Here is a 112383-nt window from a genome sequence, read left to right on the forward strand (position 1 = left end):
ATCCGCGCACACAACCCATCCAACTCCCCAACAGCAACATCAACCACCACAACAACCATGATCCACAACGAACCAATCGAACTGCCGTTGCAGTATTAGGCAAAGCTGACTTCCGGGGACCGTCACCAGCGGTGACCGGGTCTCGTGGTGGGTGCCCGATCCGGGGCAGATGTTGGTGCGCTCGCACCCTTAAGCTCTAGGGTGCTCGAGGGGAGTCGGCGCGTCGAGCGATCGACGGTCGGACGACGACGTCGCCTGGGGCAGGGGCTCCGGCGACGGTGAAGGAGTTCTGGGTGTCCCTGCACGTCTCGATCGACTTCGGCACGTCGAGCACATGCACGGTGGTCTCGGTCGGCGGCGCTGAACCACAGGTCGTGGTCATCGACGGTCAACCGCTGGTCCCGTCCGCGGTGTTCGCCGCGGCCGACGGCACGCTGTTCGTCGGTCACGAGGCCGAGCGGCAGGCCGCCGTCGACCCCGCCCGCTTCGAGCCGCACCCGAAACGCCGCATCGACGAAGGCGAACTGCTGCTGGGCAGCACCGTGCTGAAGGTCGGCGACGTGATCCGCGCCGTGCTGCAGCGCGCGGTGAACGAGGCCCGCCGCTTCGCCGGTGGCGCGGCCGTCGACCTGCTGGTCCTGACCCACCCCGCCGACTGGGGCTCGGTGCGCGCCGCTGAGCTGCGCCAAGCCGCCTCCGGACTCGGCAAGGAGATCGTGCTCGTGCCCGAGCCGGTCGCCGCCGCGGTGTTCCACTCCGCCGGGCACGGACTTCCCGACGGCGGCGCGCTCGCCGTTCTCGACCTCGGCGGCGGCACCGTGGACGCCAGCGTGGTGCGCAAGCAGGGCGCGTCCTTCCAAGTCCTGGCCACCCACGGTCGGCCGGACTTCGGCGGCGCCGACATCGACCAGGCGCTGCTCGAGCACATCGGCGAACTCGTCTCCAGCACCGATCCCGAGGGCTGGGCCAAGCTCGTCAACGGCCGCGAGATGGCCGACCGCCGTCGCCGCCGCGTGGTCCGCCAGGACGTGCGCGGGGCGAAGGAAACCCTATCCCGGCACACCTACACCGACGTGCCGATGCCCCCGCCGTTCTCCGACGCGCACGTCACCCGCGTCGACCTCGAATCGCTGATCGCCGCCCCGCTGGGCGCCGCCGCAGACCTGGTGCTGACCACGCTGCGCGAGGGCCGGGTGCCGCGCCAGCAGCTGGCCGGCGTGTTCCTCGTCGGCGGATCCAGCCGGATCCCGTTAATGTCGCGACTGATCCACGAGCGCACCGGAGTGGTTCCGACCACATTGGACCAGCCGGAGACCGTCGTCGCGCGCGGCGCGCTGCGTGCGGTGCGGCTCGACCCGGAGCGCACCGGTGGCCTGGCCCCGGCCGGCGACTGGGCCGGGACGAAGACGGTCCGCGCCATGCCGGTGCCCGCCCCGCAGCCCGGCATCACCGCGGGCGACTCGCTCAGCCGCGCCCGCACCATCGTCATCGGCGGCAGCGACCCCACGCGCCCGGTGGCCAAACCGAAGCGCAGCAAGCTGCCCTGGCTGATCGGTGGCGGCGCCGCGGCCGTCATCGCCATCGCGGTGGTCGCCGCCCTGCTGCTCACCAACAGCGGCACCGCCGCCGTGCCCTCGCAGCAGATGCACGCCTTCGACTACTCCTTCGAGTACCCCGGCACCTGGGAAGTGGCCGGCGGCGCGGACCCGTCGAAGTTCCAGACGCTGCTCCAGCCCAAGGACGAGCAGCAGGGATCGATGATCGCGGTCGAGGAAGGCCGCATGAGCTTCAACACCGAAACCGACCGCGCCAGCGCCGTGCAGATGCTGCGCACCGAGTACGACCAGCTCGTCGCGGCGGGCAAACCGTTCTCCAAGTTCACCGCAACCGCCAGTTTCGCGGGCCGAACGGTGGTGTACTACCAGGAATCCCTGCCGGAGACGACCGTCGAGTGGTACACGCTCTACCGCGGTCAGTTCAAGGTGAGCGTCGGCTGCAAGTGGGCACCGGCCGACCGGGAAGACGTGGCGCGCGCGTGCGAGCAGGTCGTCGGAACGTTGGCGGCGGGCTGAACCCGCGGTGAATTCGCCGCGGCGGAATACCGCCGTTTCTTCCGCATCGCCGTGCAGAACGAGAATTCGCTCGCGGGAGCGGGGAAGGCATTGCCATGGATGAAGCAGCGGAATCGGTCCGCAAATTCCGCACCGAGCTTGCCGCGGCGGTCGGACGCGGGCATCGCGCTCGCGCCGAAGCGCACCACCGGGCCGTCGATTTCCAGCGCAGCACCGAGGACCTCGCAGAACAGCGCGGTGCGACCGGCGACGGGGACCAGCGTGCGGCGGCTCTGGAGCACCGCAACCGGATGGGACTCGCAGTTCCCGAGTTAGCCGAAGCAAATCCGCGCGCAGAAGGTGACTCCGACGACTCCGAGAAGTCGTCCACAGCCCGGAAATCGCAAGAGCAAACGCCGTCCGATGGAAGTGATCTAGACTTTTCACAAGCGCAAATCATGCGATGACCTGCGCGTTCCGCGATCAGCGTTTACATCAGCAACGGGATCAGCAGAAATCCAGGACAACATGGAACCGAACGTGGCAATGTCTGCGTCGCAGGTTCATCCGAACTTGATGGCGAGTTTGAAGGGGGTCATCCGGAGATGGCTGGAATTGGTGCAGACGTCGAGGCGATCGCACAGGCTTCGACTGATATCGACGAGGCGCGCAACGCCGTCGAGCAGGCTCTGCAGCAGCTGCACGGTCAGCTGGAGGGTCCGGTCCAGAACTGGAAGGGCGCCGCTGCGGACGTCTTCCGCAAGCTGATGGACTCCTACCAGGAGAGCGGCAAGAAGATCATCCAGAAGCTGGACGAGCTGGGCCAGAACGTGCAGTCCTCGGGTCAGGACTACGCGCAGACCCAGGAGGACCAGGCGCAGGAGATCTCGAAGATCACCGCCATGCTCGACGGCTGATCGTTCGACAGTCGCACACTCCAACTTTCTTCAGAAGTCTTGAGGGGATAACGCAATGAGCGAGATTAACGTCAACTTCGCGGAGCTGCAGCAGGCTTCCGATGACCTGCAGTCCGCGGCCCAGAAGATCCAGGGCGAGCTGGACGACCTGGAGGGCAAGATCCAGAAGCTCATCTCCACCTGGGAGGGCGAGGCGCAGCAGCAGTACCACGCCGCTCAGCAGGAGTGGGACAAGGAAGCTGCCAACATGCAGGAGACCGCCGCCAAGATGGGCATGGCCGTTGGCGCCGCCAACGAGGCCTTCCAGGCCGGTGAGAAGAAGAACGCCAGCCGCTTCGGTGGCTGAGCTCACGCCCTGAGCGTGCACGCGGCCTCGGCACTGCGCCGGGGTCGCGTTCTTCGTCCGGGGCCCGCCGCGGGTGGGTTCCGGGCATTGCTACTCTTAACTCGGCGATCTACCAGGTCAACGTCCTCGACCCCGCTACCGAGGACCCGTTTTGACCGGGCCAGAAGCCACCAAGTACCCTCATTCTTTGTTGTGCGGTGCGCGGCTGGAGCTCGCGCAAGAGGATCGGATCTGCGGATCACGGTCCCGGCGCCGGCGCTGACGGACGTGCCGGTTCCCCGACAAAGGGACCGACCGACGTGATCGAGACGGGCTCCGCACTGACGATTCCGACGCGAACGACGACGAGGTAGACCCGTGCGCACGTACAGCCCGAAGCCCGGCGAGGTGACCCGCGCCTGGCACGTGATCGACGCCGAGGATGTTGTGCTCGGCCGGTTGGCAACTCAGGCCGCGACGCTGCTGCGCGGCAAGCACAAGCCGACCTACGCACCGCACGTGGACACTGGCGACTTCGTCGTCGTCATCAATGCGGACAAGGTTGCCCTCACCGGAAACAAGCGGGACCAGGCGTTCCACTACCGGCACAGCGGCTACCCCGGTGGTCTGCGCAAGCAGTCCTTCGGTGAGGTGCTGGAGAAGCACCCCGAGCGGCTGCTCGAGAAGGCGATCAAGGGCATGCTGCCGAAGAACAAGCTCGGCCGCGCCATGGGCAAGAAGCTCAAGGTGTACGCCGGTTCGGAGCACCCGCACCAGGCCCAGAACCCGCAGCCGTTCGAGATTAAGGCGAAGGTCCAGAAGTGACTGACGAACTTCAGCAGGAAGAGGCAGTGAGCGCCCCGGAGGAGACGGTCGAAGAGACCGTCGAGACCGTTGAGGCTGCGGAGACCGCCGAGGCCGACGAGGCTGCGGAGACCACCGAGGCCGACGAGGCTGCGGAGACCGACGAGGCCGCTCCGGCGCCGCTCCCGGTGCCGACCGGTCGCCCGGTGCAGACCGTCGGTCGCCGCAAGGAGGCCGTGGTGCGCGTCCGGCTGGTGCCGGGCAGTGGCAGCTTCAAGCTCAACGGCAAGACCCTTGAGCAGTACTTCCCGAACAAGGTTCACCAGCAGATCGTCAAGGAGCCGCTGGTGACCGTCGAGCGCCTCGAGGGCTTCGACGTGCTGGCCACCCTGCGCGGCGGCGGCCCGTCCGGCCAGGCCGGCGCGCTGCGCATGGCCATCGCCCGTGCGCTGGTCGCCTACGACGGTGACGACCGCCCGGCGCTGAAGAAGGCCGGCATGCTCACCCGTGACGCGCGGGAGAAGGAGCGCAAGAAGTACGGCCTCAAGAAGGCCCGCAAGGCGCCGCAGTTCAGCAAGCGCTGACGCGAATTTCATACGATTTGCGGGAGCAGTCGACAGTCCTACGTGGACTACCGACTGCTCCCGCAGTCGTTTAACAGGGGGTTCGTGCCGCGACTTCCATGGAAATCACACGTGCGATTTCAATGGAAGTTGCGGACTTGATCATCGGGATGCCTCTGGAGGGGCAGGCCCGCGCCGATGTACGAGGAGGACTTGCTGCTGATGTCTCGGTTGTTCGGCACCGACGGGGTGCGTGGACTGGCCAACGCCGACCTGACCCCGGAACTGGCGATGTCAGTGGCAGCTGCGGCGGCCCGGGTGCTCTACGACCGCGACGATTCGAAGCGCCGCGTGGCGCTCGTCGGCCGCGACCCACGAGCCAGCGGCGAGATGCTCGAGGCAGCCGTCACAGCAGGCCTGACCTCGGCCGGTGCTGACGTGCTGCGGGTCGGCGTGCTGCCTACCCCGGCGGTGGCGCACCTGGTGGCCGAGCTCGGCGCGGACCTCGGCGTGATGATCTCCGCCTCGCACAACCCGATGCCCGACAACGGGATCAAGCTCTTCGCCGCCGGTGGGCAGAAGCTGCCGGACACCGTCGAGGACGAGATCGAAGCGCGCCTCGACGAGGAGGTCGAGCGCCCGACCGGCACGCACGTCGGCCGCGTCCGCGACGTCACCGACGCGGTGCAGCGCTACGTCGACCACCTGCTCGAAGCCGCCCCACAGCCGCTGAACGGCCTGAAGATCGTGGTGGACTGCGCGAACGGCGCGGCCTCGACCGCGGCGCCGGAGGCCTACCGCCGCGCGGGCGCCGACGTGGTGGCGATCAACGCCGAGCCGGACGGCCTCAACATCAACGACGGCGTCGGCTCCACCCACCTCGACGTTCTGCAGGCTGCGGTGGTCGAGCACGGCGCGGACCTGGGTGTGGCGCACGACGGTGACGCCGACCGCTGCCTGGCGGTGGACGCCAGCGGCGCGGTGGTCGACGGCGACCAGATCATGGCGGTCCTCGCGGTGGCCATGCGCGAAGCGGGCGAGCTCACCGACGACACGCTGGTCGCGACGGTCATGAGCAACCTCGGCCTGCACCTGGCGATGCGCGAGCAGGGAGTGTCCCTGCGCACCACGGCGGTCGGCGACCGCTACGTCCTGGAGGAGTTGCGCGCCGGTGGGTTCGCCCTTGGAGGCGAGCAGTCCGGTCACGTCGTGCTGCCCGCCCACGCCACCACCGGCGACGGCCTGCTCACCGCGCTGCGCCTGATGGGTCGCGTCGCGGCCACCGGCACGCCGCTGTCGTCCCTGGTCAAGGTGATGCGTCGGCTCCCGCAGGTGCTGATCAACGTCCGCGTGGCGGACAAGGCGGCGGCGGTCGTGGCGCCCGAGGTCACCGCGGCGATCGCGGAGACCTCGGCTGACCTGGGCGAGACCGGTCGCGTCCTGCTGCGCAAGTCCGGCACCGAGCAGCTGGTCCGGGTGATGGTCGAGGCGCAAACGGAGGAGCGCGCGCAGGCCGCCGCTGAGCGGTTGGCCGAAATCGTTGCCGCGATCCGGTGAACTTTGTGATCTCAGTCTCCTTGGCAGTCAGATTTGTGAGACCGTGATCACATGGGTGCCATCGTTGTCGCCATGTTCGTGGGCCTCGTCGCTGTCGGGCTCGTCGTCGGGCTCGTGATCTTCTCCGCGCTCGCGATAGCCGGCCTCAAGGCCGTCAACGCAGCGCACGAGGGCAGGTCCTGGTTCGTGAACCGCCGACAGCGGAGTTGACCCCGCCGTGCGAGGGCAGTTCTTCGGCGACCTCCTGATGGTCCTGGTCCTCCCGCTGGTGGTCCTGGCGGTCGGGACTCTGCTCGCCGTCGTCCTGGCTCAGAGCTGGGGCCTGCACCTCTTCCTGCCCGCCGCTGGCTACTGATCCCGCGAATCCGCCCGCGCTCGCCCAACCGGCGAGGTGCGCGGGCGTTTCCGCATGTGCGGAGTCGAATCGATCGACCTCCCAGCGCCGAACGCACTGCCTCAGATAGGTTCGGTGCCCGAACTCGAAGAGGGGAGGCACCTGTGCTGTACGGCATGTTCTTGATCGTGGCCGTCCTCAGCATGGCCGCTGGTGCTGGCGTTGCAGCGATCGTGGCGAACATGATGATCAAGAAATCAGCCCGGCAGCGGCTCCCGCAGTCGATGCCTCCGCAATCGCCGCAGCAGAGCTTCGGTTACGGGCCCTACCAGCAGTGACGTTTCGCAGGAGGAAGTTGTGCCCGCTCTGATCGCAATGTTGATCTGCCTGGTCCTCGGTGCTGGCGGGGGTGCGCTGACTGCCTTCTTGATCGTCAAGAGCAAGCTCGGTGCCCAGTCTCAGCCGATGGTCAACCCACAGCAGGGCTTCGTCCAGCAGCCGCAGCAGTACTCGCCCCAGCAGGGCTTCCCCCAGTCCCCGCAGCAAGGTTTCCAGCAGCAACCCCCGCAACAGGGCTTCGGCCAACCCCCGCAGGGGCCGTTCCCGCCGCAGTGATCTGACGAGTTCCGCGGATCCGGGGTTGGGCCTTCTGGCAACATCAAACGCATGCCAGGTGGTTGGGAACTGATCGTCATCCTGCTCTTCTTGCTGGTCGTCGGAGGGGTGGTCGCGGCGATCGTGATCCCGCGCAGCCGTCGGAAGCGGTCGATGCAGCACCTGCGGCAGTTCGGCTACCCGCCTCAGCAGGGATATCCACCCCAGCAGGGCTACGGTCAACCGCCGCAGATGCCGCACCCCCAGCAGTACCCGCCCCAGCAGGGCTTCCAGCAGCAGGGCTTCCAGCAGCAACCCCCGCAGCAGGGCTTCGGCCAACCCCCGCAGGGGCCGTACCCGCCGCAGTAAGCGGGGTCTCTTCGCGGATGCAAGCACCTTGTCGCTTTCCGGCATTTCGCACAGTCAGACCTGTCAAGATGAGGAACTAGATGGTCTTGATGGGCGTCGAATCGATTGCCGACGTCGCCGTCCGGGAGATGGACGGCATTAGTGACGAGAGGGGTGCAGGTTGTCCGGGTTCGGGGCGAACGCGGGTGAATTCACATCCGCTGCGGGCAGTATCAGGGGGGCTGCGGACCCGGTCCGCGACGACCACAGCAAGAAGATCGGCGACATGGGCATGGGGCAAGCCGACTTCGGCAAGGCGCACACGGGAAACTTCGGCCCGTACCAGGAAGCCATGAACAAGATCGGCAAGTGCGTGGCCAGCATGGCCGATGCCATGGACGACTTCGCCGAGAAGCTGGAGAAGACCGGCGCCGGCTACGACTGGTCCGACGCTGACGCGGCGGAGACTGTCAAGTCTTCTGGGGGTAACTGATGGCTGACGACGAAAAGCCGCTGCCGGAGTGGAAGGACATCAAGAAGGTCCTTGATGACCCGGAAGTCCCGGACGACCAGAAGCGCGACTTGGCGCTCGCGTATGGGGCCGAGGATGACTGGCGTCTCTTCGGTACTCGTGACGAAGTGGAGCCGTACCTCGAGAAGTACGACGATGGGTACTGGAGGGTTCTAGGCGAAGGCATTTCGAACGCCAGCGACCGCCAGCAAAACCTTCGGGATAAGTTCGACACGGCCAAGAAGTCTGCTGACGAGGCGGGCGAGAAGCGGAAGAAGAACGACGAGGCCGTCGATAAGGGCAAGGCGACTCTCGAGGACAGCAAGCGCAAGGCCGAGAACGGTGAGAACGGCGGCGCGGGCGCGAAGACCGGCGACGAACTGCTCGACGCCGGAAACCCGGGGATGAAGTTCTTCGACACCTGGCTTCCGCTCTATAAGAAGATCCAGAGTTACAAGAACGCTCCGCAGCTGGTCCCGGAGCTCGACGAGATCAAGAAGCGCTATGACGAGCAGCGCGAGCTGAACTTCGACAAGTTCGCCAAGAACATCGACGACCTCAAAGCTGCCGAGAAGGGCATGCGTGAGTCGATGCAGACCATGTCCGACAAGATGAGCGGTCTGTGGAAGAGCTGGACCGGCGCGGCATCGGACGCTTCTCAGGACTTCTTCTCGGCCAAGTTCACGCCCACCGCGCAGGAGCGGGTCATCGCCACCGTCAGCGACGCGGCGTCAATGACGGAGGACACCGTCAAGGCGGTCGCGGAGATGATCCGCGCAAAGGCCGAGGCGGTGCTGGGCTACAACGAGCAGGTCTACCAGATCGCGGGGAAGGCGAAGTCGGACTGGGACATCACCATCCAGGTCGGCAACGGCACCGAAGACGACATGATCCTGAAGCAGGCGTGCGCGATCTGGGACGTGCAGATCGATGACGGTTGCTGGGGCGATCTCACCGACAAGGTGAAGGACCAGATCGAGGAGAAGTGCCGCGACGTCACTCGAGAGTCGTTCTGCGCTAAGGGCGTCGAAGCGGTTTGCGAGAGCTTCACGAAGCTCTGCGACGAGACCAAGAAGAACATCGACGAGGCCTGGAAGAAGCTGAACGACGAGCTGTCCAAGGCCGAGGAGAACCCGTTCCAGAACCCCGGTGGCAAGGACGGTGGCGGGGACAAGCCGAACGGCGACAAGCCGGCCGGTGATCAGGGCGGCGGAAACACCGCTGGCGGCGGTGGTGGTACCGGCGCTGGTGGTGGTGGCACCAGTGGCGGTGGTGGTGGCGGCGGAGGAATCGGCGAAGGCGGCGGAGGCGGGATCCCCAAGCCGCCGGACGCGCCGGAGATGCCTAAGCCGCCGGAGATGCCAATGCCTGGTGAAGGCGGCGGCGGTGGTTCCACTGGCGACCAGGAGAAGGTCACGCTCGGCGAGGGCAAGGATGCAGTGAGCGTTCAGGAGCCCGGTCCGGACGGCAAGACCAAGGTCGAGGTGATGGGCCCGGACGGTAAGCCGAAGACCTACGAGGTCGATTTCGGCAAGCAGGACGGCTCGGGGCAGCCCGGAACCGGCGCGCCGCAGACTCTGCCCGGCCAGGCTGGCCAGGTCCCCGGGCCCGGCGGAGCGCCTGGCGTTGGTGGTCAGGGGCCGGAACAGGTTCAGGCCGGGCCGGATGGCAAGGCTGTGATCGAGGAGGACGGCCGCACGCTCACCCTCGAGCGCACGCCTGAAGGCCAGATCAAGGTCAGCGTCGACAACGGCAACGGCCAGCCACCGATGAACCAGACGATCGAGTTCGGCAAGGACTCGCCCGGCATGCCCACTCCAGGCGGTCCTGCCGGGACCATGCCGGAGGCGTCCACAATGCCCGCACCGGACAACGGCCCTGGCGTGCCGGGGCAGGGCGGTGCTGGTGCGATGCCCGTCGGCGAAGGCGGATTCGGTCCTGCACCCGGTGGTGGGGGCGCGCCAGGCCCGGCCGACGGGTCGTTCGGCAGCGGTGCTGGTGGCGTTGGCGGCGGTGCTGGTGGCGTTGGCGGCGGTGGGGTTACCACGATGCCTGCTTTCAACCCCGACGGAGCTCCGGGCGGTGTCGGCATGGACACGCCGGCGGCCACTACGCCGCAGGCTGCGGGTATGAGCTCGTTCACCCCGATGGGCGAGGGTGTGCAGAACTCGTTCGGCAGCAGCTCCGGACAGCTTTTCGGTGGTGACGCCCCTGGTCCGCAGCCCGGCGGAGGTATCCCCGGGCAGCACCCTGGTGGCGCGACGGGGGTGTCCTCGTTCGGTGATGCGCCCGCCGGTGGCAAGCCGCAGGGGGCCACTGGTGTGTCCTCGATGGGCGGCGACCCGGCCGCGGGCCCGCCGCAGTCCCACCAGCAGGGCCAGAACCCGAGTGCCGCGGTCGGAGGTGCTGCTGGTGGCGCAGGTGGCGGCGGCATGATGGGGGGCATGGGCATGATGGGCGGCGGTCACGGCGGCCAGCAGGGCGGTGGTGAGCAGGAGCGCTCCAACTCCAGCCCGTGGCGCACCCAAGGGCAGCTGTTCGACGACGGCGTCCAGGCTTCCAATGTCCGTTTCCAGTCTGTGCTCGGCGAGGATCGTGAGAAGTGAGGCATGGACGCAGAGCTGACGGAGAGGTGGGTCGGTGACCGCCCTCAGTGACAACGCCAAGGCTTTCCGGAACTCGATGGAAGGCCTGACCAGGCAGCACGCGACGCGAGCCGATGCGATCGAGCAATCCTGGCGAGAATCCGCCAAGGAGGGCGAAAAGGGCGCCAAGGAGGCTTCCGAGAAGGCGCAGAAGCTCGTGGAGCGCGTTCGGGAGCGCGCCGCGCATCTGCGCAGCCTTGACTCGAAGAGCGGGCTCTCGGAGATCTCGGTCGGTGAGGAACCGGAGGTCGAAGACGCCGACCCCGAGGTCGAGCGCTTCTCGCAACAGCTGTACACGCAGCAGAAGCGTGCTGATGAAGCAGCAAAGACAACAGCGCAGTCGGCATCTGGTCAGCCGGTGCACGCCGATCGCGCTGTGCAGCCTGCGGCAACACCGCAGGCTGCGCCGGAGCAGAACAGCGGCTGGAACGTCCAAGCTGGACGGTTCGGTCGTCAGAACCCGCAGCCGACCCCGCCACCGGCTGCGGCTCCGACCCCGCCACCAGCGCCGAAACCGGAGCCCCGATCGCGTCGTCAGCCGTCCTTCGACGATGACGACGACTTCGAGAACCAGAGCTGGCTGAGGTGAGGAAAGAGGGGCGCGGTGCACATCGCGCCCCTCTTTTCACGTTGTTCAGCCAAAGCTTGGCGGTTTGGTTCGTTACGCTCTGCTCGTGCATCCTCAGCAGCCGGGCTCTTGGGGGACTCCGCCTGGCGGCCAGTTTCCTCAGCAGCCGATCCAACAGCCGTATCCGCAGCAGGGGTTTCCGCAGGCGCAACAGCCATATCCGCAGGCGCAGCCCGGGTATCCGCAGTTTCCCCAGCAGCCGCCGCGAAAACGACGCGGCCGCCTCTGGTTGGTCCTGAGCATCTGCGCCGGGGCGTTGGTTTTGCTCGCCGGTGGCGGTTATCTCCTGATGCGGTATTTGAAGTACACGGATCCGGTTGGAACATCACCGTCGAACGCGACCCTGGCAGCGGAGTGCGACCTGGTCAGCGACGAGACGCTGCAGCGTCTGCACGTCACGAACCCCGACCCGGCTACGAGTTCCAGCCTGCCCGACGCCGGTAGCTTCAGCTGTTCGTGGGAACCGACGAAGGGGCGTGACGGCACCAACGAACGGATGCTCTCGGTCGATGTCAGCGACCCTTCGCGCAACGAGCTGCTGTATCCCACGATGTCCGAGGCCTTGGCCGAATCGAAGGAGGTGATCGAGCGGCGCCGGGAACAGGTAGGTGGTGAGGTGAAACCGATCAGTGGGCTTGGTGACGAGGCTTTCATCGTCTTGAGCGGACGATTTGGTCACGCCGAGGTCTACATGCGTAAGGGCGCCAAGACCGCGGAGGTCTTTTACAGCGGCTGGGACAAGGGTTTCTTCGGCGGCAGTAACATGCCCCTGCCGGAAGCGGAGAAAGCCGCGCTCGATGCCGCAGCCGAGGTCGCCGCGGGTCTCTGAGCCGCGAGCGGGTGGTTGGGTTGGGTGGGGCGTCTAAGCTCTGCTGGTGCATCCGCAACAGCCGGCTCAGTGGGGGCCTCAGCAGGGTCAGGGCTTCCAGCAGTTTCCCCAGCAGCCGCAGCAGTTTCCGCAGCAGCAGCCGCAGTTCCAGCAGTGGCAGCAGGCTCCGAAGAAGAAGAGCCGGGCCGGGTGCATCGTGCTCATCGTGCTCGGCCTGATCTTCCTGCTGGTCGTCGGTGGGATCGCTGGCGGCTACTTCTACTGGCGGCACGGCATCATCAACGAGCCCGCCGGGCAGGAGGCCTCGGGCGAGATCGCGGACACGCCGTGCGACTGGGTCAGCGAGGCGACCTTGCGCCAGCTGCACACCAGCAACCTCATCGATCAGTCCACTTCGGACGAAAGCACCTTCGCGAGCTGCATGTGGCGGGCGACGAAGGGCCAGGACGGCAACAACGAGCGCTACCTGGACATCACCCTGTCCAAGGCGGTGAGCAGCGATCCCGAGGACGCCGTCGCGGAAGCCGAGGAGACCCTCGAGTCCTACCGGAACACCGACGGTGCGCGCGCGGAGAAGGTGACCGACGTGGAAGGCCCGTGGGACGAGGCGTTCCTGGCGACCGGCACAGAGGTGAAGCAGGCCCTGCTGGTGTTCCGCAAGGGCACCACCGTCGTCCAGGTCGGTTACGACGGCTACGACAAGGGCTACTCGTGGGAGGACGAGCGGATGCCGGCCGCTGACGCCGAGAAGGCAGCCAAGGCGGTCGCCGAGGAATTCGCCGCCGGGTTCTGATCAGCGTCGTGAGCGTTCTGGGGCGCCAGAACACTCACGACCCCGTCACGCAGCGGTGAGCTCGCCGCGGGTGTGGTCCTGGTCGATCTGGGTGCCCTTGATGCTGGTGGACAGGAGGGCTTCGCCGCGGCGGTCGCCCGCCAGGGTGCTCAGGAAGTAGGCCGTGAGCAGGGCTTTGGTCGACCGCTGGGTCGCGTACTCGGACTTGCCGTGCAGCACTAGCTGGGTCCAGTGCTTGCCCTCGGTGAAGCCGAGGTGGCTGGCCTTCCGCACGTTGCGCAGCTGCACCGGACCGCCCCAGGCCTGGGAGATCGGCTCGGCGTTGGACACCGCCGGAGCCAGCAGGTCGTTGCCCGCCGCGATGTGCAGACCGGGGACCTTGACCTGAGCGGCGGCCTCGAACGCCGACGGGTGGGTCTCCGCAGCGGCCATCGTCGCGACCGCGCGGATCCGCTCGTCCTCGGCCGCAGCCAGGACCGCGCACCCGCCGCCCATCGCATGACCAGCGACACCCAACTTCTTCTCGTCGACGCTGATCTCGCCTTCGCCGAGCCGGACCCCGACGCAGACGTCCAGCGCGGTGCGCAAGTCGGTGGCGAACATCCGGTGCGAGGCGAGCACCCCGCGCTGGGTCGCCGGGGCGGCGACCACGAAGCCCCACGAGGCGAGGTGCCGGAGCAGGCCCAGGTAGCGGCGCGGCGGCTGCAGCCAGCCGTGACCGAACGCGATCGCGGGCAGTCCCAGGCCGCTGCGCGGGGTGCAGACGATGCCCGGCAGGCCGACGAGGGCCAGATCACCGTGCAGCACGTCGTGCGGTCCGCGGCGGGACAGCTCTTCGAACGCGTTCTTCGCGGGCGGGGCCTTCTTGGCAGTGCGGGCCATGGTCAGCAACGGTAGCGGACCCGCGCGTGCGCACGCGGTAGCCGCCACGCACGGGGATCCCCCGGCAGACCGACTCGGACAGGTTCAGACCATATGGACTAGCTACGCTGGCTCGAGTGTGCGGCATTGTTGGTTACGTAGGACATCGCCAGGCGCTTGACGTGGTGCTCAACGGGCTCCGGCGGCTCGAGTACCGGGGCTACGACTCGGCGGGCGTGGCACTGCTCGACGGTGCGGGCGGCCTCGCCGTGGAGCGCGCTGCCGGCGCGCTGTCGAACCTGGAGAAGCGGCTAGCCGAAGTCGACGGCGACCGGTTCGCCGGGCACAGCGGCATGGGTCACACCCGGTGGGCGACGCACGGCGCGCCGACCGACCGCAACGCCCACCCGCACCGCGACGCCAGCGGACAGGTGGCGGTGGTGCACAACGGCATCATCGAGAACTTCGCCGCGCTGCGCGGCGAGCTGGAAGCCGCTGGCATCGAGATGGCCAGCGACACTGACACCGAGACCGCGGCGCACCTGGTCGCCGCGGCCTACACCAGCGGACCGACCGCCGGTGACCTCAGCGCCAGCGTCTGCGCGGTCGCGCGTCGCCTGGAGGGCGCCTTCACGCTGGTCGTGACGCACGCCGCTGAGCCGGACAAGGTCGTCGCGGCGCGTCGTTCGTCGCCGCTGGTCGTCGGCGTTGGTGAGGGCGAGCACTTCCTGGCCTCGGACGTCGCGGCGTTCATCGAGCACACCCGCGACGCGGTGGAGCTCGGCCAGGACCAGGTGGTCACCATCACCCGCGACGGCTACCGGGTGACCGACTTCGACGACGTCGACGTCGAGACCAAGCCGTTCAGCGTGGACTGGGACCTCTCGGCCGCCGAGAAGGGCGGCCACGACTACTTCATGCTCAAGGAGATCGAGGAGCAGCCCGAGGCCCTCGAGAACACGCTGCGCGGGCACTTCACCAACGGCAGCATCGTGCTCGACGAGCTGCGGCTGACCGAGCAGGACCTGCGCGACGTGGACAAGGTCTTCGTCGTCGCCTGCGGCACCGCCTACCACTCCGGGCTGCTCGCCAAATACGCCATCGAGCACTGGTGCCGGGTGCCGGTCGAGGTCGAGCTGGCCAGCGAGTTCCGCTACCGCGACCCGGTGCTGGGCCGCGACACCCTGGTGGTGGCGATCTCCCAGTCCGGCGAGACCGCCGACACCCTGGAAGCGGTGCGCCACGCCCGCACCCAGCGGGCGCGCGTGCTGGCGATCTGCAACACCAACGGCGCGCAGATCCCGCGCGAGTCCGACGCGGTGCTCTACACCCACGCCGGCCCGGAGATCGGCGTCGCGGCCACCAAGACGTTCCTGGCGCAGGTCGCGGCGAACTACCTGGTGGGCCTGGCTCTGGCGCAGGCGCGCGGCACGAAGTACTCCGACGAGGTGGCGCGCGAGTACTCCGAGCTGGCGTCGATGCCCGACGCGGTGCGCCGCACGCTTTCCACCGTGGACCAGGTGCGCAAGCTCGGTCAGGAGATGGCCAACTCGAAGGCGGTGCTGTTCCTGGGCCGCCACGTCGGCTACCCGGTGGCGCTGGAGGGTGCGCTCAAGCTCAAGGAGCTCGCCTACATGCACGCCGAGGGCTTCGCGGCGGGTGAGCTCAAGCACGGTCCGATCGCGCTGATCGAGGAGGGCCTGCCGGTGGTCGTGGTGATGCCGTCGCCGACCGGCCGGTCCCTGCTGCACCAGAAGATGGTGTCCAACATCCGCGAGATCCAGGCCCGCGGCGCCCGCACCATCGTGATCGCCGAAGAGGGCGACGAGACGGTGCGGCCGTTCGCCGACGAGCTGATCACCATCCCGGCGGTCCCGACCCTGCTGCAGCCGCTGGTCTCCACGATCCCGCTCCAGGTCCTGGCGGCGGAGATCGCCCGGGCCCGCGGCTACGACGTCGACAAGCCCCGAAACCTCGCGAAGTCCGTCACCGTCGAGTGATTCGCATTCGTGCGTCCCTCGTCACGTGGGGACGCAAATTCAATGGAAATTGGACGTCCAATTTCCATTGAATTGCGGAAGTTGTCCACAGGACCTGGAACCTGTCCACGCCCTCTGGCGTGTCGGGCGCCCGACACGCCAGAGGACCACAGTTTTAATCGAAACTGTGGTCTGGAGTGGTCGCGGCGGAACCGGCGGGTGAAATGCCCAGGAGGAGTGGGGTTGTTCGTCGTTGGCGGGGTGACGGGCAGACTGTGCGCAATCGTCGTGCGGTGATGTGGGAGGACGCGATGCACGGAGTTTGGACCCCGGACCAGATCCGCGCGGCTGAACAGCAGTTGTTCGCCAAGACGCCGGAACCGGTCGTGATGCGCCGCGCCGCCTACGCGGTCGCCGTCCACACCGCGCGCGTGCTCACCGACGTCACCGGCGGAGTCTCCGGTCGACGCGTTGCACTGCTGGTCGGGGCCGGGAACAACGGCGGCGATGCGCTGTGGGCGGGAGCCTTCCTGCGCCGCCGCGGAGTCGGCGTCACCGCCGTGCTGCTCGCACCGGAGAAGGCGCACGCCGCTGGACTCGCTGCGCTGCGGCGTGCGGGTGGCCGGGCGGTGTCGGCTGAAGGTCCGAGCCCGGACACCTCAGGAATCGGTGCCGATGCGGCGGACGCCGTTGAGCGGGCCGACGTGGCGATCGACGGGATCGTCGGGTTGTCCGCACGCGGGTCGCTGCGGCCGACGGCGGCCGAGCTCGTTCGGCGGGTGGAGGTGCCGATGATCGCCGTCGACCTGCCCAGCGGCGTCGACCCGATGACCGGGGCCGTCGACGGACCGGCTGTGTCGGCGGATCTGACGGTGACCTTCGGCGGCCGAAAGCCCTGCCACGTGCTGGGCGCGGGCGCGGTGCGCTCGGGTGAGCTCGAGGTCGTCGACATCGGGCTCGACGACTACCTGCCGGAACCCGAGCTCTACGTGCTGCGACCGGCCGAGATCGGTGCGGCTTGGCCGGTTCCGGGGCCGACTGACGACAAGTACACCCAGGGCGTGATCGGCGTTGCCGCCGGTTCGGCGACCTATCCCGGTGCTGCGGTGCTGGCCAGCGGGGCCGCGGTGCAGGCCACCGCGGGCATGGTCCGCTACGCCGGTCCGGCCGCCGACGTGGTGCGTTCGCGCTGGCCGGAGGTGGTGGCGACCGGGTCGGTCCGCGATGCCGGAAACGTGCAGGCGTGGGCCGTCGGCCCGGGGATCGGCCTCGGCGCCAGCGGGCGCGACGTCCTGCAGCACGTCCTGGAATCCGGGCGGCCGGTGTGCGCCGACGCCGACTCGATCACCCTGTTCGCCAACGACCCGACGCTCTGGGACGCCCGCGACCCCGACACCCCGCTGGTCCTGACGCCGCACGCCGGTGAGTTCGCGCGGCTCGCTGGGCACGAGCTGGGCGCGGACCGGGTCGAGGCAGCGCGGGAAGTCGCCGCGCGCTTCGACGCCGTGGTGCTGCTCAAGGGCAACACGACGATCGTCGCCGCTCCGGACGGCCGGGTGCTGGTCAACGACGCGCAGCACTCCTGGCCCGCCACCGCCGGCTCCGGCGACGTCCTGACCGGCCTGATCGGAGCGCTCCTGGCCAGCGGCGTGGAACCCTGGCTGGCCTGCGGTTACGCCGCCCACGTGCACTCCCTGGCCGCTGACCTCGCCGCGCACGGCGCATCCGACGACCCGGCCGCAGTCGGCGCCCCGATCGGAGCGTCCGCCCTGCTCGAGTCGGTCCCGATGGCGATCCGCGAGGTCCGCCGAGCCGCCCTGGGCTGACGGCCGGAACCTGAGCGGGATGCACGGAGGACGGGGTGGGGAGTGCCCCAGGCAGAGGTCAGCCGACCAGGCCGGCGGTCGCAGCGGGCGCATCCCGTAGGAACAGGATGGGAACCCACCGGTTCGCGTTCGACGACATCGAGGCGGCCTACGACGTGTTCGAAAACGTCGCCGCGAACGAGGCCCGCAAGGTCATCATCACGCCGAACTGAACGGCGGGGAATCCGGGCTTGGTGCGGGGATCGACGTGGGCCGGACCTGGTTTGGTGGTTGCTGGTCAGGTTGTGTTGGTGCCCGGTGCCATCAGTGGCTCGGCAGGATACCGAAGGCGCGGATCTTGCGGTAGATCGTGGCGCGGGACATGCCGAGGTCGGCCGCGGCTCGTTCTTTGTTGCCCTCATGGGTGGCGAGGCTGTGGACGATGGCGTCGCGTTCGATCGACTCCAGCTGGGTGAGCTGGCGCCGGGCGATGGTTCGGCATTCCGCGGGGAGGTCAGTGGCCTCGATCGTGCCTGAGCACTGCCGTCGCGAGACCTCGGTCAGGACACTGTTCAGCTGGCGGACGTTGCCAGGCCAGGGCAGGCGCATGAGCTGCCGCAAGCACGCGTCGGACGGCGCCAGGTCCCGGCCCTTCGCGTGGCGGGCCAGCAGGTGCGGTACCAGGTGACGCAGGTCGTCGCTCCGGTGCCGCAGCGGGGGCACCTCAACGGTGTGCGCGAAGAATGGCATCAGCCAGCCGGCGGCGTCCGGGTCTTGCGGTCGGTCGCTGAGCGTGACAGCGACCCACACCGGAGCTTCCAGCGGGGGAGCCGCCTGCCAGGTCGTGAACAGATCGGCGAGGTGCCGAATGCCTTCGGCGCCGAGGGCGTCGGCATGGCGAAGGACTACGGCCGGTGCGATGCCTCCGGCCACATCCTCGGTAAGGGCGATCACCCATGCCGCGCAGTCGTCGACGCTCTCGCAGTCCCGCACGATCAGGCTGCTGTTGGGGGCGTGGCGCCGGGCGACCGCCTGCGCCAATGCCGCTTTCCCGGTGCCGCGCTCGCCGGTTAACAACAGCCAGTTCCGACCGGTGAGGCTCGCCTGCGCGGCGGAGCACGCCTGTCGCCAGGCCGGGCTGGTACCTGCCACCCCTGGCAGGTGCAGCTCCGCGTGTCCGATGGTTCGCCGGGAAGCGGCGTGGTTCTTCACCCGGAACACTCCACCCGCGAGCACGGAGCCGCTGTACACCGGCCGGTACTCCAACCGTGCGACGACACCCGAGGGAAGGTCGGCCACGATCGTGACCGGTTTGGACGAGCCGGCCGCGTCGACCGTGTGGGTGATGAGCGCAGCCCGGTCGGCCGCGTCGTAGAACTCCTGGGCGTGGTTGTTGATCATCACAACGTCCTCGTTGACGGCCAGGATCGCGCCCGATCCGCGCTGAGAGGAGGCGAGGTACTCGCGGAAAAGCGCCAGTTCGCGGGCGCCGGCGCCGGCGAGCATCGCGTCTTCGATCTGTTTGGCCATCCGACGTGCCAGCGTGAGCAGCAGCGGGCCCGGGGCTCCCGTCCAGGACGTCAGGTCGAGCACCCCGACCAGGTTCCTGCGTATCGGGTGGTAGATCGGCGCCCCGGCGCATTCGAAGTCCGCCAGCGAGCCGTTGAAATGCTCGAAACCTGACACGAGGACCGGCTGTTGGCACTCGAGTGTCGTGCCGATCCCGTTGGTTCCCACGGACTCCTCGGTGTAGCTGAAGCCGGGTGCGAGTGAGATCCGGTCCAACCCGGATTCGAGGGCGCGGTCTGGGCTGGAGCGGTTGACGACCAGCCCGTTGGCATCGGTGAGCAGGATGGCGACCGGGTGGGCGGCCAGTTCGGTGGTCAGGTGGTCCAAGATGGGCTTGGCGCTGCGAACCAGGAGGCTCTCCACATCGCGGTCAGCGACGAACGCCGGGGCCGGCTCCTCGGCGTTGACCTGGTGCTCGAGCGCGCGCCACCAGGACGCGGAGATGATCTTCCGCACGCCGGGCGGCCCAGATACGGGCTGCGACAGGAACATCTCCCGCAGCTCACTCATCCGCTGCGAGTCGGGCCAGTCTCCTCGCGTCGTCACACCGTCTCCTTTGATGTCCACGCGCTCGGGCACTGCGCTGCGTCAACCGAGCGGAGCAATCGTGACGGTCCACGGAAAACCCCGCGGTCTCACATTGAGACAGAAGTTACACGAGATACGCAACACACTCGCCTTCGTTGTTGGCTTGCCTAGCGGCGACGCCCCAGTTTCAAGGAGGCTGAATTGAGCAGGCAGAGTCTTACCAAGGCGCACAACAAGATCACCGAGCTATCGTGGGAGCCGACGTTCGCGACGCCAGCGACGCGCTTCGGCACCGACTACACCTTTGAGAAGGCGCCGAAGAAGGACCCGCTCAAGCAGATCATGCGGTCGTACTTCCCGATGGAGGAGGAAAAGGACAGCCGGGTCTTCGGCGCCATGGACGGTGCGATCCGGGGGAACATGTTCCGGCAGGTGCAGCAGCGCTGGCTGGAGTGGCAGAAGCTGTTCCTGTCCATCATCCCGTTCCCGGAGATCTCCGCCGCGCGGGCCATGCCGATGGCCATCGACGCGGTGCCGAACCCGGAGATCCACAACGGGCTCGCGGTGCAGATGATCGACGAGGTTCGTCACTCGACGATCCAGATGAACCTCAAGAAGCTGTACATGAACAACTACATCGACCCGGCCGGGTTCGACATCACGGAGAAGGCGTTCGCGAACAACTACGCGGGCACCATCGGCCGCCAGTTCGGTGAAGGGTTCATCACGGGTGACGCGATCACCGCGGCCAACATCTACCTGACCGTCGTCGCCGAGACCGCGTTCACCAACACGCTGTTCGTCGCGATGCCCGACGAGGCCGCTGCCAACGGCGACTACTTGCTGCCGACGGTCTTCCACTCGGTGCAGTCCGACGAGTCCCGGCACATCTCCAACGGCTACTCGATCCTGCTGATGGCGCTTGCCGACGAGCGCAACCGCCCGCTGCTGGAGCGCGACCTGCGCTACGCCTGGTGGAACAACCACTGCGTGGTTGACGCCGCGATCGGCACATTCATCGAGTACGGCACCAAGGACCGCCGCAAGGACCGCGAGTCCTACGCGGAGATGTGGCGCCGGTGGATCTACGACGACTACTACCGCAGCTATCTGCTCCCGCTGGAGAAGTACGGCCTGGTGATCCCGCACGACCTGGTCGAGGAAGCGTGGAACCGCATCACCAACAAGTTCTACGTCCACCGGGTGGCGCAGTTCTTCGCCACCGGATGGCCGGTCAACTACTGGCGGATCGACGGCATGACTGATGCCGACTTCGAGTGGTTCGAGCACAAGTACCCGGGTTGGTACAACCAGTTCGGCAAGTGGTGGGAGGCCTACAACCGGCTGCGCTTTCCGGGCCGCAACAAGCCGATCGCGTTCGAGGACGTCGGGTACGAGTACCCGCACCGCTGCTGGACCTGCATGGTCCCGTGTCTCGTGCGCGAGGACATGGTCATGGACGAGGTGGACGACCAGTGGCGGACCTACTGCTCGCAGACCTGCCACTGGACCGACAAGGTCGCATTCCGCCCGGAGTACGAAGGCCGGGAGACCCCCAACATGGGCCGGCTGACGGGCACCCGCGAATGGGAGACGCTGCACGACGGTCGCGATCTCGCCGACATCGTCAAGGACCTGGGCTACGTCCGAGACGACGGCAAGACCCTCGTCCCGCAGCCGCACCTGGACTTGGACGACCCGAAGAAGCTGTGGACGCTCGACGACGTTCGCGGCATCCAGTTCGCCAGCCCGAACGTAAACCTCAACAACATGACGGATCAGGAACGCCAGGAGTGGGCAGCGGCCTACCGCGCGAACCCGAACGTCACCACCGCCTGACGGCCTGAGGACCAGCGGATGGCGGTGGCCGGTGACTTGAGTGCCGGCTGGTGCGGCCACCGCCGTCCGCACCCGAGAAACGAGAGCGCAATGGCCGATAAGCATCGCATCTCCTTCGAACCGGTCGACATCGAGATGGAGGTCGGCGAGGACGAGAAGATCCTCGACGCCGCGTTTCGGCAGGGCATCCATCTCATGCACGGCTGCCGTGAGGGTCAGTGCTCGGCGTGCAAGTCCTATGTCCTGGACGGCGAGATCCAGATGGAGCGCTACTCGACGTTCGCCTGCAACGACGCCGAGGTCGAAGAGGGCTACGTGCTGCTGTGCCGGGCACATGCCTTCAGCGACTGCACCATCGAGCTGCTCAACTTCGACCAGGACGAGCTACTCAACTCCGCCCCGTTGCAACAGATCCGGACCGAGGTCACCGAGATCGTGCCGCATACGCACGACATCGTGGGTCTCAAGCTCAAACCGGTGGACCCGCCCGGGTACGAGTTCAAGCCCGGTCAGTACGCCGATCTGACCATCCCGGGCACCGACGAGCACCGGTCCTTCTCGATGGCGACGATTCCGTCCACAACGGACCACATCGAGTTCGTCATCAAGAAATACCAGGGCGGCAAGTTCTCGGCGTTGCTCGACGACGGGATCTCCGTCGGCGACACGATCCAGCTGGCGGGGCCGTACGGCAGTTTCACCCTGAAGAACGGGCACGTGCTGCCATTGGTGTTGCTGGCAGGTGGGGCCGGCATGGCGCCCGTGCTCAGCCTGCTGCGGCACCTGAGCGAGACCGGTGATACCCGCCGGATCCGGTTCTACTACGGCGCACGCACCCCGGCGGATCTCTTCTACCTCGACGAGATCCGGGCACTGGGTGAACGGCTTGCGGATTTTGAGTTCGTCGTCGCTCTTTCGGAGTCCAGCGAGGGCGTTGAGGGACTCGGCGTCGCCGCCGAGGACGGAATGGTCACCGACGTGGTCGAGGCCCGGGAGCCCGAGTTGCTTCGGACTGAGGTGTACCTGTGCGGGCCGCCGCCCATGGTGGATGCCGCGTTGGAGCTGGCCGCGCGGCAGGGCGTTCCCGATGATCAGGTCTTCTACGACAAGTTCACCACGTCGGTTCGTGACGAGTAGATGTCAGAGGAGATATCGCATGGCGAGCAGTGCAACGCCTGCGCCGAACGTGCGCAGCTTCCCGAAGGTGGAGTTCACCGATTCCGAAGCCGGCGCCCTGGAGTTCCCGAGCTCGAAGAGCCGCAGTTACAACTACTTCAAGCCGGCCAAGCTCCGGGCGACGGTGTACGAGGACGTGACCGTTGACGTGCAGCCGGATCCCGAGCGGCATCTGAGTCAGGGGTGGATTTACGGCTTCGGCAACGGTCCAGGTGGGTATCCGCAGGAGTGGACCAAGGCGAAATCGTCCAACTGGCACGCATTCCTCGACCCCAACGAGGAATGGGAGCAGACCATCTTCCGCAACAACTCGGCGGTCGTGCGCCAGGTATCCCTGGGGTTGGCCAACGCCAAACGTGCCAACGCCTACAGCAGCTGGAATCCCGCCTGGCAGAAGTTCGTCGCGCGCAACTTGGGCGCCTGGATGCACGCCGAGAACGGGATGGCGCTGCACGTTTTCACCTCGATCCAGCGTTCCGGGCCGACAAACATGATCAACACCGCGGTTGCCGTCAACGCCGCGCACAAGATGAGGTTCGCCCAGGACCTTGCCCTGTTCAACCTTGACCTGTCCGATTCGCTGGGTACCTTCGACGGCTCGGTGCACAAGGAGGTGTGGGCCTCGGCCGAGGAGTGGCAGCCCACCCGCAAGGTCGTGGAGGAGCTGACCGCGGTCGGCGACTGGGCAGAGCTGTTGTTCGGCACCAACGTCGTCTTTGAGCAGTTGGTGGGTCAACTCTTCCGCTCCGAGCTGGTCATGCAGATCGCGGCGAAGAACGGCGACTACGCCACGCCAACCATTGTCGGAACCGGGGAGCACGACTACAGCAGGGATCTGGCCTACACCCGCGCCCTGTTCCAGATGCTTACGCGTGACAGCGAGCACGGCGCCGCCAACAAGGAACTGTTCAGCCAGTGGCTCTCGGTGTGGGTGCCGCGTTGCGTGGCGGCCGCACAAGCCCTGCAACCGATCTGGTCGCAGCCTGCGGAAAAGGCGCGCACGTTCGCGGACTCGTTCGACGCGGCTAAGGAGAAGTTCGCTCAGCTGCTCGAGGAGATCGGAATCGACGCACCGAAGGAGTTGGAGAAGTGAGCGATATGCAATTCGGTTCGCAGGCTGGGGCCTCGAACAGGTGCGGGGTTACCTTGATGAACACTCCGATCGGCCGTGTGGTCGCCGACGTGATGGGTGCCAAGGACGGTGTCTCGCTCGTTGAGTACCCGTCGATGATCCGTGTCGATGGCACGAAGCTGCTTGAGTTCGATTACGACGAGCTGACCGGGGTGCTCGGCCAGGAGTTCGACGGCTCGATATTCGAGGAGATCAGTTCCACCCACTACGGCCGGATGGTGCACCTGGATGACCGCACCCTGCTGTTCGCAAACCCGGAGGACGCCGCCGACTACATCGGCTTCGACCTGCTGGCACAGGGCTGAGGCCGCTTTTTCGGACAAGTTCCTGGTTTCGGTCTTTGTCTTTGAAGCGGCGTAGCCGTTCAGTCACCTGGGCAACCGGCACCTACCGGAACCGCTTCGCGAACCGAGTTCAGAAAAGGGATTTAAGGGCGGTGGCGGGGTATTCGCTCAGTGTGCCCCGCCGTCGTTCCGCCGTTTACCACCACAGTGAAGGGTGACGATCTCTCCGATGTATGAGAAGGATGGCGAGAGCTACTACATCGTTGACGGGCACGTCCACATCTGGGACGGCCGGGAGTCGAACCACAAGAACGTGCACGGAAAGCAGTTCATCGACTGCTTTTACGACTACCACAAGAACCTGAGTCCAGCAGAGGTCATCTGGGACTACGACACCTATACCTACTACGGCGGCGAACGCCTGATGAAGGACCTCTTCGATGAGGGGCACGTCGACCACGCCATCTTCCAGGCGACGCTGCTCAACGACTTCTATAAGAACGGGTTCGGCCAGACGGAGGAGTCGTTCGGGCTCGCGCAGGCGAACCCGGACAAGCTGACCTACAACCACGCCTACGACCCGCGCAACGGCGAGGCCGGTCTGGAGCAGCTGCGCCGCGACGCGGAGCGGATGAAACTCAAGGGCGTCAAGCTCTACACGGCCGAATGGAACGGCGACTCGCGCGGCTACAAGCTCGACGATGCGTGGTCGCGCCGTTACCTCGAAGAGTGCATCAAGCTGGGCATCAAGAACGTCCATGTCCACAAGGGACCGACGATCCGGCCGCTGGACCGGGATGCCTTCGACGTTGCCGACGTCGACAAGGTCGCCACCGACTACCTCGAGCTGAACTTCGTTGTGGAACACGTCGGCCTGCCGCGTCTGGAGGACTTCTGCTGGATCGCGACCCAGGAGTCCAATGTGTACGGCGGACTCGCGGTCGCGATGCCGTTCATCCATGCGCGGCCCCGCTACTTCGCCCAGATCATCGGCGAACTGCTCTACTGGGTCGGCGAGGACAAGATCCTGTTCGCCAGCGACTACGCGCTGTGGACGCCGAAATGGCTCGTGGAGAAGTTCGTCGATTTCCAGATTCCTGAGGACATGACGGAGTACGCGCCGATCACCACGGAGCAGAAGAAGAAGATTCTGGGTCTCAACACGGCCGCCCTGTATGACCTTGACGTGCCTCGGCAGCTTCGGCTGCCCGATTCCGCGGGAGTGGGTGTGTGATGACCAGTACGGTTCGGTCCGTCGAAGACCAGGTCATCTCGGCGCTGGGCACCGTAATGGACCCGGAGCTCGACGAACCCGTGACGGAACTGGGTTTCGTGCGTTCGGTGCACCTCGACGCCGACGGCGTCGAGGTGCACCTGCGCCTGCCCACGTCCTTCTGCGCCCCCAATTTCGCGTATCTGATGGTCGCGGACGCCTACGACGCGCTGAGCCGCGTCCCGGGCGCGAGTCGGGTTCGGGTGCTGCTGGACGACCACCACGATTCGGACAAGATCAACTCTGGGATCGCCGCCGGGCTCGGTTACGTCGGGACCTTCGGCGCCGAGGCCGATGACAGTCTCGACGAGCTGCGCACGACGTTCCAGCGCAAGGCACACCTCGTTGCGATGGAACGGTGCTGCCGGTCGATCCTCGCCAGCGGTGTCTGGACGATGGAGGAGCTGCCGCTGCTTGAATTGTTCGACGTGGGCGAAGGGCCGCTGAAATCCGCCCTGCTGCGCCGCCGTGAGGCCGTAGGCCTTCCCACCGACGCGCACGCACGCGTCATGGTCGATCACGACGGCGAACCGATCGCGAAGTCCGACTCGGCGCTGTGGTTGCGCTTGGCTACGGCCACCCGGGTGTCCATCGAGGGCAACGCCCATTTCTGCCGGGGTCTGCTCGCGACCCGCTACGCCGACAGCGACCCGGCGGGAGCGGTGTCCGGCTTCGCCCCGACCATCACCAACTCCAGGAGTCAGCCTTGAAAGCAGTACAGGTAACCGGGTACCACCAGCGCCTCGAACTGCACGATGTCGCCGAACCCGAGATCGCCGGCCCGCTGGACGTCGTGGTGAAGGTCGGCGCTGCGGGCGTGTGCCGTACCGACATCCACATCCTCGAAGGCCAGTGGGCGGAGAAGTCGGGCGTCGCGCTGCCGTACACGATCGGCCACGAGAACGCCGGTTGGGTGCACGCGGTCGGCGACGCGGTCACGAACGTCTCGGTGGGGGACAAGGTCATCCTGCACCCGCTGATGACGTGCGGACTGTGCCGGGCCTGCCGGCTCGGCGACGACGTGCACTGCGAGAACTCGCAGTTCCCCGGGATCGACACCCACGGCGGGTACGCCGAATACCTGCTGACGTCGGCGCGCTCCTGCGTCAAGCTGGACGACAGCCTGGAGCCCGCCGACGTCGCCGCGCTCGCCGACGCCGGCCTGACGGCGCAGCACGCCGCCGCCAAGGCGGCCAGGGCGCTGCGTCCTGGCGAAGTCTGCGTCATCATCGGCGCCGGCGGTCTCGGCCACATCGGCATCCAGTGCATGAAGGCGATGAGCACGGCGACACTCGTCGTGGTGGACCGCAATCCCGCCGCGCTCGAACTGGCCAGGCAGGTTGGTGCCGACGTCACCGTCGTCGCCGGCGGAACCCACGTTGCGCAGATCCTCGAACTGACCGGCGGCCGCGGTGCCGAGGCGATCATCGACTTCGTCGGTGAAGGCGGATCGACCGCCGAAGGCGTACGCATGCTGCGCCGTGCGGGGAACTACTACGTCGTCGGCTACGGCGAGAACATCGACATCCCGACGATCGACATCGTCTCGACGGAGATCAACTTCATCGGCAACCTCGTCGGCTCGTACACCGACCTGCAGGACCTGATGGTGCTTGCCGCGCAGGGCAAGGTGAAGCTGCACACCGCTCAGTACCGGCTGGATGATTTCCAGCAGGCGATCGACGACTTGAACGCAGGCAAGGTTCGCGGCCGGGCAATCCTCATTCCCTGACTCATGGTGCCGTCCTGTCACACGAAGTAGAAAGCAGGTCATCATGGCGAAGCAGCTGCGGTTCAGCGTCGACGCGCGGCGCCAGCTCGAACTCGGCGTCAACACCCTGGCGGACGCGGTCAAGGTCACCCTGGGGCCCAAGGGGCGCAACGCGGTGCTGGAGAAGTTGACGGGGCCGCCCACGATCACCAACGACGGCGTGACCATCGCGCGGGAGATCCAGCTCGCGGAACCGTTCGCGAACATGGGGGCCCAGCTCGTCAAGGAAGTCGCGATGAAGACCAACGGTGCCGTCGGTGACGGCACCACGACCGCGACCGTGCTCGCCCAGGCCATGGTGCGGGAGGGGCTGGCCGCGCTCGGTGAGGGAGCCAACCCGATGCGGGTGCGCCGGGGCATCGAGGACACCGTCGAGGCGGTCGTCGAGTGGTTGCGAAAGTCTGCGACCCAGGTCGTCGGTGAGGTCGAGCTTGAGCGCGTCGCGACACTGGCGGCAGTCGACGACGAACGGATCGGCCGCGTGATCGCCCAGGCCCTGGCCGCGGTGGGCGCCGAAGGTGTGGTCGAGGTCGAGGAGTCCGGCGAGCCTGGTCTAGGGGTCGAGCTCGTCGACGGAATCGAGTTCGACCACGGCTACATCTCGCCCTACATGGTCACCGACCGGGAGCGGATGGAGGCGAGCTTTGACGACCCGGCCATCTTGTTGACGAACAAGAAGATCAGCCAGGTGCAGGAGCTGATGCCTACCGTGGAGGCTGCGCGGCGTCTTGGTCGGCCGCTGGTGATCCTCGCGGAGACCGTCGACGGTCCGGCACTCCAGATGATTGTCAGCGGCAACGTGCACGCCACGTTCCCCGCGGTCGTCGTCCGCGCGCCGGGATTCGGGCACCGCAGGGTGGCCGAACTGGAGGACCTGGCCGCCGCGCTCGGCGGGCGGGTGGTCAGCGAGGACTCGGGTGTCACGCTGACCGAGGTGTCCGAGCGGGACCTCGGTCGGTGCGCGCACATCACGATCACCGAGGAAAAGACGACGATCATCGGCGGTGCTGGTGACGAGGCGATCGTGCGGGCGCGGATCGGGCAGCTGGAAAAGCAGCTTGAGCGGGCTCGGATCGAGCACGACCAGGATGCCCTGCGGCTCCGGGTCGCGCGGCTCTCGGGTCGCATCGCCGTCGTGCGGGTTGGCGCGGCCACCAGCGTCGAGCTCAAGGAGCGGATGCTGCGCGTCGAGGATTCGCTGGCGGCGGCCAAGGCGGCCCTGGAGGAGGGCGTGGTCACCGGCGGTGGTGCTGCGCTCGCGCAGGCCGCGCGCGGCGTCGAGTTGGCCTGCCTGGAGGGCGATGCCGAAGTGGGGCGTGAGATCGTCCGGCGGGCTCTGGGCGAGCCGCTGCGCTGGATCGCCTCCAACGCCGGTTACGACGGCGACGAAGTCGTCACGCGGGTGGCTGGCATGGACAACGGTCACGGGTTCGACGCGCTCACCGGGCAGTACGGCGACCTCTTTGCCGGGGGCGTCATCGACCCGCTGAAGGTGACTCGTTCGGCGCTGGAGAGCGCGGCGTCCATCGCGGCCCTCCTGATCACCACGGAGACCGCGGTCGTCGAGCAGGTGCTGGTCAACCCCGGCGCGATCGTGGCTCCCGGCATGGGCGACCTGGCCGAGGGCATGGTGCGCCCGTCGAACATCTACTAGCAAGTCGCGATGACGACGGGTGTCACCGGAAACGGTTTCCGGTGACACCCGTCGTCATCGCCGCTCTCAGTCGCGAACGGCAAGTTCACCCAGCTCCGACCAGTCGTCCTGCTCAAGCACCATGTTCACGACGCGTGGCGTCTCGGCGAGGTACTTCGGCAGTAGTTCCTGCGCGGCCCTGAAGTGGTCGGACCCGACGTGAATCGCTCCGGCGTCGCTGTCCGCGAAGGCCTCCACGAGCAGGTACTCGGTGGTATCCGCGATGGAGCGGGACCAGTCGAACCATTTGCAGCCGGCCTCGGCACGGGTCGCCTCGGTGAACTCACGTGCGATCTCCGGCCACGCGTCGGAGTGCTCCGGCTTGACGCGGAACTTAGCGGTGATGAAGATCATCCCAACCCTCTCTCATGTCGTGATCTTGTTGTGTCGTTGTCACTCCACTTGCCAGCCGGCGGAAATCAGCGCGTGACGTGCTTGTTCCCGGCATGCCAGGTGTTCCTCGCGTCCGATGACGGCACCCGATTCGACCGGCACGGCCGGTTCCTCGTGATCGGTGCTGTCGCCGGGGTTGTGCATCACACCCGCACCCGGGGGCTCGGGGAAGCGGCGGGAATCAGATCTGCGGCCCATCACTGAAGCAGTCCTTCCGCTCGAGCATCTATTCACTTCGGATGGAATGGTTCACATTCCGAGCTGCGCAGAATGTCGCATCGCGTGCGCCTGCCGGTGGTCTCAATCTGAGACAGGGAATTGCGTGCCGCGTTCGTATCCTCTGAATTCATCGGGGCCGCGGTGGAGGAGAACGTCGATGCTCGACTTGGAGTACAAGGCGGGGGCCATCGTGGTCGCGATCTGCGGGGTGCCGTGGGGAGTGCTGACCGCTGAACTGCTGGACAGCTTGCAGGCGGCCATCGCCTACATCGGGCCGGAGCATGCCATCGTGCTCACCGGAATCGGCGGCGTTTTCGCGCCCGATCTCGCCTCGGGGCCCGGTCCGGTTCGGGCGGAGGCGTTGAACCTGGTGCCGCGCACGCTGGAGGTGTTCCGCGCCCATCCACGTCCCGTCGTGGCCGCGGTCAACGGCGACGCGGTCGGGGCGGGCTACGAGCTGGCGTGTGCAGCGGATTTCCGGATCATGTCCGCCGGAGTCGTGCAGCCCTCGTCTCGTAGTGCGGTGTGCTACCAACCGGCGGCGGCAGTAGCGGCCGGGCTCGTGGACCGCTGCTGCGACTCTGCGGAGCTGATCGACATGGCCCTTCGGCAGGTGAGCCGCATCGACACACGTGCGGCTGTGGCCGGCTAGATGATTGATTCCGTGGTCATTTACGTGGTCTTCATTTGACTGACTCAAGAGAATCTGAGAGCCCGACTGCCTACCCGGACGAGTTGTGCCGGTGCCGGGGCGAACGGGGCGGCGTGCGGTGCTGGTCGGATGGGGTGGTGGGGCTGTGTGCGACTATGGCCGTGCCATGAGTGACCAGCCTGCGTACCGTGCCGACCTGCGCATCGACGTCGGTGCGATCCGCCACAACGTGAGGGTGCTCTCGGCGCGTGCCCGCGAGTCGGGCGCCCGCACGATGACCATCGTGAAGTCCGACGGCTACGGTCACGGCGCGGTGACCGTAGCGCGCGCCGCGCTCGAATCCGGCGCCGACTACCTCGGAGTTGCTTCCGTCAGCGAGGCGCTGCAGTTGCGCGTGGCCGGCATCACCGCTCCGGTGTTCTGCTGGCTCTACGCCGCGGACGAGGACTTCGCGCCCGCGATCGCCGAGGACATCGAGCTTTCCGCGTCGTCACTGTCCGGTCTGCAGAAGATCGAGACGGCGGCCGCGGCTCAGGATCGCGTCGCGCGCGTGCACCTCAAGATCGACACCGGGTTGTCGCGCAGCGGTTGCCCGGGCGACCTCTGGCCCGCGCTGGTGGAAGCCGCTGCGAAGGCCGAGGCGGACGGCAACGTCGAGATCGTCGCGATGTGGTCGCACCTGGCCTGCGCCGACGAGCTCGGCCACCCCTCCATCGACGACCAGGCCGCGCGGTTCCAGCGCGCGCACGAGCAGGCGCGCGCGGCGGGGCTGAACCCGATCCGGCACATCGCCAACTCGGCCGCCGTGCTCACCCGTCCCGACCTGCACTTCGAACTGGTCCGGCCGGGCATCGCCGTCTACGGGCTGGACCCGGTGCCGCAGGACGGCGACCACGACCTGCGCCCGGCCATGACCTTCCGCTCCTCGGTGGTGCTGACCAAGCGCATCGCCGCTGGCGAGAGCGTTTCCTACGGCCAAACCTGGACAGCTGACCGGCCGACCGGGCTCGCGCTGGTGCCGGTGGGCTACGCCGACGGCGTGCCGCGGACGCTGTCCGGCCGGATGTCGGTGTGGCTGGCGGGAAAGCGGCGTCCGGTGCGCGGCCGGGTCTGCATGGACCAGCTGGTGGTGGACGTCGGCGACGACGAGGTCCACGAGGGCGACGAGGTGCTGCTGTTCGGGCCGGGCGACCGGGGCGAGCCGACGGCGGCGGAGTGGGCCGACGAGATCGGCACCATCCACTACGAGATCGTCACCGGCATGTACCGCCCGCGCGTGACGCGAACCGTCGAGGACGAGACGTGACGAGCCTGGAGTCGGTGTGAAACCCGTCTGGCAGGCGCTGGCCTGGACGAGCGGTGTGCTGGGGGCTGCGGTCACCGGCGCCGCGGTCGGCGTCGTCGCGCACAGCACGCGAGTGGCCGGGCAGCGCGACGCCGACGAGGACCCGCACGCCGATGAGCCACTGGGTCGGCTCCGTCCCACTCGACAGTCCACTGTGGCCGCTGATGATGGAGTTCCGCTTGCGGTGCAGGAGATCGAGCCCTCCGACGGTGGCGATCCGGAGCTGACCGTCGTGCTGGTGCACGGGTTCGCGCTGGACTCCCGCTGCTGGCACTTCCAGCGCCGCGACCTGCCGGAGCTCACCGACCCGCGGATCCGGCTGGTGCAGTACGACCAGCGCAGCCACGGCCGTTCCGGGCACTCCACCAAGCGCAACAGCACGATCGAGCAGCTCGGACGGGACCTCGACGCGGTCCTGCGCGCGATGGCGCCGAAGGGACCGATCGCGCTGGTCGGGCACTCGATGGGCGGCATGACGATCATGGCGCTGGCCGAGCAGCAACCGGAGCTGTTCCGCGACCGGGTCCGCGCGGTGGCGCTGATCGGCACCGCGGCCAATTCGGTCGGCGCGGCCGGGCTGCCCCGGACCTGGCTCTCGCGCGTCAACCCGGTGCCGCGCGGGCTCGCGCTGCTGTCCAGCATCCAGCCCGACCTGGTGGAACGCACCCGGCGGGCGGGGGACAAGATCACCTGGAACCTGATCCGCTCGCTGTCGTTCGGGGATCGCAAGATCTCGCCCGCGGTGGTGGATCTGATGGCGGAGATGATCGGGGCCACCACGGTCGAGGTCGTCACCGACTTCCTGGAGACGATCGGCCTGCACGACCGCAAGACCGCGCTCGCCGCGCTGCGGACCTGCGAGGTGTTGGTGCTCAGCGGCGACGTCGACCGGGTCACGCCGTTCTCGCCGCACGCCGAGAACCTGGCCGCCGAGCTGCCGGACGCGACGCTGGTGCGCGTCGAAGGCGCTGGGCACCCGGTGATGCTGGAACGGCCGGAATTGGTCACCGAGCAGTTGGCCGCGCTGCTGCGCAGGGCGGTCGGGAAGGCGAGCGGGAAGTGAGTTCTGCGCTGCGGATCGCGGCGTTGCCGCAGGAAGCCGACACCCTCGAGTTCGGCCGACGGCTGGGTGCGGCGCTGCGTGCCGGCGACCTGGTGCTGCTGGACGGGCCGCTCGGTGCGGGCAAGACCGTGCTCGCGCGGGGGATCGCGGCGGGCATGGGCGTCACCGGCAGGGTGACCTCGCCGACGTTCGTGATCGCGCGGGTGCACCGGCCGGATTCCGGCACCGGCCCGGCGCTGGTGCACGTCGACGCCTACCGGCTGGGTGGGCTGGACGAGATCGACGACCTGGACCTGGACACCGACCTCACCGAAGCCGCGGTCGTGGTGGAGTGGGGCGAAGGGCTGGCGGAGCGGCTCGCGGATAGCCACCTGATGCTGCGGATTCGTCGTCGTATTGACGACGTCCGCGAGATCACGCTGGAGCCGCACGGCGAATCGTGGGATGCGCGGATACCCGAATTGCTCGGCCGGTGACTGATTTCCTGGCTGGGATCCCCGGTTCGCTCGCGCTGATCGCCTCGGCGCTCGTGCTGTTCGCCGAATCCGGCCTGCTGATCGGGGTTTTCCTGCCGGGCACGGGCACTGTCCTGGCGCTCGGCTGGTTGGCCGGGCAGGGCGTGGTATCGGTGTGGCTGGCCGCGGTCTGTGCGGCGAGCGCGACGGCTTTGGGGTGTCAGCACGGTTTCTACCGTGGTCGTCGTGGCAGTCTGCTGCGGCGCGAGCTGGTGAAACGCTTGGGGGAGCAGCGGTTCGAGCGTCTGGTGTCCGTATTGGACAGTCGTGCCGAGGTGACCGTGTCGGTGTCGCAGTGCTTCGCGGCCGTGCGAACCCTGGTACCGCGCCTCGCGGCCCGAACCCACATGACCCACGTCCGCTTCACCCTCTGCAACCTGCCGGTCGCCATCACCTGGGCAACAACCCTGGTCCTCCTCGGAGCCTGGTCCGGCGACGCCTACGACCGAGTCCAAGCCATCGCAGGCCTGGCAGGTCTCCCCGTCCTGGCTGTGGCAGCAGCGGTCGCGCTGACGATCTGGTGGCTCCGCTGCAAGTCCAAGCTCCGCGCCTGACGTTCACCCTTGGGGCGGTCAATTTCGCGCGAAATTGGCAAAACTTAGCCCGATCGTGCGGTTCCAGTGCCCGACATGCCGTGGGCGCGTTGGGATCGGGGACAAAACTGACCGTTACGGGATTCGGGTGGCGGTGCCGGTTACCCGGATCTGGTCGTGGGTCTCGGAGATCTCGACGTCGAGGATGCTGGGGCGGCCCATGTCGTAGCCCTGGTGGATGCGGAAGCTCGTAGGCGGGGTGACCAGGCCGAGGTGCTTGAGGTAGCCGCCGAACGCCGCCGCGGCCGCGCCGGTCGCCGCGTCTTCGATGACGCCGCCCGGTGGGAACGGGTCTCGGGCGTGGAAGAGCTCGGGGCTCTCGCGCTGAACCAGTTGCAGCGTCGTCCAGCCCTGGTCGGCCATCAGCTTTCCGAGGCGGTCGAAGTCGTAGGACAGCGCCGCGAGGGTGTCCCTTGTGGACACTGCGAGGACGAGGTGGTCGGCGCCACCGAAGGCGATGCGGGGCGGCAGTTCTGAGTCGAGGTCGTCGCTGGTCCAGCCCAGCGCGGCCAGCGCCTCGGCGAGGACGGCGGGTTCGACGTCGCGCACCGAGGTGGGGACGCTGGTGAGCGACGCGGTGTGCCGGCCGGAGTCGTCGACCTGGGTGTCGACGGTGACCAGTCCGGCCTGCGTGTGCAGGTCGAACCGCCCGGCGCCGTCGCGTTCGGCCAGCGCGACGGAGGTGGCGATCGTCGCGTGTCCGCAGAAGGAGACCTCGGCCTTCGGGCTGAAGAACCGGACGTCGTACGCGCGCTCACCGCGAGGGAACAAGAACGCGGTCTCGGAGTACCCGACGTCGGCGGCGATCCGCAGCATCGCCGCATCGGTCAACCCCGACGCGTCGAGCACCACTCCGGCGGGGTTCCCGCCGTTGGGGTCATGGCTGAACGCCACCAACCGCTGGGCCTCGACACCCGTCGACTGCTCCGTCACGTCGCTCATGCCGCATCCAGCGCCAGGTCCCCACGGCTTATTCCCCAGATCGTGCAGCAGGGGATTTACAGTTTCAATTGAAACTGTAAATCCCCGTGCCTGGAGACCACAGTTTCAATTGAAACTGTGATCCACCGTGGGTAGGTTCTACAGTTTCAATTGAAACTGTGGTTTGCGGAGGTCAGGCGGTGTTGCTGACGCTGAGTTCTTCGGAGAGGTTTTTGGCCAGGCGCTGCATCAGGGGGATGACCTCGTCGGTGGCGATGCGGGTCATCCGGCCTTCCGGGCCGCTGATCGAGATCGCCGCGCCAGCCGGCGCTCCGGGGACCGCCACCGCGTAGCAGCGGACGCCGACCTCCTGCTCCCCGTCGTCCAGGGCGTACCCCTGCTGGCGGATGCGGTCCAGCTCGGCCTGCATCGACTCGACAGTGACGATGGTGCGTTCCGTCTGCGGGTGCATCGTCGTGCGGGACAGCAGCTGGGTCACGGTGTCCGGCGGCATGGTGGCCATGACGGCCTTGCCGACCGCCGTGGCGTGCGCGTCGACCCGGCGGCCCACCTCGGTGAACATCCGCATCGAGTGCTGCGAGGGCACCTGCGCGACGTAGACGATCTGCTCGCCGTCGAGCACCGCCATGTTGGAGGTCTCGCCGGTCGCCTCGGTGAGCTCCGCCAGGTAGGGGCGGGCCCAGGAGCCGAGCGCGCGGCTGGCGGTTTCGCCGAGGCGGATCAGCCGGGGGCCGAGCGCGTAGCGGCGGGACGGTTGTTGGCGGGCGTAGCCGTTGCTCACCAGGGTGCGCATGATCCGGTGGATCGTCGGCAGTGGTAGGCCGGACTTCTCGGCGAGTTCGGACAGCGCCACCTCGCCCCCGGCGTCGGCCATGAGTTCCAGCAGCTCGAAGGTGCGTTCGACGGACTGCACCCCTCCGCCCTGGCTTGCCCGTTGCGGGCCCGTGGTCATCGCAGAACTCCCTTTTCGCCCTTCGGACTGACCGAAGTCTAGTCCGTGACGGGTGTGACAGCTCATGTTGCTTCGAACGCTATGCGGAAACTAACATCCACGATGCAGAAAAACATTACGGGCGTACCGCAAGCGGAACGGCCGCCGCGCAGCCTCGGGTGCGCGTCAGTCCGCCACGCGGCAAGGTGAGCCATCAGCCACCGTCTGGAACCCGGCAGCAGAAAGGGTGGACTTCTCATGTCCGAAACGGCAGCAGGAGTGCAGGTCATCGGCGGCGCCGTCGAGCGCGGGGACGAGATCCTCACCAAAGAAGCGCTCGAGTTCGTGGCCGGTCTGCAGCGCGCCTTCGGCGCTCGGCGCGACGAGTTGCTCGAGCGTCGCAAGCAGCGCCGCGCGGAGGCCACTGCCAAGGGCCGGCTGGACTTCCTCGAGGAGACCCGGCACATCCGCGAGAGCGAGTGGCAGGTGGCCGCGCCGCCCGCCGACATCGCCGACCGCCGCGTGGAGATCACCGGCCCGACCGACCGGAAGATGGCGATCAACGCGCTGAACTCCGGCGCCAAGGTCTGGCTGGCCGACCTCGAGGACGCCAACACCCCGCACTGGAGCAACGTCGTCTCCGGCCAGGTCAACCTCTACGACCTGGTGCGCAAGCAGATCGAGCTGGTCACCGAGAAGAAGACGTACAAGCTGCGCGACGACGTCAAGCACGCCGTGCCGCTGGTGCGCCCGCGCGGCTGGCACTTCGACGAGAAGCACGTCCTCGTCGACGGCAAGCCCGCGGTGGCCGCCCTCGTCGACTTCGGCCTGCACTTCTTCCACAACGCCAAGGAGCTGCTCAGCCGCGGCAGCGGGCCCTACTTCTACCTGCCGAAGATGGAGAGCCACCTCGAGGCTCGTCTGTGGAACGACGTGTTCACCCACGCTCAGCAGGCGCTCGGCGTCCAGCACGGCTCGGTGCGCGCCACGGTGCTGATCGAGACCTACCCGGCCGCGTTCGAGATGGAGGAGATCCTCTACGAGCTGCGCGATCACTCCGCGGGCCTCAACGCCGGTCGCTGGGACTACTTGTTCAGCGTCATCAAGACCTTCCGCGACTCCGACAAGTACATCCTGCCGGACCGCAACGCCGTCACCATGACCGCGCCGTTCATGCGCGCCTACACCGAGCTGCTGGTGCGCACCTGCCACAAGCGCGGTGCGTTCGCCATCGGCGGCATGGCCGCGTTCATCCCGACCAAGGACGAGTCCAACGCAGCCGCGATGGACAAGGTGCACGCCGACAAGAAGCGCGAGGCCGGCGACGGCTTCGACGGTTCCTGGGTCGCCCACCCCGGTCTGGTGCCGATCTGCTTCGAGGAGTTCGACGCGGTGCTGGGCGACAAGCCCAACCAGATCGACCGCACTCGCGACGAGGTCGCGGTGACCGCTGACCAGCTGCTCGCGGTCGCCGAGACCCCGGGTGACAAGACCATCGGGGGTCTGCGCGCGGCGGTCGACGTGGGTGTCCGCTACATCGTGTCCTGGCTGGGCGGCAACGGTGCGGCGGCGATCCACAACCTGATGGAGGACGCCGCGACCGCGGAGATCTCCCGGTCGCAGATCTGGCAGTGGCTGCACAACGACGTCGTGCTGGCCGGCGGCGAGCGGGTCACCACCGACCTGGTTCGCGAGGCGCTGGCCGACACGGAGAAGCAGCTGCGTGCCGAGGAGGGCTTCCCGGTCGAGAACCTGGGCCGGGCGGTCGAGCTGTTCGAGCAGGTGGCGGTGGCCGACGAGTTCGTCGACTTCCTGACGCTGCCCGCCTACGAGCAGATCGACTGATCGAACTGCGGTGATCGGGGGTCGTGCGTCTTCCACGCGATTTCAATGGAAATTGGACGTCTGATTTCCATTGAAATCGCGTTCCGGGGACGCACGGCCCCCTCGCTGCAGCCGAGCGGGGCAGCCGGGGACGCCTCCCGGCTGTCGAACCGAAGGGAGCGCAAGTGGCCAGAACCTCGCTGGAAACCGCCGAGGTCAACCGCAGGCTCGACCGGCTTTCCGCCGTGGACGAGCACATCGCCGACACCTATCCGGGTGCGCGGGCGGTTCGGCAGCCGGTGCACACCTGCTACGTGCCGGCGAACAAGGTCGACGCCGACACGGTGCGGCAGTGGGAGCAGGAGGCGCTGGCCGCGCTCGACCGGGACGCGGCTCGACCCGAGGACCTGATCGAGATCCTCGGCATGGACGCCGAGATCGCCCGGGCCGTGCACCCGCGGCTGCGCGCCAAGCTGCAGAACTCCCCGCTGGAGGACCTGCGCATCGACTTCGAGGACGGCTACGGCAATCCCGGTGACGAGGCGGAGGACGCCGAAGCCGAGCGCACCGCCGGTGTGCTCGCCGACTGGCTGCGCGACGGCGCGGCACCGGCGAACTTCGGGCTGCGGGTGAAGTCCTTCGACACTCCGGATTTGCGCGCTCGTTCGGTGCGCACGCTGGACGTCTTCCTCACCGCGCTGCTGGCCAAGCACGGCAGCCTGCCCGACGGGTTCGTGCTGACCTTCCCGAAGGTGGTCGACGTCGCGCAAGTCGAGGTGTTCGTCGAGTTCCTGGGGCTGTTCGAGCAGCAGCTGGGTCTGCCGGAGCGGTCGCTGCGCTTCGAGATCCAGGTGGAGACCACGCAGTCCATTGTGGACTCCGAGGGGCGTCTTGCGCTGCCGCGCTTCCTCCGCGCGAGCGCCGGCCGGGTCACCGGTCTGCACTTCGGCACCTACGACTACACAGCCAGCTGCGGCCTGACTGCCGCCCACCAGCACCTCGCGCACCGCGCCTGCGACTTCGCCCGCCACGTGATGCAGGTGTCCGCGGCCGGCACCGGGGTGTTCCTCTCCGACGGTTCGACGAACGTCCTGCCGGTCGGCGACCAGGTCCACCACGGCTGGCGCACCCACTACGACCTCACCCGCCGCTCCCTCGAGCACGGGTTCTACCAGGGCTGGGACCTCCACCCGGCCCAGCTGGTGACCCGCTACGCAGCGGTCTTCGCGGCCTTCCGCGACTCCGCGCCCGCGGAAGCAACCCGCCTCTCGGCGTACGCGTCGGCCAGCGGCGGAGCTGTCCTGGACGAGCCGGCAACGGCCCGCGCCCTGGCGGCGTCCTTCGTCCGGGCTCTCGACAACGGAGGCATCGACGCAGCCGAGGTCAAGGAGATGACCGGCCTCTCGGAGGAGGAGATCCGCAAGCTCGGCCGCCTCTGAGCCACCTGGCGAAGGGCGCCGCCAACCCGATCGGCGGAATCCTTCGTCTTTTGCGCGCCTGACCTGGATCTGAGCGGAGTGCGCGCGGATCATGACCCGCATGACCGTCATGCGGGTGGGAACGTGCCAGTTCCCGGTGAGTGCGGACATCCGGAACAACGCTCGGCACATCGCGCGGCAGCTGCGCATTGCGAAGCAGCGGGGAGCGGACGTGGCCCACTTCCCGGAGGGGGCGTTGTCCGGCTATGCGGGCGCCGACTTCGACAGCTTCGACGGGTTCGACTGGGAGCTGCTGCGGTCGGCCACCACCGAGCTGATGGATTTGGCCCGCGAGCTGGAGATCTGGGTGGTGCTCGGCTCGGCGCACCGGCTCAGCGGCGACCGCAAACCGCACAACAGCCTCTACGTGATCGACGCCTCTGGTGAGCTCGCCGACCGCTACGACAAGTGCTTCTGCGCCGGGCCGCCGGATGGGAGTTCCGGCGATCTCGCGCACTACAGCCCCGGGGACCACCTCAGCACCTGGGAGATCGGCGGCATCCGCTGCGGTGCGCTGATCTGCCACGACTACCGCTACCCCGAGCTGTACCGGGAGTACCGAAAACTGGGTGTGCAAGTGGTTTTCCACTCGTACCACGCCGGAAACATCCCGGCGGAGCGGGTGGCTGTGATCGAGTCCGTCATCGGGTCGGAGTTCAAGCGGTTGAACCAGGCGGCAACGCTCACCTTCCCGGGCGTCACGATGCCGGCTGCGATGACGGCGGCAGCGGCGAGCAATCACGTGTGGATCAGCTGCCCGAATTCCTCGACCGCGGAGAGCCTGTGGCCGGCTTTCTTCGTGCGCGCCGACGGTGTCACCGTCGGTCGGCTGCGCCGGAACGTGGCTGGTGTACTGGTGTCGACTGTGGACATCGAAGCTGATCTGTACGACTCGACCGCTGCGTGGCGAGATCGGGCCATCGCCGGTGTCCTGCACAGCGGAACTCCTGTCGACGACGCCCGGTCGCGGAATCGAACGGAGCTGTGAGCACCGGGTGGACATGGCGTGTCCGGTAGGTCATCCGCTTCTGAGTGGTGCCGACACGAAAATGTGGTCGATCTCGGCGGCGTGGGCGTGTGGGACGGGCTAATGTCGGGTATCCGGAACTCGCTTCGCTTTGGGGGATGAGCATGGCAGACAACGACCACAACGACATCGTCGCGACGCTCGCCGATCGGCTGGGCAAGCACCAGGTCTTCGGCGAGCCCGTGCAGCAGGGCGACACCACTCTGGTGCCGGTCGCCAACATCCGCATCGGAGGTGGACGTCGTGGTCGCCGGGACGACGACGGGCGCGGCGTCGGCGTGGTGGCGCGCCCGGCTGGGGCGTTCTCGATCTCGGCTGACGGATCGGTGTGCTGGCACCCGGCGGTCAGCGTGAACCGCATCGTCTGGGGCGGCCAGTTCGTTCTCGCTGCCGTGCTGATCACCACCGCGATCGCATTCCGCCGTCGCCGCTGAGCACTCGTCCTACCCTGCGTCACGACTGACCGTTTTTCATCCTGTCCGGCTGGTGACCGCGAAGCACGACGGCGCCGCGCGTCGAGGGTCGCATGCGCCGTCAGGCGCATAGCCCGCCCTCGACGCTTGCATCGCCGCGGGTTCTCAGACTGTGCCCGCCCGACTTGGGCTCTTGGCGAGGACAGCCCGTTTGCCGTGTATTGGCATACATAAGAACGGGATCCCGCAGCCAGGCGGCGTCTGAGGTTCCGCTACCCGCACCGCCACGCAAAACGAGCCTGGAAAAACCTCATTGAAATTGAGTCAGGACACGGCGGTTCGGGGGTCGGTTCCGGACCAGGCGACCAGTTTGGTTGCCACTTCTTCGACCGTTGGGCGGGAGTTCGGGTTCGGGTCGAGGCAGGCGTCGATGGTGCTGGACAGCGCTGCGGGGAGGCGGCGGTGGGTGCGCAGCGGTGCCGCGGTCCGGTCGCGTTGCGGGTAGTAGCGGGTGCCGTTGCTGCTGTGCTCGCGGTGGGAGACGTCCGCCCACGGGGTGGTGCCGGAGAGGGCTTCGTAGAGCGTGATGCCCAGGCCCCAGGTGTCGGCGGTGGGAGTCATCGCCTCGCCCCTGGCCTGCTCGGGGGAGAGGTAGTCGAAGGTGCCCGCTGAGCTGCGCTCGCCGATGCGGCAGCTCAGGCTCAGATCGAGGAGCACCGCCCGGCCGCCGACCTCGACGATGTTGGACGGTTTGACGTCGAGGTGCACCCAGCCCCGGCGGTGCAGGTAGGTCAGCACCGAGCACAGCTGGATGCCCAGCACCGCGGCGTCGATCGGGCGCAACCTGCCGTGCTCGTCGATCAGGTAGCTCAGCGTGTGGCCGGGCAGGGTTTCGGTGATCACCGCTGGTCGCGAGGGCTCTTCGGTCCGGACGATCTCGTAGCCGCGCACCAGGTGCGGGTGCGTGAACTGGGTCAGCAGCACGCCCTCGTTGCGCAGCCATCCCACCGCGCGCTGGTCCTCGGCTCGCTCCGGCCGAACCGTCTTGGCGACGCAGCGGCAGGACCGCTCTTCGCTCCAGACGTCGTAGACGTCGAGGCGGTTGCCGCGGCGCAGGTGGTCGACGACCCGGTAGTCGGGCGCGAGGAGTTCACCCGGGGCCAGCGGGGCTTCGCCCGCTCCCCAGTTGTGGTCCGGTTCGCCGTAGTAGTAAGAGCTCAACGAGTCGATCAACACCGCCGTCTACCGCGATCAGCTGTGGCTGCGGCGCCGGTAGTGGCCGCCGCTGCTGCTGCGCGAGTGGTGACGTCGGTGGTTGTCGTCGCTGCTGTCGTAGCGGCGACGACGGTGGTCATCGCTGCTGTCGCGACGACGACGGTGGTCATCGCTGCTGTCGCGACGACGACGGTGGTCATCGCTGCTGTCCCGGCGACGACGATGATCGTCGCTGCTGTCGCGGCGACGGTGCCCCATGTCGGAGTGATCGCGGCTGTGGTGCTTGGCCGGGGACACCATCTTGAACAGCTTGGAGAGGTCCATCGCTCCCACGCTCCTGATAGCTCGACGGCCGCGCACCGAACGCGGTCCTGTGATCATTGTCCAGGGATTTCGGCGCCGGGTCGAGGAGTTTTAGCCGAGCTGGTAGGAGGACGTGAAAATCGTTGGTGCTATTAGCCGTTGGTGGTAAGCGAACGGGCCGCCCACGTCATTTACCGACGTGGACGGCCCGTTCGCGCCAGGTCACATGGGCTGCTTGACCGCGGCAGCAGCGTCGACGATGCCGTATCCGTACAGCGGCGTGAACACTCCGTGCACGCCCAGGACCGGCGTGCGGGCCGACTTCATCAGAGCCTGCTCGATGCCGTCGGCATTGCGACCCTGCGCGCCGAGCAGCGCGGCGACGCCCGCGACCTGCGGGGCGGCCATGGACGTTCCGGCCAGCGAGTCGTAGTCGCCCTGGCCGCACTCCGCCGAGCCCATGCCGCGCGGGACCGCGGACCAGACGTCGCCGTCGCAGCCCTTCAGCGACGAACCACCAGGCGCGGCAACGGCTTTCATGTCCGGCTTGAGGGTGAGGTTGGAGTACACCGAGTGCAGTTCGCTCGAGTCGGTGGCGGCGACGCACAGCGCACCCGCCTCCCACGACGGGGTGTCGCACAGCGGCGCGGTCTCGTTGCCCGCGGAGGCCACCACGATCACGCCCTTGTCACGCGCGTAGGAGATGGCGTCCTTGGTCTCGGCGCCCTGGCCGAGCAGCGTCAGCAGCTGCGTGCCGGGTGAGGCGCCCAGGCTGAGGTTGATCACGTTCGCACCGTGGTCGGCGGCCCAGCGGATGCCGGCGCCGATCTCCTCGAAGCTGCCGGAACCGTTCTCCAGCGCCTTGACCGGCATGATCCGCGCACCCGGCGCGACCCCGGCGATGCCGACGCCGTTGTTCGCCGCGGCGGCCGCGATGCCCGCGACGTGCGTGCCGTGAACGTCAGAGGCCTGGCCGACGCCGTCCACCCCGCGCCAGTCGCCGTTGCCGCACGGCGCCGGGCGCTCGCCGCACGCGGCGAAAGTCGCGCCGGGAACGAGCTTCGACGCTAACTCGGGGTGCCCGAGGTCGACGCCGGTGTCCACCACGGCGATGATCTGACCGGCTCCGGTGCTGGTCGCCCAGGCCTCCGGCGCGTGGAGCTGCGCGAGTCCCCACTGCTTCTCGCTGAGCGGATCACCCGCTTGCTGCGCGGTGGCTGTGGTTTGGGTGGCCAGCATCGCCATCCCGGCCAGTGCGGCGGTCATCAGTGCCCGAACCCGCATCGCGTCTCCCAACTTCGGTACATCGTTGCGCCGGATCAACGAGTCCACCGAGAGCCAGATGCGACCGCCGAGGAAGAACCTCCATCTGCCGCAACACATTCGGACGATCGGCTCAGCGGCTGCGGCCCCAGTCGTGCATCGCTTGCAGGATCGGCAGCAGCCCGCGGCCCCGGCCGGTCAGCGAGTAGCTCACGCGCTGGACGCGGTGAAGGGCACCTCCGAGCCGAGCTCGGAAGTGCCCTTCAGCGGTGAACGTCAGTGCACGGATTCGGAAGAGGAGGAGTCCTTCACCGTCTTGCGGGGTTCCGGGACAGCGGTCTCGCCCGGCACAGTCGCGATCATCGCGACGGTGTCACCGCCGACGGTTCGGCCGGTTTCCGCCGGCTTCTTGCGCCAGGCGTTGAAAAGCAGGTTCAGCAGCAGGGCCGCGATGCAGCCGGTGCTGATACCCGAGTCGAGCACGGTGCGCAGCGCCGACGGGAAGTGCTCGTAGAACTGCGGCGCGATCACCGGGACCAGACCGATGCCCAGCGCACCGGCCACGATCAGCGAGTTGAACGGGTCGCTGAGGTCGGACTTGCTCAGCGTGCGGATGCCGCTGGTGGCCACCGAACCGAACAGCACCAGCGCAGCACCGCCCAGAACCGGTTGCGGCACAAGAGAAACGACCGCGCCGACGATCGGGAACAGGCCCAGCAGCACCAGCACACCACCGGCCGTCGCGACCACGTACCGGCTGCGCACCCGGGTCAGCGCCACCAGACCGATGTTCTGCGCGAAGGCGCTGCAGGTGAAACCGCCGAACACAGCGCTGAGCGCACTGCCCGCGCCGTCCGCGCGCAGACCGGCCGCGATGGTCTTCTCATCGGCCGGCCGGTCCACGATCTCGCCCAGCGCGACCATGTCCGCAGTGGTCTCCATCATCGCCACCAGCATCACGATGCAGATCGAGATGGTCGCGGTCAGGTCGAACACCGGCGCGCCCAGCGCGAACGGCGTGGGCAGGTTGAACACCGGGGCCGAGTCGAACGTGGTGGTGTTGATCATCCCCAGCGGCCAGGCGATCAGCGTGCCCACCACCAGGCCGATGAGCAGCGCGATCCGGTTCCAGAAGCCCTTGAGGAAGCGGTTGAACAGCAGCACCAGGACGAACGTAAGCGCGCCGAGCGCGATCTTCTGCGGCGCTGCGTAGTCCAGGGCGTCCGGGTTGGTCCCGGCGATCCACTTGATGCCCACCGGCATCAGCGCCAGACCGATGAGCGTGATCACGGTTCCGTTGACCACGGGCGGGAAGAACCGCACCATGCGGGAGAAGTAGGGGGCGATCAAGAAGGCCAGCAGGCCTGCGATCAGCACTGAACCGTAGATCACCGACAGCGATTGCTGCTGTCCCTGCTGCGCGACGATGGCCAGCATCGGCGCGACCGAACCGAACGTGACGCCGTTGACGAACGGCAGCCGGGCACCGATCTTCCAGATCCCCAGCGACTGCAACATGGTGGCGATCCCCGCGGTGAACAGGCTCGCCCCGATGAGCAAGGTCATCTGCGTCGGCCGCAGGCCCATGGCCTCGCCGACGATCAGCGGTGGTGCCACCACACCCGCGTACATCGCGGCGATGTGCTGGACGCCGAACGCCATCATGCGCACTGGCGGCATCACCTCGTCCACGGGGTGGATGTCGGTGGGTTGTCCGTTCCGGGTGCCGCGGTTGCGGCGGGTCTTGAAGAGGGCCATGGTGACTCCTGGGCCGCAGGGTCAGATCAGGTCACTATCAATGCCGGGTTTTTTCTTCTCGTTTCGGGAAAATCAATTTGCGTTCCACAGTGGACCTGTGGGTTTCCGGGCGGTTGCCCGAAGTCCGGATAGCAGCAAGGGGCCACCAGGAAATATCTCCGTTCGGTGGCCCCTAGGTCCAGGATCGTCGGTGATCCTCGAAAAAGCCGACTCCCTGCTGCGGGGGAGCCCGGTGGTGCGCGGCTTCCGCCGGGAAACGCCGTCGTTCCCGGCGGAAGCGTTCTGCGGTAAGCAGTGACTGCGAAGCTTTGCTCGCACTGCGCGGAAGATGCCGCATGCGCCGCAGGCGCATAACCCACCCTGGCAGCTCGCACCGCCGCGGGTTCTCAGTGTTCGCCTGGCGAGGACAGCCCTGACGTCGTGTATTGGTCATACATAAGTCAGGGCTCCCGGAGTCCAGGCGAGCACTGAGGTCCCGCTACTGGCACCGCAAAGCAGGGCGAGTCACGACTTCCTCCTCGATCAGAACTGCGGAAGGCTGTACCAGGCCTGCGGCGCTTCCTCGACGTCGTCGCGCTTGACGACGCCCTCGATCAGGCCGTACGGGCGGTCCGCGGCGAAGAACACCTCGTTGTTGTTCTCCAGACCGCAGTACTCCATGTCGACCAGGAAGTGGTGCTTGTTCGGCAGCGACAGCCGGACCTCGGCCACCTCCGGGTGCTTCTCCATGGCCGCCTTGCCCATCTCGTACAGGCTCTGCTGCAGCGCGAGGCTGTGCGTGGTGGCGAAGGCCTCCAGCATGGTGGCGCGGATCGACTCGAAGCTCTTGCCCCAGGCAACGTCGGTGTGCAGGTAGCGCCAGCGAGCGGTCACCGCGGTGGCCAGGATCCGGTCGTTGGTCTCGGCCAGCGTCGTGTACTTGTCCTTGGGGTAGCCCCAGAACTCCGAGCCGGTGGACTTGAGCACGATCAGGTCCTTGAGCCCGGACACCACGTGAGCCTGGTCGCCGTCGATGGTCACCGCGGTGGTGCGCTTCTCGTCGGTCGAGCGGGCGAAGGAGTGGTCGTGGCCGGTGCCGCCGACCGGAATGCGCTCCCAGCTGTACTCGTCGATGAGGATGCGAGCCCCGTTGATCCCGTCCGCGGTGCCGACGAAGTGCCGGCCCAGCCGCAGCGCGAAGTCCTCGATCTCGCCGATCGGTGCTTCCTTGGCGAAGGCGTAGACCGTGTTCTTCTGCGTGTCGGTGGGCAGCACGTTGCTGTTGTCACCGGTGAGGTGCGCGCTCTCGAGGTCGCCGCGCAGCGAGGAGCTGACGTTGAGGTCCTTGATGGTGTGGCGCGCTTGGTCCCGGTTGACCGAAACGATGCGGACCTCAGCCTTGCCGTACTGGTTGGGACCCAAGACGATGCCCATGGGGCGATCAGCTCCCTCGGTAGGTGGAGTAGGCGAACGGGCTCAGCAGAATCGGAACGTGGTAGTGCTGCTCCGGATCGGTGATCCGAAAGGTGATCTGGACCTGCGGGTAGAACGACGCAGTGCCCTGGGACTCGAAGTACGCACCGGTGTCGAAGGTGAGCCGGTAGTCCCCGACCTCGAGCCGCTCCGGGCCGAGGTCCTTGATCCGGCCGTCGTCGTCGGTCCGCCCGTCGGCGAGCGTCTCCCACTCAGCGCCCTTGGCGGCCTCCAGCCGGATCGCGACACCGACCGCGGGTTTGCCCCGTGCGGCGTCGAGAACGTGGGTGGTGACGGCACTCATCCTTCGATCACCTTTGCCAATCTCAAACGTGCGATCTTGCGGAGTTCGTCCTCGACGATCCGCAGCTCGGTTTCCGGCTCGTTGTCCAGGCGGGAGTGCAGGATTTCCAGCAGCTCCTCGCCGCTGCGACCGCTGGCGCAGACCAGGTAGACGTGCCCGAACCGCCGCTCGTACGACTCGTTGCCCTCCCGCAGCGCGCGGGCCAGCTCCGCGTCGTCGCCGACGCCGGCCTGCTCGTTGCGGGAGAACTCCGACGAGGTGTCCGAGCCCTGCACCCGGTCGCCGATGCGCGGGTGCGCGGCCAGCGCCTGGTCGATCTCCTCGCGGGTCAGCACGGGGGCGGCGTCGTCGCCCGCCCGGTAGATCGCGTCGGCGTCGGCGAACGGGCGCCGGTCGGCGATGTCGGCGGCCCAACGCGGGATGTCCAGGCAGGCGAGGAGCTGCTCGACGAATTCCGCGCGAGGCAGGCCGTTGAGCCGGTCCGGTCGAGTGGTTGTTGACATCGCGAACTCTCACAGGATGTGTGCGGCCCCGAAGGTTTTCGGGGGAGCGGAGGCGGCGGACGGAAGTCCGAGCATGCCTGGGCTGTGCTGAGGCTGCTGGTCAGAGCTTCGGTGCGGCAAAAGCTACGACTGAGCTGCACGAGTGTCAACACTTTGTTGAAAAATCCTGGTCGCGGGTTGTGCGACCGGCACAATCAAGCCCCTCTTGTCAGGCGGGCAAGAGGGGCTTGGTGGGAGTGCGTCGGTGCCTGTCGGCGAATGCCGTCCGCGCTTGTGGAAGCGGCGTCAGCCGCTTGGATCACCTATGCAGGGTGACCACCCGCAGTCCGGGGAACCTCTCAGGTTCCGCTGAGCGACCACGCGGGCAAGGCAACCACCAACAGGCTCTCAGTTGTGGTCGGCCTGCTCGCGGTTGAGGTAGTTGTAGACCGTGAAGCGGCTGACGCCGAGCGCCTTGGCCACCGTCTCCACGGACTTGCGCATGGTGAACGCGCCGCGCTCTTCGAGGAGCCGGACGGCGCGCTGCTTCTCCGGGCGCGGCAGGTCCGGCAGGGGGCCGCCCAGTTCGGTCTCGACCGCGCGGATGATCCGGTCCAGGGCGCTGGTCAGCTCCTCGTCGGGCAGCCGGACGGCGACCGCCGGGGCACCTTCCCAGTACAGGACGACGTCGCCGGGCTGGCGCTGGTCCGCGGGCACGGCGGTGCCGCCGATGTGCTCCAGTAGCGGAGCGATCGCGTTGGCGAGCGGATGCACGCTGACCAGCCTAAACCTGACCGTCTTCGGTGTCGTCGACGGTCACCTGCAGAGTGATCCGGTTCGCACCGGTGTTCAGCGCGGTCTCGACCACCTGGGCCAGCGCGGGCAGCAGCGTCTCCCGGTCGCCGGCGATCGACGTGCCCAGCGGACCGAAGTCGGGCTCCAGTCCGGCAGCGCGAAGGCAGTCGCGCGCGGCCACGGCGTGCGCCGGTGGCTCGCCCTCGCCCTCGAAGGGCTCGGTGGTGAATTCAGCTCGCAACATCATCGGCGGAACCTCCCTGCTCGCACGGTAGTCGTCGCGCTGCGCGCGCGGTTTTCGGCTCTGCGCAGCGCAGTTCATGGCGGTGGGTAACTCGGGAGGAGTCGTTGCGCGGCTTGCGAGATGCCGCTAATCTATCGCTGTACGAAACAAGATTTCCGCATAGCGAAATTTCAGGTACGAGATCTCCGAATCTTCTCCCGAGGGGGTGCCCATGGATCCGAACCGGTACGAGGTCAACCTCTCGATCCTGTTCGCCGAGCTGGACGTGCTGGACCGACCCGCGGCGGCCAAGGCGGCTGGTTTCGACGCGGTGGAGTTCTGGTGGCCGTTCGCGGAGGCCGTGCCCGCCGACCGGGACGTGGACCGGTTCGTGCAGGCCATCGAGGACGCCGGGGTTTCCCTGGTCGGCCTGAACTTCTTCGCTGGGGACATGCCCGCGGGTGACCGCGGCGTGCTGTCCAACCCCGACCGGGCGGGCGAGTTCGCCGACAACGTCGACGTTCTCGTCGGCATCGGCGAGCGCCTCGGCTGCCGCGCCTTCAACGCCCTGTACGGCAACCGGATCGACGGCGTCGACCCGGCCGCGCAGGACCAGGTCGCCACCGAGAGCCTGCTGCGCGCCTCCAGGGCACTGGAGCGCGTCGACGGCACGGTGCTGATCGAGCCGGTCAGCGGCATGCCCGCCTACCCGCTGAAGACCGCCGACGACGCCATCGAGGTGATCGACCGGGTGCGCGCCGCCGGAGGTGGCGACAACCTGCGCCTGCTGTTCGACATCTACCACCTGGTGGTCAACGGCGACGACCCGAACGCGGTGCTGGACAAGCACGCCGCGGCCATCGGCCACGTGCAGATCGCCGACGCCCCGGGGCGCAACGAGCCGGGCACCGGCGAGATCGACTTCGACCACTACTTCAACCGGCTCGACGCCGCGGGCTACCGCGGATACATCGGGCTGGAGTACAAGCCGAGCGGAGCCAGCGCAGACAGCTTCAGCTGGATCAAGCGCTGAGCCAAGCCTGTTTCCAGGCTCGTTTGCGTGGCGGTGCGGGTGGCGGAACCTCAGACGTCGCCTGGCTGCGGGATCCCGTTTTTATGTATGGCCAATACACGGCAAACGGGCTGTCCTCGCCAAGAGCCCAAGTCGGGCGGGCACAGTCTGAGAACCCGCGGCGGTGCAAGCGTCGTAGGTGGGTTAAGCGGCTGCGCCGCTTCAAAGACAAAGACCGAAACAAGCGTTGAGCCAAGCCTGTTTCCAGGCTCATACGGAGGTAACACCATGAGCAAGGTCGGATTCATCGGGCTCGGGATCATGGGCGGCCCGATGGCGGCCAACCTGGTCAAGGCTGGGCACGGGGTCGTCGGCTACAACCGCAGCCAGGCCAAGGTCGACAAGCTGGTCGCCGACGGCGGCAAGGCCGCGGCCAGCGTTGCCGAGGCCGTGCGCGACGCCGACATCATCTTCACCATGCTGCCGGACTCGCCGGACGTCGAGGCCGTCGTGCTCGGCGAGGACGGCGTGCTGGCCAACGCCAAGTCGGGCGCGCTGCTCATCGACTGCAGCACCATCCGCCCGGACGTCTCGCGTCGTGTGGCCGAAACCGCCGCGGAGAAGGGCGTTCACGCCCTGGACGCGCCGGTCAGCGGTGGTGAGCCGAAGGCCATCGACGGCACGCTGTCCATCATGGTCGGTGGCGAGACGGACGCTTTCGCTGCGGCGCAAGACGTTCTGAATGCGGTCGGCACCACGATCGTCCATGTTGGACCGTCCGGCGCCGGGCAGACCGTGAAGGCCGCCAACCAGCTCATCGTGGCCGGCAACATCGGTCTGGTCGCCGAAGCGCTGGTGTTCCTCGAGGCGCACGGCGTGGACACCGAGGCCGGGCTCAAGGTTCTGGGCGGCGGTCTCGCCGGCAGCGCCGTGCTCAACGCCAAGGGCGACAAGATGCGCGGTCGCGAGTTCGCTCCCGGCTTCCGCCTCGAGCTGCACCACAAGGACATGGGCATCGTGCAGGCCGCCGCTCGCGACGCGGGTCTGACGATTCCGCTCGGCTCGCTGGTGAGCCAGCTGGTCGCCGCGGCCGTCGCCCAGGGCGACGGCAAGCTCGACCACTCCGGTCTGCTCAAGCAGATCACGCAGCTCAACGGCCGCGACTGAGAACCGGTCGTGAGTGCATAACCCGGTTGGAGCCAGTTTTCGCACTCACGACCCCGAGACTGCGGTGCTGCGTGGGGGATCCCTCGTCTCCTGCGGCAGAACCCCTGCGCAGCAACGCCGTTCCACCTGCAGTGGTCAATTTCGCGAGAAGTTGACGTTCACCCCGGTGACGGTCAATTTCTCGCGAAGGCCAGCCCTTCGCCCGACTACCACCCCGACGGTGGCGCTGACGCGCCGCTGTCATGGAAACCCCGCCTCGACCGGGCGATCTCGAAGAGCAAGACGGTCACGGGTCAGCGGTCCAAGCGCCGCCAAGCAACCAGAACCACTGACCCGTTCCCAACAAGGTGCGCGCAGCACCCGAGAGGAAGTCTTACACCATGGCCAAAGTCCCCGTCATGCAGGCCGTCGTCGACGTGCTCGAGTCCGAGGGCGTGAACATCACCTTCGGCTGCCCCGGCGCGGCGATCCTCCCGCTGTACGCGGCGATGGAGGACAGCGGCATCGAGCACCTGATCGTCCGCCACGAAGAGGGCGCCACCCACATGGCCGACGGTTGGGCCCGCACCAACGGCAACGTCGGCGTGGCCATCGGCACCTCCGGTCCGGCCGGCACCAACATGATCACCGGTCTCTACACCGCGATCGCCGACTCCATCCCGATCCTGTGCATCACCGGCCAGGCGGTGTCCAGCAAGCTGCACCAGGAGGCCTTCCAGGCGGTCGACATCGTCGACATCGCCAAGCCGGTCACCAAGTGGGCGGTGCAGGTCAAGGAGGCCGCGCAGGCGCCGTGGATCTTCCGCGAGGCGTTCCGCATCGCGCGCTCCGGCCGCCCCGGCCCGGTGCTGATCGACCTGCCGCTGGACGTGCAGAAGCAGGAGATCGAGTGGGACCCGGCGCTGGACGCCCCGCTGCCGATCGCGGCCGTCGAGCCGCACCTGCCGCGGGTCGAGCGCGCGCTGGACATGCTGCTGGAGGCCGACCGGCCGCTGATCCTCGCCGGTGGTGGTGTCATCCTCGGTGACGCCCACGAGCAGGTTCGGGAACTGGCCGAGCTGCTCGGCGTCCCGGTGCAGATCACCTTGATGGGCAAGGGTTCTTTCCCGGAGGACCACGAGCTGTTCGCCGGCATGACCGGTATCCAGACCAGCCAGCGCTACGGCAACCAGTCGTTCCTGGAGACCGACCTGGTGCTGGCGCTGGGCGCCCGCTTCGGCGACCGGCACACCGGTGCCCTGGACACCTACCGCGGTGAGCGCAAGTTCATCCACGTCGACATCGAACCCACCCAGATCGGCAAGGTCTTCGGGCCGGACCTGGGCATCGTCTCGGACACCCGGCTGTTCCTGGACGCGCTGATCGAGGCCGCCCGCAAGCGGAACGCGAAGAAGGACCACTCCGAGTGGGTCGCCCGGGTTGGCGTGCTCAAGCAGATCCTGACCCGGCCGGACGACTACGACACCGTGCCGATCAAGGCGCCGCGCGTGTACCGGGAGATCAACGAGATCTTCCCGCCGGAGGCCTACTTCGTCACCGCGATCGGGCTCTACCAGATCTGGGGCGGCCAGTTCCAGACCGCGCACCTGCCGCGGCACTACCAGGTGTGCGGCCAGGCCGGTCCGCTCGGCTGGGAGATCCCGGCGGCGATCGGCGTGAAGTCCGCGAAGCCGGACGCCGAGGTCGTCGCGGTGGTCGGTGACTACGGCTTCCAGTTCCTGGTCGAAGAGCTGGCGGTCGCGGCCCAGTACGACGTCCCGTTCGTGATCATCATGCTGAACAACGAGTACCTGGGCCTGATCCGCCAGGCCGAGGGCGACGCGTTCGGCATGAAGACCGAGGTCGACATCCACTACGACGACCACGGCACGGACAACGTCAAGATCATGGAGGCCTACGGCTGCGCGGGTCGCCGCGTCTTCGAGCCGAGCGACATCGCTGACACGATCGAGTGGGCCCGCAAGGAGGCCGTCGCCACCAGCAGGCCCGTGCTGGTCGAGGTGATGATCGAGCGCGAGGCGAACACCGCTCGAGGCCTCCGGATCGACGCCATGATCGAACCGGAGGAAGTGCCGAACGCCTGATTGAACTCGGGGTGCTGAGGGCGTCGGCCCGTTGGGAACCGGGCCGATCGGTCCTGTTGCACACTCTCGCACCCCGTGCGGGACTTCAGGGCAGTCCCGCGAGGGGAGCGTTCACCGGAACGCGCGGTGGTGTTCCGGTGAACGCCTTCCCCACTTCCCACAGACGGGGTGGTCGGGTGGAATGTCCGACGACCCTCGGTGTTCCCCGCCGCGCACGTGCCGGGCGTCACGGCGGGGAACACCTACCCCTTTGCACAACAGGAGTTCGCTTTGCCTGGACCCGTCCTGATCGCGCCGGACAAGTTCAAGGGCTCGCTGACCGCGCCGGAGGTGGCCGCAGCGGTGGCCACCGGCCTGCGCCGGGTCCGGCCCGAGGTGGAGGTCCGGTCGGCCCCCGTCGCCGACGGCGGGGACGGCACCGTGCAGGCCGCGGTGGCCGCCGGGTACGTGTCGATCCCGGTCATCGTCTCGGGGCCGGTCGGCGATCCGGTGGACACCGAGATCGCGATCTACGACGACAAGGCCGTGGTGGAGCTGGCGTCGGCCTCCGGGCTGGCGCTGCTGGACCCCGACGACCTGGCTCCGCTGGCGGCGTCCAGCGAGGGCACCGGCGAAGCGATCCTGGCGGCGCTGGACGCGGGCGCGCGAACTGTGGTGCTCGGCGTCGGTGGCAGCGCGTGCACCGACGGCGGCGCCGGAATGCTCACCGTCCTGGGGGCACGGGTTCTGGACGCTGCGGAGCATCCCCTGCCCCCAGGCGGTGGACCACTGTCGCGAGTCGCCTCGGTGGACCTCTCCGGCCTGGACCCGCGACTGGCCGACACCGAGATCATCCTTGCGTCCGATGTGGACAATCCGCTGCTCGGCGAGCGCGGCGCGGCCCACGTCTACGGCCCGCAGAAGGGCGCCGACCCCGATCAGGTGCGCTTCTTGGACGAGGCCTTGGCGAACTGGTCCCGCGCTGTGCTGGCGGCCGGCGGCCACGACGTGGCTGACCAGCCGGGAGCCGGTGCGGCCGGAGGCGTCGGCTACGGAGCGCTCGCCGTCCTCGGTGCCAGGATGCGCCCCGGCGTCGACGTGGTCCTGGAGCTGATCGACTTCGACCGCCAGCTGGACGGCGCGGGCCTGGTGATCATCGGCGAGGGCTCCATCGACGAGCAGACCCTCAACGGCAAGGGCCCGGCCGGAGTGGCGGCCCGAGCCCGCGCGGCGAACGTCCCGGTGGTGGCCATCGCGGGCCGCTCGGAACTCTCCCCGGAGCGCCTGCGTGAAGCGGGCATCGAAGCGGTCTACGCCCTCACCGACATCGAGCCGGACCCCCAACGCTGCATCCGCGAAGCAGCAACTCTCCTCCCGGTCCTCGCGGAGAAGATCGCCGAGCAGCACCTGTAGTTCCGCAGGAGGGCCGTTGCGTCTCAGGCCTCCGGGAAGAGGAGGTTCTGGGCGACTTCGCGGTTGTGGCGGACGTGGCGGATCGCTTCCGCCGCAGCTCGGTCCGGGTCGCCGGAGGCGATAGCCTCGTAGAGGTGAGTGTGCTCCTCGCACAGCACCTTCGGGTCGTCTGTCTGCTGGAACAGCCAGCGCAGGCGGCCCTGCAGCGGCTCCAGCATGCGTAACGGGCGATCACGCGAACCCAACGGCACCGGCTGGGCCACGTCCGCTCCTTCCTCCCAAGACCAACCCCACGCTAAGCCGCCGACCGACCACCCCGACCGAGCCTTCCTCCCGTCCCCGAGGTGATCACAGTTTCAATTGAAACTGTGATCCGCCGTGGGTGGGATTTACAGTTTCAATTGAAACTGTGTTCAGTCGCGACTGAAACCTACAGCTGCAATGAGCCTTTTCATGGGCTCAGGGACCGATGAGGGAGGGGCGGTCGGTGCCGGTGAACGGGTAGCGGTGGCGGAAGTCGGCCGCGGCGTCCTCGAACGTCGTGAAGCGGACGCCTTCGTGGCCGCTCCAGTAGCCGATCAGCCCTTCCAGCATCAGCAGGGCTCGACGTCGCGCGGGCTGACGAAGCCGTGCGAGTTCGCCGCGTGCTTGTTGAACAGCATCGGCGGCAGGTCGTCGACGTACCAGTTGCCGCAGAGCGCCACCAGGTCGACCTCGTGCCCGTGCTGCAGCGGCTTCATCCACGACTCCGCCGACCCGGCGAAGTCGATCGGCGCTGAATCGATGCTTGGTCGGGGAACACTTGACGTGGCAAGGGTTCAAAAGGAAGATTTCGATAGCCGATAAGTATACTTCACGATGTGAAAATTGCGGCTTGGCTCGCTTCCCGGCCGTGGGGTCTTGACCGGAATCGCCGAAAGTTCAACACTTTGTTGAACAGTTGATTTCAGGAGGTAACCGAGTTGTCCGAGTCAGCCACCGGGGCTTTCGACGTCGTGTTCCGCGCGCGACGGCTCATCGGTCCGAACGGGGAGACATCCGGCAGCGTCTGCGTGCGCGACGGCCGCATCGTCGCCGTCGAGCCCTTCGACGCCCAGCTCGACGCCGCGCGGACCATCGAGCTCGCCGAGGACGAGGTCCTGCTACCCGGGCTGGTCGACACCCACGTGCACGTCAACGACCCCGGCCGCACCGAGTGGGAGGGCTTCGACACCGCCACCCGCGCCGCGGCCGCAGGCGGCGTCACGACCATCCTCGACATGCCGCTGAACAGCCGCCCGCCGACCATCGACACCGGCGCGCTGGAGGTCAAGCGCAAGACCGCGCGGGAGAAGGCGCACATCGACGTCGGCTTCTGGGGCGGCGCGGTGCACGGCAACCTCGCCGAGCTGCGCGGACTGCACGAGGCCGGGGTGTTCGGCTTCAAGTGCTTCCTGCTGCACTCCGGCGTCGACGAATTCCCGCCGCTGAACCCGGCCGAGCTCGACGAGGCGCTGCGCGAACTGGCCCGCTACGACGCGATGATGATCGTGCACGCCGAGGACTCCGACGCCATCGAGCACGCGCCCACCGCGCACGGCGAGACCTACAGCGACTTCCTGAACTCCCGCCCGCGCGGCGCCGAGAACGTGGCCATCGCGCAGGTCATCGAGCTCGCCCGGCGCATCGGTGGACGCGTGCACATCCTGCACCTGTCCTCCTCGGACGCGCTGCCGATGATCGCCTCCGCACGCGCCGACGGCGTCAAGGTCACCGTCGAGACCTGCCCGCACTACCTGAGCTTCGGCGCCGAGGAAGTCCCCGACGGCGCCACCCAGTTCAAGTGCTGCCCGCCGATCCGCGAGGCGCGCAACCGCGAGCTGCTCTGGAAGGGCCTGGCCGACGGGATCATCGACTGCGTGGTCAGCGACCACTCGCCGTGCACCCCGGAGCTCAAGCGGTTCGACATCGGTGACTTCGGCGTCGCCTGGGGCGGTGTGTCCAGCCTCCAGCTCGGCCTGTCGGCGGTGTGGACGCAGGCGCGGGTGCGCGGGCACAGCCTTGCTGACGTGGTCGGATGGATGTCCCGCAAGCCCGCCGAGCTCGCCGGGGTGCACCGCAAGGGCTCCATCGCGGTCGGTCAGGACGCGGACTTCTGCGTGTTCGCCCCGGACGAGGCCTTCGTGGTGGACGTGGACAAGCTGCACCACCGCAACCCGGTCTCGCCGTACAACGGCCGTCCGCTGGCCGGCGTGGTGCGCGAAACCTGGCTCCGCGGCACGAAGATCGTCGGCTCCGACGCGGAAACCGCTCCGCAGGGCCAACTCCTCACCCGTTGATTCCCCGCCCCCGCGGTTTGCGCTTCCACCCGGAACTGCAAACCCGCGGTTCCACACGCCACGGCTGTGGACAACTCGCCATCGCGGTCGGTCACTTCAGGCGGCTGTGGGGTGCGTCGGGGTTGAGGGCTCGGACCATGTTCACCGCGGCAGCCAGGGACAGGCCCGGGAGCTCCTTGCGCACCTCTCGGACCGCCAGGATCTCGCGCTCCAGCGGATTGATCCCGGCCTTCGCCAGGACCTCGCGGGTCCAGCGGACCTTGGGGTCCTCGGCGGACGTCGGCTCGTCGAGGAGTCGCAGCGCGAGCTGCAGGCCCGGCACATCCTTCGCGGACGCGTTCTCCAGCGCTCGTCGGACGGACTCCCGTCCGCTGTCCAAATCATTGAGCACGATCATGTGCGCTTCGCGCTTGCCGAACATCTGGCCCCCTCGTCGGAATGATTCACCGGCGATCTTCTCAGGGCGCCGGGCACCCCGTGACCCCCGACCACGGGCGGCTGCTCCGGGCGGGAAGCCCCACGCCACCTCCCACCAGCGCTGACGTACGCTGAGTAACCGTGCTCGTCATTGCGCTGGACACCTCGACCCCTGCGGTGACCGCCGGGCTGGTCGCGCTGGACGAAGGTGGTCCCCGTTCGCTCGCCGAACGCGTCACGATCAACCCGCGTGCCCACGGCGAACTGCTGATGCCGCAGTTGCTCGACGTCATGACCGAGGCCGGCCACGAGCTGGCCGACGCCGACGCGATCGTCGTCGGTTCGGGTCCCGGCCCGTTCACCGGTCTGCGCGTCGGCATGGTCACCGCCGCGGCGCTCGGCCAGGCGGTCGGTCGGCCGGTGCACCCGGTGTGCAGCCTCGACGCGATCGCCGCGCAGGCCGACGTGACCGGGCAGCTGCTGGTCGCCACCGACGCCCGCCGCAAGGAGGCCTACTGGGCCGCCTACTCCGGGCGCACCCGGATCGACGGCCCGCACGTGCAGCGCCCCGCCGACGTGCCGACCGAGGGCTGCACCGCCGTCGCCGGTGAGCTGGCCGCCGCGTTCGACCTGCCCACCGTTGAGCCGCGCTACCCCGCGCCAGTGGGTCTCGTCGCGGCCGCGGCTGACGCGCTGCACGCCGAACCGGTCCCGCTGGTGCCGCTCTACCTGCGGCGACCGGACGCGGAGCTGCCGGGCAAGCGGAAGTCCGTGCTGACCAGGGGTGCCAGGTGATGACCGACGTCGCGCAGGTGCTCAAGCTGCGCCGCAGCGACCTGAAGCGGTGCGCGGAGCTGGAGCAGGTGCTCTTCCCGGGCGACGACCCCTGGTCGCGCGAGGCGTTCGCCTCCGAGCTCGACCAGGGCCACTACTACGTCGGGGCCTACCTGGACGAGCAGCTGATCGGCTACGCCGGGCTGGCCGTGGTCGGTCGCGCGCCGCACGCCGAAGCCGAGGTGCACACCATCGGCGTCGACCCCGGCCACCAGGGGCACGGCGCGGGCAAGGCGTTGCTGCGGGCGCTGCTGACGCGCGCCGACGAGCAGCAGGCGACGACTTTCCTGGAAGTGCGCACCGACAACGAAACCGCGATCGCGATGTACCGCGAGCACGGCTTCGAGATCGTCGGGCTGCGCAAGCGCTACTACCAGCCGTCCGGGGCCGACGCGCACACCATGCGCCGGCCCGCGGCGGGAACGGAGGCCGGGGGATGACTGCGGACCGGGTGGTTCTCGGCATCGAGAGCTCCTGCGACGAGACGGGTGTCGGTCTGGTCCGGCTGGCCGCGGACGGCACGGTCGAGCTGCTGGCCGACGCGGTGGCCTCCAGCGTCGACGAGCACGCGCGCTTCGGCGGCGTGGTGCCGGAGATCGCCAGCCGCGCGCACCTGACCGCGATGGCGCCGACGATGCGCCGCGCGCTGGACGAATCCGGCCTCGAACTGTCCGATGTGGACGCCATCGCGGTGACCGCCGGGCCGGGCCTGGCGGGTGCGCTGATGGTCGGCGTCGCGGCGGCCAAGGCCTACGCGTCCGCGCTGGGCGTGCCGCTGTTCGGCGTGAACCACCTCGGCGGGCACATCGCGGTAGACACCCTCGAGCACGGTCCGCTGCCGGTCCGCTGCCTGGCGCTGCTGGTCTCCGGCGGGCACTCCCAGCTGCTGCTGGTGGAGGGCATCGCCGAGCGGATCACCGAGGTCGGCACCACCATCGACGACGCCGCGGGCGAGGCCTACGACAAGGTCGCCCGCATCCTCGACCTGCCCTACCCGGGCGGCCCGCCGATCGACAAGCAGGCCAAGCTCGGCAACCCGAAGGCGATCGCCTTCCCACGCGGCCTCACCGGCCCGCGAGACGCGAAGTACGACTTCTCCTTCTCCGGGCTGAAGACAGCGGTCGCGCGCTGGGTCGAGACCGCGCAGCGCGAGGGCGAGGAAATCCGGATCCCGGACGTGTGCGCCTCGTTCCAGGAAGCGGTGGCCGACGTGCTGACCGCGAAGGCGGTGCGCGCGGCGAAGGACCTGGACGTGGACACGCTGGTGATCTCCGGTGGTGTGGCAGCGAATTCCCGCCTGTCGGAGCTGGCCGCGCAGCGCTGCGCCGAAGCGGGCATCACGCTCCGCGTGCCGCGCCCGCGCCTGTGCACCGACAACGGCGCGATGATCGCGGCCCTGGGAGCCCACGTCCTGGCTTCGGACGCCAAGCCCTCACCCGTCGACCTCGGCGCCAACCCGGGCCTCCCGGTCAACACCATCGTCGTCCAGTGAGGCCCGGCCTCGCGCCGTGAACCGCCAACTCCGGGGAAGCTCCGGACCGAGCCTCAGCGGGCGAGCGTTGTCCCAAGTTCAGGGAACTTCGGTTCCCCACACCGGTGAGCGGGGGGCGTCCCGAGTTCAGGGAAATTGGGACGCCCCCACTCACCGCGAACGGCCGGGGGACTCAATACCTCCGGTCGATCGTGCTGTCCGTCGTGGTGGTCCACTGGACGTAGCCGTGCTGGAAGTCGTTCCGGCGACCGCCGGACACCGCGAACTCACCCGTCGTCGGGTAGCCCAGGTACGAGCGCTCCCAGCCGAGGGCGGACCAGCGCTCCCGGATGCGGCCGAACACCTCGTGCGCTCCCGTGCCCGGCGACCAGTAGATCGAACCGGCCTTGGAGAAGTGGTTGTAGCGGCCGATCCCGTCCGGTGCGGTCATCTCGTCGGTGGTCGGATACCCGAGAGGGCCGAGCTCCCAGCCCAGCTGCGACCAGGTCACCCGGATCGCACCCCAGATCGCATGCGCTCCGGAGCCCGGCGACCAGTAGATCGAGCCCGCCTTCGAGAAGTGGTTGTACCGGCCGGTTCCGTCCGGCGTGGTCACCTCGTCGGTGGTCGGGTAGCCCAGCGGCCCCTGCTCCCAGCCGTTGGCCGCCCAGTTCTGCCGGATCGCGCCCCACACGGCGTGCGAGCCGGTGTCCGGCGTCCAGTAGATCGACGCTGCGATGGTGCTGGGCGTCCCGGCGAAGTGGTTGTACCGGCCGACACCGTCCGATGTGGACATCTCGTCGGTGGTCGGCGGGCCGAACTTGCCGTGTCCGCCGAGCTGCAGGTACTTCGCGAGGTTCCCGCCGAAGACGTAGTGCACGCCGGTCTGCTCCGTCCAGTACAGCCGACCGCGTTCGTAGGCCCGGTAGCGGATGCCACCCTCAGCGATCTCCGGCTCGGTCGGCGCGCCGAGCAGGCTGCGCAGCCCCGGCTCGGACTCGTAGCGGCGGTCGATCGGAGTGGTGTAGCGCGCGGTGAGCGTCATGTCCTGGGCGCCCATCCGCAGCACCCGGGACCGGTCGCCGATGCCGTCCGCCCACCCCGCGAAGCCGGCCACGCCGTCGGTGGCGGTCGTCGCGGCGATGACGTCCAGCGTCGCGCCTTCGGTGACCATCGCCGAACTCCGGCCACCTTCTGACGGGATCTGCAGCGCTGCAGGAACGTTGCTGGTCAACGTCAGCAGGTGCTCGCGAGGCATCGCCGCGTGCGTCTGGCTGGTGCGGACGCCGGCGCTGTCGGTGGTCGACGCGGTGATCTCCATCCGCGAGTCGGGGTGGTCGGTGAACGGGACCTCGAAGGTCGGTCCGTCGCCGCCGACACCGGGATGCCGGTGGCAGGTCGACTCCTCCGGGCAGTGCACCTCGGCGCTGATCCAGGTCACCGCCGTCGCACCGTCCTCGACGTCGCTGGCCTGCGCGGACAGCGACACCGGTTCGCCGACTGCGAAGGTCCGGGCGCCGGGCGTGGTCAGCACGAGCTGCGGCGAGTGGTTCGACGGCGCGACGACCAGGTCGGTGCTGCCGGACGCGGCGAGCGGATCGGTCACCACGAGCCGTGCGGTGAAGCGGTCGCCGGGCGGGTAGGTGTGGCTGGTGCGCACCCCGCTGCCCGAGGTGCCGTCGCCGAACTCCCAGCGGTAGGTGAGCGGATCGCCGTCGAAGTCGTGCGAGCGGGAGGCGTCGAAGGTGACCGTCCGGGTCGCCGGATCGGTGCTCGTCTCCGCCTCCGCGACCGGCGCCGAATTGCCCTGCGGGTAGCTGAGCCGCCGGATGGTGCCGGCGTAGATGTCGGCGAACTCGATGTCGCCGTTCGGTGCGGCGGCGAACTTCACCGGGCCGCCGATGTCGGTGGCGAACGGCGGGCTCTCCGGCACCCGCGCCAACCCGCCCTTCGCGTCGGTGCGCAGCGTCCACAGCTTCTTCGTGGTGTAGTCGCCGAAGAAGTACGCGCCTCGGTACGCCTCGGGGTAGCTCTCGCCCTGGTAGACGATGCCGCCGGTGACGCTGTTGCCCTGGTCGGCCCCGCCTCCGTGGCGGTACTCCCACAGCGGTGGCGTGTTCACCACCGAGGCGCATTCGGGCAGGTCGGCGTAGCCGGGCGTCGGGTGGTTGCCCTCCCAGCAGGGCCACTTGTAGTTCTGGCCGGGCCGGACGAGGTCGAGCTCCTCCCAGGCGTTGTAGCCGACGTCCCCGACGATCGGGGTGCCGGTCGCGGGGTCCAGCGACAGCCGGAACGGGCTGCGGAACCCGCTGGCGTACACCCGGCTGCGCCACGACGACGGGCTCGACTCCTGGAAGTGCGGATTGCTCGGCACGCCCCGCCCGTCGGCGGTGACGTGCAGGACCTTGCCGTTGGGGCTGTCGAGGTCCATCGACCGCAGCGCGTTGCGGTCGGTGCGGGTGAAGTCGGAGAGGTCGCCGATCGACACCCACAGCGTGCCGTCGTCGGCCGCCACCACCCCGGTCATGCCGTGCACCGCGTACTGGCTGCGGAACTCGAAGAGCACCGTTTCACCGGACAGCCCGGTGGGCTCCGGCGCGCCGGTGACCGTCCAGCGCGCGAGTCGCAGCAGGTAGCCGCCGGTGCCGCCGGGGACCGAGCGGATCAAGTAGACGTGGTGCGAGGTTTCGTAGTCCGGGGCGATCGCGATGCCGACCAGCCCGAGGTCCTGCGTCGGCTCGACGGGCAGGGTGGCGATGGTGCGGGCCTCGCCGTCGGTGGAAACCCACGCCACGGTGCCCTTCTTGCCGGTGCTGAGGACGCTGCCGTCGGGCAGGTGGGCGAAGTCAGTCAGGTCGAACGCGGCTTGGCCGCTGGGCTGGTTGCGGAGCACGAACCCGGTGGGGACCGCGGCTTCCGCACGGTGCGCGGGAAGCACCGCCAGCAGGCCGATGGACAGCAGTGCTGAACATAACGCGCATAACCAGGCGCGCGCTCTTCGAGCGATCACGGTGACCACACCCCTATTTAGGAAGGATGTGCTGATATCGCCCGAACTTCCGCTTTCGTTGCCAAAACCGCGTGATCTCGCGCAACGTCATCGGAGATCACTGGAAGTGATGGATCAGCGGCTGTACCAGAAGGCCTTGACGGTGGCGAGGAACTCGCGGCGGGTGCCGCGGGCCGCGACGCGTTGCAGGCGCCAGTCGGCCGCCGCGTCGTGCCCGACGCCGTGGGCGTCCACGCCCAGTCGGCGGCACATCGCGACTGCGCGGCGCAGGTGGAACTGCGAGCTGATCACCGTCAGCTCCCGCAGGTCGAAGTCCCCGGCTGCCCGGCGGCAGGACTGCCAAGTGTCCACACCGGATTCGTCGAGGACGATCGCTTCTGCCGGGACCCCGTGCGAGACGAGGTGGTGGCGCATCACCACGGGTTCGCTGTGGCCGCGGGATTCGGGGCTGCCGCTGACGATGATCCGCTGGATCTTCCCGGCGTCGTAAAGGGACTTGGCCACTTCCAGGCGTCCTTGGAGGATCAAGCTGGGCGTGCCGTCCCAGCGCACCCCAGCGCCGAGGACCAGTCCGACCTCGGTCTCCGGGATGTCGGACATCGTCCGGATGCGGCGCGCACTGCGCGCGAACGCCCACGCCGACGGCACCCCGGTGATCACACCGAGTCCGGCCAGCGCCAAGATCCCAACCTTCAGCCCACCCACATGGCAAGTGTGCCATCACGCAGTCGGGCGGTGCCGATCCATGATCAGCACCACCCAACACGCGCGGCGCGAGTCATGAGAAGTGTCAGTTCTGCCTGAAACTGACACCCGGGGACGTCCGGGCAGAGGTCGATGCCCGAGGGCTTGGCGGTGCTGCGCAGCGGCATGTTCGCGTAGTAGGTCGCGGGAAACGACCGGAGTGCGAGGAGGTCCGCGTGAACTTCCGTCAGGACTGCCCCGTTCGGCCCAAGTGGGTCAGCGCCGCTTGCGCAGCAGCAACCAGAACCCGCCGATCGCCACGACCAACCCGACCAGCGCGCCGGTCGCGAACCCGGCCAACGACTCGCCGTCCTCGATGTTGGGGAGCTGGAACACCAGCGCGTAGATCGCGAACAGCGCCACGAGAAAACCGATCAGCAGCCAGAACCGCTTGCTGAGAGAGCCTGGCGCTGCGGCGGTTCCGGCGGTGCGCTCAGCTCCCCGACGCTCGCCGCGGCAGGCCGCTTGAAGTAGGCGAAGGGCGGCCACGAACCGCACTGCTCCCAGCCATCCGGGGCGAGCCGCTCGGCCTTCGAAACGCCGGACAGGCCAACGGTTTCCCGGAGGTACTCCCAGCGCTGCGGATGCTCCGGATCGCGCTGGCAGACGAAGTGACCGGTGGTGTCGATGCGCGTCATCTCCCAGCCCTGCGCGCCGTAGCGGGCCAGCAGTTCACGGTCGACGAAGATGTCGGCGATACAGCGCCAGGTGGTGGCTTCCCGTGCGGGCTCGGGCGCTGCGCCATCCGATCCGGTCAGCTGCGCAGCGAACTCCTCGACCGGCCCGAACTCGGCGACCGGATCTACCCCGGTCTCCGCCAGGTGATCGGTGAGCTCGTCGACCGTCGTGGCCACCCGCGCGGCGGGGACGCCGTTCTCGCGAAGCCGAGCCTCCAGGTCGGCGAGGTAGGTCATCGCTCGATTCCCTTCGAGAGCACGGTCCGCACGGCCTCGCCGAAGGCGAACCAGTCCCCGGCCTGCTCGGCGAGGACTTCGCGGCCGCGGTCGGTCACGGGACCGCGTTCGGTGGCCCGGAACTCCGCGTTCACGAGTCCGGCCTCCTCGAGCCGGACCACCGGCGACAGGCCGAGGCTGGTCCCGAGCGCGATCAGGAACCCCCGGTAGACCAGCCCTTCGGTGGTCCCGGCGGTGACCGACATCCCGGCCCAGGCCCTTCGTACTGCCGCTCGCCCAGCACCGGACCGGCGATGAGCAGGTAAGCGACCAGGACGACGGACAGCGCCAACGCGGGTGTCGAGAACTGCGGCATGACGAACCCCCTCCACGACAGCTGCAGCGCAAGCTAGATCGCAGAGAGGGCTAGTTAGGAATACAACCTATGTTGAGGTGAAGGGTGCCCCGGTTCGTCTCGGGGAGTGATCACTTCGGGCGCCAACTGGATCGGGTCGGTGGGCCGGGCGGGCCGGGCGGGCGCGCGGGTCGGGGGCGACGTTCCCACGGCCGGTTCGCTGGCTTGGAGAGGGCTGGCATGCCTGGCAACTTAGGGCACACATCGCCACTTCCGTGCGCCGCCTCCAGGATTGGTGAGGTTTCCCGCATATCGATCTACCTGCGAAGATCACGGAGCGTAGATCATCTGTCACAACAGTCCAGGTGGCGGCGCCAGAGGCCGCCGAAGTAGCGGTCCGAACTGGATCGAGCACGCCGAGTGGTCGAGCGATCCGGGGTTCGGGCACCGCGTTGACCTGCCGCTGAGGGGTGGCTGCGACACTCCGGCGTTCGGCGGATGCGGGTGGTTGTTGAGCGTTGGCACTCTCGTCGGTAGAGTGCTAGCAGAACGGCGCCGTAGCGACCCGGCACCCGCGACGACGGGGAGTCACGGAGCCGTCTTAACCCAGACAACGCTTCGAAGGCCCCAGAAGGTGGAGGTCACACCGTGGCGAGCATCAAGCCGCTTGAGGACAAGATCGTCGTCCAGGCGAGCGAGGCCGAGACGACGACTGCGTCCGGCATCGTGATCCCGGACACCGCCAAGGAGAAGCCCCAGGAGGGCAAGGTTCTGGCCGTCGGCCCGGGTCGCGTGGACGACAAGGGCAACCGCATCCCCGTGGATGTCAAGGAAGGTGACGTCGTCATCTACTCCAAGTACGGCGGCACCGAGGTCAAGTACAACGGCGAGGAGTACCTGATCCTCTCCGCCCGCGACGTGCTGGCCGTCGTCAACTGACGCACCCACGCGCGAAGCAGTAGCCGCCCCGGCGGTCCCGACCGCGGGACCCCGGGGCGGTTCCATGTCCGGGGTGTGAGGCCTCGGGACGTGAAAGACCAGATCAGGCACCTGTGAAGGGCTGTTGCAACCATGGCTAAGCAGATCACCTTCGACGAGCAGGCCCGGCGCGCGCTGGAGAGCGGCGTCAACCAGCTCGCCGACGCGGTGAAGGTCACCCTCGGACCCCGCGGCCGGCACGTCGTGCTGGACAAGCAGTTCGGCGGACCGCAGATCACCAACGACGGCGTGACCATCGCCCGCGAGATCGACCTGAGCGACCCGTTCGAGAACCTGGGCGCCCAGCTCGCCAAGAACGTCGCCACCAAGACCAACGACGTCGCCGGCGACGGCACCACCACCGCCACCGTGCTCGCCCAGTCGCTGGTCCGCGAGGGCCTGCGCAACCTGGCCGCAGGCGCGAACCCGACGTCGCTGAACGCCGGTGTGCAGAAGGCCACCGACGCCGTGGTGGAGGCCCTCAAGGGCAAGGCCACCCCGGTCAAGGGCCGCGACAACATCGCCCAGATCGCCACCGTGTCCTCCCGTGACGAGTCGATCGGCGCGCTGATCGGCGAGGCGATGGAGAAGGTCGGCGAGGACGGCGTGATCAGCATCGAGGAGTCCTCGACGCTGGCCACCGAGCTGGAGGTCACCGAAGGCCTGCAGTTCGACAAGGGCTTCATCTCCCCGCACTTCGTCACCGACGCCGAGCGTCAGGAGGTCGTGCAGGAGGACACCCAGATCCTGCTGCACCAGGACAAGATCTCCAACCTGCAGGACCTGCTGCCGCTGCTCGAGAAGATCGCGCAGAACGGCCAGCCGTTGCTGATCATCGCCGAGGACGTCGAGGGCGAGGCGCTGTCCACCCTGGCGGTCAACGCGCTGCGCAAGACCCTCAAGGTCGTCGCGGTCAAGGCCCCGTTCTTCGGCGACCGCCGCAAGGCGTTCCTGGACGACCTGGCGGTCGCCACCGGAGCCCAGGTCATCGCGGCCGAGGTCGGGCTGAAGCTGGCCGAGGCCGGTCCGGAGGTGCTGGGCTCCGCCCGCCGCGTCACCGTGACCAAGGACACCACGACCATCGTGGACGGCCGCGGCAGCGCCGAGGACGTCAAGGACCGCGTGGACCAGATCCGCAAGGAGATCGAGGCCACCGACTCCGACTGGGACCGCGAGAAGCTGCAGGAGCGCCTGGCCAAGCTGAGCGGCGGCGTCGCGGTGATCAAGGTCGGCGCGGCCACCGAGACCGAGCTCAAGGAGCGCAAGTCCCGCATCGAGGACGCGGTCGCCGCTGCGAAGGCCGCGGCCGAGGAGGGCAGCGTACCCGGCGGTGGGTCCAGCCTGATCCACGCCGCCAAGGTGCTGTCCGACGACCTCGGTCTCTCCGGTGACGAGGCCACCGGCGTGCAGCTGGTGCGCCGCGCGCTGGAGGCACCGCTGTACTGGATCGCCAGCAACGCGGGCCAGGAAGGCGCCGTCGTGGTGGCCAAGGTCCGCGACCTCGACTGGGGCTCGGGCTACAACGCCGCCACCGACGAGTTCGGCGACCTGGTCCAGTCCGGCATCGTGGACCCGCTGAAGGTGACCCGCTCCGCGGTCGCCAACGCGGCCTCCATCGCCCGCATGATCATCACGACCGAGAGCGCGGTCGTCGAGAAGCCGGCGGAAGAGGCCCCGGAGGCCGCCGGTCACGGCCACGGCCACGGTCACTGATCTGACGAGTTCTGCGGTGCGGGTCGGCTGAACAGCCGGCCCGCACCACCGAACGCCAAGAGATCGGGGCGGCACCCAGCGCGGGTGCCGCCCCGATCTCTTTTTCCGTCCTGCCCGGAGCCGAATGACGCCCCTCGTGGTCATTCGACTCCGGCGACCGAGGTTTCGAACGCCTCGATCAGCACAAGCGGGTCAGCTGGCCGCGACAGCCAGCTGCTGACGCTTGCGCGCCTTGATGATCACTTCTCGCTCCGACTCCGACAGCCCGCCCCAGATGCCGTACGGCTCCTGCACCGCCAACGCGTGGGCGCGGCATTGGGCGATCACCGGGCAGTGCTGGCACACCTCTTTTGCCTTCGCCTCGCGCCGAGCTCGCGCCGGGCCCCGCTCGCCGTCCGGATGAAAGAAGTACGCGCTATCCATGCCTCGACAAGAGCCTCGTATCTGCCAATCCCAGATATCGGCGTTCGGTCCTGGAAGACGTCGAGTGTCTGCCATTGCGACAACCACCTCCCACCGGTGGATCCCCTCCCTGCTGCGACGGGCCCGCCGCAGCCTCGCATGATCCAACCGTAAAACCGCGCCAAAACTTGTTCAACCCTTATCGCGTCAAAACTTGTTCATCATTGGAGTGATCTTTCGGGAGCGTGATCGAGAACAGGCGGGCTTGCCTCGCGCGGGCCGGAACCGGAATATGTCCCGCGTGACGACGCGGCCGGAACCAGCTCCCGGGGAGGACACCCCCGTCCCGATCGACGATTCGGGGCGACCGGCCACCTCGGACGGCGCCGAGTCAGGTGTGGACGACGAACCGCGGCTCAGCGTCGCGGCGGTGGCCCGTCGCCTTGGCGTCGCGCCTGCAACTCTGCGCACTTGGGACCGCCGCTACGGCTTAGGTCCCAGTGACCACACCAGTGGCCGGCACCGCCGTTACGGGCCCGCCGACATCGCGCGGCTCGAGCAGATGCAGCGCGCCCTGCTGCGCGGCGCTTCGCCGATGGAGGCCGCTCGGTACGCGCGCACGGTCGCCGCTCCGCCGCCGCAGCGCTCCCCGGAGGTCGCCGAGCAGCCCGAGGAGGCCAGCGGTGGCCCCGTGCTGCTGTCCGGCGTTCTGGACGGCGGCAACGACATCAATCTGGTCAGCGGTTCCAACACCGGTGGACGAGGCCTGAAACTCACCGGCGCCGGCCCCGAGGCCCGAGGTCTGGGGCGGGCGGCGCTCGCGCTGGACTCCTGGTCCGTGCAGCGACTGCTGATCGAGGCGATGAACGCCGACGGCGTCGTCACCGTGTGGCAGAACATGCTGCAGCCGGTGCTGCGTGCGGTCAGCGAACGCCGCCAGCGGTCCGGCTCCGGCATCGAAGTGCTCCAGCTGCTGGTCGACTGCGCTTCCACGGCGCTGCGCTCGGTGATCGCGACCGCTCCGGCGCCGCTCAACCCGCGCCCGGTGGTGCTCGCCCCGGTGCCCGGTGAGGCCCAGGAGCTCGAGCTCGTGGCGCTCGCCGCCGCGCTGGCCGCCAACCGCGTCGGCCACCGCCTGTTCGGCGCTTCGCTGCCCCGCGAGGGCCTGGCGGCCGCGGTCCGGCGCTCAGCGCCCGCCGCCGTCGTCCTGTGGGCCGACCAGTCGCACTACGCCGCTCCGCGGGTTCTGGAGGACATCCCGATCACCCGTCAGCGCGCTCGGGCGTTCGTGGCGGGCGCCGGGTGGTCGCGGGAGGCGCTGCCCTCGCACGCGGAACTGCTCGGCTCGTTGGAGACGGCTGTGGCGCGTGTTTCGGAGACCGTCCTGGGCTGAATTGAGGCTCATGTGATGTAAGTCACATCGATCGGATGAGGGTGGGTTTTGGGGTTCCTGCGGACGGGCGAAATTCCGGCCGCAACGGGCCGCAATCGGGTGAATACTGCAGGTATGACGGGTGATGGGCGACTGTACGGGTAATCGCCGTCCTCCTTGCTCCGATCCGGTGAACCCCGCTCGGATGGGTTGATTGCGAAATTTCTTGACGGATTAAGCACCGGATCGTGTCAAGGTTTTGGCCCCTGCGTCCGATAGGGGAGGTGGAACGTCACTCGCCTGCAGGAAAGGAGTTCCCGTGACGACGGTCCTGATCTGCGATGACCGACGTAGCGTCCGGGAAGGGCTCACTCGTGTGATGTCTGCTGTCCCCGGAGTGAGTCGAATAGATTGCGTCGCGCATGGTGACGAGCTGCTGGCCCGCTTCTCGCGGCAGGCCGTGGACGTCGTGCTGGTCGGTACTCAGCGCGCCGTCCCGAACGGTGTCGAGGCCACTCGACGGCTCGTCTCAGCGCACCCGCAAGCCAACGTGATCGTCTTCGGTGCACCGGACGACGCGGCGAGCATCGCCGCGGCGATCGCCGGTGGGGCCCGCGGATACCTCCGCTGGGACGCCTCGAGGCCGGAGCTGGTCGCTGCGTTGGCGCACACGCTGGCGAGCACTTCGGTGCCCGCTCCCCGGCAGCCGTCCGACCCCGGTGTCCAGCTGACGGAGCGTGAGCTCCAGGTGCTGCGGGGCATGAGCCAGGGCAAGAGCAACGGCCAGATCGGCCGGGAGCTCTATCTGTCGGAGGACACCGTCAAGACCCACGCGCGCCGGCTGTTCCGCAAGCTCGGCGTCCGCGACCGCGCGCAGGCCGTGGCACATGGCTTCCGCCGCGGCCTCGTCGCTTGATCCGTTAGATCGCCGGTGCATCGGCGGGCGACCCGAGTGGCCGCCGGTGTTCGACGATGTTGGCCTCGCGTGAGCTGACGTTACGGAAGTGAGTGTGGCTCGCGTCACCGTCCAGTTGTCCGGAACCGCGCCCGGGCGGACGGAGTGACGCGAGCCATAGTCCTGTCGGAGTCAGCCGATAGCGGGCCAAACGGCGATAGGCGGCAAAGCGGTCGAACACCGCAAAATGCCGCCGAGGTTCTTCGCCTCATTTTTCCGGAACTCATCGCCTGTTCCGGGCAAGATCTCGATGACCAGGTGAAACGCCATTTCGCGAGGCGTCTGGTAGATGTGGACGGGTGACTACGCCCGCCCTTGATCTCGAGTCCCTGTTCAGCGAGCACTCGTCTGCCGGTACGGTGAGCTCGGCGCAGCGTGCGGTGCACGCGAAATCCGCCGGGCAAATCCGAGTCGCTTGAACGCGTAACACCAGGGCTGCTGTCTGCGATGACCAACGTGGGGGACGGGCTGGACGCTCTTGTAAGCGCCGCCGTCGACGGCGATCGTCAGTCGATCGAGCGCTTGCTAGCCGAAATCCGTCCTTTGGTGGTGCGGTACTGCCGCGCCAGAGTCGGACGAAACGAGAGGTCGTTCGCTTCGGCGGACGACGTGGCCCAAGAGGTGTGTCTCGCGGTGCTCACCGCGTTGCCCTCCTACAAGGACCAGGGTCGTCCCTTTCTGGCGTTCGTGTACGGCATCGCCGCGCACAAGGTGGCTGATGCGCACCGAGCGTTGGCCCGCAACCGCTCCGAACCCGTGGCGGACGTTCCGGATACCCCGGAGTCCGAAGCTGGTCCGGAACAGCGGGCGATGCAAGGTGAGCTCTCGGGCAGGATGGCGCAACTACTTCGCGTCCTCCCGGCCAAGCAGCGGGAAATCCTGCTGCTCCGGGTGGTCGTCGGGTTGTCGGCGGAGGAAACCGCCGAAGCGGTCGGTTCTACGCCGGGCGCAGTACGCGTGGCTCAACACCGCGCGTTGGCCCGGCTGCGAAAGACGCTGTCCGCGGAGGAGGTGGTCTGAATGGCTGAGCGGAAGGGGCCCGAGGGGGAGCAGGCAGGACGCGACTCGATCGAGTCCGGCCAGCACGAGGACCGTTCGACCCGGGCGGACGAGCGGGACGTGGTTCCTGCCGAGGAGCCCGCAGACGAGGGAACCGAACTGATCGACAACCATCGGGATTCCGACTCGGGCGAGTCCGAAACGTCCCGGAGCGACGCTGATTCGGACGGCGCCGCGGTGCTCGCCTTCCGGCAGCGCGCGGAAGACGGGGACGACGCAGGCGACTCCGGTGAGCTGGTCGACCACGACGACCTGGACGAGCCGATCGACCTGGCGGTGCTGCAGGACGACGACGCGCTGCTGGACGCGCTCGGCGGGACCAACCCCGACGTGGCGGTCCCTGCGGAAGGCGAACGTCCCAGCCTGGAAGCACTGCTGGTGGCCTGGCGGCAGGACGTCGACTCCTCGCCGATCGGCGATCTGGTCGACGTGGAGACCGCTGTCACCGCGATCTCGGAGGGCACGCGCCCGCGCCGGCGGCTCAAGCGGCGGCACCTGGTGCCGGTCGCGACCGCGGCTGCGGTGCTGATGATCGGCTTCACAGGTGTCGGTGTGGCGGCCCGCGACGCGCAGCCCGGCGACATGCTGTGGGGCGTCGCGCAGGTCCTCTACTCCGACCACACCCGCGCGGTGATGGCCGCGGGTTGGGCGAAAGAAGACCTCGACAGCGCGGAGAGCGCGATCGAGCGCGGCGACCGCGACGGGGCCCAGGCCGCGCTGCACGCCGCGCAGCAGCAGATGCGCGGCGTCGACGACGAGCACGGTTTATCGGACCTGCGCGCTGCGCACGCTTCGCTGACCAAGCGGATCGACCAGGGCGCAGAGCCGCCGACCAGCAACGACACGTTGCCGGTGACCACGCCGCCGAGCTCGACGCAGTCGCCGTCGCAGCCGCCGCCGACGGAGCCGCCGGACAGCTCGTCGCTCCCGCCGACCTCGTCGACCCCGTCGGAGACGACGACCCCGCCCAGCGAGACCAGCGACAGCTCGGAGAACCCGTCGAGCACCTCGGACAACGGGCTGTTCCCGCACAACAACAGCAGCAACGCCGGCCACCCGTGATCGGCTGAACGAAGAAGAGGGGCTCCCGGAATGGGAACCCCTCTTCTCGTAGGTATTGGAACGCGCTGGTTCAGCGCGTCGTTTCGCTCTCCGTGACGCCGTCCGCGTAGCCGCGGCAGTACTCCCACGTCACGTACTCGCTGGGGTTCGGGTCGAAAGCCGGCTCGTGCGGGCGCATCCGACCGTCGTGCAGCAGCTGCTCGAGGCTGGCCCGCAGCAACTCCCAGTCGTGGTAGTGGCATTCGCCGCAGTCGGCGCAGTCCACCACGATGCCGCGGATGCCGCGGGGCTCGAGCAGGGCCTGGTAGACGGCGAGATCGGTCAGGTCGGCGAGCAGCTCGGCGCGTTCCTCCTCGCCGAGCGGCGGGTCGTCGTCGGCGTCGTGATCACCGAGTGCCATGCTCGGATCTTCCGGGTCGCCCGCGAACGGGTCTGGGGGCATCGGATCGTGCGGCACGGCCCGCACGGTACCGGCTGCGTCCACCTCGTGGGGCTGTCGGGGCGCAGTTGCCCGCCGCCGCGACCGCGGCCGGGTGGCGTGGCGCACGCCTGCCAGGGCGCACCAGCCGCTTCCTGACCTGTGGTCTCTATCATTGGGGAATCCCCGAAGCCGATGTCGCGTTGTCGTACTCAACCGGCCGACGACGTGGTCGCCGAGGACAATCCAGCCGCATTCTCCGGTTTGTGGACCGCAGCGTGAAGGAAGGCACATCCCTCGCCATGACCAGCGAACTCACTGCACCCGGCCTCCCCTCGAAGTTCGCGACTCTGGGTCTGACCTTCGATGACGTGCTCCTGCTGCCCGACGAGTCGGACGTCATCCCCAGCGGAGTCGACACGTCCACGCAGCTCTCCCGCAACATCCGGCTGCGCGTCCCGCTGCTGTCCGCGGCGATGGACACCGTGACCGAGGCGCGGATGGCGATCGCGATGGCCCGCCAGGGCGGCGTCGGCATCCTGCAGCGCAACCTCTCGGTGGAGGAGCAGGCCTCCCAGGTCGAGGTGGTCAAGCGCTCCGAGGCGGGCATGGTCACCGACCCGGTCACCTGCTCCCCGGACGACACGCTCGCCGAGGTGGACGCGCTGTGCGCGCGCTTCCGCATCTCCGGCGTCCCGGTGACCGACCCGGACGGCACGCTGGTCGGCATCATCACCAACCGCGACATGCGCTTCGAGGTCGACTTCACCCGCCGGGTGCGCGAGGTGATGACCCCCACGCCGCTGATCACCGCGCAGGTCGGCGTCACCGCGGAGGCCGCGCTCGGGCTGCTGCGCCGCAACAAGATCGAGAAGCTGCCGATCGTGGACGGCGCGGGCAAGCTGCGCGGCCTGATCACGGTCAAGGACTTCGTCAAGACCGAGCAGTACCCCGACGCCACCAAGGACCCGGACGGCCGGCTGCTGTGCGGCGCCGCGGTGGGCGTCGGCGCGGACTCGCACGAGCGCGCGATGGCGCTGGTGGACGCCGGTGTCGACGTGCTGATCGTGGACACCGCGCACGGCCACTCCCGCGCGGTGCTGGAGACCGTTGCCACGGTGAAGAAGGAACTGGGCAACTCCGTCGACGTGATCGGCGGCAACGTCGCGACCCGCGCGGGCGCGCAGGCGCTGATCGACGCCGGGGCGGACGCGGTGAAGGTCGGCGTCGGGCCGGGCTCCATCTGCACCACCCGCGTGGTCGCCGGCGTCGGTGTGCCGCAGATCAGCGCGATCTACGAGGCGAGCATGGCCTGCCGTCCGGCGGGCGTGCCGATCATCGGCGACGGCGGCATCCAGTACTCCGGTGACATCGGCAAGGCCATCGCCGCCGGTGCCAGCTCGGTGATGCTGGGCAGCCTGCTGGCGGGCACCGCAGAGGCGCCGGGCGAGCTGGTCCTGGTCAACGGCAAGCAGTTCAAGGTCTACCGGGGCATGGGCTCGCTGGGCGCGATGCAGTCGCGCGGCCAGGGCAAGTCCTATTCGAAGGACCGCTACTTCCAGGACGACGTGCTCTCCGAGGACAAGCTGGTGCCGGAGGGCATCGAGGGCCGGGTGCCGTTCCGCGGTCCGCTGTCGCAGGTCGTGGCGCAGCTCGTCGGCGGTCTCCGCTCGGGCATGGGCTACACCGGCTCGACCACGATCCCGGAGATGCAGGACGCGAAGCTGGTCCGGATCACCGCGGCGGGCCTCAAGGAGAGCCACCCGCACGACATCACGATGACGGTCGAGGCCCCGAACTACGCCGGCCGCTGACCAGCCCCGACTCCCGGCCGCCGCGTCTGCTTGGCGCGGCGGCCGCGTCGTGTCCGGGGAGGGTGTGCCAATTTCTCGCGAAATTGGCACCACCTGGACCGGACCAGGGGCGGTGTGGTCGGGTGCTCACGGAGGGCTAAGGCCCCCCGTTGCGCGTCACCCGGATGCCGCAGAGAGAATGTTGCGTTGGACAGCAGTGCTGCGAGGAGGGACTGACGGTGCGGGATCAGGTTGAGATCGGCATGGGCCGCACGGCGATGCGCGGCTACGACTTGGACGACGTTGCGATCGTGCCGTCCAGGCGCACCCGTTCCTCGAAGGACGTGTCGCTGGCATGGCAGATCGACGCGTACCGCTTCGACATCCCGCTGGTCACGCATCCGACCGACGCGGTCGTCTCGCCCGCCACGGCGGTGCGGGTCGGCGAGCTCGGCGGTCTGGGCGTGCTCAACGCCGAGGGTCTGTGGGCGCGGCACGAGAACGTCGAGGAGAAGCTGTTCGACGTGGTGCGCGCCGCGGACGAGAGCAGCGACCCGGAGGCGGCCATCCGCCTGCTGCAGGAGCTGCACTCCGCTCCGATCCGGCAGGACCTGCTCGCCGCTTCGCTGAAGCAGATCAAGGACTCCGGCGTCACGGTGGCCGCGCGCGTCAGCCCGCAGCACGCCGAGGAGCTGACCCCGGACCTGCTCGCGGCCGGCGTCGAGGTGCTGGTCGTGCAGGGCACGATCATCTCCGCCGAGCACGTGGCGCGCGACGGCGAGCCGCTGAACCTCAAGCGCTTCATCGGTGAGCTCGACGTGCCGGTGATCGCCGGTGGTGTCGGCGACTACCGCACCGCGATGCACCTGATGCGCACCGGCGCGGCCGGTGTGATCGTCGGCTTCGGCGAGTCCCGCTCGGCGACGACCACCCAGGTCCTGGGCATCGGCGTGCCGATGGCGACGGCCGTTGCCGACGCCGCCGCGGCGCGCCGCGACTACCTGGACGAGACCGGTGGCCGGTACGTGCACGTGATCGCCGACGGCGCGCTGTCCTACTCCGGTGACATCGCGAAGGCGATCGCCTGCGGTGCCGACGCGGTGATGCTCGGCGAGTCGCTGGCCGAGGCCTCGGACTCCCCGGCGCAGGGCTACTACTGGACTTCGGCCGCCGCGCACCCGAGCCTGCCGCGCAGCGAGATCACCGGCTTCGTCGGTTCGGGCGCGGACCTGGAGAAGCTGCTGTTCGGCCCGAGCAGCGACCCGTACGGCACGCTGAACCTCTTCGGCGGCCTGCGCCGCGCGATGGCCAAGACGGGCTACCGCGACCTCAAGGAGTTCCAGAAGGTCGGCTTGACCCTCCGCAGCTGAGCAAGACTTGCGAAGACCTCCAGTCCGACCGGGCTGGGGGTCTTCGCGTTTTCGGGGGTTCTGCGTGTTCGGGGACTGGCTACTCGCGAGTAATTACGTTTAGTCTGTCGCGCATGGCTGGACGTGACGGGACACACCGGGGTAGCTGCGATTTCGACGTGGTCGTGATCGGTTCCGGATTCGGCGGCAGCGTGGCCGCGCTGCGGCTGACCGAGAAGGGCTACCGGGTGGCGGTGCTCGAAGCCGGTCGCCGGTTCACCGACGACGAGCTGCCGAAGACCTCCTGGGACCTGAAGAAGTTCCTGTGGGCACCGCAGCTCGGCTGCTACGGCATCCAGCGGATCCACCTGCTGCGCAACGTCCTGATCCTGGCCGGGGCGGGGGTCGGCGGCGGTTCGCTGAACTACGCCAACACGCTCTACCGGCCGCTCAAGCCGTTCTACAACGACCCGCAGTGGGCGCACATCACCGACTGGGAAGCAGAACTCGCGCCCTACTACGACCAGGCGACGCGGATGCTCGGCGTGGTGAACAACCCGTCCACCACCCCGTCGGACGTGGTGATGAAGAAGGTCGCCGGGCAGATGGGCGTCGACGACACCTTCCACACCACGCCGGTCGGCGTCTACTTCGGCACGGCGGGCAAGACCGAGTCCGACCCGTTCTTCGGCGGCGCCGGGCCCGCTCGCACCGGCTGCACCGAGTGCGGCGCCTGCATGTCGGGATGTCGCGTCGGTGCGAAGAACACGCTGGTGAAGAACTACCTGTACCTGGCCGAGGCGGGCGGTGCGCAGGTGTTCCCGCTGACCACGGTCGACCGGCTGGGGCAGGGCGCCGACGGCCGGTGGCGCATCGGAACCTCGCGCACCGGCGCGAAGTGGAACCGCAAGCCGCGCATCTTCAGCGCCGACCACGTGGTGGTGGCCGCCGGCACCTGGGGCACGCAGAACCTGTTGCACCGCAGCAAGGAACGCGGCGACCTGCCGCGGCTGTCCGGGCGGCTCGGCCGGCTCACCCGCACCAACTCCGAGTCGATCATCGGCGCGCAGATGCCGAAGGTCGACCCCGAGCGGGACTTCTCCAACGGCGTGGCGATCACCTCGTCGTTCCACCCCGACGAGAACACCCACATCGAGCCGTGCCGCTACGCCAAGGGTGCCAACGCGATGGGGCTGTTGCAGACCCTGCCGACCAAGGGCGACTCCCCGGAACCGCGGCTGAAGCAGTGGTTCCGGTACCTGCGCAAGAAGCCGCTGCACGCGCTGCGCCTGCTGAACGTGAAGAACTGGAGCGAGCGCACGGTGATCCTGCTGGTCATGCAGAGCCTCGACAACTCGCTGACCACCAAGCTGCGCAAGCGCTTCGGGCGAACCCAGCTGACCTCCGAGCAGGGCCACGGCGCGCCGAACCCGACCCACATCCCGGCCGGTGAGCAGGCCAACGAGCTGGTCGCCGAGGAGATCGGCGGGATCGCGGGCGGAACCTGGGGCGAGGTGTTCGACATCCCGATGACCGCCCACTTCCTGGGCGGCTGCGCGATCGGCGACGACGCCGAGCACGGCGTGATCGACCCCTACCACCGGACACACGGCTACCCGACGATGTCCATCGTGGACGGTTCGGCGGTGAGCGCGAACCTCGGCGTGAACCCGTCGCTGACCATCACCGCGCAGGCGGAGCGGGCCTTCGCGATGTGGCCGAACAAGGGCGAGACGGACACTCGCCCGGACCAGCGCGAGGCCTACCGCCAGGTGTCCCCGGTCGAGCCCAAGTCGCCCGCGGTCCCGACCGCGGCTCCGGCGGCCCTGCGCCTCCCGATCGTCTGACCCCGACCCCGGATTCACAGTCCTCACGAGGTTTTCCATCCCAGTGCTGCTGCAGGTTTCAGCCGCGACTGAACACAGTTTCAATTGAAACTGTAAATCCCAGCCACGGCGAACCACAGTTTCAATTGAAACTGTGGTCCAGCGGCAGGCCGCGGGGTGTCTCGGCGGCTAACGGGCCCGATACGGCTGTGGCATCGGTTACCTGGGACAATGGCCTCAGCTCACCGGTTCATGCTAGGAGGTCGCGGCGACGTGTCCGGTTCCGCAAGTAACAGCGCCCAGGGGCCTGTTCTCGTTGTCGACTACGGTGCCCAGTACGCGCAGCTGATCGCGCGTCGGGTTCGCGAGGCGCAGGTTTACTCCGAGGTCGTCCCGCACGACATCTCCGTCGAGGAGATCAAGCACCGCAACCCCGCCGCTATCGTGCTCTCCGGCGGCCCGTCCAGCGTCTACGCGGACGGCGCGCCCCAGGTCGACCCGGCGTTGTTCAACGTCGGCATCCCGGTCTTCGGCATCTGCTACGGCTTCCAGACGATGGTCTCGGCCCTCGGTGGCACGGTGGCGCACACTGGCACCCGCGAGTACGGCCGCACCGAGCTGGAGATCAGCGGCGACGGCGGCACGATGCACGCCGAGATGCCCAGCCGCCACCCGGTGTGGATGAGCCACGGCGACTCGGTGAGCGAGGCCCCCGCGGGCTTCAACGTCACCGCCTCCACCAAGGACACCCCGGTCGCGGCGTTCGAGAGCGTCGAGCGGCAGCTGGCCGGCGTGCAGTACCACCCCGAGGTGGTGCACTCGCCGCACGGCCAGGAGGTGCTGCGGCGCTTCCTGCACGAGATCGCCCAGGTCCGCCCGCAGTGGACCACCTCCTCCATCGTTGACGACACGGTCGCGGCGATCCGGGAGCAGATCGGCGACCGGCGGGCGATCTGCGCGTTGTCCGGCGGGGTGGACTCCGCGGTGGCCGCCGCGCTGGTGCAGCGCGCCATCGGCGACCAGCTGACCTGTGTGTTCGTCGACCACGGCCTGCTGCGCGCCGGTGAGCGCGCGCAGGTGGAGCGCGACTTCGTCGCGGCGACCGGCGTCCGGCTGGTCACCATCGACGCGGTGGACCGGTTCCTCGGTGCGCTGGCCGGCGTGACTGACCCGGAGGAGAAGCGCAAGATCATCGGCAGGGAGTTCATCCGCGTCTTCGAGCAGGCCGCCCGCGACCTGCAGACCGAGGCTGGCGAGGCCGGTGAGCAGATCGACTTCCTGGTGCAGGGCACCCTCTACCCGGACGTGGTGGAGTCCGGCGGCGGCTCCGGCGCGGCGAACATCAAGAGCCACCACAACGTCGGCGGTCTGCCCGAGGACCTGAAGTTCGAGCTGGTCGAGCCGCTGCGCGCGCTGTTCAAGGACGAGGTGCGCCGGGTCGGCCTGGAACTGGGCCTGCCGGAGACGATCGTGCACCGGCAGCCGTTCCCCGGCCCGGGCCTGGGCATCCGGATCATCGGTGAGGTCACCGCGGACCGGCTGGAGACGCTGCGCGCGGCGGACGCGATCGCCCGCGAGGAGCTGACCGCGGCTGGTCTGGACCGCGACATCTGGCAGTGCCCGGTGGTGCTGCTGGCCGACGTCCGCTCGGTCGGCGTGCAGGGCGACGGCCGGACCTACGGCCACCCGGTGGTCCTGCGCCCGGTCTCCAGCGAGGACGCGATGACCGCGGACTGGACCCGCCTGCCCTACGACGCGCTGGAGCGGATCTCCACCCGGATCACCAACGAGGTCTCCGAGGTCAACCGGGTGACCCTGGACGTGACGTCCAAGCCCCCGGGCACCATCGAGTGGGAGTGATCCCCGCACTTCGAAGGGCGCTTTCCGCTTCGGCGGGAAGCGCCCTTCTCGTTTTCGTCCACTGTGGACCGTTTCGGGGGATTGGCGAGCTATGCGCGGCGACCTGCGTAGCAGATCCGATGGAACCAGAGCCCGGCGACCGGGAGTCCCACTAACTCGTTTTGCATGTACGTGCTGGGCGAGGTGCACGACCGGATCGGCCCGCTGATGATCGGCAAGCCGGAGCAGGACAGCCACTTCGTCATCTCGACGCGCATCGAGGACCAGCTCCGCAAGAGCGCCCGCACCCAGCACCGGCTGCTCGCCATCGGCATCCCGCTCGCCGCGCTGGCCGGGATCGCGCTGATCGTGTTCGGCGCGATCAACTAGCTGCCGTTGCGGGTGCGCCGGGAGGCGATCAGCATGATGCCGCCGATCATCACCGCGGCCACCGCCAGCAGCCACTGCAGCTGACCGCCGAGGCCGAACAGCACGGTGCCCGCGATGGTGACCGTGATCAGGCCGCTGACCAGCGCGACCAGGTCGGGGCGGTTCGGTTCGTCAGCCACGGGAGACCTCCACACTTCCAACCCCGACCTGCAGGTCGAGGGACACGCGGCCGCGACCGGGGCCGTCCGCGCCGTAGTCGGTCGCGGTCTGGTCCGCGGCCCCGCCGCTGGACGCCGCGTTCAGGCACTGCACGTCGCCGAGCCCTGTCTTGCACCGCGCGGTCACGTCGATGTTCGGGGGCAGCAGCACGGTGACGTCGCCGACTCCCACGTTGGCCCACGTGTAGACGTCCTCGTCGTCGGCGACCTTCAGGTCCCGCAGGTCCAACGTGACCGTCCCGGCCGACAGCTCGTAGCTGGGGTCCAGCTCGGTGGTCGTGGTGGGGACGATGGTGAAGTCGCCGACCTTGCCGGTGAAGGTGCTCGACGGCAGCGCCGAGGCGAGCATCGCCATGGCTGCGAGCGGAAGCGCTGCGGCGATGAGTCCTCGCCCGCTGCGCAGGAACGAGCCGACGATCATTCCCAGCCCCAGCACGCCGAGCGCGATGGCCAGCGCGATGGCCAGCGGTGCTCCCAGCGAGCTGGTGAGGCCACCGGCGAACGCCGCCAGCACCAGCGTCGTCCAGGTGATCCAGCGCCGCCGCGGACGTTGCGGTTCCGGCTGTTCGGGCTCGCTGGGCTCGGGCAGGTCCCAGGCGAACGGCGCGGCGCCGAGCGGATCCCACTTGGGCGGGGACTGCGCCTCGGCGGGCGTGGTCGTTTCGGAGCTGGGGTAGACCCAGGTGTTCTCGTTCACCGGCGTCGCGGCCGGATTCGAGCTGGGCGCCGATGCCGGGGCGGTGGTCGGTGCCGCGTTGCGATCGCCGTACGTGCGGTGCACCAGGTAGAGCGCGGCGAGTCCCACCGCGAGCCCGATGATCGACGGCGTGCTGGTCAGCCAGAACACGCTGGGGATCAGCAGCAGCACGAGGATCACGGCGAGGGTGCTGGACGTCGGCTCCGACCTCGGCTTGGGGTCGCCGGGGACTGGCTCGGCCTCCTTCGGGAACAGCAGCCAGCCCAGCAGGTAGAGCACGACGCCGGCACCGCCGTAGACGGCGGCCAGGACGAACGCGACTCGGACCAGGATCGGATCGATGCCGTACCGGCGGCCGATCGCGGCGCACACGCCGCCCACCTTGCCGCCGATGCGCGGCCGGACCGGGCGGGTCGCCCAGAAGTCCCGCAGGGTGTCCTCGAACGCCGCTGCGACCCCGGCGTGCTTCGTACTGCTCATGTCGACCACTATCCGTGGTGAGCAGGGCCGCGGGCATCAGGGACGCCCCTGACTCGGCCCGGAATGTCAGGGACGGTCCCTGATGCCTGTGCCCGTCCGAGCGTGTGACCATCGGTGCTGTGGGAGACCAGCTGAACCAGGACGCCGAGACCGAGCCGGGAGCTGCCACGCAGCAGATGGCGCAGCGGCCGCGGAGCGTGGAGCAGCTGCGTCGACGGCGCAGTGGGCGCTTGGTCGCCGGCGTGGCCAGCGGGGTGGCTGAACACCTCGGGGTGCCGGTGCTGTGGGTGCGCTGTGGATTCGCCGTGCTCGCGGTGTGCGGCGGGGCGGGCATCCTCGCCTACGGGCTGCTGTGGGTGTTCGTGCCGCAGTCCACCGGTGTTGAGAAGCCCGTGTCGCACCGGGAGCGCCAGCAGGGCTTCGGCGTGATGCTGCTCTGCCTCGGCGCGATGGTCGCCATCGGCGGCCTGGTTTCGATGCCGAACTGGCTGAGCGCGCCGTTTGTTGTGGTGCTGGTCGGCGCCGCCGTGGTGTGGCGGGAAGCCGACGAGTCGCAACGTCGACGCTGGAGGCAGGGCGCGCGCACCAACGTGGTCGGCGCGCTGCTCGGCGGTGGTGGTCGCGCGGCCATGATCCGCGTGCTTGCCGGGGCGGCCCTGGTCGTGGTGGGCATCGCGGTGCTGCTCGCGGGTTCGGCGTCGATGGACGAGGTGCGCTTCGCCCTGCTCGCGGTGGGCGCGACGCTGGTCGGCGTCGCCGTGCTGACCGTGCCGTGGTGGGTGCGCCTGGTGCGGGACCTCAACATCGAGCGGGCCAGCCGGATCCGCTCCCAGGAACGCGCCGAGATCGCCGCGCACCTGCACGACTCGGTGCTGCAGACGTTGGCGCTGATCCAGAAGCAAGCGGACTCCGAGCGCGAGGTGCGGCGGTTGGCCCGCGGGCAGGAGCGCGAGCTGCGGAACTGGCTGTACGGCCCGGATGGTTATGGCTCGCAGCGGCAGGCGGTCGAGGAGGCACCCGCTGCCACGTTCTCCGCCGAGCTGACCCGGATCTGCGGCGAAGTCGAGGACACCTTCGCGATCAAGGTCCAGCAGGTGGTCGTCGGCGACTGCGACGTCGACGAGCGGCTGTCCGCGCAGCTCGCGGCGGCCCGGGAGGCGATCGTCAACGCGGCCAAGCACGCCGGGGTCCCGGAGGTGAGCGTGTACGCGGAGGTGGAGGCCGAGCAGGTCTCGGTGTTCGTCCGCGACCGCGGCAAGGGGTTCGACCAGGACAGCGTGCCCGACGACCGGCACGGCCTGGCAAATTCGATCCGCGGCCGCATGCTGCGGCACGGCGGCAAGGTCAAGGTGCGCACCTCGCTCGGCGAGGGCACCGAGGTGCAGATGGGAATGCCGAGGGCGGCGTGAATTCGCGTACGCTTCGGGCGAGAACGGCGATGGAGGCTGATCGTGACCGGTGAAGACACCACCCCGAACCAGGTCCGGGTGTTCCTGGTCGACGACCACGCGCTGTTCCGCACCGGGGTGCGCGCGGAACTGGCCGCCGCCGAGCAGGTCGAGGTGGTGGGCGAGGCCGGTTCGGTGGCCGAGGCTGTCGCCGGGATCGCGCACTACAAGCCCGAAGTCGTCCTGCTGGACGTGCACATGCCCGACGGCGGTGGCGCCGAAGTTCTGCGGCAGGTGCGCCCCCAGCAGCCCGACGTGGTGTTCCTGGCGCTGTCGGTCTCCGACGCCGCCGAGGACGTGATAGCGGTGATCCGCGGTGGTGCCCGCGGCTACGTCACCAAGACCATCTCCGGACGGGAGCTCGCCGACGCGGTCGTGCGGGTGCGCGCCGGCGACGCGGTGTTCTCGCCTCGCCTGGCGGGTTTCGTGCTGGACGCCTTCTCCGAGGGCCCGAACTCGGCGCCGGTCGGCGACCCCGAGCTGGACCTGCTCACGCCCCGCGAACGCGAGGTGCTGCGCCTGCTGGCCCGCGGCTACGCCTACAAGGAGATCGCCTCGGAGCTGTTCATCTCCGTGAAGACGGTGGAAACCCACGTCTCCAGCGTCCTGCGGAAGACCCAGCTGTCCAACCGGTACGAGCTGTCCCGCTGGGCCTCCGACCGCCGCCTGGTTTGAGCCGAACCTGTCGAAGCCGCAATTGAAGTCGGGCGAGCACTCGCGTTGCCCAGAAGTCTTCGATCTCCTGCCCTTTCGACGTTGATTTCGATTCGAAGGCCAACCTCGAGATCACCGAGGGCGTCCTTCTGTTGTACCGGTTGAGCAAACGGGGAGATACAACAGATGAGACGAACAGCAGCCACTCTTCTCGCCACAGCCGGACTGCTCGCGGGATCGGTCGGGCAGGCGTCAGCGATCGGGAGCTGGACTGAGGAGCCAGTTCCCACGTCGCCCAAGTCCGGCATGTTGACGGCTGCGGGCAGCGCGCAGGGTGAGTCCTGGGCTTTCGGCTTCATTAGCGAAAGTTCCCCGGACGACACCAGCGCGGTCTACCGCAAGGGCGAGCAGGGCTGGCAGCAGGTGCCGATCGAGAACTTCGGACGGCTGGTGGACGGCGAGGTCCTCGCGCCTGACGACGTCTGGACGGTCGGAGTGCCGACCAAGACCAAGCCGGGGGGCATGGCGCACTGGGATGGTCAGGAGTGGACGCGGGTCGACCTGGCGGGGCCGCCCGGCTCCCTTCCGGAGCCGACGGCGCTGAAGGCGTTCGCCCCGGACGACGTCTGGACGGTCGGCGGGGCTGGACGCGGCATGGCGCAGCACTGGGACGGCCAGGCGTGGACCGACGTTCCGGTCCCCGCTCTCGCCGAGCACGACTGGGAAGCCTGGAAGCTGACGGATGTCGAAGGCGTGGCGTCGAACGACCTGTGGGCCGTCGGCTACAGCACCTGGCCCAACGGCAGCCGCACCGTCGCCCTGCACTGGGACGGCCAGGCGTGGACGGAGGTGCCGGCCCCGGACGTCAACGGGGATCCCAGCGTCCTCGAAGTGCTCGACAACGTTCTCGCGCTGGCACCGGACGACGTGTGGGTCGGCGGGCACAGCGGCCCGGAGAGCCGCGGGGTGCCGTACACGGCACATTGGGACGGCAAGGCTTGGCAGGTCATCGAGCTCGGCGAGTCGGGCAAGATCACCCAGCTCGTCCAGGTCGGCGACCAGGTCCAGCTGTTCGGGGTCGGGCCCAACGGCGAGCCCTTCCGGCTGGGGTGGGATGGCGCCGCGTGGCGGGGCCTGCCCGCGCCGCCCATGGTCCGCGTTTACGGCGCGGCAGTCCAGGACGACGGCTCCGTTCTCGGCGTGGGCAACAGGACGGGCGAAGGCGCCGTGTTCGAGCCTTACACGGCGACCTACCACGAGTGAGCGCCTGACGGAGAAGACAAGCCCGGCCCAGCATTCCGCCCGGAACGCTGGGCCGGCTTCTCTCCGGTCACTTCATCGGGTGGTTGGTGGCCAGTTCGGCGTAGAGCTGGGAGCCGCGGAGCAGGGCCAGCTGTAATCGGGCCCAGCCCTTTGGCTTTTCGATCGGGGGCAGGGCTTCGGTGGTGGGGCGTTCCTCGACGGCGGTGGCCTGGGGCGCGTCCGACATCTCTTCCTCCTGATTCGTGGGAACAGCAGTGGTTTTCGCGTTGGGGGAGCGGCGGGTCAGCAGCACGCCGACGAGCACGACCGCCATGCCGAGCAGGACTCGCAGGCCGATCTCCTCGTCGAGCAGCAGCCAGCCGAGGAGCACCGAGACGATGGGCATCAGGTAGGTCACCGTCGAGGCGGTGGTGGCGCCTTCGTCGCTGATGATCCGGTAGTTCAGCGCGAACGCGAGGCCTGTGCCGAAGATGCCCAGCACCGCGACCGAGCCCATCGCGAGCACGTCCCAGTGCACCTGGCGCAGCCCGTCCAGCGGCAGCGCTATGACGCCGTAGCCGGTGGCGGCGGTCAGCTGCATCGCGGCCAGCGCCAGTGGTGGCAATCCGTGCTGACCGGTCAGATTCCGCGCGATGTAGACGTAGGAGATGCCGTAGCTGACCGCTGCGCCGAGGCAGGCGAGCACGCCCCAGCTGAGCATGCTGGTGCCCTGCCACGGCGCGAAGATCAGCATCACCCCGAGGAAGCCCAGCAGCAGCCCGCCGATTCGAGCCGGCGGTGGAGCTTCGCGGTTGATCAGCAGCCCGACGAGCACAGTCCACAGTGGAGTCGTCGCGTTGAGCACCCCGGTCAGCCCGGAATCGACCGTCTGCTCGCCGATCCCGAACAAGACCCATGGCAGAGCGCTGCCGAGCAGCGCGGCGACCGCGATGTGCCGCCACACTGCGCGGTCGCGGCCGAGTCGCAATCCGCGCACCGCGCACAGTGCCAGCAGCACCAGCGCCCCGAGCACGATGCGCGTCAGCGCGATCTGCGTGGGCGCGAGGGCCGCCAGGGCCAGCTTGATCAGCAGGAAGCTGGAGCCCCACAGCAGCGCAAGCGCACCGAGTCGGAAGTAGTTGGCCGGGTTGTTCATGGTCTCTCCGGGTTCGTGCAAGACCCCCGCACGGGGCGTCGGACTCGCCGGGACAGTAGGTGGTGATTCGTTCGGTGTTCGCCGAAGCGTTCGCTCGACCTCTACGTTGCGCCAATCCGCGCGTAAGGACAAGTGAATTAAAATCAACGAACGTTTCAGATTTGCTGTATCATCGAGGCGTGTTGGACGTGCGCCGGATGCAAGTGCTGCGAGCGGTGGTCACCAGCGGGTCGGTCAGCGCTGCGGCGACGAACCTCGGTTACACCCCGTCGGCGATCAGCCAGCAGCTGTCGACGCTGGAGAAGGAAGCCGGCGTCCCGCTGCTGGAGAAGGTCGGTCGCGGGCTCAAACCGACCCCGGCCGGGATCCTGCTGGCCGACCGAGCCGGGCAGATCGCCGAGCTGCTCAGCAGCACGGAAGTCGAGCTGGCCGACATCCGCGCCGGGCGCACCGGCCTGCTCCGGGTGCGGTTCTTCCACACCGCCTCGGTGGGGCTGATCCCGGCCGCGGTCGCGAAGTTCCGCGCCGAGCACCCGGAGGTGCAGCTCGACCTGCAGATGCAGGAAGTGGGCCTGGTCGACGACCTGGCCGCGGGTGAGTCGGACGTGGCGATCGTCGTGGTCGGGCACGACGTGCCCGAGCGGAACGGCGTGCGGTTCGTGCACATCACCGACGACCCGTACCGGTTGGTGCTGCCGAAGGGCCACCCGATGGCCGAGCAGGAGTGCATCGACCTGGCCCAGCTGGCCGCCGAGCCCTGGGTGAACAGCGCGTTGACCACCGACAGCATCTGTGCCCAGCTGCTCCAAGAGGCCTACGCGAGCGCGGGATTCAAGCCGAAGGTGGCGCTGGAGACCGACGGGAGCTACTCGGCGCAGGGCTTCGTCGCCGCTGAGCTGGGCGTGTCCCTGGTCCCGCGCCTGGGACTCGACGTGGTGCACCCCGGCGTGGTCGTCCGAGCGATCCGCCGCCCGGAACCGGTCCGCCGCCTCTACGCAGCGGTCCGCGAAGCGGTGGCCGACCGCCCGGCCACCAAGTCCCTGCTGGCCACCCTCCACGAATCCGCGAACTGACCAGCAAAAAAGCGCGATCTCGCGGGAAACCCCGGCGAAATCGCGCCTTCTGAGTGCGTCAGTTGCGGCTGTCCGTGTTGATCAGCGGCTTGCCGTCCTGAGTGGTGACCATGCCGAGGACGTGCTGTTCGACGATCTTCTTGCTGTCCTTGGTGAACTCCACCGTCACGATCACGTTGGAACCGGACTGCACCGGCTCACCGATGATCTTCACGCTGTCGATGGTATTCCAGAAGCCCTCGTACTTGTCCTTGCCCTGCTCCTGCAGGTTCGGACCGAGCAACTTCCACGCCTGGTCCAGCTTCTTCGGCACCAGCGAGTAGTACTTCTTCACCGCCGCGACGATTTCCTTCGACGACGGCTGCTGGGCAGTGGTCGTCGCCGCCGAGGTCGTGGTGGGCGCGGAGCTGGTGGTCGTGACCGCGGCCGACGTGGTGGGCGCAGCGGACGTGGTCGGCGCGGGCGGGGTGGACGGTGCGGGATCCCCCTGCGGCCGCGAGTCCTCACCGAACGCGTTCGCGGCGAGCACGCCCACGAGTACGGCGACCACTATCGCCACGACCCACAGCGCAGCCTGCTTGTAGTTGCGCCGCGGCGAGGGCTCGGCGGCTGCCATCGCGGCGCCACCGACCATCGTCGGCGGCGCCGCAGTCGGCGGACCCATGCGAGTACCTGCCGGCGGGGTCTGCTGCGGGCCCATGGACGGACGCTGCCAGCCCGCGCTCGGCGCGGCGTTCGGCACCGGACGGCCGTCGAGCACCGCCTGCAGCAGGTCGCGGGCCTGGGCCATGGTCGGCCGGTCCACCGGGTCCGGCCGCAGCATCTGCATCAGCACGGGCGTCATCGGCCCGGCCTGTCGCGGCGGGTCGAACTGTCCGCGCGCGACCCGGTGCAGCAGGCTGATCGCGTTCTCGTCGGTGCCGAACGGCGGACCGCCCTCGATCGCCGCGTACAGCGTCGAACCCAGCGAGAACACGTCCGAGGCCGGGGCCGGATCGCGGCCCAGCGCCACCTCAGGGGAAAGGTAGGCGGGGGTGCCCGCCAAGATGCCGCTCTTGGTGACCGCGACGTCGCCGATCGCTCGGGAGATGCCGAAGTCGGTGATCTTGGCGATGTCGTTGTCGCCGAGCAGGATGTTGCCCGGCTTCAGGTCGCGGTGCACGATGCCGGCGATGTGGGCGGCGGCCAGCGCACCGGACACCTGCGCGCCGATCCGGGCCACCTGCAACGGCGGCAGAACGCCCTGCTCGTCGATGACCGACGCCAGGCTCTGCGAGGGCAGGTACTCCATGACCAGCACCGGCTGGCCCTCGTCCTCCGCGACGTCGAACACGACGATCGCGTTCTGGTGTTGCAACCGGGCGGCGATGCGGCCCTCGCGCATCGCCCGCTGCCGGGCTTCTTCCGTTTCCTCGGGGGTGTAGCCGGGCTGCAGCAACAGCTGCTTCACCGCGACCGTGCGGTGCAGACGCTCATCGACGGCTTGCCACACCACTCCCATGGCGCCGCTGCCGATCTGCTGCTGCAAGCGGTACCGGCCTGCGATCAAACGACCTTCGGCGCTCACCGGTTCTCCTGGTCCTGGCTCTGCTGCCTGAACTACCTCTTCAATATCCGACTGACCGGACCCCCGTGGTCAGCTTCACCCAACGGAGTGCAACGTTACTGGGCACCGGACGTGCCGGTACACACCGGGGCGATGAACGACACCGGCCGGGGCGCTCACCTCGTGGTGAGCGCCCCGGCCGGTGTTCGTCGACTCAGTTACTCCACCGTTCCGGTGCTCGACGCCTCCGAGGTGGGCTGGTCCGTTTCGGACGTGGCCTCTTCCTCCGACGTGGGAGCTTCCTCGCTCGTCGTCGTTTCCTCGGTGGTGGTCGTCGGCTGGTACGTGGTGGTCGGCGTTTCCTTCTGGCTGGTGTGCGTGGCCTCCGTGGTGGGCGGCGCTTCCTCGCTGGTCGTCTCCGGCGGCGGCGGCGGCGGAGGTGCGACCTCGCTGGTCGGCTGCACGTTGACCACCGAGTCCGGCTTCTCGTTGTTGCTCATCAGCGCGGACGTGACCAGCACCGCGATCACCGCGACGGCGACCAGTGCGATGCCCGAGATCACCACGGGCCGCTTGCTCTTGCGCGGCTTCTCGTAGATCGCCGCGTCACCGCGGGTGTCGGCGCCCATGTACGAGGTGGCGTCCTCGTACGGCCGCTCCGAGTACGGGTCGTCCTCGCCGTAGTAGGCGACCGCCGTCCCGTCCTGACCCTGGCCGACGACGCTGGTCGGCTGGTCGGGACCGGGCTCCGGCGCCAGCGCCGGTGGGATCGGCGCGGCCATGGTCGGGATCGAGCTCGCCGATCCGCCGTCGGCCACGGCCTGCAGCATCTCCCGGATCTGCGCCATGTCCGGCCGGTCCTCGACCCGGTTGGCCATCATCGCCAGCAGCGGGTGGGTCATCGGCCCGGCCTGCTGCGGCGGCTCCACCCGGCCCGCGGCCACCGCGTGCAGCAGCGCGAGGGTGTTCTCGTTCAGCCCGAACGGCGGGTGGCCCTCGATCGCGGCGTACAGCGTCGCGCCGAGCGAGAAGACGTCCGAGGCGGACGTCGGCTCCTGGCCCATCGCCACGTCCGGCGACAGGTAAGCCGGCGTGCCCGCGAGCATCCCGGTCTTGGTGACCTGCACGTCGCCCTGCGCCCGCGAGATGCCGAAGTCGGTGATCTTCACGTCGCCGTTGTCGCCGAGCAGGATGTTGCCCGGCTTGATGTCGCGGTGCACCACCCCGGCCGCGTGCGCGGCGCCCAGCGCCGAAGCGATCTGCGTGCCGATCCGCGCCACCTCTCGCGGCGGCAGCGGTCCGTGATCGGACATCATCGCCGCGAGGCTGGTGGAGGGCAGGTACTCCATGACCAGGACCGGCTGACCCTCGTCCTCGGCCACGTCGTAGACCGAGATGGCGTTCGGGTGCTGGAGTCGGGCCGCGATGCGGCCTTCTCGCATAGCCCGCTGCCGCGCTTCCTCGGCCTCACCCGGATCCAATCCGGGCTGCAGGAGCAACTGCTTGACCGCGACAGTGCGGTGCAGGCGTTCGTCCACACACTCCCACACCACGCCCATCGCGCCACTGCCGATGCGTCGCTGCACTCGGTAGCGTCCGGCGACCAGGCGACCTTCGTCGCTCACCGACGTCTCCCCGTACTGCTATCGATGCCCAGCAGAATTCGCGAAGATCCGGGACAATCAGTCCCAGTACGCGAGCCCCACCGGACATCGGGCGGATTTGGCGGACCGGCTCCGGTCCTCCCACATGTACATGTTCTCAGCGCGGATCAGGTTGGCCGCATGGGCCGACGACCGAACCGCGCTACGGGAGCCTAGCCGACGCTGTATCGGCGTAGGGCAGAACTGGAAAAGATCTGCGCAACCTTTCTCGACGGTACGCGCCGGTGTCTCGGGCGTCGGCCGATGGGGTGCTCGTCACAGCCGTTTGCGCAGGTGATGTTGGTCTTGACGAGTCCGGTGCGGCATCCGTTCCGAGGCTCGAACGGGTTGTTCCAGATGGCGATATCCGCGTTGCCCGGTTCGCCCAGTCCTGCGCCGCGGGATTTCGGCGGCTTCCGGTCGTTGCCGCATTGTTGTCTGAGCGCCTGTCGGCGTAGCCGTCCGCGCTTTGTGGAAGCGACGTCAGCCGCTTGCGTCCACCTTCGCAAGGTGACCACCGGCGGGTTCTGAACGGTTTTCTGGCGAGGACGGCCCCTCCACCGTGTATCAGGAGGGGCACCCGTAGTCCAGGGAGCCCCGCAGGTTCCGCTAAGCGACCACCTGAGCAGGGCAACCACCAACAGGCACTGAGCGGCGCGGCGAGGTGACTCAGTGGGAAGCGGAGTGCTTGGCCCCGAGCAGTTCGACCCCGTCGATCTTCGGCGCGGGGTCCGGTTCGACGGTCAACCGCTGGTGCAGCACCACCCGGTCGCCGTCCGGGTACTGCACCTCCACGTCCGCCCGCACCGCGCCGTCCGGCTCGCTCCACGGCTTGGCCTGCACCGACTCGGCCTCCCGCCACGCCCGCGACAGCGAGGTCTGCTGCCCGGCGACCAGGTCCGGGGAGACCATCGACAGCGCGCCGGTCGTGTCCTGCGGCAGGTGCTGGTAGAAGTCGCGGACCACGGTCAGCGCGGATTCGGCACTGCCCGCCGCCGGGTTGGCGGTCATCAGCTGCGGAGCCTCCGGCTGCTCGGCGGCATCGCCGTCGGATTCGGAATCGGCGAAGCCGGCGTTCGCGGCGAACGGCCAGCGTGCGTCGCGCACCAGGTCCGGCCGGAGCGCGAGCCCGCCCTCGATCGGAGCGGCGGAGGCGGTCGGGCGGGGCGCGTCGGCGGGTTTCGAGACGATCGTGGTTGTGGAGCTGGCCGCGCCCAGCAACAGCAGCACGCCCAGCGTGCCGAAAGCGATCCGGCCGGTCAGCGGCTGGGTGCCCGCGGTGTCGTCGTCCTTCAGGAGCTCGTCGGCGAGACGCTCGTGGTCGGCGATGAAGGGACTGCGGCGGATCAGCTCGGCGACGCTGATCGAGTCCGAGGTCTGATCGCGCCGTCGGCCGGGCGAAGGAGTCTCCACGGCGTGAACACGTACCCCGGCGCGCCCCCGATCCGGAAGGGATTTCGCTGAGTTCACCGGAAGAGGCGGCGCGTTTTCCCGAATGGACCAGCGCCGGGCACCATCCGTGACCGGTCAGGCCAGCCGCTCGTCGGAGTTGATCATCGGTTCGTCGCCCGCCTCGTAGCGCAGTTCGCGCCGCTGGGTCTGTACCGAACCGTCCGACTCGGTCACCCGCAGCGTGTGCACCGTGCTGGTGGGGGTGACGTAGACGTTGGTGACCTCGATGGACTTGGCGCCGGAGTACCTGGCGGCGAAGGCCTCGTAGCCCCCGTCCTTCAGCTGTCCCGTGGTCAGCGCGTAGGCCCCGCGTAGGTCACCGCTGCTGATCGCGGCGTAGTAGTCGTCGCTGCGCCGCTTCATCCCCTCCGTGTCGGTGAACGAGAGCAGCTTCGGCATCTCGGTGGTGCTGGGGCGCGTGGTCGTCGTCGGCGGGGTCGGGCTGGGCGACCCGGTGCCCTCACCGGGCACGCCGGGGACCGGAGTCGTGCCGAGAGCGGGCGGAGCGCTGTCCGCGCTGGTGGGAAGCGTTGGGAGCACCGAGCCGGTCAGGCGCACCGCCTCCGGCCTGGTCGGATCACCGGCGAGGAAGAAGCGGTCGCGGTCGCCGTCGGGCATCAGCGGCGGGTAGTCCCGGCCGCGGGGCATGCTCGGCAGGTCGAGAGCGTCGATCGTCGTCGTGTTCCCGGCCAGCATCGAGGTGACCATCGCCAACCCGGCCAGCGCTGCGGCCGACGAGGCGATCGCGAACCACGCCGCCTGCCGCCAGCTGCGCGGCGGGGTGACCGAGGCGGGCACCATGCCCAGGTCGAACTTGTGCAAGCCGCCGACCGGCGCAGTGTCCACCAGCGGATCGAGCGCGTGCGAGGTCGCAGCTCGGGGTGCCGGCGTCCAACCGGCCGCCGGGTCGGTCCTGCGGTGCCGACCGCCCATCGGGGCTTCCGGGGTCGGCGGCGGCCAGTCGAGCTGGCCGCTCCAGCCGAGGGTTCTGCCGCTGTGCATCGGAGGTCTCGACTTCCTGCGACTCGCGGGGAGTCACGATGTGTCGACTACGTGGAAGGCCTCGGCCAAGCGACCGGTCATGCCGTGCCGCTCGGCCGTGCGGGTCAGGTGCCGCCGGATCCGGTCCGGCAGGTCGGTGATGTGCGCGGTCTGCGAGCGGTGCGCGGCGAGCGCGGCCAGCTTGGCATCGAATTGATCGGTGATGTCGACGGCGCGGTTGATCCGCTCTTCGGGGGATTCCGACATCCACAGCTCGCCGACGGTCCACGGTTCGAGCCCGGCCTCGAGCAGCTCGGGGAACGCGAAGGCGTTGCGCGCATCGGGGTAGACGGCGGCCAGCACGGCCTCGCCGACCGCGCGGTGATCCGGGTGCGACACCGGCAGGTGCGCCCAGTTGATCTCGGGGGAGTGCGTGATCACGCGGTCCGGGCGGACTTCGCGGATCACCTTCGCGATGTCCCGGCGCAGGCGGAGGTCCGCGACGACCTGCCCGTCCTGGTAGCCGAGGAAACGCACGTCGGTGACGCCGACGGCTGCTGCTGCGGCGCGCTGTTCGTTCTGGCGCAGGCGCGGGATCTCCTCGCGCGGCGTGCTGTCGAAACCGCCCGCGTCACCCGAGGTACAGATGCAGTAGGCGACCTCCGCGCCCGCGGCTACCCAGGAGGCCACGGTGCCCGCGGAACCGAAGTCGACGTCGTCGGGATGCGCGGTGACCACGAGCGCGCGCTGGAACGTGCCCGACGAGGTGGTCATGGCCACAGGCTACGGCGCAGCTGGGAAAACTCCAGAGCGGGGTCGAACGTGTGCGCTGAGTGATAGCTGTGGGGCGTTCAGCGGTCGGACCTACTCCGAACGACCCGGCAGCGCGTCGTCGATCAGTACTGGCCGTTGCGGAATCGGCTCTGCGAGGTCTGGAGCGCCTTGAGCGAGCCGAGTCCGCCACCCGCGCCCAGGATCATCGCGAAGACGTCCGCGCCGAGGGTGTCGCCGGAGGAGATCAACATCGCCAGCAGCGTCACGCCCAGGCCGACCCCGGCGATGGGGAACCGCTTCTTGGCGAAGTCGGCGGCGGGCTGACCGCCGGCCCGCTTCTTCGCGGCCGAGCTCAGCATCGCGAGATAACCCGCGTGTCCGGCGGCGGCGAGCACCGCGGCAAGTGTCACCAGGAAAGCAACTAGACCAACTAGAGCACCCATGAGCACAGTCTGCCTTGTCATGGCCGTGCCCGGTATGGGTGATATCCCTGAATCTCCTCAGGGCTCGCCCGCGTGGCCCAATTCCGGCGTCCGGTCGGCTCCGCGGTGGTGCGAGTTGCCGTGGTGATCTGGGGTATCCGCTGATCGGAAACGCCGGAATTGGTTGGGCTCAGCCTCTGGATTGAGATCAGGGTCACGCTTAGGTTCTGAAGGCTATGAGTGATCGCTCGACCGGATCGGATCGAACCGGCACCGAGCCCGCCACGGGTCTGACGGGCAAACGAGCTTTGGTCACCGGCGCGGCCAGCGGCATCGGCGCGGCGGTGGCACGACGGTTGGCGGACGCTGGGGCAGAGGTCGTCGCCGTCGACCGGGCTGCGGCCAAGGTCGAGGCGCTAGCGGCCGAGATCGGCGCTGAGGCGCTGGTGGTCGACCTCGACGACCTGGATGCTGCCGCGGACCTCGGCAGTCGAGCCGACATCGTGGTCAACAACGCGGGGATGCAGCACGTGGCGCCGATCCACGAGTTCCCGACCGACGTCTTCAGCAGCATGCTGCGGGTGATGGTGGAGTCCCCGTTCCGGATCGTGCGCGCCGCGCTGCCGGGCATGTACAGCCGAGGCTGGGGACGGATCATCAACATCTCCTCCGTGCACGGATCGCGTGCCTCGCCGTACAAGAGCGCCTACGTGACCGTGAAGCACGCGATCGAAGGGCTGTCCAAAGCGGTCGCGCTGGAAGGCGCGGCCTACGGCGTGACCTCGAACTGCCTGAGCCCGGGATTCGTCCGCACCCCGCTGGTGGAGCGCCAAGTCGCCGAGCAGGCCCGGCTGCACCGCGTCCCCGAAGCCCAAGTGGTGGAGGACGTCCTGCTGGCGCGGACCCCGGTGAAGCGCCTGGTCGAACCCGACGAGGTCGCCGACCTCGCGATGTGGCTCTGCGGTTCCGGCACGGCGTCGGTCAACGGGGCCTCGTTCCCGATCGACGGCGGCTGGACCGCGAACTGAGGTAACTGGATTCCGGCTCGGCAGAGAGGACAGCGCATGACCACCGAGTCAGCCCCGGCGAGATCGTCCACCGCTCGCGTGGTGGTGGCGAGCCTGGTCGGCACCACCGTGGAGTGGTACGACTTCTTCCTTTACGGCTCGGCCGCCGCCCTGGTGTTCAACAAGCTCTTCTTCCCGGCGCACGACCCGCTCGTGGGCACCATGCTGGCGTTCATCACCTACGCGGTCGGGTTCATCGCGCGGCCGCTCGGCGGACTGGTGTTCGGCCACTACGGCGACCGGCTCGGCCGCAAGAAGCTGCTGGTCCTGAGCCTGATCATGATGGGCGGCGCGACCTTCCTGATCGGTCTGCTGCCCACTTATCAAGCGGTCGGGGTGGCCGCTCCGCTGCTGCTGACGGCGCTGCGCCTGGTGCAGGGCTTCGCGATCGGCGGCGAGTGGGGCGGAGCAGTGCTGATCGTCTCCGAGCACGGTTCCGCCGAGAAGCGCGGCTTCTGGGCGTCGTGGCCGCAGGCGGGCGTGCCGCTGGGCAACCTGCTGGGCACTGCGGTGCTGGCGGTGCTGGCCGCGGTGCAGAGCGATGAGGCGTTCCTGGCCTGGGGCTGGCGGGTCGCGTTCCTGCTGTCCGGTGTGCTGGTGCTGATCGGCCTGTGGGTGCGGCTGGCGGTCGCGGAGTCGCCGTTGTTCCTGGAAGCGGCGAGCAAGGCGGCCGAACAGGGCGAAGCGCAGAAGCCGCCGATCCTGGAGGTGCTCCACCGCTACCGGAGCGAGGTCATCACGGCGATGGGCGCGCGGTTCGCCGAGAACGTCGTCTACTACGTGCTGACTTCGTTCGTGCTCACCTACGTCGCGACGTTCCTGGAGCTGCCGCGCTCGTTGGCGTTGAACGCGTCGCTGATCGCCGCGGTCGTGCACTTCATCAGCATTCCGCTGTGGGGTGCGCTCTCGGACCGGGTGGGCCGGCGGCCGGTGTACCTGGTGGGCGCGATCGGCACCGGGGTCTGGGCGTTCTTCTTCTTCACCATGCTCGACACGAAGTCGTTCGTCGCGATCACCGTCGCCACCACCATCGGTCTGGTGTTCCACGGCGCGATGTACGGCCCGCAGGCCGCGTTCTTCGCGGAGCTCTTCGGCACCCGCGTGCGGTACTCGGGAGCGTCGATCGGCTACCAGCTGGCGTCGATCGTGGCCGGTTCGCTGGCCCCGATCATCGCGACCGCGCTGCTGGCAGCCTTCAACTCGGCGGTGCCGATCTCGATCTACGTGGCGCTGTGCTCGGTGGTCACGATCGTGGCGGTGGTGCGGTCCCCGGAGACCCACAAGCGGGACCTGGCCGCCGACCACGGCGTCTGAGCTGATCCGGTGGGCGACCAGTCCGGCCGCCCACCGGGGTCTTCGCTGCGACGCGCTCTGCCGGGGGATCACCCGCGGTGCGCTCGGAGAGTGCGGCTCTGGAGCGAACGGACCGTTTGTCCCGTTGTGCGGGGCGAGCGGTCCGTTCGCTGCAGAACAGCCGTCAGGTGCTGCGCGATCAGTGGCCCAGGCGTCCTCGGCCCAGGCGGAGCAGGATCATCGCGAGCTCGCGGCCTTCCGGGCCGAGTTCGCGGTAGCGGGCGAGCACGTCCATCTCGCGGTTGTAGACGATGCGCGGGCCGCCAGCGGCCATCCGGGCCTGGCCGACCTGGCGGGAGACCTCGGCGCGGCGCTTGATCAGGCGCAGGATCTCGGCGTCCAAGTGGTCGATCTCGTCGCGGAAGTTGTCGATCGCCGCCGCGGCCTGCTCGGCCTGCGGCTGGTCACCGTCCACTGTGGCGTTCATCGGGCGTTGTCCTCCGGCTCCGGCCCCATCCCCGGCCCAGGAACGCGAAACGCCCCGGGTCCGAGGGACTCCAGGGCGTTCGTAGTGGTTTTCGAGCTCACGCAACTACGGGCGCCGGAGTCCCGGGCCCGTAGTAAAACTCGTAAGTCTGCGCTCGCACGATTTCAGTGTGCCACAACTCGCCTGTGCACAGCCATGTGGTGGGCCACTCATCCCACTAGGTGAACGCATCGGCTTTTCGATCACCAGTTCGAGTTATTCGGGTGGAAACCGCGCTGACCGGCCGGGATCTTGGATCCCATGGAGATCAGAACGCGTTCCGCCCAGCGCAGCTTTCCGCCGGTTCCGGCACCCGCCGCGAAGCGTGACGACGAACGCTGCGGATCACGAACAGGCCCGCGGCGACGGCCGCCACGGTGGTCAGCGCGATCATCGTCCACCCGTATCCGACCGCGCGAGCTGCTTCGCCGACGGCCACCGCCACGGCGGTCTGCGCGCTTGCCCAGAGCATCGCCGCGATCGCGACGAGTCCGAGGAACCGGCGGTACGGCATCCGCAAGGTGCCCACCACCGCCGGGATGACCGCGTGCACCACCGCGACGAAGCGCATCGTGATCAGCGCCCGTCCGCCGCTGTCCTGCACGACCCGTTCGGCGGTCCGCCACCGCTCGGCGCCGATCTTCCGCCCCACCCAGGTGTTGCGGAGGCCGGGGCCGAGCAGGCGGCCCAGCCAGTAGCCGCCGCTCGAGCCGATCAGGTTGCCCAGCACTGCGGCGGTGAACAGGGCTGGCGCCCAACCGGCGCCGAGGACGGCGACGGTCAGTAGCAGGGTCGCTTCGCCGGGGATCAGCACGCCGATGAAGAGGGAGGTTTCCAGCACGAGCAGAACGAGTGCGGCCAGCACGCACAGCCACGGGTTCAGCGTCGCGGCCCAGGCGATGAACTCCCGGATCGCGACGTCGATCTGGTTGATCAGGTCCATGCAGGGCTCATTCCACAGCGGGTTCGGGCGGGGGTGGAACCACCGTCCCGTTCGGTGTCGCGCTGCGGATCGGGGAAGATCCCGGAGTTGGCCCGGAGTCCGGCGTCTGAGCTCGGGGTCTCACGGGGCCGGCCTGCGGTCCGGTTCCGGGCTGACCGGATTTCGGGGCAGGCGTACGCGACAGCGCGTTCTGCGGCGGGGTGGGTGGTCGAGTAGTCATTGTTGATCTTGTTGTCCGTTGTGCGCAAGTTGGGTCCCGATCGCGGGCTCCGGGTGGGCTCGGCCGTTCGGGGGCATCGCGGCCCGCACCGCGGTGCGAACGGTCGCTCCTGCGCTGCGCCGGGCGGGCTGCGTACCGCGGGAGAATGCTGCACCACGGGATTCGGGTTTTGTCCGGGGCGGCCGGTAACGTGGATGGACGATGAGCACCCCACTCGACCTCCAGTGGAACAACGACCCGTTCGCGTCCGCCGAACCCGATCGCGCCGAGCCGCGCGGTACGGATCCGGAGGCCCTGCTCGCAGGTCTGAACCCGCAGCAGCGCGACGCGGTGGTGCACACCGGTTCGCCGCTGCTGATCGTGGCCGGCGCCGGGTCGGGCAAGACGAGGGTGCTGACCAACCGCATCGCCTACCTGCTTGCGGGTGGGGCGCACCCGGGCCAGATCATGGCGATCACCTTCACCAACAAGGCCGCGGCCGAGATGAAGGAGCGCGTCGCCGAGCTGGTCGGGCGCCGGGCCAACGTGATGTGGGTGTCGACGTTCCACTCGATGTGCGTCCGGGTGCTGCGCCGGGAGGCCAAGGTCCTGGGGCTGTCGTCGAACTTCTCGATCTACGACGCCGACGACTCCCGCCGGCTGATCACCATGATCGCCCGGGAGCAGGACCTCGACTCCAAGCGCTACCCGGCGCGCTCGCTCGCGGTGCACATCTCGAACCTGAAGAACGAGCTGCTGAGCCCGGAGGCCGCCACGGAGCAGGCGGGCAACGACATGGAGCGCAAGGTCGCCCAGGTCTACGCCGCCTACCAACGCCGGCTCGTCGAGTCCAACTCGATGGACTTCGACGACCTGATCATGCGCACGGTGGAGCTGCTGCAGAACCACCCGGCGGTCGCCGAGCACTACCGGCGTCGGTTCCGGCACGTGCTGGTGGACGAGTACCAGGACACCAACCACGCGCAGTACGTGCTGGTCCGCGAGCTGGTGGGCACCGAGGTGTCGGAGAGCGGCGTCGAGCCGGCCGAGCTGTGCGTGGTGGGTGACGCCGACCAGTCGATCTACGCCTTCCGCGGCGCCACGATCCGCAACATCGAGGAGTTCGAGCGCGACTACCCGGCGGCCCGGTCAATCCTGCTGGAGCAGAACTACCGCTCCACGCAGACGATCCTGTCCGCGGCCAACGCGGTGATCCGGCGCAACCCGAACCGCCGCGACAAGCGGCTGTGGAGCAACGCGGGAGACGGCGAACCGATCGTTGGCTACGTCGCGGACAACGAGCACGACGAGGCGGCGTTCGTCGCCGGGGAGATCGACCGGCTGGTCGACGCGGGCGACGCGACGTTCAACGACATCGCGGTGTTCTACCGGACGAACAACCAGTCGCGCGTGTTCGAGGAGGTGTTCATCCGGCTCGGCCTGCCCTACCGGGTCGTCGGCGGGGTGCGCTTCTACGAGCGCCGCGAGGTCCGGGACGCGCTGGCCTACCTGCGGGTGCTGGACAACCCGGACGACACGGTGAGCCTGCGCCGCATCCTCAACGTGCCCAAGCGCGGCATCGGCGACCGGGCGGAGGCCGTGGTCGCGGTGCACGCCGAGCAGGAGCGGATCCCGTTCGGCCAGGCCCTGCGCGATGCGGCGGCCGGTCGGGTCGCGCTGCTGAACACCCGGGCGCGCAACGCGATTTCGGGTTTCGTGGCGCTGCTCGACGAGCTGCACCAGGTGGCGGCGGAATCCGACGTCGCGGAAACCCTGGAGCAGGTGCTGGAGCGCACCGGCTACCGCGCCGAGCTGGAGGCCAGCGACGACCCGCAGGACGCCACGCGGGTCGAGAACCTGACCGAGCTCATCACCGTGGCGCGCGAGTTCACCGAAGCCCGCGCGAGCGCCCCCACGACCGAGGCGGAGACCGAGGGCGAGGTCGACCCGTCGGCGGAGGCCGTGGTCAGCGCTGCGGTCCCGGCCGCCGAGGACGACGAGGAAGCCGCGCTGGGCCTGCCCGCGGACGATTCGCTGTCGGCGTTCCTGGAGCGGGTCTCGCTGGTGGCGGACGCGGACTCGCTGCCCGAGTCGGGCGACGGGGTGGTCACCCTGATGACCCTGCACACCGCGAAGGGCCTGGAGTTCCCGGTGGTGTTCAGCTCCGGCTGGGAAGACGGCGTGTTCCCGCACATGCGGGCTCTGGGCGAACCGGCCGAGCTGGCCGAGGAGCGGCGCCTGGCCTACGTGGGCATCACCCGAGCCCGCCAGCGGCTGTACCTGTCCCGCGCGCTGATGCGCTCGGCGTGGGGCCAGCCTATGACGAACCCGGCGTCCCGGTTCCTCACCGAGATCCCGGAAGAGCTGATGCGCTGGCGCCGGATCGAACCGGAGCGCGCCGCCCCGCAGGTGCGCAGCACCTGGGGCAGCCGCGGCGGCGGGTTCGACCGCACCGGATCGGACTCGGCACAGGCCGGGCTGGCCGCCCGCGGTATGCGCAGCACCGGCATGAAGGGCTGGAAGGACACCGTCTCCATCAAGCTGGCGGCCGGTGACCGGGTCACCCACGACAAGTACGGCCTGGGCACGGTCCTGTCCACCGAGGGCGAGGGGCCGCGCGCGACCGCGACGATCGATTTCGGCACTGCCGGAACGGTGCGCCTGATGCTGATCGGCAGCGTCCCGCTGACCAAGATCTGACCGGCCGGTGGCCGCGGACTCACCTGGAGCCGCGGCCACCGGACGAGCACCGCGCCACGATGTCCGAAATGGACTGACAGGGGCACGAGCGCGCTACCGGATCCCGGTAGCGCTCAGCAGGCAGGCGTTCGACGCCGTATCCCAGCGGTGGTTCGGCCGGATCTATCCGAGGTCGGCTGCGGCTTTGCGGATCAGGTCCAACAGCCAGCGGTGGGCGGCGTCGACGTCGTTGCGCGGGTGCCAGGCCATGCCGATGCTCACCGGCGGCAGGTCGAGCGGCACCTCGAAGGTGCGCAAGCCCGCGTGCCGCGCGGCGGATTCCGTTACCAGGCAGACGAGATCGGTGTCGCGGGCGAGCAGGAGCGCGGCGGTGTGGCTTGGGAGCACGACTGCGACCCGGCGCGCTAACCCGAGTTCGGCGAGCCGGTCGTCGACGGGACCGCAGGCCTTGCCGCGCCGCGACACGCTGATGTGCGTGGCAGCGGCGAACTTCTGCGGGCTGATCTGCTCCTGGACCAGCGGGTGCTCCGGCCGGACTGCGCCGACCAGCCGCGTGGTCGTCAGCGGCGCGGTGCGGGTCTCGGGATCCAAGTGGTCGAGCACACCGACCTCGACGTCCACCGATCCGTCGCGCAGTGCCGAGGTGCCTTCGACAGCCTCGGAAGCGAACCGCAGCACCATTCCCGGAGCAGCGGCGGACTGGCCCAGCAGCGCGGGGACCAGCGCGCCGGACAGCAGATCGCTGGTCTGGAGGGTGAACGTGCGAGTCAGGGTGGCCGGATCGAACTGGTCGCCGGGGGTGAGCAACGCGCGGGATCGCTCGACGACCGCGTGCACCTCGTCGCGGAGCTCAACGGCGCGCGGCGTCAGCACCATGCGCTGACCGGCGCGCACCAGGAGCGGATCGCGCAGGATGCGGCGGATCCTGCCGAGAGTGCGGCTCAGCGCCGCAGGAGAGGTCTGCAGTTGCTCCGCCGCGCGCGTCACGCTCTGCTCCCGGAGCAGGGCGTCCAGCGACACCAGCAAGTTCAGATCCATCGTGGACATTCCGCGAACTCCGTTGTGCGACACCGCTCACACCCGACCCGAGCGCCTTGGGTCACCAGCATTATTGCGCGTACGACAAGGATTCCGTGCCGGTTCTGCGATGGCGGCGGTGGCGGTCGGCGCTGAAGGTGGAACACGAGCCCGCGAAGCAGCGGGTTCCGCGCAGCAGGCCGCAGAGTCGACGCCGTCCTGGCGCGAATCTCAGCCGCGACACCCGATGGGCCTGTGCCTCGGAAGGTGTCGCACGCGCACGACCCAACCGCGCAGCGTGCACCGGCGTTCGTCTGGCGAGGACGGCTCAGCCGCGGCAGGCCAGCGAGCACGCCACCCGCACCGCCACGCAGAACGAGATTGGAAAGATCCGCATGAGTCCAGGAGATGTGCTGGCAGTGGTCGCGCAAAGCGGCCCGGCGGTCACCTTCTTCGACGCCACGACCCACCGGCACCTCGGTGCGGTCGAGCTGCCCGCAGAACCGCACGAGTTGTGCTTCGACCCGGAGCACCGGGTGCTGTACTGCACGATCGCCTACCGCTCGGGCTACTACCACGCGAACAGTGGCCGGGCGTCCGAGCTCGTCGTCATGGACCCGGATAAGCGCACGATCGTCGACGTCATCGACATGTCGCCGGAGCACGGGCCGCACGGCCTGGCGCTGGACGGCGCCAACCGGAGGCTCTACGTCAGCGTCGAGGAAGGCCCTGCCGGGCCGGGCGGCGTGGTCGTGCTCGACACGCGCAACCGCACGCAGATCGGGCGCATCGACACCGCGGCACCCGGTCCGCACTGGTTCGCCATCACCCCGGACGGCTGCCGCGGATACACCAGCAACAAGGAAGCCCCGTTCGTCTCCGCGGTGGACCTGGAGGCCGGCCGGCTGCTGCACCGCGTGCCCGTGCCGGGAAGCGAGGGGATCGCGGTCTCCCCGGATGGGACCCTGGTCTGCGTCGCAACCCCGTACGCAGCGTTCGGCGGGCGCAGCAGCGCGCCGACCGGTGTCGTGGTGATCGACGCGGAGACCGGCGAGGTGGTTCGCACCGTCCCGACCGAGAACCAGGTGATGCCGGTGCACATGACCAGCACCGGTCTGCTGCTCGCCGGTGAGCTGCGGATGCCCGGTGGCGGATCAGGCCCGGGCGAGCAGGAACCGGGTAGGTTGTTGATCTTCGCGCCGGACACCTTCGAACCGCTGGGCGCGGTCGAGGTGGGCGAACTCCCGCTCACCATCACGTCCTCGCCCGACGGCGCCCGCGCCTACGTCTCCGCGGTGATGTCGTCCACGGTGACCGTGATCGACCTGGATACCCGCGAGGTCCTGGCCGTGCTGCCCGTCGACCGCCGCGGCGAACCGGGCGCGCACGGTCTCGCCTATGTGCCCGGGCGCGGGTGCTTGGGCTCGTAGAGTCCGATCTCCGCGCCGCTGGGCAGCCGGAACGCGGTGAGCAGTCCCCAGCCCTCGTTGCTGACCGTGCGGGTGATCTCGACTCCCTGGTCCTGCAGCTCGCCGATGGTCGCGGAGAGGTCGTCGCACATCAGGTAGAGCTCGCAGGTGGGGGCCGCGTCGGTGGGGTGGGTGGCCAGTTCGGCGGGCGGCAGCCCGAGGATCAGCCACCCACCTCCGGCGTCGACGGACTCGAACCCGAGCACGTCCCGGAAGAACATCCGGTCTCGCTCGGCGTCCCGGCTGAACAACAACAGGTGCGCACCGTTGATCATCGCCCCGACCTCCTCGGCCAAACCGTGCCACGACCAGCACAAGACCGCTGGCCAAGCGACGGAGGTGGGGCCAGGCGCGAAATCGCCCACGGCCCCACCGGAACCCCCGAACCCCAGGCGACCACACGTCGAGGGCACCGGGGAGTGCCCGGCGCGCCGGGGCAGAAGCGGTAGCGCAGCATCTGGCCCATGCGGCGGATGGCGGTGATCTGCCCGGATGCGTGGATGGCAGCTCACATCGGCATGGGATAGCGGTCGAGCTCCGGGGCATAGGTGAACGACCACTCGGTCACCAGCCGCAGGCCGGGAACGCTGGTCTCCAGCGCCCGCGGGTCGTCGATCCCCCAGTGCGGCCTGGCGCCGGTGTGCACCACGGCGGGGTTGAACCGGTTGGACAACCGGACGCCGAAGGCGCTGAAGGCATCGAAGATCAGCTCACCGCTCGGGAAGTGCTGGGTGATCCGGCGCAGCAGTTCCAGACCGTCCTGTTCGGACAGGTACATCACGAGACCTTCGGCCACCACCAGCACCAGCTGGTCGCCGGGGATCCCGTCGACGCTGATCATCGCCGAGGGGCTCACCGTGTACCTGACCAAGACCGACGGGATCGCCATGCTGCGGCGGTTCGTCGTACCAGAGCACGTCCTCGGGCAGCGCGAGCCGGAAGGCCCGGCTGTCCAGGCCTCAGACCAGGTGCAGCACCACGGCGTCGGGATATCCGGCGAGGTAGTCGGTGGCCCAGTCGTCGAGCTCCTTGGCGCGCAGGATGATCGTCATCCGGTTGCCGGAGCCGGGTCTGAGGCTTGAGAAGTCGAAGTCGATGCGGTCCAGAAGCCGATCCGCGGTCTCGTCGCTCGGGCCGAACTCGGAAGCCGGCCGACGGCTGGCCGAAACCCGCGAATTCTTTGAATTCCTCCGCGAAGAAGTCCCGACCCTCATGCAGAAGTGGCACCAGCAGCGCCGGTCGTCGTGACCGGGTGCCGGTGCCACCTGGTCACGCTGGGGAGATGCCCCGGGCCTGCATCCAGGGCAGCGGGTTGATCTTCTTGCCGCTGGGGTTCCACACCTCGAAGTGCAGGTGCGGGCCGGTGGAGAAACCGCGGTTGCCCATGGTGGCGATCTGGTCGCCCGCCTCGACCTTCTCGCCCTCGTTCACCGTGATGGTGTTGACGTGGCCGTAGACAGTGATCGTCCCGTCCTCGTGCTGCACCCGCACCCAGAGGCCGAAGCCGCTCGCCGGGCCCGCGTCGATGATGGTTCCGTCCGCGACGGAGTAGATCGGCGTGCCCTTGGAGTTGGCGATGTCGATGCCGTAGTGCGTGGTGCCCCAGCGGCCGCCGAAACCGGAGGTGAAGGTGCCGCTGGCGGGGATGGCGAACTTGGGGGCCCGGGCCGCTTCTTCAGCGGCGATGCGGGCCGCCTCGCGTTCCTGGGTGATCCGCTCGCTCTTGTTGAGCTTCTCGACCTCGTCGCTGGTGTCAGTGACGTTGGCGATCGGGAGCACGGCCGGAGCGGGGGCGTTGCCGCCAACACCGGTGTGCGGGGAGTCCTCCGCCATCGCCGTGTTGAAGGAGGCCGAGGCGTCCGAGGAGTTGAAGTCGTCGTGCCCGTCTGGGGAGGCGTGCCCTTCGCCTGCGGCGAGAGATTGCCCGGCAGCTGCGAAAGCGCCGGCGGCAACGGCGGCGACGACCACGCGGCCACGCCAGACGGATGCGGTTGATGGGCCCCGGTTGCGGCCCGGATTACTGGAGGGGTCGTCGGGGGACGCCTCCGGGTGATCCGTGACCTGCGTTTCGCCGCCGGGGGAGCGGTGCTGAGCCAATGCCTGCCCTTCCGTCTCGGGGAGTCCGATCACGCATCCCGGGTCGGGGTTTCCGGGTGCCGGTCGGGGAACCGGCCAAAGGTTGTCCTTCGTGATCAGACCGTGACAACGGACCGGGGGACAGTAACCAAGCTGATCCCCTAGGGGCAAATCCCGCTCCGTGACGTGTCGGGCACCGTCCGTGTTCGATTCGACTGGGCCGGACGTGGCTGCCGGGCCTTTCCGGATACTGGTAGCGACCGTCGCGCAGCGGAGCTGCCAGCAGGTTCGTGATCAGCGGCCGGCTGCACGATCGGGGCACGACTTGTTCCTAGGTGGCTCGATTCAGTCACCCGGCCGTGATGATTCGTGACATAAGTCACGCCTCAAGAGCGGCTTGATGAGGACTGGCAATGCTCCGTTCGGGCGGTCGCCTCGGGGATGTCCCGGAGGAGACGAGTCGGTGCCGGTGTGCGGCCCCGGGGTTGCTAGCGTCGGCGCGGTGACTGCGCAGCCTGACCTTCCGTCCGGTGGTTCTGCGGCTTCGGCCGCGAATCCGCAGCTCGTGACCCCGCAACTGCGCGCCGCGATAGCGGTGTCCGTCGTCGGCGCAGTGCTCGTCGGCCTAGGCCCCCTGATCGGCCTCGTCGTACCCAGAGCATCCGCCGCCTTCCTGGCGTGGCCGCTGCTGCTGGTCCTCGCACTGCTCCCCGCCGGTCTCGCCGCTGCCTCCATCCGCTTCGGGCGGCCGGCCATCGCGGCGGCGGTGTTGGTCGGGCCAGCTGTTCTGGCGCCTGGACGGCTGGTCCTCGACGCACAGTTCGTCGCCGACCCGGGACTGGCTGCCCGTCCTGAGCTGCTCAAGTTGGACACCCTCGAGGTCTTCTCCCCGTCGATCGGTGTCTGGTTGTTGCTGGCCGGGCACTTCGCGGCGATCGTGGCCGGGGTTCTGGCCGTGCGCGGCGTCGGGCCCAGCGACGAACGGTCCGGGGCTCACCGCCAAGGCCTGCTCGCGCTGGTCCTGTGCGTCAGCGTGCTCGCGGCGGTCGGCGTCCTGATGGCGCCGTTCGCCTCCGACGACCCCTATCTGCTGCCGAAGCCCGCGCTCGACGCACCGCTGATCGTGCTGGTCGGCAGCGTGCTGCTAGCCATCGGCGTGCCCAGCGCGGCCGGTTACCTGGCCGGATCCGTCGACCAGGACTTCGCGCGTGGCGGGCTGCTCGGCCTGGCCGCAGCCCTGGCAGGCGTGGTCGTCCCGCCGTTGATCGCCGCCGGGACGCTGGTGGAAATCAGCTTCTCGTGGGGTCCCGTGTTCGGGTTGATCGCCGTGTTCGCGCTGGTGGCGCTGGCTTTGCCCGCCGGGCGCACCCGAACCGGGGAAGTGGACGAAGACCTGCACCTGCCCGCGCTGAACAGGCTGCTCGCCTCGTCAGCGGCGCTGGCGCTGATCGCTGGTGCGCTGACCGTGCTGGCCGCGATCGCGCCGCAGGTGGAGATGCCCTACGGCCTGCGCGACCCCTCGTCGTACCCGGCGCGGATGCTGTGGCCTGCCGGAATCGTGCTGATCCTGGTCGGCATCGGCCTGCTGCTGCCGCGCCTCGCGCTTCGGGTGCGCCCGTTGTTGCCCGTGGTCTGGGTTCTGGTTCCGCTGGCAGCGACGAGTGTGCTGGATGCTGTGTTCACCGCAGTGCAGGCCGCCGCTGCGGAGGCCCGGATCGGCGCGTGGGCAGCGGGAGTGGCGGTGCTGTTCGCCGCCGCAGCCGCGATCATCGCCGCCGTTGCGGGCGCGGTGGAACGCGACGAAGTGGACCTGACCGAGATCGCGATGCGCCGCCCGGTGCTGATCCCGGCCCTGATCTCGCTGGTGCTGGGCGCTGCCGCGTTCAGCCTGCCCGTGGTGACCGCGCCCGACTACACAGCGCCCGGCGTGTTCGCCGAGTTCGGCACGGCCTCGTGGGGACTGCTGATCGCTCTCGCCGCAGTCGTGGCAGCAACGGTCCTCGCGCCGATGTGCCGTCCGTCACGAGCTGCCGCGCTGCTCTGCGGAGCCGCGGTGGTCGTCGGTGTTCGAGTGCTCGAGTACCCGCTGACCGCGGAACGCCTGCCGGACTCGGCGCCGGGCACCGGCCTGTGGTTCGGAATCGCCGCGGTACTGGTGCTGCTCGCCTCCGCCGTGGCGGCCAGCCGAACCAAGGCGGCCTGACGACGCCTTGTCCAACTCGAATGCCTGATCGAGAATCTGAGCCGTACCGGTCTCGGTCGAGCTGTTCCGTTCGTCACCACGAACGGCCACATCCGACCCGTCGAACAGGCGAATCCCCGCTTGAGACGGTGCGACCAGGCGTGATGGCGCGCCTCGGGTGAGGCAGTTCACCGGACTCGGCGCCCCATGCTTCGTCGCAGGTCGATATCGTCACCCAGTCCGACACCGACGTCGCAGGAGAGTCGAGTGGACCTGTACGAGTACCAGGCGAAGGAGCTCTTCGCCTCCCACGGAGTGCCGACGCTGCCCGGCGCCGTGGTGACTGAACCCCAAGGGGCCAAGGCAGCCGCTGCAGAACTGGGCGGGCCCGTCGTAATCAAGGCTCAGGTGAAGACCGGGGGTCGCGGTAAGGCCGGTGGCGTGAAGCTGGCCGAGACGCCGGACGAGGCCGAGACCAAGGCCGAGGGCATCCTCGGGCTGGACATCAAGGGCCATGTCACCCGCAAGGTGCTGGTCACCACCGCCTCCGACATCGCCGACGAGTACTACTTCTCGTTCCTCCTCGACCGCGCCAACCGCAACTTCCTCGCGATGGCTTCCGTCGAGGGCGGCATGGAGATCGAAGAGGTCGCCGCCACCAAGCCGGAGGCGCTGGCGAAGATCGCGATCGACCCGATCCAGGGCGTGGACAAGGCGAAGGCGGAGGAGATCGTCGCCGCCGCCAAGTTCCCGGCCGAGGTCGCTGACCAGGTCGCGGACGTCATCGTTCAGCTGTGGGACACCTTCGTCGCCGAGGACGCCACCCTCGTCGAGGTCAACCCGCTGGTCAAGGACCCGCAGGGCAAGATCATCGCGCTCGACGGCAAGGTGACCCTGGACGAGAACGCTGCGTTCCGCCAGGAGAAGCAGGCCGAGCTGGTCGACAAGGACGCCGAGAACCCGCTCGAGGCCAAGGCCAAGGCCAAGGGCCTCAACTACGTCAAGCTGGACGGCGAGGTCGGCATCATCGGCAACGGTGCCGGCCTGGTCATGTCCACGCTGGACGTCGTCGCCTACGCCGGGGAGAACCACAACGGCGTCAAGCCGGCGAACTTCCTGGACATCGGCGGCGGTGCGTCCGCTGAGGTCATGGCGGCCGGTCTGGACGTCATCCTCGGCGACCCGGCGGTGAAGTCGGTGTTCGTCAACGTCTTCGGCGGCATCACCGCCTGCGACGCTGTCGCCAACGGCATCGTGCAGGCGCTGCAGATCCTGGGCGACGAGGCCACCAAGCCGCTGGTCGTCCGTCTCGACGGCAACAACGTCGAAGAGGGGCGCCGCATCCTGGCCGAAGCCAACCACCCGGTCGTCACCGTGGTGGACACCATGGACGGTGCGGCCGACAAGGCCGCCGAGCTGGCTGCGGGGGCATGAGGCGTGGCTATCTTCCTCAATGAGAACAGCAAGGTCATCGTTCAGGGCATCACCGGCTCTGAGGGGACCAAGCACACCGCGCGGATGCTGCGCTCCGGCACCAACATCGTCGGCGGCGTCAACGCCCGCAAGGCCGGGCAAACCGTCGAGATCGAGGGCAAGCAGCTCACCGTCTTCGGCTCCGTAAAGGAGGCCATGGAGGAGACCGGCGCCGACGTGTCGGTCGTCTTCGTGCCGCCGAAGTTCGCCAAGGACGCGGTGATCGAGGCCATCGACGCCGAGATCGGCCTGGCCGTGGTCATCACCGAGGGCATCCCGGTGCACGACTCGGCCTACTTCTGGGCGCACGCGAACGCCACCGGCAACAAGACCCGGATCATCGGGCCGAACTGCCCCGGCATCATCTCGCCCGGCAAGTCCAACGCCGGCATCATCCCGGCCGACATCACCAATGCCGGCAAGATCGGCCTGGTGTCCAAGTCGGGCACGCTGACCTACCAGATGATGCACGAGCTGCGGGACATCGGTTTCTCCAGCTGCGTCGGCATCGGTGGTGACCCGATCATCGGCACCACCCACATTGACGCGCTCCAGGCGTTCCAGGACGACCCGGAGACCGAGGCCATCGTCATGATCGGTGAGATCGGTGGCGACGCCGAGGAGCGTGCGGCCGACTACATCAAGGCCAACATCACCAAGCCGGTGGTGGGCTACGTGGCTGGCTTCACCGCGCCGGAGGGCAAGACCATGGGCCACGCGGGCGCCATCGTCTCCGGTTCGTCCGGCACCGCCGCGGCGAAGAAGGAGGCCCTGGAGGCCGCTGGCGTCAAGGTCGGCAAGACGCCGAGCGAGACCGCCAAGCTGATGCGCGAGATCATCAAGGGCTGAGCCCGATCTCGATCAGCTCCGTCGGGGCCGGACACCTGCGGGTGTCCGGCCCCGACGGCTTGTAGTAAGTGTTTCGGTGGCTCGTTTCACGGCGGTGCGAGCTGAGTCCCGCACCGCGTGCGGCTTCGCCGCACATCAAGAGCTCGTTGAGCCCGAACCGGAGATCTTCGAGCGCGAACCGCGAACTTCTGAGCCCAAACCGCTGGTCACCTGGCCCTGGGGTGCGCGCGACCCCCGATGCGCACCGTGTTTGAACACAGGTGCAAGCGTTTCCGGCACACTGGGTTCGGTCGACGGACACCGTCGGCCCGACCCGTCCTCGTCCCCCGAATGTCTATTGAGGAGTGTCACCACAGCATGTCCGCCCCGTATCCCCCGTCGCGGAAGTCCAGCTGGGCCGGGCCCGCACTCGGCTTGAAGGAGATCCTGGCGCTGGTGGCGGCCGGGGCCGGTCTGGTCGGTTACCTGATCGGCTTCTTCAGCGAGATCGCCGGTGTGCTCGTCGGAAGCCTGGCCGGGTTCTCCATCATCACCTCCGCAGCGCTGGCCGGCCTGCGCTTCGTGCCGAAGACGCCGAACCTGCTGGTCGCCGCTGCGCCGCTGTCCGCCTACGCCACCCTCGCACTGCTGCAGGACCTCGTCGGCGGTAGCTCCGGTGGCATCGTCGTGCTGCTCCTGCTGCTGGCCATCGCGCAGCTCGCCGGTGTGGTCGGCAACCTGCTGATCGACGGCGGGATCATCAACGCACCGCAGAGCTTCGACTCACCCAGCAAGCCCTCGTCCGGTCAGGGCGGTCAGGGCGGTCAGCCCGGCCCGTTCCAGCCCGGTCAGCAGGGCGGTCCCGGCAAGCCCGGCGGCCCAGGCGGGTGGAACCCCTCGGCGCCGCCCGCGAAGCCCGGGCAGTTCGCCCCGGCGAGCGGTGGCTGGAGCCCGACCACTGGTGGTCAGCCGCAGCAACCGGGCGGGTGGAACCCGTCCTCGGGCGGCTCCCCGGCCCCGAACCCGTCCGGCCCTGCCGGTCAGCCCGGCTTCGCCGGCCAGGGCGGCGGTATCGCTGGCCAGGGCGGTCCCGCTGGGCAGAGTGGTCCCGCCGGTCAGAGTGGTCCCGCCGGTCAGAGTGGTCCCGCTGGGCAGAGTGGTCCCGCCGGTCAGAGTGGTCCCGCCGGTCAGAGTGGTCCCGCCGGTCAGAGTGGTCCCGCTGGGCAGGACGGTCCTCCGAGCCAGGGGTCTGCCAGCCAGAGCGGCCAGTCCGGTCAGGGTGGCCAGTCCGGCGGTCCGCAGGGCACCCAGCAGATGCCCCACCCGGGGCTCAACCGGCAGGAATTCTGATAGCTGAAGATCGATTGCGCACGGGCGGCCTGCGGGCCGCCCGTGTTTTCTCTTCGGTGAAGCAGGGCGGTTCGGCAAGGCCGCACGGGCGTCCTAAATGGACGTTCGGCGTCGCCCGATGGGTGGAGGTGGCGGCGTGTTGTGACCCGTTCGGCGGAATTGTGATGCGACATTCGGCTACGTGTCCGTGCTCGAGTCGATTCCCCACGCCATCGCCGACGGCCCCCGCGAGCGCAGGCTCGGCCTCCGCTGGTGGCTGCTCATCGGCGCGACCTGCACCGTCCTGGTCCTCGGCTACCTGCTGTCGGCCGGACTGATCGCCCTGGTGACGGCCACCGCCACCAACGCCGGGTTCAACCCGGTCGTGGTGCTGCTGGCGGCGCTGCCCGGGTGGCTGGCCCTGCACCAGTCCGCGCTGACGATCATGGGCGCACCGCTGAGCGTGCTCCCGCTGCTCCCGACCGCGGCCGTGATGCTGCTGATCGCGGCCGCCTCTGCCTGGGTGGCTCGGCGTTCCAGACTGCGGCGACCAGACCAGGCCTGGCCGGTCATCGCGACGATGGGGCTGGTGCACGCCTTCGTCGGTGCGGCCATCGCCCTCGTGCTGGCCGGGCCGTTCCGCGCGGTCCCGGTCGATGCCTTCCTGAGCTGCGGTTTGACCGCCACCGCCGCATCGGCCGCAGGTGTGGCGAACCGCTGCGGACTGATCTACCTGGTCTGGGAACGGGTCGAGGCTGAGGTGTGGTCGGGCCTGCGCATCGGTCTGCTCGCGCTCACCGCGGTGGTCGCCGGCGGTGGCGTGGTGCTGCTGGTCGGGATCTGCGCGTCGGCGCCGGACATGGTCGCCTCGATGGCGCGATCCGGTGCTGCGGGTGATGCGATCGGAACCTCCCTCCTGTCGCTCCTGTACTTGCCGAACGGAGTACTGGCGGGCTGGGCCTTCGCCGCCGGCACCGGCCTGTCGCTGGGCGGGCTGACGGTGCAACCCCTGCACGCCACGCCCGGACCGGTGCCCGACCTGCCCCTGCTCGCGGTCTTGCCGTCGCAGGAGGGGCCGGGCTGGTCGGCCGCGGCGCTGGTGCTGCCGCTCGCCGTCGGCGCGCTCGTCGGTTTCGCGTGCCGCCGAGTCCCCGGCGGCGTGTCCCGTCGGTTGCTGGCGGTCGCCGTGGCCGTCTGCGTCGCGGCGCTGGGCACGCTGGTCCTCGCCCAGGTCGCTGGCGGCGACCTCGGTGGTGGCCAGTTCAGCCCGGTGTCGTTGCGGCCGCTCGAGCTGGCTGCGATGACGATGTGCTGGATCGCCATCCCGGCAGCCGCCGTGACCTGGCTCGCCGGCCCAGTCGCCGTCGAAGAGCCCGTGCCCACCGGCGGAGACGCTGCTGAGACCGATGGCGCAGCCGATGATGCAGGCGCCGCTGCGGCCGCTGATGTGTCGGAAACTGACTCCCTTCCGGTGGATGTGGACGATGCGAGCGAGGACTCCGCGGCGGAAGCGGAAGCCCCGACCGATGCGGGCGGCGAACAGCCGTCCACTTCGGACGCGGAAGCCGAGTCCGAGGCGGAAGCGCTCGATCCCGAGGACTTCGACCCGGAGATCCCGCACGCGCGCGAACCGCTCTCCTCGACCAGGACCGCGCGCTCCGAGATAGACCCCAGCGAGTTCGACGGTGACGTCGACGAGGGCTGGAACATCGACGAGGCTCGACGCGCGGCCTGGACCAGGGACGGCAGCCAGAACCGAGCCGACTAGCTCCCGACCGTTCCGGCGCGGGAGATCTGCCCGTTTCGAGCGGGTTGCGCCCCGGACGGCACCGCCTCGGCGCTGTTCGCGGTGAGGGTTGCGCCACTCCTGGGGCCCTGGCCGCGTCAGACCCTCCAGCAGCGCTTACGCTGCTGGCAGAGATCGCGCCCAGGTACGTCAGGAGCGAACGCTGAATCCGAGTACGACCGACCAGTCGAACACCGCTGCGTCGCCCGCCCGGTTCACCACCGCCGATCCGGCACGCGTGGTCGTGCTGGTGTCCGGCTCCGGAACTTTGCTGCAGGCCCTGCTCGACGCGACCAGCTCGCCCGACTACCCCGTGCAGGTGGTCGCGGTCGGCGCGGATCGCGACGGCATCGAAGGGCTCGCGCGGGCCGAGCGCGTCGGGGTGCCGACCTTCGTCCGCCGGGTCAAGGACCACCCGAGCCGCGACGACTGGGACCGCGCACTGGCCGACGCCTGCGCAGAGCACGAACCCGACCTGGTGGTCTCCGCCGGGTTCATGAAGCTGGTCGGCGCGGACTTCTTGACGCGCTTCGACGGCCGGTACCTCAACAGCCACCCGGCGTTGCTGCCCTCGTTTCCCGGCATGCACGGCGCGCGCGACGCGCTGGAGTACGGAGTGCGCGTCACCGGCTGCACGCTGTTCGTGGTCGACGCCGGTGTGGACACCGGGCCGATCCTCGCGCAGGAAGCGGTCGAGGTGCGGTCCGACGACGACGAGGCGAGCTTGCACGAGCGGATCAAGGCAGTCGAGCGGCGATTGCTGGTCGACACCCTGGAACAGCTGGCGTTGCACGGTTGGACCGTGCAGGGACGGAAGGTGAGTATCCCGTGACCGCGAACTCGCAGGAGCGGCGTGC

Annotated in this window: 112 protein-coding genes (1 of these 112 only partly in view); 70 read left to right on the plus strand and 42 right to left on the minus strand. The window is 68.8% G+C overall.

The window, feature by feature from the left end; all coding sequences use genetic code 11:
• The first annotated feature begins 293 nt into the window (after positions 1-293).
• From ACWCO2_RS05275 to ACWCO2_RS05355, 17 genes are all read left to right on the plus strand, one after another.
• Positions 294-2072: a type VII secretion-associated protein gene (locus ACWCO2_RS05275; RefSeq protein WP_450126458.1), complete on the plus strand. Its 1779-nt coding sequence runs from the start codon at positions 294-296 to the stop codon at positions 2070-2072.
• Positions 2073-2167: 95 nt separating this feature from the next.
• Positions 2168-2518: a hypothetical protein gene (locus ACWCO2_RS05280; RefSeq protein WP_450126459.1), complete on the plus strand. Its 351-nt coding sequence runs from the start codon at positions 2168-2170 to the stop codon at positions 2516-2518.
• A gap of 138 nt (positions 2519-2656) precedes the next feature.
• The gene (locus ACWCO2_RS05285) at positions 2657-2968 is read left to right on the plus strand and encodes a WXG100 family type VII secretion target (RefSeq protein WP_450126460.1); all 312 of its coding nucleotides are present in this window, start codon (positions 2657-2659) and stop codon (positions 2966-2968) included.
• 55 nt (positions 2969-3023) lie between these two features.
• A complete protein-coding gene (locus tag ACWCO2_RS05290) occupies positions 3024-3314 on the plus strand; it encodes a WXG100 family type VII secretion target (RefSeq protein ID WP_450126461.1) in 291 nt (96 codons plus the stop codon).
• Positions 3315-3671: 357 nt separating this feature from the next.
• A complete protein-coding gene (gene rplM / locus ACWCO2_RS05295; RefSeq protein ID WP_450126462.1) occupies positions 3672-4118 on the plus strand; it encodes a 50S ribosomal protein L13 in 447 nt (148 codons plus the stop codon).
• Entirely contained in the window at positions 4115-4681 is a 567-nt protein-coding gene (rpsI, locus tag ACWCO2_RS05300) for a 30S ribosomal protein S9 (protein WP_450126463.1), read from the plus strand. The genes rplM and rpsI overlap by 4 nt, the downstream gene beginning before the upstream one ends.
• Positions 4682-4882: 201 nt before the next feature.
• Complete coding sequence (gene glmM / locus ACWCO2_RS05305; protein WP_450126665.1) at positions 4883-6217, plus strand: phosphoglucosamine mutase; 1335 nt, start codon at positions 4883-4885, stop codon at positions 6215-6217.
• A 51-nt stretch (positions 6218-6268) separates the two neighbouring features.
• The gene (locus ACWCO2_RS05310) at positions 6269-6427 is read left to right on the plus strand and encodes a hypothetical protein (RefSeq protein WP_450126464.1); all 159 of its coding nucleotides are present in this window, start codon (positions 6269-6271) and stop codon (positions 6425-6427) included.
• A gap of 7 nt (positions 6428-6434) precedes the next feature.
• On the plus strand, positions 6435-6572 hold the full coding sequence (locus ACWCO2_RS05315) for a hypothetical protein (protein ID WP_450126465.1): 138 nt from the start codon (positions 6435-6437) through the stop codon (positions 6570-6572).
• 155 nt (positions 6573-6727) lie between these two features.
• Entirely contained in the window at positions 6728-6889 is a 162-nt protein-coding gene (locus ACWCO2_RS05320) for a hypothetical protein (protein WP_450126466.1), read from the plus strand.
• 19 nt (positions 6890-6908) lie between these two features.
• Positions 6909-7166: a hypothetical protein gene (locus ACWCO2_RS05325; RefSeq protein WP_450126467.1), complete on the plus strand. Its 258-nt coding sequence runs from the start codon at positions 6909-6911 to the stop codon at positions 7164-7166.
• Positions 7167-7217: 51 nt separating this feature from the next.
• Entirely contained in the window at positions 7218-7514 is a 297-nt protein-coding gene (locus tag ACWCO2_RS05330) for a hypothetical protein (protein ID WP_450126468.1), read from the plus strand.
• Between the two features lie 160 nt (positions 7515-7674).
• On the plus strand, positions 7675-7986 hold the full coding sequence (locus tag ACWCO2_RS05335) for a hypothetical protein (protein WP_450126469.1): 312 nt from the start codon (positions 7675-7677) through the stop codon (positions 7984-7986).
• Positions 7986-10610, plus strand: coding sequence for a WXG100 family type VII secretion target (locus tag ACWCO2_RS05340; RefSeq protein ID WP_450126470.1), 2625 nt, complete (start codon positions 7986-7988; stop codon positions 10608-10610). Before ACWCO2_RS05335 ends, ACWCO2_RS05340 begins: the two co-directional genes overlap by 1 nt.
• 34 nt (positions 10611-10644) lie before the next feature.
• Positions 10645-11238, plus strand: coding sequence for a hypothetical protein (locus ACWCO2_RS05345; protein WP_450126471.1), 594 nt, complete (start codon positions 10645-10647; stop codon positions 11236-11238).
• A gap of 85 nt (positions 11239-11323) precedes the next feature.
• A complete protein-coding gene (locus ACWCO2_RS05350) occupies positions 11324-12106 on the plus strand; it encodes a hypothetical protein (protein WP_450126472.1) in 783 nt (260 codons plus the stop codon).
• A 46-nt stretch (positions 12107-12152) separates the two neighbouring features.
• Positions 12153-12899 carry a hypothetical protein gene (locus ACWCO2_RS05355; RefSeq protein ID WP_450126473.1) on the plus strand — a complete coding sequence of 249 codons (747 nt, stop codon included), beginning with the start codon at positions 12153-12155 and terminating at the stop codon, positions 12897-12899.
• Between the two features lie 45 nt (positions 12900-12944).
• Here the strand turns inward: ACWCO2_RS05355 and ACWCO2_RS05360 are convergent, their stop codons facing one another.
• Positions 12945-13781: a dienelactone hydrolase family protein gene (locus tag ACWCO2_RS05360; protein ID WP_450126474.1), complete on the minus strand. Its 837-nt coding sequence runs from the start codon at positions 13779-13781 to the stop codon at positions 12945-12947.
• Between the two features lie 116 nt (positions 13782-13897).
• On the opposite strand from ACWCO2_RS05360, the gene glmS reads away from it, so the two are divergent.
• Positions 13898-15760: a glutamine--fructose-6-phosphate transaminase (isomerizing) gene (gene glmS / locus ACWCO2_RS05365; RefSeq protein ID WP_450126475.1), complete on the plus strand. Its 1863-nt coding sequence runs from the start codon at positions 13898-13900 to the stop codon at positions 15758-15760.
• 290 nt (positions 15761-16050) lie between these two features.
• Positions 16051-17565, plus strand: coding sequence for an NAD(P)H-hydrate dehydratase (locus ACWCO2_RS05370; protein WP_450126476.1), 1515 nt, complete (start codon positions 16051-16053; stop codon positions 17563-17565).
• Positions 17566-17868: 303 nt separating this feature from the next.
• Here ACWCO2_RS05370 and ACWCO2_RS05375 read toward each other — a convergent pair whose 3' ends face one another.
• Positions 17869-19659: a sigma-54-dependent Fis family transcriptional regulator gene (locus tag ACWCO2_RS05375; protein ID WP_450126477.1), complete on the minus strand. Its 1791-nt coding sequence runs from the start codon at positions 19657-19659 to the stop codon at positions 17869-17871.
• A 183-nt stretch (positions 19660-19842) separates the two neighbouring features.
• On the opposite strand from ACWCO2_RS05375, the gene ACWCO2_RS05380 reads away from it, so the two are divergent.
• The 8 genes from ACWCO2_RS05380 (at position 19843) to groL (ACWCO2_RS05415) (ending at position 28770) form a co-directional block, all read left to right on the plus strand.
• Entirely contained in the window at positions 19843-21480 is a 1638-nt protein-coding gene (locus ACWCO2_RS05380; RefSeq protein ID WP_450126478.1) for a methane monooxygenase, read from the plus strand.
• 90 nt (positions 21481-21570) lie between these two features.
• Positions 21571-22617: a 2Fe-2S iron-sulfur cluster-binding protein gene (locus tag ACWCO2_RS05385; RefSeq protein ID WP_450126479.1), complete on the plus strand. Its 1047-nt coding sequence runs from the start codon at positions 21571-21573 to the stop codon at positions 22615-22617.
• A gap of 19 nt (positions 22618-22636) precedes the next feature.
• On the plus strand, positions 22637-23749 hold the full coding sequence (locus ACWCO2_RS05390) for an aromatic/alkene monooxygenase hydroxylase subunit beta (RefSeq protein WP_450126480.1): 1113 nt from the start codon (positions 22637-22639) through the stop codon (positions 23747-23749).
• A gap of 5 nt (positions 23750-23754) precedes the next feature.
• Entirely contained in the window at positions 23755-24093 is a 339-nt protein-coding gene (mimD, locus tag ACWCO2_RS05395; RefSeq protein WP_450126666.1) for a propane 2-monooxygenase effector subunit MimD, read from the plus strand.
• Positions 24094-24301: 208 nt separating this feature from the next.
• Positions 24302-25306: an amidohydrolase family protein gene (locus ACWCO2_RS05400; RefSeq protein WP_450126481.1), complete on the plus strand. Its 1005-nt coding sequence runs from the start codon at positions 24302-24304 to the stop codon at positions 25304-25306.
• Positions 25306-26055, plus strand: coding sequence for a metal-sulfur cluster assembly factor (locus ACWCO2_RS05405; RefSeq protein ID WP_450126482.1), 750 nt, complete (start codon positions 25306-25308; stop codon positions 26053-26055). The genes ACWCO2_RS05400 and ACWCO2_RS05405 overlap by 1 nt, the downstream gene beginning before the upstream one ends.
• Positions 26052-27077: an NAD(P)-dependent alcohol dehydrogenase gene (locus ACWCO2_RS05410; RefSeq protein WP_450126483.1), complete on the plus strand. Its 1026-nt coding sequence runs from the start codon at positions 26052-26054 to the stop codon at positions 27075-27077. Before ACWCO2_RS05405 ends, ACWCO2_RS05410 begins: the two co-directional genes overlap by 4 nt.
• Before the next feature lie 43 nt (positions 27078-27120).
• A complete protein-coding gene (gene groL, locus ACWCO2_RS05415; RefSeq protein WP_450126484.1) occupies positions 27121-28770 on the plus strand; it encodes a chaperonin GroEL in 1650 nt (549 codons plus the stop codon).
• A 66-nt stretch (positions 28771-28836) separates the two neighbouring features.
• On the opposite strand, the gene ACWCO2_RS05420 is transcribed toward groL (ACWCO2_RS05415), so the two are convergent.
• Both ACWCO2_RS05420 and ACWCO2_RS05425 read right to left on the minus strand, forming a co-directional pair.
• Positions 28837-29163, minus strand: coding sequence for a putative quinol monooxygenase (locus tag ACWCO2_RS05420; protein WP_450126485.1), 327 nt, complete (start codon positions 29161-29163; stop codon positions 28837-28839).
• Between the two features lie 39 nt (positions 29164-29202).
• Complete coding sequence (locus tag ACWCO2_RS05425; RefSeq protein WP_450126486.1) at positions 29203-29400, minus strand: hypothetical protein; 198 nt, start codon at positions 29398-29400, stop codon at positions 29203-29205.
• Between the two features lie 178 nt (positions 29401-29578).
• On the opposite strand from ACWCO2_RS05425, the gene ACWCO2_RS05430 reads away from it, so the two are divergent.
• The 5 genes from ACWCO2_RS05430 to ACWCO2_RS05450 all read left to right on the plus strand — a co-directional run bounded on the left by ACWCO2_RS05430 (position 29579) and on the right by ACWCO2_RS05450 (position 33550).
• Positions 29579-30073, plus strand: a complete 495-nt coding sequence (locus tag ACWCO2_RS05430) for an enoyl-CoA hydratase/isomerase family protein (protein ID WP_450126487.1) — start codon at positions 29579-29581, stop codon at positions 30071-30073.
• Between the two features lie 166 nt (positions 30074-30239).
• Positions 30240-31379, plus strand: coding sequence for an alanine racemase (gene alr / locus ACWCO2_RS05435; RefSeq protein WP_450126488.1), 1140 nt, complete (start codon positions 30240-30242; stop codon positions 31377-31379).
• A 16-nt stretch (positions 31380-31395) separates the two neighbouring features.
• Entirely contained in the window at positions 31396-32481 is a 1086-nt protein-coding gene (locus ACWCO2_RS05440; RefSeq protein ID WP_450126489.1) for an alpha/beta fold hydrolase, read from the plus strand.
• On the plus strand, positions 32478-32957 hold the full coding sequence (gene tsaE, locus ACWCO2_RS05445) for a tRNA (adenosine(37)-N6)-threonylcarbamoyltransferase complex ATPase subunit type 1 TsaE (RefSeq protein ID WP_450126490.1): 480 nt from the start codon (positions 32478-32480) through the stop codon (positions 32955-32957). Before ACWCO2_RS05440 ends, tsaE begins: the two co-directional genes overlap by 4 nt.
• Positions 32954-33550, plus strand: a complete 597-nt coding sequence (locus ACWCO2_RS05450) for a DedA family protein (RefSeq protein ID WP_450126491.1) — start codon at positions 32954-32956, stop codon at positions 33548-33550. The genes tsaE and ACWCO2_RS05450 overlap by 4 nt, the downstream gene beginning before the upstream one ends.
• Before the next feature lie 114 nt (positions 33551-33664).
• On the opposite strand, the gene ACWCO2_RS05455 is transcribed toward ACWCO2_RS05450, so the two are convergent.
• Positions 33665-34531 carry a PhzF family phenazine biosynthesis protein gene (locus ACWCO2_RS05455; RefSeq protein WP_450126492.1) on the minus strand — a complete coding sequence of 289 codons (867 nt, stop codon included), beginning with the start codon at positions 34529-34531 and terminating at the stop codon, positions 33665-33667.
• A 172-nt stretch (positions 34532-34703) separates the two neighbouring features.
• On the minus strand, positions 34704-35483 hold the full coding sequence (locus ACWCO2_RS05460) for an IclR family transcriptional regulator (RefSeq protein ID WP_450126493.1): 780 nt from the start codon (positions 35481-35483) through the stop codon (positions 34704-34706).
• Between the two features lie 237 nt (positions 35484-35720).
• Between ACWCO2_RS05460 and aceB the strand changes: the two genes are divergently transcribed.
• From aceB to ACWCO2_RS05480, 4 genes are all read left to right on the plus strand, one after another.
• A complete protein-coding gene (gene aceB / locus ACWCO2_RS05465) occupies positions 35721-37307 on the plus strand; it encodes a malate synthase A (RefSeq protein ID WP_450126494.1) in 1587 nt (528 codons plus the stop codon).
• Positions 37308-37471: 164 nt separating this feature from the next.
• Positions 37472-38725, plus strand: coding sequence for a DUF6986 family protein (locus tag ACWCO2_RS05470; RefSeq protein ID WP_450126495.1), 1254 nt, complete (start codon positions 37472-37474; stop codon positions 38723-38725).
• Between the two features lie 100 nt (positions 38726-38825).
• The gene (locus ACWCO2_RS05475) at positions 38826-39752 is read left to right on the plus strand and encodes a carbon-nitrogen hydrolase family protein (protein ID WP_450126496.1); all 927 of its coding nucleotides are present in this window, start codon (positions 38826-38828) and stop codon (positions 39750-39752) included.
• Between the two features lie 137 nt (positions 39753-39889).
• Positions 39890-40225, plus strand: a complete 336-nt coding sequence (locus tag ACWCO2_RS05480; RefSeq protein WP_450126497.1) for a hypothetical protein — start codon at positions 39890-39892, stop codon at positions 40223-40225.
• 303 nt (positions 40226-40528) lie between these two features.
• Here ACWCO2_RS05480 and ACWCO2_RS05485 read toward each other — a convergent pair whose 3' ends face one another.
• The 10 genes from ACWCO2_RS05485 to ACWCO2_RS05530 form a co-directional block, all read right to left on the minus strand.
• Positions 40529-41440, minus strand: a complete 912-nt coding sequence (locus ACWCO2_RS05485) for a serine/threonine-protein kinase (RefSeq protein WP_450126498.1) — start codon at positions 41438-41440, stop codon at positions 40529-40531.
• Positions 41441-41455: 15 nt separating this feature from the next.
• Positions 41456-41743, minus strand: a complete 288-nt coding sequence (locus ACWCO2_RS05490; protein ID WP_450126499.1) for a hypothetical protein — start codon at positions 41741-41743, stop codon at positions 41456-41458.
• Positions 41744-41944: 201 nt separating this feature from the next.
• On the minus strand, positions 41945-43006 hold the full coding sequence (locus ACWCO2_RS05495) for a S8 family serine peptidase (protein WP_450126500.1): 1062 nt from the start codon (positions 43004-43006) through the stop codon (positions 41945-41947).
• A gap of 112 nt (positions 43007-43118) precedes the next feature.
• Positions 43119-43199: a winged helix-turn-helix transcriptional regulator gene (locus ACWCO2_RS05500; protein WP_450126667.1), complete on the minus strand. Its 81-nt coding sequence runs from the start codon at positions 43197-43199 to the stop codon at positions 43119-43121.
• A 62-nt stretch (positions 43200-43261) separates the two neighbouring features.
• Positions 43262-44743, minus strand: coding sequence for a nucleobase:cation symporter-2 family protein (locus ACWCO2_RS05505; RefSeq protein ID WP_450126501.1), 1482 nt, complete (start codon positions 44741-44743; stop codon positions 43262-43264).
• Positions 44744-45265: 522 nt separating this feature from the next.
• The gene (gene pucL, locus ACWCO2_RS05510) at positions 45266-46156 is read right to left on the minus strand and encodes a factor-independent urate hydroxylase (protein ID WP_450126502.1); all 891 of its coding nucleotides are present in this window, start codon (positions 46154-46156) and stop codon (positions 45266-45268) included.
• Positions 46157-46163: 7 nt separating this feature from the next.
• Complete coding sequence (uraH, locus tag ACWCO2_RS05515) at positions 46164-46499, minus strand: hydroxyisourate hydrolase (RefSeq protein WP_450126503.1); 336 nt, start codon at positions 46497-46499, stop codon at positions 46164-46166.
• Positions 46496-47002 carry a 2-oxo-4-hydroxy-4-carboxy-5-ureidoimidazoline decarboxylase gene (gene uraD, locus ACWCO2_RS05520; RefSeq protein ID WP_450126504.1) on the minus strand — a complete coding sequence of 169 codons (507 nt, stop codon included), beginning with the start codon at positions 47000-47002 and terminating at the stop codon, positions 46496-46498. Before uraD ends, uraH begins: the two co-directional genes overlap by 4 nt.
• A gap of 387 nt (positions 47003-47389) precedes the next feature.
• Complete coding sequence (locus tag ACWCO2_RS05525; protein WP_450126505.1) at positions 47390-47755, minus strand: helix-turn-helix domain-containing protein; 366 nt, start codon at positions 47753-47755, stop codon at positions 47390-47392.
• Between the two features lie 10 nt (positions 47756-47765).
• On the minus strand, positions 47766-48023 hold the full coding sequence (locus ACWCO2_RS05530) for a thiamine-binding protein (protein ID WP_450126506.1): 258 nt from the start codon (positions 48021-48023) through the stop codon (positions 47766-47768).
• A gap of 208 nt (positions 48024-48231) precedes the next feature.
• Here ACWCO2_RS05530 and ACWCO2_RS05535 point away from each other — a divergent pair, with 208 nt between their 5' ends.
• From ACWCO2_RS05535 to ACWCO2_RS05550, 4 genes are all read left to right on the plus strand, one after another.
• Positions 48232-49032 carry a hydroxypyruvate isomerase family protein gene (locus ACWCO2_RS05535; RefSeq protein ID WP_450126507.1) on the plus strand — a complete coding sequence of 267 codons (801 nt, stop codon included), beginning with the start codon at positions 48232-48234 and terminating at the stop codon, positions 49030-49032.
• A 267-nt stretch (positions 49033-49299) separates the two neighbouring features.
• The gene (locus ACWCO2_RS05540; RefSeq protein ID WP_450126508.1) at positions 49300-50178 is read left to right on the plus strand and encodes a 2-hydroxy-3-oxopropionate reductase; all 879 of its coding nucleotides are present in this window, start codon (positions 49300-49302) and stop codon (positions 50176-50178) included.
• A gap of 380 nt (positions 50179-50558) precedes the next feature.
• Positions 50559-52262 carry a glyoxylate carboligase gene (gene gcl, locus ACWCO2_RS05545; protein WP_450126509.1) on the plus strand — a complete coding sequence of 568 codons (1704 nt, stop codon included), beginning with the start codon at positions 50559-50561 and terminating at the stop codon, positions 52260-52262.
• Positions 52263-52532: 270 nt separating this feature from the next.
• Positions 52533-53654, plus strand: coding sequence for a glycerate kinase (locus ACWCO2_RS05550; RefSeq protein ID WP_450126510.1), 1122 nt, complete (start codon positions 52533-52535; stop codon positions 53652-53654).
• 23 nt (positions 53655-53677) lie between these two features.
• Here the strand turns inward: ACWCO2_RS05550 and ACWCO2_RS05555 are convergent, their stop codons facing one another.
• The 3 genes from ACWCO2_RS05555 to ACWCO2_RS05565 form a co-directional block, all read right to left on the minus strand.
• The gene (locus tag ACWCO2_RS05555) at positions 53678-53917 is read right to left on the minus strand and encodes an FCD domain-containing protein (protein WP_450126511.1); all 240 of its coding nucleotides are present in this window, start codon (positions 53915-53917) and stop codon (positions 53678-53680) included.
• A gap of 196 nt (positions 53918-54113) precedes the next feature.
• Positions 54114-54248: a hypothetical protein gene (locus ACWCO2_RS05560; RefSeq protein WP_450126512.1), complete on the minus strand. Its 135-nt coding sequence runs from the start codon at positions 54246-54248 to the stop codon at positions 54114-54116.
• Positions 54248-54394 carry a hypothetical protein gene (locus tag ACWCO2_RS05565; RefSeq protein ID WP_450126513.1) on the minus strand — a complete coding sequence of 49 codons (147 nt, stop codon included), beginning with the start codon at positions 54392-54394 and terminating at the stop codon, positions 54248-54250. The genes ACWCO2_RS05560 and ACWCO2_RS05565 overlap by 1 nt, the downstream gene beginning before the upstream one ends.
• 222 nt (positions 54395-54616) lie before the next feature.
• Here ACWCO2_RS05565 and allB point away from each other — a divergent pair, with 222 nt between their 5' ends.
• Positions 54617-55972: an allantoinase AllB gene (gene allB, locus ACWCO2_RS05570; RefSeq protein ID WP_450126514.1), complete on the plus strand. Its 1356-nt coding sequence runs from the start codon at positions 54617-54619 to the stop codon at positions 55970-55972.
• Between the two features lie 91 nt (positions 55973-56063).
• Here allB and ACWCO2_RS05575 read toward each other — a convergent pair whose 3' ends face one another.
• The gene (locus ACWCO2_RS05575; RefSeq protein WP_450126515.1) at positions 56064-56393 is read right to left on the minus strand and encodes a hypothetical protein; all 330 of its coding nucleotides are present in this window, start codon (positions 56391-56393) and stop codon (positions 56064-56066) included.
• Between the two features lie 137 nt (positions 56394-56530).
• Here ACWCO2_RS05575 and tsaB point away from each other — a divergent pair, with 137 nt between their 5' ends.
• From tsaB to tsaD, 3 genes are read left to right on the plus strand one after another with little or no spacing between them, the layout of a single operon-like run.
• Positions 56531-57184 (plus strand): tRNA (adenosine(37)-N6)-threonylcarbamoyltransferase complex dimerization subunit type 1 TsaB, encoded by a 654-nt coding sequence (tsaB, locus tag ACWCO2_RS05580; RefSeq protein ID WP_450126516.1) that lies wholly within the window; start codon positions 56531-56533, stop codon positions 57182-57184.
• Complete coding sequence (gene rimI / locus ACWCO2_RS05585; protein ID WP_450126517.1) at positions 57184-57663, plus strand: ribosomal protein S18-alanine N-acetyltransferase; 480 nt, start codon at positions 57184-57186, stop codon at positions 57661-57663. Before tsaB ends, rimI begins: the two co-directional genes overlap by 1 nt.
• Positions 57660-58715: a tRNA (adenosine(37)-N6)-threonylcarbamoyltransferase complex transferase subunit TsaD gene (gene tsaD, locus ACWCO2_RS05590; RefSeq protein ID WP_450126518.1), complete on the plus strand. Its 1056-nt coding sequence runs from the start codon at positions 57660-57662 to the stop codon at positions 58713-58715. The genes rimI and tsaD overlap by 4 nt, the downstream gene beginning before the upstream one ends.
• 172 nt (positions 58716-58887) lie before the next feature.
• Here the strand turns inward: tsaD and ACWCO2_RS05595 are convergent, their stop codons facing one another.
• From ACWCO2_RS05595 to ACWCO2_RS05615, 5 genes are all read right to left on the minus strand, one after another.
• A complete protein-coding gene (locus ACWCO2_RS05595; RefSeq protein WP_450126519.1) occupies positions 58888-61704 on the minus strand; it encodes a PQQ-dependent sugar dehydrogenase in 2817 nt (938 codons plus the stop codon).
• 114 nt (positions 61705-61818) lie between these two features.
• Positions 61819-62409 (minus strand): SanA/YdcF family protein, encoded by a 591-nt coding sequence (locus ACWCO2_RS05600; RefSeq protein WP_450126520.1) that lies wholly within the window; start codon positions 62407-62409, stop codon positions 61819-61821.
• A gap of 255 nt (positions 62410-62664) precedes the next feature.
• The gene (locus tag ACWCO2_RS05605) at positions 62665-62811 is read right to left on the minus strand and encodes a hypothetical protein (RefSeq protein WP_450126521.1); all 147 of its coding nucleotides are present in this window, start codon (positions 62809-62811) and stop codon (positions 62665-62667) included.
• Positions 62812-62822: 11 nt separating this feature from the next.
• On the minus strand, positions 62823-63362 hold the full coding sequence (locus tag ACWCO2_RS05610) for an HAAS signaling domain-containing protein (protein WP_450126522.1): 540 nt from the start codon (positions 63360-63362) through the stop codon (positions 62823-62825).
• Positions 63359-63607 carry a hypothetical protein gene (locus ACWCO2_RS05615; protein ID WP_450126523.1) on the minus strand — a complete coding sequence of 83 codons (249 nt, stop codon included), beginning with the start codon at positions 63605-63607 and terminating at the stop codon, positions 63359-63361. The genes ACWCO2_RS05610 and ACWCO2_RS05615 overlap by 4 nt, the downstream gene beginning before the upstream one ends.
• A gap of 737 nt (positions 63608-64344) precedes the next feature.
• Here ACWCO2_RS05615 and groES point away from each other — a divergent pair.
• Positions 64345-64635 carry a co-chaperone GroES gene (gene groES / locus ACWCO2_RS05620; RefSeq protein ID WP_010316109.1) on the plus strand — a complete coding sequence of 97 codons (291 nt, stop codon included), beginning with the start codon at positions 64345-64347 and terminating at the stop codon, positions 64633-64635.
• A gap of 132 nt (positions 64636-64767) precedes the next feature.
• Positions 64768-66387 carry a chaperonin GroEL gene (gene groL, locus ACWCO2_RS05625; protein ID WP_450126524.1) on the plus strand — a complete coding sequence of 540 codons (1620 nt, stop codon included), beginning with the start codon at positions 64768-64770 and terminating at the stop codon, positions 66385-66387.
• A gap of 192 nt (positions 66388-66579) precedes the next feature.
• On the opposite strand, the gene ACWCO2_RS05630 is transcribed toward groL (ACWCO2_RS05625), so the two are convergent.
• Positions 66580-66885, minus strand: a complete 306-nt coding sequence (locus tag ACWCO2_RS05630; protein WP_093155089.1) for a WhiB family transcriptional regulator — start codon at positions 66883-66885, stop codon at positions 66580-66582.
• Between the two features lie 196 nt (positions 66886-67081).
• Here ACWCO2_RS05630 and ACWCO2_RS05635 point away from each other — a divergent pair, with 196 nt between their 5' ends.
• The 4 genes from ACWCO2_RS05635 (at position 67082) to ACWCO2_RS05650 (ending at position 71237) form a co-directional block, all read left to right on the plus strand.
• Entirely contained in the window at positions 67082-68182 is a 1101-nt protein-coding gene (locus ACWCO2_RS05635; RefSeq protein ID WP_450126525.1) for a MerR family transcriptional regulator, read from the plus strand.
• Between the two features lie 298 nt (positions 68183-68480).
• Positions 68481-69077 carry a response regulator transcription factor gene (locus ACWCO2_RS05640; protein WP_029536209.1) on the plus strand — a complete coding sequence of 199 codons (597 nt, stop codon included), beginning with the start codon at positions 68481-68483 and terminating at the stop codon, positions 69075-69077.
• 486 nt (positions 69078-69563) lie between these two features.
• On the plus strand, positions 69564-70136 hold the full coding sequence (locus tag ACWCO2_RS05645; protein WP_093155087.1) for a sigma-70 family RNA polymerase sigma factor: 573 nt from the start codon (positions 69564-69566) through the stop codon (positions 70134-70136).
• On the plus strand, positions 70137-71237 hold the full coding sequence (locus ACWCO2_RS05650; protein ID WP_450126526.1) for an anti-sigma-D factor RsdA: 1101 nt from the start codon (positions 70137-70139) through the stop codon (positions 71235-71237).
• 70 nt (positions 71238-71307) lie between these two features.
• Here ACWCO2_RS05650 and ACWCO2_RS05655 read toward each other — a convergent pair whose 3' ends face one another.
• On the minus strand, positions 71308-71679 hold the full coding sequence (locus tag ACWCO2_RS05655; RefSeq protein ID WP_450126668.1) for a DUF5319 domain-containing protein: 372 nt from the start codon (positions 71677-71679) through the stop codon (positions 71308-71310).
• Between the two features lie 278 nt (positions 71680-71957).
• Here ACWCO2_RS05655 and guaB point away from each other — a divergent pair, with 278 nt between their 5' ends.
• From guaB to ACWCO2_RS05680, 5 genes are all read left to right on the plus strand, one after another.
• Positions 71958-73469 carry an IMP dehydrogenase gene (gene guaB / locus ACWCO2_RS05660; protein ID WP_450126669.1) on the plus strand — a complete coding sequence of 504 codons (1512 nt, stop codon included), beginning with the start codon at positions 71958-71960 and terminating at the stop codon, positions 73467-73469.
• 218 nt (positions 73470-73687) lie between these two features.
• Positions 73688-74818, plus strand: coding sequence for a GuaB3 family IMP dehydrogenase-related protein (locus ACWCO2_RS05665; protein ID WP_450126527.1), 1131 nt, complete (start codon positions 73688-73690; stop codon positions 74816-74818).
• Between the two features lie 113 nt (positions 74819-74931).
• Positions 74932-76644: a GMC family oxidoreductase N-terminal domain-containing protein gene (locus ACWCO2_RS05670; protein ID WP_450126528.1), complete on the plus strand. Its 1713-nt coding sequence runs from the start codon at positions 74932-74934 to the stop codon at positions 76642-76644.
• 252 nt (positions 76645-76896) lie between these two features.
• Positions 76897-78483, plus strand: coding sequence for a glutamine-hydrolyzing GMP synthase (gene guaA, locus ACWCO2_RS05675; RefSeq protein WP_450126529.1), 1587 nt, complete (start codon positions 76897-76899; stop codon positions 78481-78483).
• 165 nt (positions 78484-78648) lie between these two features.
• The gene (locus ACWCO2_RS05680) at positions 78649-78852 is read left to right on the plus strand and encodes a GIDE domain-containing protein (protein WP_450126530.1); all 204 of its coding nucleotides are present in this window, start codon (positions 78649-78651) and stop codon (positions 78850-78852) included.
• Here ACWCO2_RS05680 and ACWCO2_RS05685 read toward each other — a convergent pair.
• Positions 78849-79031 (minus strand): hypothetical protein, encoded by a 183-nt coding sequence (locus ACWCO2_RS05685; RefSeq protein ID WP_450126531.1) that lies wholly within the window; start codon positions 79029-79031, stop codon positions 78849-78851. The two genes, ACWCO2_RS05680 and ACWCO2_RS05685, sit on opposite strands and share 4 nt — an antisense overlap.
• Positions 79024-80247: a PspC domain-containing protein gene (locus ACWCO2_RS05690; protein ID WP_450126532.1), complete on the minus strand. Its 1224-nt coding sequence runs from the start codon at positions 80245-80247 to the stop codon at positions 79024-79026. Before ACWCO2_RS05690 ends, ACWCO2_RS05685 begins: the two co-directional genes overlap by 8 nt.
• A 176-nt stretch (positions 80248-80423) precedes the next feature.
• Between ACWCO2_RS05690 and ACWCO2_RS05695 the strand changes: the two genes are divergently transcribed.
• From ACWCO2_RS05695 to ACWCO2_RS05705, 3 genes are all read left to right on the plus strand, one after another.
• A complete protein-coding gene (locus ACWCO2_RS05695; RefSeq protein ID WP_450126670.1) occupies positions 80424-81656 on the plus strand; it encodes an ATP-binding protein in 1233 nt (410 codons plus the stop codon).
• Positions 81657-81698: 42 nt separating this feature from the next.
• On the plus strand, positions 81699-82370 hold the full coding sequence (locus tag ACWCO2_RS05700; protein ID WP_450126533.1) for a response regulator: 672 nt from the start codon (positions 81699-81701) through the stop codon (positions 82368-82370).
• 285 nt (positions 82371-82655) lie between these two features.
• Positions 82656-83612: a hypothetical protein gene (locus ACWCO2_RS05705; protein WP_450126534.1), complete on the plus strand. Its 957-nt coding sequence runs from the start codon at positions 82656-82658 to the stop codon at positions 83610-83612.
• A 67-nt stretch (positions 83613-83679) separates the two neighbouring features.
• Here ACWCO2_RS05705 and ACWCO2_RS05710 read toward each other — a convergent pair whose 3' ends face one another.
• Complete coding sequence (locus tag ACWCO2_RS05710; RefSeq protein WP_450126535.1) at positions 83680-84747, minus strand: DMT family transporter; 1068 nt, start codon at positions 84745-84747, stop codon at positions 83680-83682.
• 179 nt (positions 84748-84926) lie between these two features.
• Between ACWCO2_RS05710 and ACWCO2_RS05715 the strand changes: the two genes are divergently transcribed.
• Positions 84927-85820 carry a LysR family transcriptional regulator gene (locus tag ACWCO2_RS05715; RefSeq protein ID WP_450126536.1) on the plus strand — a complete coding sequence of 298 codons (894 nt, stop codon included), beginning with the start codon at positions 84927-84929 and terminating at the stop codon, positions 85818-85820.
• A gap of 58 nt (positions 85821-85878) precedes the next feature.
• Here the strand turns inward: ACWCO2_RS05715 and ACWCO2_RS05720 are convergent, their stop codons facing one another.
• The 6 genes from ACWCO2_RS05720 to ACWCO2_RS05745 form a co-directional block, all read right to left on the minus strand.
• Positions 85879-87387, minus strand: a complete 1509-nt coding sequence (locus ACWCO2_RS05720) for a serine/threonine-protein kinase (protein WP_450126537.1) — start codon at positions 87385-87387, stop codon at positions 85879-85881.
• 197 nt (positions 87388-87584) lie between these two features.
• Positions 87585-88991, minus strand: a complete 1407-nt coding sequence (locus tag ACWCO2_RS05725; RefSeq protein WP_450126538.1) for a serine/threonine-protein kinase — start codon at positions 88989-88991, stop codon at positions 87585-87587.
• A gap of 687 nt (positions 88992-89678) precedes the next feature.
• Positions 89679-90422: a hypothetical protein gene (locus ACWCO2_RS05730; RefSeq protein WP_450126539.1), complete on the minus strand. Its 744-nt coding sequence runs from the start codon at positions 90420-90422 to the stop codon at positions 89679-89681.
• A gap of 114 nt (positions 90423-90536) precedes the next feature.
• Positions 90537-91463: a hypothetical protein gene (locus ACWCO2_RS05735; RefSeq protein ID WP_450126540.1), complete on the minus strand. Its 927-nt coding sequence runs from the start codon at positions 91461-91463 to the stop codon at positions 90537-90539.
• A 33-nt stretch (positions 91464-91496) separates the two neighbouring features.
• Positions 91497-92216: a PIG-L deacetylase family protein gene (locus tag ACWCO2_RS05740; RefSeq protein ID WP_450126541.1), complete on the minus strand. Its 720-nt coding sequence runs from the start codon at positions 92214-92216 to the stop codon at positions 91497-91499.
• A gap of 122 nt (positions 92217-92338) precedes the next feature.
• On the minus strand, positions 92339-92659 hold the full coding sequence (locus ACWCO2_RS05745) for a hypothetical protein (protein ID WP_450126542.1): 321 nt from the start codon (positions 92657-92659) through the stop codon (positions 92339-92341).
• A gap of 215 nt (positions 92660-92874) precedes the next feature.
• Here ACWCO2_RS05745 and ACWCO2_RS05750 point away from each other — a divergent pair, with 215 nt between their 5' ends.
• Together ACWCO2_RS05750 and ACWCO2_RS05755 are read left to right on the plus strand one after the other, a co-directional pair.
• Positions 92875-93666: a 3-hydroxybutyrate dehydrogenase gene (locus tag ACWCO2_RS05750; RefSeq protein ID WP_450126543.1), complete on the plus strand. Its 792-nt coding sequence runs from the start codon at positions 92875-92877 to the stop codon at positions 93664-93666.
• Between the two features lie 36 nt (positions 93667-93702).
• A complete protein-coding gene (locus tag ACWCO2_RS05755; protein WP_450126544.1) occupies positions 93703-95019 on the plus strand; it encodes an MFS transporter in 1317 nt (438 codons plus the stop codon).
• 178 nt (positions 95020-95197) lie between these two features.
• On the opposite strand, the gene ACWCO2_RS05760 is transcribed toward ACWCO2_RS05755, so the two are convergent.
• Both ACWCO2_RS05760 and ACWCO2_RS05765 read right to left on the minus strand, forming a co-directional pair.
• Positions 95198-95485: a chorismate mutase gene (locus ACWCO2_RS05760; protein WP_450126545.1), complete on the minus strand. Its 288-nt coding sequence runs from the start codon at positions 95483-95485 to the stop codon at positions 95198-95200.
• A 307-nt stretch (positions 95486-95792) separates the two neighbouring features.
• Positions 95793-96467 (minus strand): DedA family protein, encoded by a 675-nt coding sequence (locus ACWCO2_RS05765; protein ID WP_450126546.1) that lies wholly within the window; start codon positions 96465-96467, stop codon positions 95793-95795.
• 421 nt (positions 96468-96888) lie between these two features.
• On the opposite strand from ACWCO2_RS05765, the gene ACWCO2_RS05770 reads away from it, so the two are divergent.
• Positions 96889-99366: a UvrD-helicase domain-containing protein gene (locus ACWCO2_RS05770; protein WP_450126547.1), complete on the plus strand. Its 2478-nt coding sequence runs from the start codon at positions 96889-96891 to the stop codon at positions 99364-99366.
• Between the two features lie 162 nt (positions 99367-99528).
• Here ACWCO2_RS05770 and ACWCO2_RS05775 read toward each other — a convergent pair whose 3' ends face one another.
• A complete protein-coding gene (locus tag ACWCO2_RS05775; protein WP_450126548.1) occupies positions 99529-100413 on the minus strand; it encodes a LysR family transcriptional regulator in 885 nt (294 codons plus the stop codon).
• A gap of 365 nt (positions 100414-100778) precedes the next feature.
• On the opposite strand from ACWCO2_RS05775, the gene ACWCO2_RS05780 reads away from it, so the two are divergent.
• A complete protein-coding gene (locus tag ACWCO2_RS05780; protein WP_450126549.1) occupies positions 100779-101813 on the plus strand; it encodes a YncE family protein in 1035 nt (344 codons plus the stop codon).
• On the opposite strand, the gene ACWCO2_RS05785 is transcribed toward ACWCO2_RS05780, so the two are convergent.
• The 3 genes from ACWCO2_RS05785 to ACWCO2_RS05795 form a co-directional block, all read right to left on the minus strand.
• Positions 101780-102127, minus strand: coding sequence for a VOC family protein (locus tag ACWCO2_RS05785; protein WP_450126550.1), 348 nt, complete (start codon positions 102125-102127; stop codon positions 101780-101782). The two genes, ACWCO2_RS05780 and ACWCO2_RS05785, sit on opposite strands and share 34 nt — an antisense overlap.
• Before the next feature lie 233 nt (positions 102128-102360).
• Positions 102361-102741 (minus strand): hypothetical protein, encoded by a 381-nt coding sequence (locus ACWCO2_RS05790; protein WP_450126551.1) that lies wholly within the window; start codon positions 102739-102741, stop codon positions 102361-102363.
• Between the two features lie 380 nt (positions 102742-103121).
• Positions 103122-103820 carry a M23 family metallopeptidase gene (locus ACWCO2_RS05795; RefSeq protein WP_450126552.1) on the minus strand — a complete coding sequence of 233 codons (699 nt, stop codon included), beginning with the start codon at positions 103818-103820 and terminating at the stop codon, positions 103122-103124.
• Between the two features lie 610 nt (positions 103821-104430).
• Between ACWCO2_RS05795 and ACWCO2_RS05800 the strand changes: the two genes are divergently transcribed.
• The 7 genes from ACWCO2_RS05800 to purH all read left to right on the plus strand — a co-directional run.
• Positions 104431-106131, plus strand: coding sequence for a hypothetical protein (locus ACWCO2_RS05800; protein ID WP_450126676.1), 1701 nt, complete (start codon positions 104431-104433; stop codon positions 106129-106131).
• A 246-nt stretch (positions 106132-106377) separates the two neighbouring features.
• The gene (gene sucC, locus ACWCO2_RS05805; protein WP_270954611.1) at positions 106378-107544 is read left to right on the plus strand and encodes an ADP-forming succinate--CoA ligase subunit beta; all 1167 of its coding nucleotides are present in this window, start codon (positions 106378-106380) and stop codon (positions 107542-107544) included.
• A 3-nt stretch (positions 107545-107547) separates the two neighbouring features.
• The gene (gene sucD / locus ACWCO2_RS05810; RefSeq protein ID WP_450126553.1) at positions 107548-108432 is read left to right on the plus strand and encodes a succinate--CoA ligase subunit alpha; all 885 of its coding nucleotides are present in this window, start codon (positions 107548-107550) and stop codon (positions 108430-108432) included.
• Between the two features lie 357 nt (positions 108433-108789).
• Positions 108790-109761 (plus strand): DUF5336 domain-containing protein, encoded by a 972-nt coding sequence (locus ACWCO2_RS05815; protein WP_450126554.1) that lies wholly within the window; start codon positions 108790-108792, stop codon positions 109759-109761.
• 181 nt (positions 109762-109942) lie between these two features.
• Positions 109943-111508, plus strand: a complete 1566-nt coding sequence (locus ACWCO2_RS05820) for a cell division protein PerM (RefSeq protein WP_450126555.1) — start codon at positions 109943-109945, stop codon at positions 111506-111508.
• A gap of 256 nt (positions 111509-111764) precedes the next feature.
• Positions 111765-112358 (plus strand): phosphoribosylglycinamide formyltransferase, encoded by a 594-nt coding sequence (gene purN / locus ACWCO2_RS05825; RefSeq protein WP_450126556.1) that lies wholly within the window; start codon positions 111765-111767, stop codon positions 112356-112358.
• Positions 112355-112383, plus strand: the 5' portion of a protein-coding gene (purH, locus tag ACWCO2_RS05830; protein ID WP_450126557.1) for a bifunctional phosphoribosylaminoimidazolecarboxamide formyltransferase/IMP cyclohydrolase. The gene runs 1537 nt beyond the window's last position; 29 of the gene's 1566 nt are visible here — the first part of the coding sequence; the start codon lies at positions 112355-112357; its stop codon lies beyond the right edge, outside the window. The genes purN and purH overlap by 4 nt, the downstream gene beginning before the upstream one ends.

It is taken from the genome of Saccharopolyspora sp. NPDC002376 (assembly GCF_053593195.1).

What these genes read in the sequence shown, in the direction of transcription:
- ACWCO2_RS05535 (WP_450126507.1), top strand. Translation starts at nt 48,232, where the DNA reads ATGGATCCGAACCGGTACGAGGTCAACCTCTCGATCCTGTTCGCCGAG.
- ACWCO2_RS05635 (WP_450126525.1), top strand. Translation starts at nt 67,082, where the DNA reads ATGTCCCGCGTGACGACGCGGCCGGAACCAGCTCCCGGGGAGGACACC.
- ACWCO2_RS05710 (WP_450126535.1), bottom strand. Translation starts at nt 84,747, where the DNA reads ATGAACAACCCGGCCAACTACTTCCGACTCGGTGCGCTTGCGCTGCTG.
- ACWCO2_RS05560 (WP_450126512.1), bottom strand. Translation starts at nt 54,248, where the DNA reads ATGCTGGAAGGGCTGATCGGCTACTGGAGCGGCCACGAAGGCGTCCGC.
- ACWCO2_RS05460 (WP_450126493.1), bottom strand. Translation starts at nt 35,483, where the DNA reads ATGACCACGGGCCCGCAACGGGCAAGCCAGGGCGGAGGGGTGCAGTCC.
- uraH (WP_450126503.1), bottom strand. Translation starts at nt 46,499, where the DNA reads ATGAGTGCCGTCACCACCCACGTTCTCGACGCCGCACGGGGCAAACCC.
- ACWCO2_RS05390 (WP_450126480.1), top strand. Translation starts at nt 22,637, where the DNA reads ATGGCGAGCAGTGCAACGCCTGCGCCGAACGTGCGCAGCTTCCCGAAG.
- aceB (WP_450126494.1), top strand. Translation starts at nt 35,721, where the DNA reads ATGTCCGAAACGGCAGCAGGAGTGCAGGTCATCGGCGGCGCCGTCGAG.
- ACWCO2_RS05790 (WP_450126551.1), bottom strand. Translation starts at nt 102,741, where the DNA reads ATGGCGATCCCGTCGGTCTTGGTCAGGTACACGGTGAGCCCCTCGGCG.
- ACWCO2_RS05745 (WP_450126542.1), bottom strand. Translation starts at nt 92,659, where the DNA reads ATGGGTGCTCTAGTTGGTCTAGTTGCTTTCCTGGTGACACTTGCCGCG.
- ACWCO2_RS05755 (WP_450126544.1), top strand. Translation starts at nt 93,703, where the DNA reads ATGACCACCGAGTCAGCCCCGGCGAGATCGTCCACCGCTCGCGTGGTG.
- ACWCO2_RS05630 (WP_093155089.1), bottom strand. Translation starts at nt 66,885, where the DNA reads ATGGCAGACACTCGACGTCTTCCAGGACCGAACGCCGATATCTGGGAT.
- ACWCO2_RS05565 (WP_450126513.1), bottom strand. Translation starts at nt 54,394, where the DNA reads ATGAAGCCGCTGCAGCACGGGCACGAGGTCGACCTGGTGGCGCTCTGC.
- ACWCO2_RS05290 (WP_450126461.1), top strand. Translation starts at nt 3,024, where the DNA reads ATGAGCGAGATTAACGTCAACTTCGCGGAGCTGCAGCAGGCTTCCGAT.
- groL (WP_450126524.1), top strand. Translation starts at nt 64,768, where the DNA reads ATGGCTAAGCAGATCACCTTCGACGAGCAGGCCCGGCGCGCGCTGGAG.
- ACWCO2_RS05770 (WP_450126547.1), top strand. Translation starts at nt 96,889, where the DNA reads ATGAGCACCCCACTCGACCTCCAGTGGAACAACGACCCGTTCGCGTCC.
- ACWCO2_RS05610 (WP_450126522.1), bottom strand. Translation starts at nt 63,362, where the DNA reads ATGACCTACCTCGCCGACCTGGAGGCTCGGCTTCGCGAGAACGGCGTC.
- pucL (WP_450126502.1), bottom strand. Translation starts at nt 46,156, where the DNA reads ATGGGCATCGTCTTGGGTCCCAACCAGTACGGCAAGGCTGAGGTCCGC.
- uraD (WP_450126504.1), bottom strand. Translation starts at nt 47,002, where the DNA reads ATGTCAACAACCACTCGACCGGACCGGCTCAACGGCCTGCCTCGCGCG.
- ACWCO2_RS05735 (WP_450126540.1), bottom strand. Translation starts at nt 91,463, where the DNA reads ATGCACAGCGGCAGAACCCTCGGCTGGAGCGGCCAGCTCGACTGGCCG.
- ACWCO2_RS05405 (WP_450126482.1), top strand. Translation starts at nt 25,306, where the DNA reads ATGACCAGTACGGTTCGGTCCGTCGAAGACCAGGTCATCTCGGCGCTG.
- ACWCO2_RS05705 (WP_450126534.1), top strand. Translation starts at nt 82,656, where the DNA reads ATGTTGACGGCTGCGGGCAGCGCGCAGGGTGAGTCCTGGGCTTTCGGC.
- ACWCO2_RS05495 (WP_450126500.1), bottom strand. Translation starts at nt 43,006, where the DNA reads ATGCGGGTTCGGGCACTGATGACCGCCGCACTGGCCGGGATGGCGATG.
- mimD (WP_450126666.1), top strand. Translation starts at nt 23,755, where the DNA reads ATGCAATTCGGTTCGCAGGCTGGGGCCTCGAACAGGTGCGGGGTTACC.
- ACWCO2_RS05285 (WP_450126460.1), top strand. Translation starts at nt 2,657, where the DNA reads ATGGCTGGAATTGGTGCAGACGTCGAGGCGATCGCACAGGCTTCGACT.
- ACWCO2_RS05645 (WP_093155087.1), top strand. Translation starts at nt 69,564, where the DNA reads ATGACCAACGTGGGGGACGGGCTGGACGCTCTTGTAAGCGCCGCCGTC.
- ACWCO2_RS05370 (WP_450126476.1), top strand. Translation starts at nt 16,051, where the DNA reads ATGCACGGAGTTTGGACCCCGGACCAGATCCGCGCGGCTGAACAGCAG.
- ACWCO2_RS05615 (WP_450126523.1), bottom strand. Translation starts at nt 63,607, where the DNA reads ATGTCGGTCACCGCCGGGACCACCGAAGGGCTGGTCTACCGGGGGTTC.
- ACWCO2_RS05400 (WP_450126481.1), top strand. Translation starts at nt 24,302, where the DNA reads ATGTATGAGAAGGATGGCGAGAGCTACTACATCGTTGACGGGCACGTC.
- groL (WP_450126484.1), top strand. Translation starts at nt 27,121, where the DNA reads ATGGCGAAGCAGCTGCGGTTCAGCGTCGACGCGCGGCGCCAGCTCGAA.
- ACWCO2_RS05655 (WP_450126668.1), bottom strand. Translation starts at nt 71,679, where the DNA reads ATGCCCCCAGACCCGTTCGCGGGCGACCCGGAAGATCCGAGCATGGCA.
- ACWCO2_RS05430 (WP_450126487.1), top strand. Translation starts at nt 29,579, where the DNA reads ATGCTCGACTTGGAGTACAAGGCGGGGGCCATCGTGGTCGCGATCTGC.
- ACWCO2_RS05775 (WP_450126548.1), bottom strand. Translation starts at nt 100,413, where the DNA reads ATGTCCACGATGGATCTGAACTTGCTGGTGTCGCTGGACGCCCTGCTC.
- ACWCO2_RS05680 (WP_450126530.1), top strand. Translation starts at nt 78,649, where the DNA reads ATGTACGTGCTGGGCGAGGTGCACGACCGGATCGGCCCGCTGATGATC.
- ACWCO2_RS05815 (WP_450126554.1), top strand. Translation starts at nt 108,790, where the DNA reads ATGTCCGCCCCGTATCCCCCGTCGCGGAAGTCCAGCTGGGCCGGGCCC.
- guaB (WP_450126669.1), top strand. Translation starts at nt 71,958, where the DNA reads ATGACCAGCGAACTCACTGCACCCGGCCTCCCCTCGAAGTTCGCGACT.
- ACWCO2_RS05750 (WP_450126543.1), top strand. Translation starts at nt 92,875, where the DNA reads ATGAGTGATCGCTCGACCGGATCGGATCGAACCGGCACCGAGCCCGCC.
- gcl (WP_450126509.1), top strand. Translation starts at nt 50,559, where the DNA reads ATGGCCAAAGTCCCCGTCATGCAGGCCGTCGTCGACGTGCTCGAGTCC.
- ACWCO2_RS05760 (WP_450126545.1), bottom strand. Translation starts at nt 95,485, where the DNA reads ATGAACGCCACAGTGGACGGTGACCAGCCGCAGGCCGAGCAGGCCGCG.
- ACWCO2_RS05310 (WP_450126464.1), top strand. Translation starts at nt 6,269, where the DNA reads ATGGGTGCCATCGTTGTCGCCATGTTCGTGGGCCTCGTCGCTGTCGGG.
- ACWCO2_RS05505 (WP_450126501.1), bottom strand. Translation starts at nt 44,743, where the DNA reads ATGGCCCTCTTCAAGACCCGCCGCAACCGCGGCACCCGGAACGGACAA.
- ACWCO2_RS05475 (WP_450126496.1), top strand. Translation starts at nt 38,826, where the DNA reads ATGACCGTCATGCGGGTGGGAACGTGCCAGTTCCCGGTGAGTGCGGAC.
- ACWCO2_RS05785 (WP_450126550.1), bottom strand. Translation starts at nt 102,127, where the DNA reads ATGATCAACGGTGCGCACCTGTTGTTGTTCAGCCGGGACGCCGAGCGA.
- ACWCO2_RS05780 (WP_450126549.1), top strand. Translation starts at nt 100,779, where the DNA reads ATGAGTCCAGGAGATGTGCTGGCAGTGGTCGCGCAAAGCGGCCCGGCG.
- ACWCO2_RS05420 (WP_450126485.1), bottom strand. Translation starts at nt 29,163, where the DNA reads ATGATCTTCATCACCGCTAAGTTCCGCGTCAAGCCGGAGCACTCCGAC.
- alr (WP_450126488.1), top strand. Translation starts at nt 30,240, where the DNA reads ATGAGTGACCAGCCTGCGTACCGTGCCGACCTGCGCATCGACGTCGGT.
- ACWCO2_RS05280 (WP_450126459.1), top strand. Translation starts at nt 2,168, where the DNA reads ATGGATGAAGCAGCGGAATCGGTCCGCAAATTCCGCACCGAGCTTGCC.
- ACWCO2_RS05540 (WP_450126508.1), top strand. Translation starts at nt 49,300, where the DNA reads ATGAGCAAGGTCGGATTCATCGGGCTCGGGATCATGGGCGGCCCGATG.
- ACWCO2_RS05530 (WP_450126506.1), bottom strand. Translation starts at nt 48,023, where the DNA reads ATGATGTTGCGAGCTGAATTCACCACCGAGCCCTTCGAGGGCGAGGGC.
- ACWCO2_RS05480 (WP_450126497.1), top strand. Translation starts at nt 39,890, where the DNA reads ATGAGCATGGCAGACAACGACCACAACGACATCGTCGCGACGCTCGCC.
- ACWCO2_RS05320 (WP_450126466.1), top strand. Translation starts at nt 6,728, where the DNA reads ATGTTCTTGATCGTGGCCGTCCTCAGCATGGCCGCTGGTGCTGGCGTT.
- ACWCO2_RS05455 (WP_450126492.1), bottom strand. Translation starts at nt 34,531, where the DNA reads ATGAGCGACGTGACGGAGCAGTCGACGGGTGTCGAGGCCCAGCGGTTG.
- glmM (WP_450126665.1), top strand. Translation starts at nt 4,883, where the DNA reads ATGTCTCGGTTGTTCGGCACCGACGGGGTGCGTGGACTGGCCAACGCC.
- ACWCO2_RS05575 (WP_450126515.1), bottom strand. Translation starts at nt 56,393, where the DNA reads ATGTTCGGCAAGCGCGAAGCGCACATGATCGTGCTCAATGATTTGGAC.
- ACWCO2_RS05385 (WP_450126479.1), top strand. Translation starts at nt 21,571, where the DNA reads ATGGCCGATAAGCATCGCATCTCCTTCGAACCGGTCGACATCGAGATG.
- ACWCO2_RS05425 (WP_450126486.1), bottom strand. Translation starts at nt 29,400, where the DNA reads ATGGGCCGCAGATCTGATTCCCGCCGCTTCCCCGAGCCCCCGGGTGCG.
- ACWCO2_RS05650 (WP_450126526.1), top strand. Translation starts at nt 70,137, where the DNA reads ATGGCTGAGCGGAAGGGGCCCGAGGGGGAGCAGGCAGGACGCGACTCG.
- ACWCO2_RS05695 (WP_450126670.1), top strand. Translation starts at nt 80,424, where the DNA reads ATGGCGCAGCGGCCGCGGAGCGTGGAGCAGCTGCGTCGACGGCGCAGT.
- ACWCO2_RS05360 (WP_450126474.1), bottom strand. Translation starts at nt 13,781, where the DNA reads ATGGCCCGCACTGCCAAGAAGGCCCCGCCCGCGAAGAACGCGTTCGAA.
- ACWCO2_RS05490 (WP_450126499.1), bottom strand. Translation starts at nt 41,743, where the DNA reads ATGGACCTCTCCAAGCTGTTCAAGATGGTGTCCCCGGCCAAGCACCAC.
- ACWCO2_RS05340 (WP_450126470.1), top strand. Translation starts at nt 7,986, where the DNA reads ATGGCTGACGACGAAAAGCCGCTGCCGGAGTGGAAGGACATCAAGAAG.
- ACWCO2_RS05740 (WP_450126541.1), bottom strand. Translation starts at nt 92,216, where the DNA reads ATGACCACCTCGTCGGGCACGTTCCAGCGCGCGCTCGTGGTCACCGCG.
- tsaD (WP_450126518.1), top strand. Translation starts at nt 57,660, where the DNA reads ATGACTGCGGACCGGGTGGTTCTCGGCATCGAGAGCTCCTGCGACGAG.
- rimI (WP_450126517.1), top strand. Translation starts at nt 57,184, where the DNA reads ATGACCGACGTCGCGCAGGTGCTCAAGCTGCGCCGCAGCGACCTGAAG.
- ACWCO2_RS05765 (WP_450126546.1), bottom strand. Translation starts at nt 96,467, where the DNA reads ATGGACCTGATCAACCAGATCGACGTCGCGATCCGGGAGTTCATCGCC.
- ACWCO2_RS05690 (WP_450126532.1), bottom strand. Translation starts at nt 80,247, where the DNA reads ATGAGCAGTACGAAGCACGCCGGGGTCGCAGCGGCGTTCGAGGACACC.
- ACWCO2_RS05670 (WP_450126528.1), top strand. Translation starts at nt 74,932, where the DNA reads ATGGCTGGACGTGACGGGACACACCGGGGTAGCTGCGATTTCGACGTG.
- ACWCO2_RS05330 (WP_450126468.1), top strand. Translation starts at nt 7,218, where the DNA reads ATGCCAGGTGGTTGGGAACTGATCGTCATCCTGCTCTTCTTGCTGGTC.